Below are 115,343 nucleotides of genomic sequence, written 5' to 3'. Positions count from 1 at the left end.
TAAACGGTAATTTAGAAATCACAGAAAACTGGTTACCAGATGGAGAAATTGTCATCGGATTAACTTCTGGAGCTTCCACACCAGATAAGGTAGTAGAAGATGTAATTGAAAAGATTTTTGAGGTAAAAACAACTGCGGCTGTGGTTTAGAAACATCTCATCCCTAATTTTCTCTTATTACTATGCTCTGCATAGTGATGGAAACTGGGAGGCTCCGCCTCCAATTATGAGGCTGAGCTTCAATCAATGCTTTCCCAGACTCCAGTCTGGGAAAGAAAAAAATATACAAAAAGACTAAATAAACAAACTAGGCGATACCTTGAAATATTCCCCAAGTGCTTTAGCTTGTGCCTTACTAATCGAACGCTTGCCATTCACAACTTCAGAAACTACGCCACTCGAACCGATAATACCTACTAAATCTGCTTGACGGGTTCCACTAGCTTCCATAATATGTTGGAGAATTTCGTGAGGCGCAGATTGATCCATCGGATAGTTCTGTGTTTCATAAGCTTCTATTAATATCACTAGTAACTTATGTAAAGCTTGCTCCTCAGTTGTGCGATTCTTCTTAAAAGTTAACTGTTCTACCACTTTCAAGACACGATCATACTCTTCTTCTGTTTCTATGGCAGCAGGAACTACTTCAGCCAATAGATTGCGATAAATATTTTTGTCAAAAATAAGGGTCATTTTTCTTTATCGTATTCAGCATATGTTAGAAAATATTTGTAGTAAACTACTTGGTTTTCATAGTCAATACCGACAATTAAACGGTAGTCATGACCTTTAATATTGAAAACGGTAAAATTCCCAACCGCTTCAGCATCTCGGTAAATTCTACGAACATCCTCTAAGCTCTGCCATTCAGCCTTCTTTACGGTCGCATACCATTCATCAATTTGCTTTTTAACATCAGAATACTGGGCAGCATCAGCACGAAGATTGCGAATTGAAATTAGATGCATTTATTTTTATATTTTCATCATATTTTGTTAATTAATAAAAATTCAACTATAATCAGACTCTCAAAATGAGAGTGTAATGTCAAGATAATATTTAACGTTAAATACGCGTTAAGATATTTGCACTTTCACCTTTTTTATACAAACCAAATGCAATACTTGCGCTACTATGTCTCCAATTGCCTTTGTGCAAGAACGTGGGGAGTAGTGCAAACTGAACATGAACACGATAGAACATCTCAAAACACAAGGTAAAGACGATATTATTACTATTGCTGAACGATTCACACTTCAAGGTAAGGTTACAAACGTTCAAGCTTTTGGAAGTGGCAATATCAATGACACTTTCCTAGTAACTCTGGATGCTTCCAAACAAAAGCATTTTGTCCTGCAACGCATCAATACGCAGGTATTTCGTCAGCCTCAGCTGATTATGCAGAATATGCGCATCTACACTGAGCATGTTTACAAGCGGCTACAATGCACCCCTCTCAGCCGTCGTTGGGAAGTGCCGCGCGTGTTATTAACCAAGGATGCTCAAGATCACTGGAAGGATACTAGAGGATCTTTCTGGCGGGCAATCAGCTTTATTGAAGGCTCCCAGTCTTTCGATACAATGAGCGATCGCTCATACGCCAAAGAAATCGGCTATGCCTTGGGTATGTTCCACAATTTAATCAGCGACTTGCCTCCAGAGAAACTCGCTGACACCCTCGAAGGCTTCCACATTACACCGCTTTACCTCCAGCATTACGAGAATGTTCTGGCGAAAACTAATCCCAGGCAATCTCCGGAAGTAAATTATTGCTTGCAGTTTGTTAGCGATCGCCAAGTCTGGGCGCATACCCTTGAAAATGCCAAAGCTCAAGGTAAACTGCCGCTACGTCTGATGCACGGCGATCCAAAAATTAACAATGTCATGTTTGATACTGCTACTAGGCAAGCTGTTAGTGTTATAGACCTCGACACCGTTAAGCCAGGATTAGTACATTACGATATTGGTGACTGTCTGCGATCAGGCTGTAATCCAGCCGGAGAAGAAACTGAGCAGTGGGAGAGCATTTCTTTTGATACAGAATTGTGTAAGGAAATTCTCCAGGGTTATCTCTCGGTAGCAAAGGCCTTTCTTACCGAGAACGACTATTTATATATGTACGATGCAATTCGTCTCATCGCCTTTGAATTAGGGCTAAGATTTTTTGCTGACTATTTAGCAGGAAATGTCTACTTTAAAGTCAAGCACCCAGAACACAACCTGGCGAGGGCGCTTGTCCAATTTAAGTTGAGTGAGAGTATCGAATCCCAAGAAACAGCGATTCGCAAAATTATCCAAGATTTGAAATGAACGAACAGATATTTTCTCTCCAACCCTTTCCCTCTACAGAGTCACTGCTGAATTTAAAAATTGCAGGTAATATTGCCCGAAATGCGAATCAACTCACCATTACCTACGCATTGCTTGGTAATCTAGAACAAGTAAGAATAGCTACACCATCAGATACACCAACACGAAAGCACGAACTTTGGGAAGACACCTGTTTTGAATTTTTCCTGAGTGTCAAAGATTCTCAAAAGTATTGGGAATTTAATCTCTCTCCTGCCGGACATTGGAATGTCTATCGCTTCGATGGATACCGCGAAGGTATGCAAGAGGAAACAGCTTTCACGACGCTTCCGTTTAGTGTCCACAGTCACTTTGACGGTTTTGCACTAGCACTAAATCTCGATTTGGATCAAATTGTCTCGGCAGAGCAAGCCCTTGATGTTGCAATTACTACTGTCATTAAACATCAAAATGGAGAGGTAAGTTATTGGGCATTGACTCATAAAGGTGCAAAAGCTGATTTTCATCTACGCGACAGTTTCATAATTGAGTTATGAGCGCCCTTGGCATCCCGCTAATCATAACTTTGAATTCAGCCATCTGACTGCCTAAAAAAGGTAAACAAACTCTGACAAGCGATCGCTCTCTATACCTGACCATGAGAAAATCGATATCATAATAAAAGTCGATAAAACTTAAAATTTGTTTATCAATGCTGATTTCTTCCTCTGGTTTGTCCAAGGTCAAAGACTCGGTAAAGGAGAAGATTTTTTTCGGTAACGAACCAACTACCGAACTGATCGCCATTCTCACTGTTTACTTTGTCCAAGGCATTTTGGGGTTGGCGCGCCTAGCCGTCAGCTTTTTCCTTAAAGATGAACTGGGGCTATCTCCGGCTCAAGTCTCCGCACTATTCGGCATTGTTGCTCTACCTTGGATTATTAAGCCACTGTTTGGTTTTATTTCTGATGGCTTACCCATATTGGGTTATAGACGACGTCCATACTTAGTCTTATCGGGTGTACTGGGGGCTACATCTTGGATTAGTCTTGCAACAATTGTTCACACTCCTTTGGCAGCAACAGTAGCGATCGCTCTTGGTTCCTTGTCTGTCGCTGTCAGTGACGTGATTGTTGACTCATTAGTTGTCGAAAGAGCAAGAGCAGAATCTCAAGCCGAAGCAGGTTCCTTGCAATCTCTATGCTGGGGAGCTTCAGCCTTTGGTGGTTTAATCACTGCTTACTTTAGTGGTTTGCTTTTAGAGCATTTCAGCAATCGCACCGTATTTTGGATTACTGCTTCTTTTCCCCTCATCGTCTCCGCAGTAGCATGGTTGATTGCTGAATCTCCTGTTAGCAAAGATTTTAACGATAGTCATAACACCAACTTTCAAAGTATCAAGCACCAACTTGGGCAACTACGCCAAGCGGTTACTCAAAAAGCCATTTGGCTACCCACAGCATTTCTCTTCATCTGGCAAGCTACACCCACAGCTGAATCAGCTTTTTTCTTCTTTACCACCAACGAGCTGCACTTTGAACCAGAATTTTTAGGACGAGTGCGCCTAGTAACAAGTATTGCTTCTTTAGTAGGTATCTGGATCTTCCAACGTTTTCTCAAAACCGTAGCCTTTCGCGTCATCTTTGGTTGGAGTACTGTTCTTTCAGCAGCCTTAGGCATGACGATGTTGCTACTGGTAACTCATACAAACCGTGCTTTAGGTATCGACGACCACTGGTTTAGTTTAGGCGACAGTCTTATTCTCACCGTAATGGGGCAAATTGCCTATATGCCCGTGCTAGTACTAGCAGCAAGGCTTTGTCCATCGGGAGTAGAAGCAACATTATTTGCTCTATTGATGTCAGTAACTAACTTGGCAGGATTACTTTCCTACGAATTAGGAGCAGGATTAATGCATTTGTTGGGAGTAACCGAAACCAATTTTGATAAACTCTGGCTTTTGGTGCTTGTTACTAACCTCAGCACACTTTTACCACTACCATTTCTCAATTGGCTACCTGCTGCCAACTCTCAAACCGAAACACCAAAAAATTTACCACCAGCAGTATTAAAAGATAGGGAAGAACCTTTTGTACCGGATTTCATGCCAGAGTTGATGTTGCGAGAACTAGAATCAGAAATAGTTGATAAGTAAAGAAATTAGGATTGTTATTAGGGGGGCAAGTGCGCCCTCGGAATTTCCTTAGTTTTTAAACCCGCTCATACAAAAGTTAGTTCTTTCCCACTAACTACTCACCTTTAATTCATCAAGAATTTCAATCAAACTATCAATATGCAGACGTTTAAAGTTCAAGAAAACGCCTCAAATTTTCCTGAAAAATCTTACAATCCTAGTGAATGGCAGGGAGGATATCAGTCTCTTAAACAAGAATTTGATTATTGGATAGATGATATAGAAGGGCAAATTCCGCCTGAACTTAACGGTACACTGTTCAGAAATGGCCCTGGTTTACTAGATATTAATGGGCAGCCAATTCATCACCCATTTGATGGCGATGGGATGATTAGCCGCATCACATTTTTAAACGGTCGTGCTCACTTCCGCAACCGCTTTGTTCGTACAGCAGGATATTTAGCAGAACAAAAAGCTAGAAAAATTCTTTATCGTGGTGTATTTGGAACGCAAAAACCGGGTGGTTGGTTAGCTAATGCCTTTGACTTCAACCTCAAAAACATTGCCAACACCAACATTATTTACTGGGGAGATAAACTACTAGCTCTTTGGGAAGCTGCTGAACCCCATCGACTTGATCCTTACACACTTGAGACTTTAGGCAAAGAATACTTCAACAATGTTTTGTCAGAGGGTGAGGCTTTTGGTGCTCATCCGCGCTTCGATCCTAGTTGTAAATTAGATAATGGTGCTCCTTGCTTAGTTAACTTTTCCATCAAGCCAGGACTCTCTACCACAATCACCATTTTTGAACTAGACACAACTGGCAAAGTTGTCAGAAAGCACGCCCATAGTGTTCCAGGTTTTGCCTTTATCCACGATTTTGCGATTACTCCAAATTACTGCATATTCTTCCAAAATCCTGTCACTTTTAATCCTATTTCTTTTGTCTTCGGAATGAGTGGTGCAGGTGAGTGCATCAAGTTTCAACATCATCAACCAACTCGAATTATTATTATCCCCCGGCAACCTAAACAAAAAAAGGTGCAAATCCTTGAAACTCAATCAGGTTTCGTCTTCCATCATGCCAATGCATTTGAGCAAGGTAACGAAATTATTATTGACTCTATTTGTTATGAATCATTACCAGAAGTAGAACCGAAAAGTGATTTTCGCAAAGTTGATTTTGATGCCCTCAAACCAGGACAACTGTGGCGATTTAATCTGAATTTAGAGAATCAAACAGTACAGCAAAAGTTAATAGAAAGCCGTTGTTGTGAATTTCCCAGTTTGCATCCTCAAAAAGTTGGACACTCACATCGTTATTTATATATAGGTGCGGCTCATGCTCCTAGTGGTAACGCTCCCTTACAAGCATTTTTGAAAATAGATTTAGAATCGGGAGAACGTCAACTTTGGAGTGCTGCACCCCAAGGCTTTGCCAGCGAACCTGTGTTTGTACCTCGTACTCCTGACATCCCCTATTCTGAAGGAGGTGAAGATGATGGCTGGGTTTTGGCTCTGGTTTATGATGCTGCTCACCATCGTTCCGATGTAGTGATTTTAGATGCGCGTGATTTTAATCAAGGGCCAATAGCTAGGCTACATCTTAAGCATCACATCCCCTATGGGCTGCATGGTAACTTTACTTCTAAGGTATTTTTACCAACAAAATAGGCATTAAGTATTTTGTATTTTGAGTGTAAACTGTTCAGACCCCCGACTTTTCTAAAAAAGTCGGGGTTTTATAAATCTTTTGTACCGACTACCATTTTTAACAAAAAAGGAACACAGACTAAAAGTATGTTTTTTATCTGTGTTCGTCTGTGTGTATCTCTGGTTGTCCTTATATTACTATCTTTAGAGTTATCAAAAAAGCTACAATTGAAAATTTTGTAACAAAAACTACAAAAATTATATTTTTCCCAAAAATAAAGTATAGGCTAGGCGTAAATCCGGTTCGCATATATTGGCGCGATTGGAGAATACTTTATGATTTCAACATCCCTACAACCACTGGAGACACCTTCCCCAGCATATATTTGTCCGTTCGATCAAGCTTGTAGTTATTTGGATGCGGCAGCGCGAGAATTAAAGCTCGATCAAGGCTTATTAGAAATTCTCAGTCGTCCGCGCAAAGTAGTCACCGTGTCTATTCCTGTCAAACGGGACAATGGAGAAATCCAAGTTTTAGCAGGACATCGAGTACAGCACTGTGATGTTTTAGGCCCTTACAAAGGTGGTATTCGTTACCATCCAGCAGTGACACTACGGGAAGTATCAGCATTGGCAATGCTGATGACTTGGAAATGTGCGCTCTTGGGCATTCCCTACGGTGGCGCAAAAGGAGGTATTGCTATAGATCCCAAAAGTTACAGTGTAGGCGAACTAGAACGGATTACGCGGCGTTATACGAGTGAATTAATAGACAATATTGGCCCGTCAGTAGACATTCCTGCACCAGATATGGGTACTTCAGCCCGTGAAATGGCGTGGATGATGGATACTTACTCAGTAAATGTTGGTCACGCCGTACCGGGAGTTGTAACAGGCAAACCGCTTTCTATCGGTGGTTCGCGTGGACGGGAAATGGCAACGGGACGCGGCACAATGATTATTGTCCGGGAGGCACTGGCGGAGCTCGGTCAGTCGTTAGAGGGAACGAGAGTAGCCATTCAAGGCTTTGGTAACGTTGGAAATGCAGCAGCTTTATTACTGCACCAAGCAGGAGCCATAGTAGTGGCTGTTTCTAGCAGTGCTGGAGGAGTTTATTCGGAAGTTGGTCTTGATATTCCGGCTTTGAAAGCTTATGCTGCCAAGAATCGAGGGAGTGTGGTTGGTTTCCCACAAGCATTAGCAATTAGCAATGATGAGTTATTAACTATACCCTGTGATGTTTTGATTCCTGCTGCTTTGGAAAATCAAATCTCAGAAGACAATGTGAATCAGGTACAAGCGAAATTTGTAGCAGAGGCAGCGAATGGCCCGGTGACTTTGGAAGCGAGCCAAGCCTTAGAGGCACGGGGTGTAACGGTACTGCCGGATATATTAACGAATGCTGGCGGGGTAGTGGTGAGTTATCTGGAGTGGGTACAGGGGCTTTCCTACCTATTTTGGGATGAGGAGCGAGTGAACCGGGAAATGGAAAACTTGATGGTGCAAGCATATAAGCAAGTGATCCACCATTCTCAGAAACGGCAGATGAGTCTGAGATTAGCAGCCTATACTTTAGGGGTAGGACGTGTTGCTCAGGCGTTGCTAGATAGAGGTTTGTATCCTTGATGCGGCATCAAAGTAGTGTTTTCTAATTGCCTAAATATACTGAAATTATGAGTATATAAAGTAGTTTAATTGACAATTGGAGCCAGCAGCCCATAAACCCTCGTTACCAGATTTCAACCTGGTAAAGAGAACTAGAGCCTCTGGTTCTCAATCGAACTGATACAACCAGATATTCAGCTACAAATACTGACAGTTGTTAGATTGTGATCGCTTTCCATTCCTGCCATTACACATTTAGCGTCGGCTGAACTTTACCTTCAGCCCATCACGAGGACGAGAAAAAGGCAATACAACTCGCTCTAAATTTTGTCCAGGTACTAACTCCCATTCATAATCACGAACCAATAAAGCAGTAAACAGTTTCATTTCTAATCTGGCAAATTCTTTACCCAAACATTCTCGGATGCCACCACCAAATGGAATATGACTGAAGAGTTTTTGCTTATCTTGCGTTCGCGTAGCGTCTCCTTTGGAGAATCGCTCTGATGAAAACCGCTCCGGATCAAATTGCTCTGGGTGTGTGTAAACCTGACTATCTTGATGCGTTTCCGGAATTTGATAATACACATCCCAACCCTTTGGAATCGAATACCCACCAAACTCACAAGCCTCCAGCACTTTCCGCGATCCGCTCCGAACCACAGGCGGTGCAATTCTTAGCACCTCTTTTAGCACTTGCTCTAGGTAAGTCATTTGCTTCAAGGTTTCTTGAGTCAATGAAGTTGGAAATCCTAGTTGTGCTTGCTCTGTACGCACAGCTTCGAGTACCTGGGGATGTTGAGCCAGTAGCAAACACAAAGAAGTTAATGCCGACGTTAGGGTTTCATGTCCGGTGATTAACATTCCCAGAATATTATCTTTGATGGCTGCTCGGCTGAGTGCATTTCCGGTTTCGTCTTTGGCAACTAACAAAATACTCAAAACATCTTGCTCGTCTAAAGGATGCTGTTGACGTTGTTCGATAAAGCGATCGCATCGGGCAAGCAGTTCTTCCCGCGCTCGCACTGCCCGATCAAACTTGCTACCCGGAAACCGAACTGGAATTGTCAACAGCCCCTCGCTCCAAGCTTCATAAACTTTTTCTAACGATTCGTCCGCAGCAGTACTCACACCCACAAACAAACGACAAGCAATATCGAGGGTGTATTTTTTTAACTCTTCATACCAAGTCAGCGTCCCCATTTGTTCCCACTTTTGCAAGTAACGCTGAGTCACTGCTTCCATTGTGATGGCATAATTTTCTAAGGCTCTCGGCTGAAAAGCCTGAAATAATTGACGGCGCAATATTTGGTGAGCCGCTCCTGTCTGCACGCCTATTGATTTTGTACCGAGTAGAATCTCAAAATTCGGCGTATTTGTCATCTCCAATTTTTGCCCGTCATTGGAGAAGAGAAACCGCACCGCATCTGCCCCGATCAAAACGATGGTTGGGCTGCCAAAAAGATGGGTTTTAAAGATGTTGCCATACTGCTGTTGTCGTTTGGCAATAAAGCCTGCTGGATCGCGCAGATAGCCAATCGATTCCCCGATCACAGGTAAACCCAATCGCCCAGGCGGTAGGGGAAGAGTTGGCTGAGTTGAAAGATTAGTCATGCTTTCCTCGTGATTCAACGAGTATTACGATACGATACCGTTTCGTAAATTATACTAGCATCTATGAATCAGAGTAACAAAAAGCAGGGAAGACCCCGTAGTTCCCAATCTCATCAAGCGATGTTGCAAGCGACTCTGGAGTTACTTGCGGAAGTTGGATTCGATGCCATGAGTATTGAGGCGATCGCCTCTCGTGCGGGTGTAGGCAAAACAACCATTTACCGACGCTATAGCTGCAAAGAGGAATTGGTTACTGATGCGATCGAAAGTGTTCGAGAGGAGGTTGTCATCCCGAATACAGGCAGCCTTTGGGGTGACATTGATGCATTAATTGAGAACGCGGCTCAAATTACCCTCAGTCCTCTCGGACGACAAACGGTTGCCATGATAATTAGCAGTGCATCCAGCAATTCTCAGTTTGCTCAAATTTACTGGACTAAATATCTCCAACCTCGACGGCAAGCATTTGCAATTGTTTTAGAACGGGCAAAAGCAAGAAATGAAGTTCAGGCAAATCTAGATCCCGGTTTAGTCTTCGACGCCATGAGCGGAATTATGCTTTATGCACTCATCTTTCAACCCACAACCGAGTCATGGGAGTGTTATGTTCGGCGTGCTTTACATCTTTTTCTGACAGAAAACTCGCTAGCCGATCAAAAGTCTTAAAATACGATAGATACACTACCGGAGCTTCCATAGGAGTATCTTCCGTGCAGCCGGATTTAATAGGCTTAGAAATCACTAAAGGAGAATTAAGAAGATTGACAGGAGTCAATCCAAATCATGTTCTCCGCCCCTCTATTATGGAAAATCGCGAGCAGCGATTGGGATTTTTGATGAAAGAAGTTAGAGAAACGCTGCTGTTGTCTTTAATCATTGTCGGTTTAGTGTATGCGTTAATTATTCTGCCAACAATTGGTTCTGCTATTTTTTTGGGAATTGGTTTGTTGATTGCAATATCTATTGCAGTGATTGTTGGGCGCTGGCTGTGGCGAAGTTTTGCCTACTCTAAAACACTAAAAATTCTTTTAAATGAAGTTGATAGATATCATGCCATTATTCAAGCAGTAAATAATTACGACGAAGCAATATTATCTGAGCAATCTGAAATTAATATACCTGGCAGAGAAACAGCGATCGCTGCCCTGCAAATGTTGAGAGAAGATTTAGTGCAAGCTCTAAAAATCGAGCGAATATTACGAAACCGTAAAAAGCTTCCCATCGATAATCAAGAGTTACTTGTCAATAACTTAAACAATCTGCAAGTCTTAGAAGTCAATTCTCCAACAGGTGAATACACTCAATTCTTAAATAAATTGTTGCAGATTGACCTCGATGTACAAACCCTGGTAAGAAAGTTACAGTCGCCCGGTTGACAATAAAGATGAGCGCTAAACCAAAAGTAATTGTTTTGGATGACGATCCTACGGGTTCTCAAACAGTCCACAGCTGTTTGCTACTAATGCGCTGGGATGTGGATACTTTACGCATGGGGTTGCAGGATGAATCACCGATTTTTTTTGTACTGACGAATACTAGGGCGCTACATCCAGAATCGGCTGCATCTGTAACCAGGGAAGTTTGTCATAACCTGAAGACTGCTTTAACTGCCGAAAAAATTCAGGATTTTCTGATCGTCAGTCGTTCTGATTCAACTTTGCGTGGACATTATCCAATTGAAACCGATGTCATCGCCCAAGAACTAGGCCCCTTTGATGCTCATTTTCTCGTTCCGGCTTTTTTGGAAGGGGGACGAATTACTCGTGACAGCCTACATTATCTCATCATTGATGGTGTACCTACCCCAGTTCATGAAACTGAGTTTGCCCGCGATTCGGTATTTAGCTATCACTACAGCTACTTGCCTCAGTATGTAGAAGAAAAAACCCAAGGACAAATCAAGGCTGATTCTGTAGAAAGGTTTTTACTAGCAGATATTCGTGCTGGTACTACAGAACGCTTGATGCAACTCCATAACAACCAATGCTGCGTTGTTGATGGAGAAACTCAAGCAGATCTTAATCGCTTTGCCCAAGATGTGCTGTCAGCCGCAAGTCAGGGGAAACGCTTTTTGTTTCGCAGTGCTGCCAGTATCTTAACTGCTTTGGCTGGGCTATCTCCCCAACCTATTGCCCCAGAAAATATGGCAGAGTATGTACGTGGTGGCAAACCAGGTGCAGTTGTTGTTGGTTCCCATGTCAAAAAAACAACTCAGCAGCTAGAAACACTGTTGCAAGCAGAAGGAACTGAGGGAATTGAAATTGATGTAGCTGATTTGCTCAATCAGAGCGACCGATCTGCTACACTGCTAACCGATGTTCTTAAAAGTATTCATACGGCACATAACACTGGTAAAACACCGGTGATTTATACTAGCCGTCAAGAACTCACTTTTGAGGATGTCAAAACACGTTTACAGTTTGGAGCGAAAGTTTCTGGCTTCTTGATGGATATTGTCCGGAGTTTGCCATCTGATATAGGATTTTTAATCAGTAAGGGTGGTATCACTTCTAATGATGTCTTAAGTAGTGGTTTGAACTTAACTTCTGCACGATTACTCGGCCAAATTTTACCAGGTTGTTCAATGGTGCGGACTCCAGAAAACCATCCCCAATTTCCTAATTTACCAGTGGTGCTGTTTCCAGGGAACGTTGGTGATGCCAGCGCTTTGGAAACAATTTATCAAAGACTAAGTATAAAGACTGGGTAATAATTTGCAACTTTCCAAAATGCAGTTACACAAATAAATACTTTAATATTGGTAATTGCTCGGTTTCCATCTTTTGGCTGGTGCTGCATGACTTCTGATTCTGCGATCCCCGATATAGAATCAAACTCTGCTTTTAATAATTCAGAATCAACATCTGACCATGCTGATGTAGATTCTAACGTTATTAATGTCAATTCAGATTCTGTCCTTCCGGAAGCAGAAGTAAATTCTGTTATCCTCTATCTCAAGTCAATTTCTGCCTCTGCTGGTTTAGAGTCAAATTCTGTGGCAGCCGAGCCAGAGTTGTCTTCAGTTCTAGATGCAGACTCAAATTCCACAGTTTTCGATTTAGATTTATCTGAGCTATCGTTACTAGAACAGACGCTAGATAAGAATAGTCACATTCAAATCAAAACAGAGGAGGAAAAACTTTTATTAATTTTGCCTACAGAATCCCAAGTACCTGCTTCTGAAAGCAATTGGAGACAAATGTGGGAACACCTCAAGCTCAGACTAAACACAAGCGATCGCCTAAAATCACGAACCAATACCCCTGTGCATCTGGTAGCAAGCGATCGGCTCCTAGATAGCAGACAGCTGCAAGAACTCGCTCAGACTCTCAGCGAAATGTATATGCAGCTAAAATCTGTTTCTACTAGTCGTCGCCAAACTGCCATCGCTGCTGCTACTGCTGGCTATTCTGTAGAACAAATACAACGAGAAAACCTGCTCGATGCTCAATCACAAGTTGCCAAAATCACTCACGCAGAAGCCCTTTATTTAGAAAAGACAGTGCGTTCCGGAGTCGAAATACGTCATCCTGGTAGCGTCATTATCTTAGGCGATCTAAATCCAGGTGGTATCGTAGTTGCAGATGGAGATATTCTCGTATGGGGACGTCTCCGTGGCGTCGCTCATGCTGGTGCTGGTGGCAATCGCAAGTGTCTGATTATGGCTTTGCAAATGGAACCAACCCAGTTGCGAATTGCAGATGCTGTAGCTAGGGCGCCAGAAAAATCACTGATGCAAGTTTACCCAGAAGTGGCATACATCACCCCTCAAGGAATTCGCATCACTAAGGCTACTGATTTTTCTAAAACCCAATTTAACAAGATGAATCAAGAGCCATAAAGCTCTATTGTTAATCTATCATTTCCATTTCTAGAAACATCATCAATCGCATTCTAACATCATGACCCGAATTATTGTCATTACCTCTGGGAAAGGAGGCGTGGGTAAGACCACCAGCTCGGCAAATCTAGGCATGGCTTTAGCTAAAATGGGGCGGCAAGTGGCATTAGTTGATGCCGATTTTGGCTTGAGAAATTTGGATTTACTCTTAGGACTGGAAAACCGCATTGTTTATACAGCTGTTGAAGTCTTAGCTAGGGAGTGCCGCTTAGAACAAGCTTTGGTGAAAGATAAGCGGCTGCCGAATCTAGTGTTGTTGCCTGCTGCCCAAAATCGCACCAAAGATGCAGTTAGTCCCGATCAAATTAAGTTATTAGTCAATGCATTGGCGCAAAAATATCAATACGTGATTATTGATAGCCCAGCCGGCATTGAAATGGGATTTAAAAATGCGATCGCCTCAGCCAAAGAAGCATTAATTGTCACCACGCCGGAAATTGCTTCAGTCAGGGATGCTGATCGTGTAGTCGGGTTACTAGAAGCACAAGGCATTAAACGAATTCATTTAATCATCAACCGGATTAAACCTGCGATGGTACGGGCAAATGATATGATGTCCGTCCAAGATGTTCAAGAACTTTTAGCAATTCCTCTGATTGGAGTAATTCCCGACGATGAGCGCGTGATTGTCTCTACCAATCGTGGCGAACCTTTGGTACTATCAGAAAGCCCCTCTTTAGCTGCTACGGCCTTTGAGAACATTGCTCGCAGATTGGAAGGGGAAGCAGTCGATTTCATTGAAGTTGACTCCAATAATGACAACATCTTTTCTCGTATCCGAAGATTGTTGTGGACAAAAATTATTTAACTCTTTATCCCATTCCCATCTGTGCAAACTAAGCAGCAATGATCCTTGAACTTCTAGAAAAACTTTTTTTTCGCACTACTGACACTAGTCGCAATCAGGTGAAACGTCGCTTACAGTTGGTGATTGCTCATGATCGCGCTGACTTAAGCCCCCAGATGATAGAAAAGATGCGACAAGAAATTTTAAACATTGTCAGTCGCTATGTGGAGATAGACACAGAAGGTTTAGAATTCTCTTTAGAAAGCAATCAACGTACTACTGCTTTAATTGCTAATGTACCTATACGTAGGGTTAAAGAAACTACGGAGGAGTTAGAAATTAAAGATAATAGCAGTACTTTTACTGATAATTTTTGATTTGGGAGTAGTATTATTAAGTTTATTTAATATAGCTTTTACTTTATTGTCTCTGTCAAAACCATAAATCAGTCCCGTTGCAGTTCTCAACTACAACGGGACTGATTGGGATAATAACTATCTATAAGCAACTGGCGGAGTTCCCCAAAGTTGTGCAGCTTGGTTACCAAAAGTCACAGGTCGATCCACGTCTTTTGCGATTACAGTTTGACCATCATTAGAAACTGCAAGCACAGGCCATTGTTCTTCGCCCATCTCTCCAGCCCGAAATAGTACATCGCCAGGCTGGGCTTGACTCCAACCCAAAAGCACTGCTATTTTTTCATGCTCGTTTTCATTATGGGCGGGAGTTATGGTGTTGATGCGATCGCTATGGCGATCCCAAATCACTGCGCGATCGCTCGCATCAGATGTATTGAATACTGCTTCAAATTTACGTGCTAAGAAGCGTTCGCCTTTCTCCGACCAACTAACGGGAACCAACACCCCAATAGTTCCTTCAGCATTTGCATCTGAAGCTGTCTTGGCATTTAAGAGAGTATCCATATTCGGAGAAGTAGAAGATACTACCCGTAATTTCCCAGTTTGTCTGTCTTCTAAAAACAAAACACTGCTGACACGGCTGTTGTAGAGTTCGGGTTTGATTTCTAGCTGCACACGGCTATAGACCGCATACTTCCCATCTGGAGAAACCACAGGTACGCTACGGTAATAACGTACTCCAGAACCACCCGTAGAACTAACCATTTCATGAGTATTTAAAATCCAATCCCAAGGAATAGGATAAGAACTGCCAATTGGATCTTGCTGTGCTTGTTGAGAAGGCTCAGATTGATCAATAACAGTTACATCTTTATACCGAGGCTGAGTTTCTCTAGCTACAGGTACATACCTAGTTGCTTCAGAAGACTGAGTAGTGGATGTATCAATTAATGTATGACTATTTTCTTGAGTTGAGGACTGGAATTTTGCAGTTTTTATTCTCCGCAGTATCTCTAATTGACTAGTAGAAAGCCCCTTTACAAAATTATTAGCTTGCCCTGGTACTGTTGCAAATTCCACAGCAGCCAATAATTGGTGCTCTGGTATTTCCACCATTGACAAAGAATCATCTTCTGCTACCCAAGATTCATTTTTATCTATATGTATAGTTTGTGGATTCTCAACAGTAGCCTTAGACATCAACACAGAAGTTGATTTGTCTGTCCCAAGGTTGCTTGAAGCTACTTTTTCTACTTGAGTTGAATCCAAGCTATTAGCTTTATCTGCTTCAATAGATACACAGTCCGACTCATTACTTATAGAAGTATTTTTAGCTACTTGTGATTGTGCTGAAGTAGAATGACCAGATGCAGCCACCAGGGGTGCAATCAGCATTACAAAGGCAATATACCTTGAGAATGGTTGGGCGCGAAACCATCCCGACAGCAAAAGATGTTTAAGCATTTGTTGACTCTCTAGAGGGTGGTTGCTGTGTGAGGAGTGAGGTCAATGCGGAAAGGAACTAGACTTTGATTATTATGTATAACAAAGAACTAATGGATTTCGCCAGGTCAAACCTTCCCACTGAGCATAATTTTAAGATTGTGTCTTATATTTTGCACCTAATACCCAAATTACTAGCAGAAATTTCTAGCCTCCAATAATGACTAAAGTTAGCTAGGATTTTCTTCCTAAACAATAATGCCTTGTCACTACTGAGCTAGATCAAAATTTAGGCATTAATTCCGACATGGAATTGAAGCGCTTTAGACCACAGAAGAGGTATCAGTAGCCTAGCACTTAGCCTCAGCTATCAGGTATTGCCTGTTGCTATCTTGTTACCGCACCACAAAATACTAAATGTATAGTAAAATGTAGTGTCGTTTATTACACTTACCAAAGGTACTAACCAAGCTACTCAAATAATCGCGGCTCACATCTAGCGATAGGAAATGGTTGTCAATCTAACTGCAAGAAAACAATTTTCAGTTGCAGCTACAATTGAAACGCACTACTGTTTTGGAAACTCGGCAATTTTTGCTGGCTTTCCAATAAATATAAAAATTATATTAGTTTAGCAGACGCAAATGACCAGCCGTTAGACAAAGCCAAAGAGTATAGTTTGGTTACCAGGAATACAATTTATACTGGATAAACATCCAGCTAACCTATTATAACTCCAGCAAGCTTTAAGGTTGCAAATTTTCACAAAAACAAAACTATTTTGTAACTAGATAATTAAACTATAGAAGATAATCTTGACTTGGCTTGTAGGTACAGCAGAATCAGCTTACAGGAATTAGACGTCACAGTTCAAACAAATGTTATGGCTGGTTTTGAATCCTAAGGTTTGTAATCTCTACTCTTTACAAACTGTTGTGACTGTAGAAAAGCAATAGCGACCTTTATTGTATCTTTGGTAAATGTTAATACACAAAATATGGTTATTTTAATTACATAGTATATAAATAATTACACATAGATTTATATAGAAAGTGAGAACTTTGTCCGGTCTGAATTACTCACAGAACACAGCGATCCCCATGACAGCACTGAAATTGATATTGTGCAAGATACTTCATAAAAGGTGCGATTAAAAGTATCTTGTAGATTCTTGACTATTGATCCCTGAGAATCATGAAAGTCGTTTTCTTTGGTACTCCCCAATTTGCAGTTCCTACTCTAGAGAAGTTGCTGAAGCATTCAAACTTTGAGGTATTGGCAGTGGTTACCCAGCCAGACAAACGTCGGGGGCGAGGAAACCAACTTACACCTCCACCAATAAAAACTATTGCCACAAGTCATAATTTGCCTGTATGGCAACCTCAAAGAGTTAAGAAAGATGTCGAAACTTTAAATCAACTTAAAGCCACAGGTGCGGATGTATTTGTGGTTGTCGCCTATGGGCAAATTCTCTCTCAAGAAATTTTAGAGATGCCTAAGTTGGGTTGTATAAACGTGCATGGTTCAATTTTGCCTAAATATCGTGGTGCAGCTCCAATTCAGTGGTGTTTGTATAACGGGGAGAAGGAAACAGGCATCACCACAATGTTAATGGATGAGGGGATGGATACGGGCGCAATGCTTCTCAAAACTACGACACCAATAACTTTAATGGAGAATGCCCAAGATTTGGCAGAAAAATTGGCAATAATAGGCGCAGATTTATTAGTAGAGACTTTGTTAAAGTTAGAACGTGGTGAAATTGAGCCAAGTCCTCAACAAAATTCAGAAGCTACCTATGCCCCTTTGATTAAAAAAGAGGATTATTTGTTGGATTGGTCAAAGAGCGCCATACAATTACACAATCAAATTAGAGGCTTTTACCCCAACTGTACTACCTCCTTTCGCAATCAACCCCTCAAAATAAACGTCTGTGCTCCCCTTGGTTGTGCTCACTGGCAAGAACTGCCACCAGAAATACAAGAAGTTTCTCGTAAACTACAGGATTTATCAATAGCATCGGGCAGAGCAGGGGAAATAGTAAGCATCGCCAAGGGAATGGGAGCGATCGTGCAAACTGGAGAAGGATTGTTGTTGTTGCGAGAAGTTCAGCTACCTGGCAAACGTCCCCAGTCAGGTTGGGATTTTGTCAATGGTGCACGAGTAACAATAAAAGAAGTATTAGAAAGTTAGTATGGTTAGTATGGGTTAGGAGTCAGTAATTATAATCTTCAGTTACTAACTCCTCAGTTGTAGCTTTTAGCTTTTCGTAGAAGCGGCAAGAGTTGCACGGCCCTTCTGGATTAACAGCACAGCGAATTATTTCTGAATGGGCGTTGTAGCGGCAGTTAGCATCGCCGATCACCCAACGTCCGTTTACCCAGGTTTTCTCTTCTGGTCGTTTAGCAGTCTGCACATATAAGGACACTTTCTGCAAACGATAGCGCCCTGCCTTAAACTGATAACGGTGGCTACGCTCTAAAACGGCATAAGTTTTGCCTTCAAGGTCAAGATAGTTTCCTGGTTGTGGCATCCAGTCAAGTTGCACGCTACCGAGGGACTGTCGTGGATGCGTCAAAATCACCTCGGTTGGTAAAGAATCTGGCTCCATAAGCTTTTGTAATGTCATTTACATTATTTTAGGATGGTAGCGCACTTGCTTGCGTTAGCATATGGAATTTATGTTATAGTTAGCGATTTGCTAATATTTTGTAAAAAATAGCAAAAGCTTGTGTGAAGTAAGTTAGTGGGAATAAAAGGGAACGGGAAACTGGGAACAGATAAAAGCCAATTGATTCATCCAACACGGAAAGGCGATTTCTAATCTAAAATCTAAAATCCAAAATGGTATAACCCATTTCTTATTACGTTGTTTAAAGTTATGTAGCCTTTTGATTACGACAGCCAAGCCACTGCGGTAAACTAAGCCTTGATTATGATTCTTTCGCAGAGAAGAACACTTCAGTTAGGAGCGTTTTAATGTCTCATACAGTAAAAATCTACGATACCTGCATTGGCTGTACCCAGTGCGTTCGCGCTTGCCCAACAGACGTGTTGGAAATGGTTCCCTGGGATGGCTGTAAAGCCCAGCAAATTGCCTCTTCCCCCCGTACAGAAGATTGTGTGGGCTGCAAGCGGTGTGAAACAGCTTGTCCTACCGACTTTTTGAGCATCAGGGTTTACTTGGGAGCTGAAACCACTCGCAGTATGGGTCTAGCTTACTAGGTACAATGCGCTTGTTGATAGTGCAACGGAGGCGACGGGCAGTTTTCTTAAACTAGAAAACTCGCTGATGTTACTCATTACCCTTTTGCAGGGTGCTTTCCTTAAAATGTGCTGAGGAAACAAGTACTCAGTTTTGAAATAGCAAGTTCTTTTAACGTTGTAGGGAGGTATTTCTGGCCACTCAGTTGATATTTGTGGACAGTGAGTCCACCCTACAAAATAATCATTTTTTTGTAAAACTCGAAAAGTAATAGCTTTTACTAGCATTTCAAGGAGCAATCTGCTCCTTTTTTTCTTTTTGACTAAACTTTACCAAAGCCAGATTTTGTGCTAACCACTATACTGGAATTTAATTATTCTGAAGAATAATACCAATTTAAAAAATGATTGGGATAGATGGATTCACCCAATCCGGATGGATACAGAAGGCGATTTCCAATCTAAAATCCAAAATCCAAAATCGTATAAGGTGGTGTGAGCTATGTGCGGTATCGTTGGCTATATTGGCACTCAAGCGGCAACAGAAATTTTACTATCTGGGCTGGAAAAACTGGAGTATCGAGGTTACGATTCTGCTGGCATAGCAACGATATGGGAAGAAGAAATTCATTGCGTCCGAGCCAAAGGTAAGCTACATAATCTGCGTTCTAAGTTAGAACATCTGCAAACTCCTGCAACGATAGGTATTGGACATACTCGCTGGGCAACTCACGGAAAACCGGAAGAATACAACGCTCATCCCCACATGGATACGGCAATGCGTGTGGCAGTGGTGCAGAATGGGATTATCGAAAACTATCGAGAGCTACGCGAAAAACTCAAAGCTAGTGGGCATCAGTTTCGCTCAGATACAGATACAGAAGTGATACCTCATTTAATCGCTCAACTTCTGAAAGAAGAAATTGCCCGTGAACCAAATAACACTGACTCTCATTTCTTAGCAGCAGTGAGAAAAGCGGTAAATGAACTTCAAGGAGCGTTTGCGATCGCTGTTATTTGCGCTGACTATCCCGATGAACTGATTGTCGTGCGCCAACAAGCTCCTTTGGTGGTTGGTTTCGGACAAGGTGAGTTTTTCTGTGCCTCTGATACGCCCGCAATTATTTCTCATACCCGTGCTGTGCTTCCTCTGGAAAATAGCGAAATGGCACGTCTGACTCCTTTGGGTATTGAGATTTACAATTTTGCTGGGCAGAGGTTGAAAAAATATCCCCGTTTACTCAGCTTGAATCCAATGATGGTAGAAAAGCAAGGATTCAAGCATTTCATGCTCAAGGAAATCTATGAGCAACCAGGAGTAGTTAGGGCTTGTTTGGAAGCATACTTTAATACTGATTGGAATGCAGCAAGTGCTACTGGTAATTCCCCAATTCATTTAGGTTTGCCAGAAGAATTTTACGCAGATTTAGAGCAAATTCAAATTGTCGCTTGCGGTACTAGTTGGCATGCGGCATTGGTAGGTAAATATTTACTAGAACAAGTGGCGCAAATTCCTACTCAGGTGCAGTATGCCTCTGAGTTTCGTTATGCTCCATCACCCTTAACACCCAATACCCTCACTATTGGCGTTACCCAATCCGGTGAGACTGCTGATACTTTGGCAGCTTTGGCGATGGAAAAAGAACGTCGTCAAGGGAAACAACCAAAATATCATGCGCGATTGTTAGGCATTACCAATCGCCCAGAGAGTACTTTGGGACATATGGTACCAAATATAATTAATACCCTGGCTGGGATTGAAATTGGTGTAGCGGCAACGAAAACTTTTATCGCTCAACTGATGTCTTTTTATGCTTTGGCGTTGGATTTAGCATATCGCCGTCAAACAGTATCCTCAGACACACTAGAGGATATTCTCAAAGGGTTGCACCATATACCTAAAGAAATTGAGGCGACTTTGGAAAGCCAAGAACATTTAACCGAACAATTAGCACATGATTTTGCGGAAACTACAGATTTTATCTTTGTGGGTAGGGGGATAAACTTCCCGATCGCCTTAGAAGGAGCATTGAAACTAAAGGAAATTAGCTATATTCACGCCGAAGGCTATCCAGCTGGAGAAATGAAACACGGGCCGATCGCTCTATTAGATGCAAAAGTACCAGTAGTAGCGATCGCTATGCCTGGTAATGTATACGAAAAAGTTATTTCTAATGCCCAAGAAGCCAAAGCCCGTGATTCTCGATTAATTGGCGTCACTCCTGTGCAAGAAGGAGAAGCAGCAGAAATCTTTAACGATCTCATCCCTGTCTCAACGGTAGATGAATTGCTATCTCCGATTGTGACAGTAATCCCTTTACAACTATTGGCTTATCACATTGCTGCTCGTCGCGGTTTGGATGTCGATCAGCCCCGCAATCTTGCTAAGAGTGTTACAGTTGAATAGTATAATTTAATACCCGTTTTTGAGAATAAAATGGCTTTGGAAGAAGTAGAGACGTAAAATTTCGCGTCTCTACAGTTTCTGTATTTGTATCAGGATTTTTGTGAAGTAGTATAAAAAATCTATGGATGAAGTTGTCAAAAAAGTTGCAGCGTTAGGATTGCCTGGAATTATTTTAGTAATAGTCATGGCAACCACAGGTTTAACAGGTGCAGCAGCTATTACAGCAGCTTTAGCTATACTAGGTGGCCCAGCAGGGATGTTGGGTGGAATTGCTGTTTTAGGACTGACAAGTTTGATTACCGATGCTTTGGCGAAAGTCAGTTTAGAAGATTTGATCACAGCAATTTATTGTCAGCGCCGACAAAATGAGCCACATGGTAAATTGCTAGAGGAGATTGAGTCTTTTTTGCTGTTTGACGGTGACATGAAAGATAGGCTCAAGATGACTATAACTGATGGGTGCGGTTGTGCAACGGTAGTTAGTGCTAACACAACAGATGATGCCAAAGAAGCGATCGCTATTTTAGAGAATGTCCCTGGCATGACTCGCGCTCACCACAGGGATTTTAAGAGTTCTCATCCCATCATGAGGCTTCGGGATGGGACAGTAGTAAAAACATGGAAAAACCCCGTTGGTGTTGATCATGTTTTTTTAGGGGATAGGAATGACAGAATGATTTACGGCGGGTTTGTTGGTTGGATTCATAGTGAAGGGTTACAACAGGCGTTAACTCGGATTAGAAGAGATTTGACTTATATCAAGTTCAGTTAATTACTTAATAAATCTTTAAGCACCCCACCCACCTAACGGTACCCTCCCCTTACCAAGGGGAGGGTTAGGGAGGGGTAACACCAAGATGGTAATCATAACTAATCATGCGAACTTGATATTAAAAGGGTAGTGGCTAGTGGTCAGAAAAACTCTATTCGCGATACCTACTACTCTAACTTGAATCATGTGAAATTCTTGTCAAAGAAGCAGAAAATCTTTTAGCCAAGGTGATGTAATGCCAGAGATTAGCCGTTTTCTAGGAATTATTATCACCATGTATTATAACGACCATCCACCACCATATTTCCACGTTCGCTATAATCAACAAAAAGCGATTATTGATATCGAAACATTATCAATATTAGAAGGTAAACTATCTTCCAGATTATTATCACTTGTAGTTGAATAGGCAAACTTGCATAAAAGAGAATTGATGGACAACAGGGACAAAGCTAGACTCAACAATCCTCTAGAAAAAATTGAACCACTGGAGTAAATCGTGCTCAAAGATATTATTGCAGTTGAACCGAGAGAGGGTTATCAACTATACCTTAAATTTGAAGATGACAAACAAGGAATTATTGATATTAGTACATTAATTTCCTTTACAGGTGTTTTTGCACCACTAAAAGATATTAACTATTTCAAACAAGTAAAAATCAACCCTGAATGGGGAACAATTTACTGGGAAAACGGTGCAGATTTTGACCCCGATGTACTTTATGCAGAAATTACGGGAGAAGCAATTAGTAATTATCAAATTACAGAAACAGTAAATGAACTTTGAACTATGCAGTGTTAGAGGTGGCCGGAGGGAGAAATTCTAATGATAACTGATTAACCGGACTTGGTATCACTTAATCCACAGAGAAACAAACTGGAAATCTTTGCCACTAAACAACCCGCGATCGCTCAATTTTAAATCGGGAATCACCAGCAGCGCCATGAACGAATAACATACTCACGCCCATTTTGACAGTAGCTCAACTGCTGCCACTTAAATTTCCCAATCTGGACGAAAAAAATCGGCAACTGCTGACAATCTTAGAAGATAATTCTAAACGTGGTGCAGATCTCGTCAAGCAAATTACAGCGTTTGCACGGGGAGCAGAAGGAAAGCGCGTTCCTCTCCAACCAAGACACCTGTTAAAAGAAATTGAGCAGGTTGTCAAAAGTACATTTCCTAAATCAATTGAAATCTGCATTCATATACCAACATCAAATCTTTGGACAGTTTTGGCAGATCCCACGCAAATACATCAGGTGTTGATGAACCTGTGTGTAAATGCTCGTGATGCTATGCCTAATGGGGGAACTCTCAGTATTTCTGCTCAAAATTTCCACGTGGATGAAAACTATGCCAGGATGAATTTGGAGGCAAAAGAGGGTAACTACGTGCTGATCACCGTATCGGATACAGGATGCGGTATGTCACAAGAGTTATGAGAGCGAATTTTTGAACCCTTTGTCACAACCAAAGAACCGGGTAAAGGTACAGGATTGGCGCTTTCCACTTTAATTGGTATTATCAAAAACCACGGTGGTTTTGTCAAAGTATATAGTAAGGTGGGCAAAGGCAGCCAATTTAAGCTGTTCTTGAGCGCCATTGACACATCGGCAACACAGGAAACTGATGACTCACAGATGGTGAGAGGAAACGGCGAATTAATTCTAGTTGTGGATGACGAAGCATACATTCGAGAGATTACCAAAACCTCGCTAGAAGATTTCAATTACAGAGTTCTGATTGCCAGTGATGGGACTGGAGCCTTCTCACTCTATGCCCAACATCAAAATGAAATCACCTTAGTGTTGATAAATATACAAATGCCGTCGATAGATGGGTTTCAAGCTATTCGCATTCTGCAACAAATCAATCCTTCTGTCAAAATTATTGTCATCAGCGGGCTTACTTCCAATCACAAGCTTTTAGAAGCTAGTAGTATTCATGTGCAAGCATTTTTACCAAAACCTTACACGATTAAGGAATTATTGGACACTATTAAAGAAGTCTTAAGTGTACCTTAAAAAATTGGTATTAAAGATCAATTCAAAGTAGGTCAATAGCATCCAACGCTGCTAAGGGAGTTTGTGTGTCTATCCATGAAACCTGTGCTTCTAGCTTGTCACAACACTCACGCACTAAACGCAAACCAGCATCTAAGCTCAGTTGAGCAGTTGTCGGAGTAAACTCTTGCAATATAGTCGCTTCTATTGTCTGATAGCGATCAAGGTCTTGGCTCAGTTTTGCCAAAAAATTCGCTCCTTCGCCACCATCTGCGATCGCCTCCTCCATCGCAAACTGCAAAATTGAATCGACGTAAGCCTTGACTTTGGGGTTTTTGACTCCCTCTGTAGCTGAGGTATAGAGTAATTCACCATTCAGATATTCAAAATCTGGTACATAAAGGCGATCACCTACTAATTCAAATGTCTGCATTTCTTTAGCTGGTTTAACTGTTAAATGATCGCGCCTAACTCGATTCGCCGCATTCTCAAGCAGTACAATTACAGCTAAAATTACCGTTGGATAGTTACTATCTATACACCTTATTTCTACGGTACCAAGTTTGTTGAGTCGGACTGGATTCCAAGCTGACTTGAGTAAACTTCCTCCCGCTTCTAGAAACAGATGAGGTTCAATTCCAGCTTTTTCCATTGCTTGTAACCAAGCATAGTAACGAGCAAATTGCTGTTCAACTAAATCCTCCACACACTCAGCATAAGGCATGAGTCCGCCCACAGGCTGTAAATGAGTATAAACACCTTCCCAGCCAAAGATTTCGCTACCTCGATAACGAATTGTGTGCGAGGCTAGCCCGATCGCACCTCCTTCATAAAAGGGACACGCCCGCGTTAGGGAAATAAGTACTGAGTCGCAAGCTGTAGCTAAATTGTAGATATTTAGTAGTTCCTCTCGCTGTGCTGATGTCGAGTTGTAAGATACTGCAACACGAGGATCAATTACTCCAGGTGGGACTTCCAAATGCAGGTGTGTACCAGTACATTTCCCGGCGTGCAAAAATTTATCATAGCCAATAGTCCGCGCTTGGATATGGTAATTTGGGCGATCGCGCATCACTGGCATAATATGCAAAGGATAGCTAGACAGAGGGTAAAGCCGTAAATTCATCTGTCGCGCCACAGCAAGTGCCAATTTGAGATTTTTGAGATATTCTCTTGCTAGTTCTGTACCAGTATCGGCAGGAGGTGTGTTAATTTCTACTATACTTTTGACGAACTCCGGCACAAAGTAATTTGGATTTAAACCTTGTGCTTGCGCCATTAAGTGACAACCCTGCAAAAACTCATCAGCAAGATTGCTAAGATAACCAATCTCATCTACTAGAAAAAACTCTTGCTCAAGGCCGATACGACGCTTTGCTACACCCATCTAAACCTCTTTTTCTCGCACTATATGTCTCGAAAAAATAAGTTCTTATACAACTCTAATTTTAATTATGGGGATTTACCGCAATCCTGTCCCCTGTCCCTCTTTTAATTCTCGGTGGATCTTGGTGCATCAGGGGACGCAAACCATTTAATCCAGCAGCGATCGCCGAACCATTGTGAACAACTGTAGCTGCTAGTGGATGTAATCCTACTGTTGTAGCTAATCCCAAAGCTGCTAGGTTAGGAATTACTGCTAAACCGATATTTTGCTGAATTACTGCTTTGGTTTGGCGGGCAATTGCAATAGCCTCTAAAAAACTGGTTAAGTTATCATCCATCAGTACAACATCAGCTGTTTCCCTTGCTACCTCAGAACCACCACCAAAGGAGATGGAAACATCAGCATAAGAAAGAGCCACGGAATCATTTAAGCCATCACCCGTAAATGCCACTGTTTTACCCGATTCATGTAACTTACGTATAATTTCGGCTTTTTGTTCTGGAAATGCCTCGGCGTGAACTCTCGACAAAGGAATGCCAAGTTCGCGGGCAACAGCGATCGCCCTTTGTTGACTATCTCCTGTTAACAGATGAATTTCCATACCGTATACTGTTTGCAGTTTTTGGATGACTGCCGAGCTTTCTAAACGGAGTGGATCTGTGTAAGAAATTACTCCTTGAAATTCGCGAGCAACTCCAACATACAGCAAAGAATCATGGGCAGAAATGCGGCAATTGAGGTGATAAGGGCAATCTGCTTCGTTGCAAGAATGTGGTTCATAAAGACAGTCGAGGGGAATGCCACACTGATGTAAAAAGCGATCGCTCCCCACTACAACTTGTTTGCCATCAATCTCAGCCTGCACACCCAAACCAATTTCATACGTCCATTCCCGGCGCGGCAGAATTTCTACACCTTGTTTTTCAGCGTAACGTATCACTGCTTCAGCAACAGGGTGAGTAAGGCGTTGTTCGGCGGCGGCTGCTAGTTCTAACACTTTACGTGCAGACATTCTTCCTGCGACTGTTTCCACCTGCACAACCTCGATATCTCCTTTGGTTAAGGTGCCTGTCTTATCAAATACTAAGGTATCTACCTGTGCCAATTTTTCTAAAGTGTGTCCGCTACGAATCAGAACTCCATGTCTGGTGGCATGATGCAATGCTGCCAAGAAAGTTGTAGGCACAGAAACGCGAATCCCAGTGACAAAGTCAAGAGTGAGGATAGATGCGGCTCTTGCAGGATTACGGGTGGCAGCGAAGACAATGCTAGCAAATATTAATGCAGGTATAATAGCTTTGTCAGCAACGGTGGCGGCATAATTCTCCATTCTTGTATCGTGAACAGGAGCCTGTTGCACTAACTCGATACTTGCTCCGGCACGGGTAGCAATGCCCACACGTTCGGCTATGATGTAAATTTCTCCTTCACGGACTAAGGTTGAGGCATAAACCGATTGTCCTGACTTACGCACAACTGGCATAGATTCACCAGTAAGTTTTTGCTGGTCGATCAAAGCTTTACCATGTAGGATTTTACCGTCAACGGGAATTTGCTCACCCGGATAAACAATGACTATATCTTTAGGCTTAACTTCTGTTGCTTGAATGTGTTTTTTCTGTCCATTTGGTTGTTCTACCCAAGCATAATGCCCTAAAGCTTCGAGTAAATCTGCGGCGCGGTTGTGGGTGACTCGTGCTGTGCGATCGCGGATTTTATCTCCAACTTCATGCAGTGTCATTACCAAAGCTGGCGTTAGTAAATTACCTTGGGCAGAAGTTAAGGCGATCGCAATCAAATCCAAGCAATCTATATTTAATTTTCGTTCTTTAATGATGCTAGTGTAAGCACGTTTAGTGATGGGTAAAGCGGCAAGTGCCACCATTGCAGCAATGATTGCTCTGGGGATTGGATAACCCAAGCTTAGTAAAGCCAAAATAGCAGCAAAAGCAGGCATTCTCAGTTCATTAGCTTCTTTATTCTTTGTTTTTGGCTTGGGATTTTGAATTTTCTTTTCTCTTGCCTCTTGAATCAGGCGCACTAGATATGCTTGCATTAAGTGATTTTCAGCAAAATCACGAGACAGTTGATAACTTACGGCAATCGAAGCTGCTTGCCGATTTAAGCGTACTCCAATCACCCGGCTATCTGATTCCAGTAAATGAAGCAAGTTATCAGTATAGTTAGGGTTCTCGGCTAGCAAGGGAACCCGAAATCTCACCCGTCCTGGAATTGTATGTACTATATGATAATTGATTCCAGCATTGATTTGTGGCTTCTGAAGGGTTGCTAGCTTACTTGTTTTTGACTTGGAGGCGATCGTCATTATCATTTCCCTGGCTGTTTTGCGGTGATTTGATGGCTGAGAATTTATCCGTTATGGATTTAAATATTCCACTGACTAACTAATTCACGGCATGAGGAGAGAAAGCACGCAACTGTGAATATAAATCTATTTAATAGTGTTAGTAATTAATTTCTATTAAATGCAATCATTTTTAAAGATAGAAGCATTTACAGACGCTTTTTCCCAAAATTAGCGCTCTCTATTCTCAGAGTATTTTCGGTTTGTAATGTAATAGTAAAAAACATTTTTTAATAAAAAATTCAGATTTTTTGCATCCAAACTCAACTATATTAAAAATTATTCTCAGCTAACCTAAAAGCTTGTTTACTAAATTGATAATTATCCTAGCCTTGTTTTGCCTGATAGCAATTAAAGCAAAGCACGTTTATGGCTGGTATGCAAATAAATTTAAGGTAAATCTAAATACTCTTACTTTAGCAATTTGCACAATTTATTAAATGAATAGGATTTGTCAATCATAATATTTTTACATACTTTTACATAGATATTTATACAAGCCTTGGCATAACTGAATCAGCGGAGAAAACAAAAGTAAATAATAACACTAATTAATAAAAGGGAACGGGGTTGGGGAAACAGAAAACATGAAAACAAATGCTGCTTTGAGGAATGTTCAATATAGACAAATGAATTTGTAATTACGGTATTTATTGCTATTAATTCTTAATGGTATTTAGATTAAGTACCACAGTCAGCTTAATGTTGCCAGTGAAACATCCCATCATTGATTTGTTTGTGAACAAAAAATGCCATGAGTGTGAAACTATCGGTGCTGAAACCCGGCAAAACAGCTACCATCGCTTCCATAGACGCGAACGAACCTGGGTTGTTGAGACGACTAGAAGCAATGGGCTTCAAAATTGGACAGCAGGTAAAGGTACTGCGCAAAGCATGGTTGAATGGGCCACTACACGTGCGAGTGGGATTAACTACAGAAGTGGCAATGCGGCGGCATGAAGCAGATGGAATTATTGTGAACGTACAGGACTGAGAAAAAAGAGGTGTGGAATGGCACATTGTCATAGTTCTAATTCAGGAATCGCCTCGCTGACATCGAAGCCTGGAGTAAAGCGAGTCGCTGTCATGGGGATGCCCAATGTAGGTAAATCCACATTGTTTAATCGTATTACTAAGGCAGGAGCCTTTGTAGGTAATTGGCCTGGTGTGACAGTTGACTTGCTGGAGGCAGAAGTCGAACTAGACGGACAAAAGGTGGAGTTCGTTGATCTGCCAGGAATCTATGACTTGGAGGGTTATTCTGAAGATGAGCGAGTCGTGCAAAGCTTTTTTGAAACCTATCCAGTAGATTTGGTATTAGTAATTCTTAATGCTGCTCAGATTGATCGCCAGATTCGTCTACCCTTGCAAGTGAAAGCCCTGGGAATGACAGCTGTAGTTATTCTGAACATGGCAGATGAGGCTAGACATTTTGGCATCAAAATAGATGAGCACAAACTAGCAGAAAAGCTAGAAATGCCTGTGGTACTAGTGAGTGCTAAGTATGGTAGTGGCTATGCGATCGCCCTCCACAAAATCACTCAGGAATTAGCACAAGAACGAGTTCCCATTGCTCCCAAAGAACTAAAGCGCCAGATAGAAACCCATCCCTCGATACCAGAATCGCAAATTCAGGAAGTTCTAGCAGACACGGTGGAAATGCCCTCGCGCTTGTTCAAGACTTTGACGGAACGCCTAGATGCAGTGTTGCTGCATCCGCTACTAGGGCTACCGTTGTTCTTCCTGTCTATTTATTTGATGTTTGAGTTTGTTTGGCTGGTGGGATTGCCATTACAGGATGTAGCCGATGCGATAACTGGATGGTTGCAGGAGGTAGCCATTGCTCCGGTGACAGTCAATTTATCAGAGTTTTGGCGGGGCTTTCTGGTAGATGGGCTTTATGGTGGATTAGCTACGGTGGCATCATTTATTCCCTTAGTCATCACATTTTTCTTCATGATGGCAATAGTGGAAGATAGCGGTTACTTCTCCAGAGCAGCCTACATGATGGATTCCTTGATGTATCGCTTTGGCATGGATGGACGCAGTTTTGTGTTGCTGGTTATGGGGTTTGGGTGTAATATCCCAGCAATCATGGGAACGCGAGTGATGCGATCGCGGGCATTACGCTTGTTAACAATTCTGATCGTTCCCTTTGCCCTCTGTTCGGCACGGTTAACAGTATTTGTGTTTATCATCGATGCTCTGTTTGATCGCACTTGGGGGCCATTAGTGCTGTTCTCACTTTACTTGTTCAGTTTCCTGGTAGCACTACTAACTGGATTAATAATGAAAGGGCATTTTCAAAACCGGGAGCCATTTGTGATTGAACTACCTCCCTATCGCTTTCCCACACTCCAGCAAATCTTGCTGCGAGGATGGGGTGAATTGAAGCATTTCCTGCAACGGGCGACAGGATTTATTACAGCAGGGGTGGCTGGTGTTTGGCTGTTGAGCAATCTACCTCAAGGTACGGCAAACCCGGTTGGAATGGTAGTTACCATCCCACTTTTGGTTGGCATGGTTACGGGTTGGGATGCAGTGCAAGCATTCTTGCAGCGAGCAGGTGGATTGGTGGCGATCGGTGTGTTAGGCGTCTGGTTGCTAACCCATTTACCAGGCAACGAGAACGTCAGCTATGCTACTCGCATTGGAGAGTTTTTCGCCCCTGTTCTAAATCCGGCTGGCATACCCAAGGAGTTAACTGTTGCTTTGATTTTTGGGTTCATTGCCAAGGAAATTTTAGTGGGTTCTCTAGCAACCATTTACAATCTCACCGATCCTAATGCTGTTCAGGCAACCCTAGCTCAGACAATTTCACCAATTCAAGCTTACAGTTTCATGCTCTTTTGTCTGCTTTACACCCCTTGTTTGGCAACAGTCGCTACTATCCGCAGCGAATCTAAGAGTATCCGGTTTACCCTTGTCTCAGTTACCTATGGGCTGATCTGGGCGTGGGTGGTGAGTACACTGTTTTATCAAGGAGCGAGATTACTAGGGTTGAGTTAGTAAAGTAAGTATCATTACAGCTAATTGTTTGGACTGAAACAATTAGCGATCGCAACTATAGATTGCAGAATTCTAACCTGGGAAGGTTGTAGATACTGCGACACTCATATCTTCTTTTTAGCTACTCAAAACTTTACGGCAACACAATTAATGTATTGCCGTCACTTTTTATTCACATTCATTTTCCAGACTGAGTGTAGATGGAACTTTTTATAGTTTTATCCCAATTAGTCTACAAGCCTTGGTTTTAAATATACCTCGCTACTATAAGCATTTTTTTATCACAATTCACCAAAATAACAGCAAATAATTACTTATGAGCGAGAGGGTAATGATATGTCTTTTAATAACCTTTTAGGACAAATTACATCGAAGGAAACAAAGCTAGCCCAAGCAAACTTGAGTGTAGAGCAGCCTAATGGAGAAGTACTTAATAGAGAGAATTTAAATGTCACATCTACTCCCGATCCGGCACTAATTGTCGCCCCTATCATATTTTTAGCAATGGCAGGAGTGATTGTTTCTCATAAACTCAAGCTCTTTCATCAGTTTAATCGGCTAAATAATTTACAACAACATTCTTGTCAAAACTGCCGTTACTTTTCAAATAACAAATATATTAAGTGTGCGGTCAATCCTACTATTGCTTTAACAGAAGAAGCAAAGAATTGTCTTGACTATCATCCCCAAAATAAAATAAAACCTGCCTGGTTTTCCAGATTTTCTAATAAAAAGCCTAACTAATTTGTAATTACCAGAAATTCCCATGAAAGATAAAAATATTGTGGAGGCTGCTAATAGCTATTAGCCATTAGCTATTAACTATTAACTAGTAACTTTTTTAATTTATGAATTATTTAGGATTGCCGTAGCAGTTCCATGCGCCATTTTCATGGTTATTTGCGAAAGGATATAAATGTCTTTACACCGCAGAGATTTTCTTATTTACTCAGGTTTAGGAGTAGCTTCTAGTGCTTTATTAAGTGTTGCCAGCTGCACAAACAAGTTAATGGCAACTGATACAACAGCGATGCAAGCTGGATCGGGGAGCGGGGATGATTGGGAAAAAGTACGCGCTCAATTCAATTTAGATCCAAATTACATCCATATGGCGGGTTTACTGCTAACTTCACATCCAGTACCAGTTCAAGAGGTAATAGAAAAGCATCAACGCGAGTTAAATCAAAACCCAGCACTTTATTTAGAACAGAATAATTCCCAACTTACGCAAGAAGTTCGGAATGCAGCCGCAAACTATATGGGTGCAAAATCTAGCGATATTGCCCTTACCGACAGCACTACCATGGGAACCGCACTAATCATTAACGGTTTGCAAATCCGTGAAAATCAGGAGATGCTGACTACCGAATTTGACTATTACTCCACCCATGAGTCATTACGCTACAAGGCGGCACGTGCAGGAGCGAAGGTTCGAGAAATACCTCTCTACCAAAATATTCAAAAGGTTTCAGAAGCTGAAATTGCCGATACGCTTACTAATGCTATTCGTTCAGAAACCCGCTTAGTAACAGCAACATGGGTGCATTCCAGCACTGGCTTGAAAGTTCCCGTGCGTCGGATTGCTGATAGATTAGCAGAAATTAATGCCAATCGCACTCCAAGCGATCGCGTACTTTTATTTGTTGATGGAGTGCATGGTTTAGGTGTGGAAAACGCAACAATGGGCGACTTGAATTGTGATTTCTTCACCGCAGGAACCCACAAATGGCTATTTGCACCTCGTGGTACTGGGATAATTTGGGGTAATTCCAAATCCCAAGCAGCCATCTCACCTACGATTCCTACTTTTACGCGTACAGGTGATTGGGGAGGGAGAATGACACCGGGCGGATTTAAACCTTTTGAGCATCAGTGGGCGCAAGCAGAGGCTTTTAGATTTCACCAAAAACTAGGTAAATCAAGGGTACAAGAGCGCATCTATAGCCTCAGCCGTCAATTAAAAGAAGGGCTAGCTAATATGCGGCACATAACACTTTATACGCCTATTTCGGAAAACCTTTCCTCTGGTATTGTTTGTTTTGATGTGGATAATCTTAGCCCTGTACAGGTAGTGCGGCAACTCCGGCAGCGCAATATCATTGCTAGCGATACACCTTACTCACCTTCTCATGCGCGTCTGACACCAGGAGTGTATAACACGCCCCAGGAAATAGAGCAGGTACTAAGAGCCATTCGGGATTTAGCATGATGTTTAATTTTGCCAACTATCCTGTTTGGATCAACCTCGTCATATTTGCGTTGGCGGGTGGTATTGTTTGTTTTAGCGGTGCGCGCTTATCTATCTACGCCGATACTATTGCCGATCGCACTGGTTGGGGGCGGGCATTTATTGGTGCATTGTTGTTGGGTGGGGCAGCCTCATTGCCAGAAATTGCGACTACCACAACAGCATCGGCGATCGGTAATGCATCTCTGGCTGCGAACAATCTCTTGGGAGAGATCGGGATGCAGATGGCTATTCTAGCCTTAATTGATCTGGTAATGGTAAAAGGTGCGCTTACCTTCTTTGCTCCCCAACCAGTGTTAATGCTGGGTGGTGTCATACTCGTGACACTGCTTGGTTTAGTCTTAGCTGCAAATGCTGTGGGAGAATTTGTATCGCTGTTTGGAATTGGGTTATGGTCACTAATTGTATTCAGTGCGTACCTAATCTCGTTATATATGATCCAGAGATATGAAAGACAAGATTACTGGCGGGCAGTAACTTTACCTCATCAACCAGCAGCAGAAGTAACAGAGCAAAGACGGCAAGAAAAACTGCATCAATTGTCGCTCAAAAAAATTTTTTTATATTTTGCTGTCAACAGTTTTTTTGTTTTAATAGCAGGATGGATTTTGGCGCAAATTGGAGATACTCTTGGAGAGGAAACAGCAATGGGAAGTAGCTTTATCGGAGCAACTTTGCTTGCCCTTGCCACTTCCTTGCCAGAGGCGATTACTACTATTAGTGCTGTGCGCTTGGGTGCTTTTGATTTAGCTATTTCTAATATTTTCGGTTCCAATGCTCTTACTGTTTCTCTGTTTTTCATTGCAGATATTTTCTATCGTGAAGGAACTATTTTTGCAGCAATGGATCGTCCGTCTATGTTTATGGCTGCCTTGGCTATTGTCCTTACTTGTGTTTTTCTATGGGGATTACTAGAGCGAGATAACCAAACTATCTATCGGATGGGAGTAGACTCTACAATTGTCATTAGTATTTACTTTGGTGGTTTGCTGCTACTTTATTCATTTAATAACGGGGTACCTACGTAATATTGCTAGTTTTTTAATGAGTTGAGAGTAAGTAATAAATCACCTCAAAGCAGTTGATTAGGTTGTGTTATAGAGTAGTTTTAATCCCATTTCACATTAACTACTATATATAGGACTCATATTTGATTTTTGAACAACACCTAGGTGTGTGTTCGCAAGAATATATGGTATGAGACTTATTAATTTGCAAGTTATTAATAATAAATTTATCTATCTTAAGAAACAAAATTAATTATTTTTAAGAAGTAAAATTTAAATTTATAACAGTGACATTGTATACAAAAAGGTATATTTTCTCAATATTTAAAAGAGTTTAAATACTAATTAATCTTTTATTAACCAAGTAATTTTTTCTATTATATAAGGTTGAGTTGACAGTAATTTTAAACTTGTCATTCAAGCTTATGCAACGTCTTATGCAAATCTTACCACAAGGCAGGATGTGGAACTTTCTCTATCTCACAATTGCACTGATGTTATTCTTTACCAGTCTTGATTTATTAGGTGAAGGTTTTGAATTATTAGGAGAAGGTGCGGCAGAAACACTAATAGCAACTACTGCTAATCCAATCACTGGCTTTTTAGTAGGAATTTTAGCTACAACCATAATACAAAGTTCATCAACTACTACTTCTTTAACAGTTGCGATTGTTGCATCAGGGACAATTACACCAGCAGCAGCAATTCCAATTATGTTAGGTGCAAATATCGGCACCAGTGTGACTAATACCATTGTTGCCTTAGGTCATTATAATAACAGAGATGAATTCAAGCGGGCATTTACTGGCTCAATGGTGCTTGATTATTTCAATATCATTGCTGCACTAATATTCCTACCTTTAGAACTTTTTGCTCATATCCTATCTTGGCCAGCTACACAGTTGACTAATATGCTTGTAGGTGCAGGTGCAATAGAGTTATTCAGTCCTCTCGATATTATTGTTGATCCAATAGCTAACTTCATTGTTAGTTTAACTCAAGAAATGGGTTGGATTGTTTTAATTGTTGCCTTTGGATTATTGTATTTTTCTCTCAAAGGGCTTGTTAGTTCACTCAAAGTCATACTCGATCAAGATTTACAAGAAAAGGTCAAAAAATATCTTTTTGGCTCATGGTGGCAAGCAATGTTGTTTGGATTGGGAATTACTATTGCCGTCCAAAGTTCTAGTATTACAACCTCAGTAATTGTCCCGATTATCGCCCTTGGTATAGTAGTAGCGCTACAAGCCCTTCCCTATTTTTTGGGTGCAAATATTGGCACTTCAACAACTGCTCTTTTAGCAGCACTTTCGCTAGGGAGCGATGGCGGTGCAGAAGGAACTGCTGCTTTAATGGTGGCATTAGTTCACATGATTTTTGATATTTTTGCCATTATCCTTCTATTTCCAATTCAAAAAATTCGGGAAATTCCAGTCTGGTTGGCAAACAAAACTGGGGATGTGGTTACAAAAAGTCGAGTTGCTGCCATTATTTACATTGCAGCTATATTCTATCTCCTTCCCTTTGGAGGAATCTGGTTAACTAGAGATTGGGATGTAGCAACTTTTTATGAACCGACTGTACCTGAACAAGTTGAAGCAGCCCGCGAAGAGGGTGATATAAATGGTGAAAATACGGGTAAATCTGCACCTCACAACTCACAAACAAAGGACTCACAATAACTAAGTTAGTGTTAAGAATCATATTTAGTTTGTAGTGGCGCTTCAATGAAGAAAGTGCCACTATAGGTTGTATATAAAAATAAATATTTTGCTTTTAGTTATATAGTTTGGTTTTTATGTCTATTTAGTTAGTTTGCGTGTCGTTCAATAGTCAAAGCCCAAGAGATACAACAAAGATGCAACAGCAAAAGCCTTCACAGTCTCGGCTACGAGAATTAGGTGTATTGGGTGCGATCACCTTTTCTTTAAAAGTTAAATACAGTCCTAATTGTTCCAACAAAAATATCACCATCATTATCATTATGATTAGGGTTAATCAAATAGATAATGCCAGGAATTAGTGTGATATTGTCTGTGATGGGAAATTGATAAAACGCTTCTAAATGTAAACCCGTCTCTCTATCTTCACGAGAAGCAATTGTATTACTTACTACTTTAGGTGGCACTCCCAACCCCAAGCCACCGATGGCGCTTTCTTTAAACAAATCAAGGAAAGCAAAATTTACAGCATAGTTAATTATATCAGCTTCACTATCAATACCATCAACTCGCTCTGCATTAATATACCCAAACCAGCCACTTACAGACATCTTGGGTGCAATTCTCCACAAAGCTTCCATACCATAAGCATTTGATACTAAAGGTACATTTGCACCAAAGGGAATATTACTAAAATTACTACCTGTTCGATGTAATAAATTTCCATCAGCAGAATAGTTGCGCAGATAAGTTAAACCTAATTCTAAATTTTGTGCAGGTTTAAAAGAAAGTTGTGCCAAAGCACTATAAGTTCCCCGAAATAATCCTTCATTTAGATTGCCAGCATTTTCTGCTAAATATCCTAAATCCAAACGAATTGCTTGGTTGACGTTGTAAACTGCTGCTACACCAGCCGGACTAATAAATCCAATCCGATAGATGGGATTACGTTCCAAAAAGCGGGAGGGAGAACCTTTTGCTCCACCAAAGCTAGCAAAATAGGGATTAAGAACTGTGGCGTAGTAATGATGGGATGCGGCGTTAGCAAACAGGTAAAGATTAAGACTTTCACTAACAGGAAAGCGATATTCCAGCAAATTTATATCTAGTTTGTCGTTAGTGTTTCCTACTTCAAAAGAAAGGCGTGTCATATTGGTGCCAGAAGCACCGTTGAAATTTGGTACTCTGTTAGAAGACTGAAGGCGAACTAGTAATCTATCTTTGCCTGTAAGGCTAGTAATTAAGTTTAAGCGCGCGCGATAATTCAAGGCAATATTCGATTCGATTTGGGTATCGGAATTACCATCGGCGCTATCTCCAGTCAAACCGCTAACAACAGCAACAATAGAACCGCTTAATGTAGTTGTGGTAGAAAATTGCTTGGATTTTAAGTTAGCAGTCTTCATTTCCAAAACTTCCATATGATTTTGCAAAGACAATAACTCTATTGCAAACTCATCTTGTAGCCGTTTAATTTTCGCAATATCTACTTGTGGTAGTTGTGAAAGCTGATTTACCTGTTGTTGATAAATTGCGTTGATACAAACATTCAACTCAACGGCAAATTCATAACGAGTTAAAGGTCGATTACTCTGATAAGTACGATCGCGTTTATTTGTAATGCAACTATACTGCTCAATTAAAGATTGCAGTGCTACAAAAACCCAATCTGTTGGTTGTACATCGGATAACTGATAAACCGAAGTAACTTCAGCCATCGATCGCTCATTAGGTGTGATATCCTTCTCCCCATATTCAGATGCCTTGACTGGCAAGGAAATCCTAAAGATAACACTCAAAACTAAGAAACTAATCGCCGAAAATTTCTGTAACACCCCAGCAAGATATTTTTATTTTTTTTATTCGCCCAAATTCTCTCAGTTTCATCTGCTGGCTGTCTCTACCAATAGATATAGTTCTTCAACCAGATTAATAACTACTATTCCATTAGTCAGATGCGATCGCTGTAGTGATGGTATAATCTAACGCCTAGCAGCTCCACACGCTTCAACTAAATACTTAAATTCTGAATATTTAAGTCTTGAGTGTTGACAAGACTTGAAGGAAAACACCCATGATTCCACTAACAAAACCAAAGTATTTCTTAATTGGATGTGCTTTAGCATTGGGACTTGCTGTTCCTGCCAGTTCCCAACAGCCAGAACAACAAAGAATCGAGCGGATGGAAGGTTACTTGGCAACGCCCCAGCGACTAGAGTTCAAAGAATCTCTGTTGCAACAGTTGCAACTACCTCCCGGATTTCAAATCAGTGTATTTGCTAAAGACTTAGGTAATCCCCGTAACTTAGTAGTAGCTCCCAATGGCACAGTTTATGTTACCCGTCGCGAACAAGGTGATGTCATAGCACTGAGGGACACAAATAAAGATGGACGTGCTAACCAACAACGCACTGTGGCATCAGGGCTAAAATTTGTGAATGGTATTACCATTCATCAAAATCGTCTTTATTTTGTCACTGATACCCATTTATACGCCACTGATTTACTTGCAAATGGTAGAGAGGGCAAACTACAAACTCTAATTAGTGACATACCTGATGGCGGACAACACCCTAACCGTACCATAGGCTTTGGCCCTGATGGTATGCTTTATCTTTCCGTAGGTAGCACTTGCAATGCTTGTGACGAACCCAATGAAGAACACGCTACTCTTTTACAAGTCCAACCTGACGGCAGTAAGCGCTCTATCTATGCCAAAGGGCTGCGAAATACCATCGGCTTTGCTTGGCATCCCCAAACAAAAGAACTTTGGGGAATGGATCATGGTTCAGATTGGCGAGGCAATGATCAGCCACCTGAAGAATTGAACTTGATTCAACAGGGAAAAAATTATGGTTGGCCATTTTGTTGGGGCGATCGTCGTCCTGATGTGTATCTACCAGCTAATCCAGAGGGAAAAAGTAAGGAAGAATACTGTGCTACAACTGAACCGCCAGTGCTTACTTACACAGCCCATAGTGCGCCCTTAGACTTTATTTTTTATACCGCTTCTCAATTTCCAGCAGAGTATCGCAACGATGTTTTCGTTACTATGCGGGGTTCTTGGAATCGCAATCCTCCCGTAGGATATAAAGTCGTGCGTTTGCGTTTTCAAAATGGCAAACCTACTCAGTTTGAAGACTTTGTGACAGGTTTCTTGACAAAAGATGCAAAGGCACAGTTTGGTAGACCGGTTGGTTTAGCGATCGCGCCAGATGGTTCGCTGCTGTTTGCTGATGATACTAACGGCGTAATTTATCGCGTCTCCTACACAGGTACAAAACCATCACCTCGTTAGCGATCACAGTCAAATTACTTCTACTGATTACTAATACAATTCTAGATTTTCGTCACTTTTTACTCACATTTACTCTCAACACTAAATATATAGCAGTCCTGAATGATTCGTAAGATATTGCGTTTATACTATCCTCATTTTGTTTTTAGTCATTAGTTACCAATGACCAGTAACTAGTGATTAATGACTAATGATGCTTCTCACGAAAATTTTACAACCCAAATAGGACTGTTATATGTGTCAATTCTCCTTAGCTAATTGCTCACTACTCAAAAAAAGAGAGGAACGATTATGGCTGGTCTGATCCTGACCTTGTTAGTCACTGCTGTGAGCTTTTTAATTATTTCTAGACTCCCATTTTTAGGAATTGAAATAGATGGCTTTGGTAAAGCAGTAATTACCGCTATAGTTTTTGGTATTCTTAATGCTATTTTGCTGCCCATTCTGACTGTGTTTACTTTACCACTGATTATTCTGAGCATAGGATTATTCTTCTTTGTTTTAAATGCCATCATCTTTGGTTTAGCGGCTGCAATCGTACCAGGATTTAGTTTGCGTTATGGTTTTTGGAGTGCTTTATTAGGTTCAATTGCCCTAGCAATTATTAACTCAATTCTTCTCAGACTGGTAGCACAATTTACCTAAAATAAAGGTAATATTTTTAGTAATTTTTTAATCAATTCAATATGATGAAATCATTTGTTTTACAGCCAATTATTTGGTTTTTTACAGGAATTTTACTAGTATCTACCTTATTTGCTTGTCAACCTCAACAGGTAGCAGAGTCACCAACAAACACTACAGCTACTCCCATACAAACAACCGTACCGATCACAGATACGCGCCCGATCGCTTTTCTAGATCGCCAACTGAGTACAAATCCCGCGCAGTTGCCACCATTACCTTACCCCTATAATGCTCTGGAGAAAGCTATTGATGCAGAAACAATGAAACTGCATCATGATAGACATCATGCAACTTATGTCGAGAATCTCAATGAAGCTTTAAAAAAATATCCACAACTGCAAGATCGAAGCGTAGAAGCTTTACTGCGCGATCTCAACAGTGTACCTGAAGATATCCGCACAGCAGTACGCAATAATGGCGGTGGTCACCTTAACCATACAATTTTCTGGCAGATTATGAGTCCTCAAGGTGGTGGGCAACCAACAGGAGAAATTGCCCAAGAAATCAATCAAACCTTTGGCAGTTTTGAGGAGTTTAGAAATCAGTTTAATGAAGCGGGAGGCGATCGCTTTGGTAGTGGTTGGGTTTGGTTGGTGCGCAATCCCCAAGGACAGCTGCAAATTACAAGTACACCTAATCAAGATAGCCCAATTACGGAAGGTTCTTACCCAATCATGGGTAATGACGTATGGGAACATGCATATTACCTCAGATACCAAAACCGCCGCGCTGAGTATTTGAATAATTGGTGGAACGTCGTCAACTGGCAGGAAATCAATAGACGCGCCCAAGCTTCACGCCAACAGAGTTAAAAGAGGTGTCCGATGAGAAGTTTGTTAATGCATAGCCCTGTTGTCATTGCAGCTGGCTGGATCGGGGCATATCTATTTATTACCCTCTTACCCTTATTAATTCTGCTCATCTATCCCCCACTAACAGCAGGAGGATTTTGGACTGACTTTTCAGTTGCATTGGGTTTCATTGCTTTGGCAATGATGGCACTACAATTTGCCCTCACTGCCCGTATTAATCGTGTAGAAGCTTCCTACGGTATTGATATAATCCTCCAGTTTCACCGCTACATCTCATTGGTAGCATTTGCATTTATTCTCATCCATCCGCTAATTTTGTTTATAGTCCAACCAGAAACGCTACAACTATTAAACGTTTTTACAGCGCCGTGGCGAGCTAGAATGGCTGTTGCAGCAACATTAGCGTTGATAGCGCTAGTTGTTACAACCATCTGGCGACAGCAACTGAAGATACCTTACGAACCCTGGCGAACTTCTCATGGAATTTTGGCAGTTTTAACGGTTGGTTTGGGATTGGGACACGCTATTGGCGTGGGTAATTACTTGGGGCTATTTTGGAAAGCTATATTGTGGACAGCGATCGCCCTAGTGGCTCTGTGGTTGCTAGTTTATGTGCGTCTGGTGAAACCCTGGTTAATGCTGAAAAAGCCCTATCTGGTGGAGGAAGTAAGAGCCGAACGCGGTGATGTTTGGACACTTGCATTGCGGCCTTTTGGACATAAAGGTTTTCGCTTCCAACCCGGACAATTTGCCTGGATTACCCTCGACATCTCTCCCTTTCGGATGCGAGAACATCCATTCTCTATGTCTTCAAGTGGAGAACACGCTGAGAAGATAGAGTTTAGTATCAAAGCTTTGGGAGACTTTACCAACACCATCAAAGATGTTAAATCTGGAACTAAAGCTTTCCTAGATGGCCCTTACGGAGTATTTACTACAGATCGTTATGAAGACTCAGGCGGTTTTGTTTTGATTGCTGGGGGTATCGGCATCACACCGATAATGAGTATGTTAGTAACTGCTGCCGAACGTAAAGATGATCGCCCCTACTTAGTAATTTATGGTAGTAAAAGTTGGGACGATATCACCTTTCGCGAAGAATTAGAGGATTTGAAGAAAAAGCTAGACCTGAACATCATCCATGTTCTCAGAGAACCACCCGAAGATTGGTCAGGAGAAACTGGATATGTGGACAAGGAACTTTTAGAGCGATACATACCCAAACGACGCGCCACACGGCAATACTTTATCTGTGCATCACCCAAGATGATGGATCAAGTAGAATTAGCCTTGCATGATCTTGGAGTTCCACCCACGAACATTCACATGGAACACTTCAATCTTGTCTAATTGAATAGTGGCGGGTTTGTGTTGAAGATATTTCTTAATCTAGAGATATTTCTACTAAATCCGTACATATAGTAGTTAGTAGTAAATTTGCTCAACCAAAAATTACTATGCGTTACAGTATCATGCTTCAAATTGTCACAGGCATCACCCTAATTTTAATTGGTGGTGGTGCTTTGTTTGCCTGGATACAAAACCGTCCTGTCGAAACTACAGAAGTAAATGAAAATAGAAATTTAAGTACAGTTTCTTCAGATTAGATAATGGCAAAGTATACACCTCAATTTGAAAGACAGCATCTTTGTCGCGAACGTTTTATTGCGCTCATTGCCCTGCTCAATTTAGTGCTAGTGTTTTTTAACGCCAGCTACTTGTATGCACGCGATTTTTACCTACAAACTATTCCTGGACTTACTCGTTTCTATGACCCTCTTAAGGGTATAAAGCCTCATCCAGAAACTGTTAATTATTTAAACCGAGTAGAAGCTTTAGAAGCACAAGTGGTAGCAACGGGATTGCAGTCACCTCAGGTAAAAAATCAACTAGCACAACTGCGTAAAATTAGCCTGCAAATAATTGAAGATAATCCATTTGCAGCAGCAAATCAAAGCAGAATATTAGAAAAAATTAATAATGAGCTTCGACAAAGAACAAATGAAAACTTTACTCGTGATGCTTTCACAACTTTTTGGAGTTTAGCTCACTTGCAGAATAGAGGATGGCAGCAAGAAATTAATTTTTGGAATTCTCAAATTAGCCCTTTAATTCAAACTAATTATTATCGAGATCTGAATAGATTTGGAAAATTCGTTGATTATTTTTGGTTACTTGAGTTGCCATTTATAATCGTATTTGCTCTCGATTTATTAACACGTACCTACTTTATCAAACGCCGACATCCAGAGATAAGTTGGTTCCAAGCTCTATTACGGCGTTGGTACGATATTTTCTTGTTACTACCATTTTGGCGATGGCTGCGAGTAATTCCTGTAACCATTCGCCTTTACCAAACAGATTTATTAAACCTGGAACCCATAAGAGCGGAAGCTCAACGTGATTTCGTCATCGGCTTTGCTGCAGAATTGACAGAAATGGTAGGTATTCAGGTTATTGATCAAATCCAGGCATCGATTCAACGTGGAGATGTAACCACCTGGTTGTTTCATCCTGAGTCTCGCCAACCTTATGTGCAGGTAAATAATACAAATGAAGTTCATGCACTAACTACCCGTCTGGTTAATGTCAGTGTTTATGATGTGCTTCCAAAAGTGCAACCAGATATTGAAGACTTGTTACACTACAGTATCACTACCACTCTTAACCAATTACCAGCTTGGCAACAATTGCAGTACTTTCCTGGTTTGCACCATTTACCATCTCAGCTAACAGAAAATTTGTCAAAATCTATATCTCAAATCGCATATAAAAACTTGGTTAATGTCATAGAGGATCCAGTATTAGCAGAGATTCTTTCCCGCTTGGGTAATAATTTTCGCGAGGCACTAGAAAAAGAGTTGCAGAAAAAACACAATGTTCAAGAAATCCAAACTTTACTGATAGATTTACTAGAAGAAATTAAAATTAATTACGTTAAAGGTATTCAAGAAGTTGGAATTGAACAACTCCTTGATGAAACTGAGCAATTACATTACAGAATTAAATCCTACTCCAACATACCCTCAGGTTCCCTTGTTAAGAAGAGTAATAACTATTGAAGAAGGCACTGAATTCCTATCTAATAAAGACCACTAAATCTTTTACTTAGTGAGGGTCTTAAACCAAGATTGAACAAGGCACAAAGGCTTTGCTAAAAATATTATCCCTTCCCTTCTGCCCTCTGACTTGTCCGGAGGACTGATAATATTTAATCTACAGGCAAGTTATTCGGATCAATACCTTGAGATTGCAAATAGGCTATGAGCTTTTCTTTTTGTTGACGTTCTTGTTCGGCGCGTTGACGTTCTTGTTCGGCGCGTTGACGTTCTTGTTCGGCGCGTTGACGTTCTTGTTCAATCACTTCCACAGCCCATGGTAACAAATTGCCTGTCTGATCCCACCACCGCAACCAATAACCAGTTCGAGCTTCTTTTGTTCCTTGCCAAGTTCCCAAAAATAAACCTATTGAATCAATCCAATGACGACCATTCTCATCTGGCTGCTTTAGTTCATAGCGTCTATTTTCTAGTTGATAAAATTCTAATAAACCACCATTGGGGTCAAAAATTACATATGTGGGAACCTGCAAAACTTGCTCGTAAAAAAACCATTTTCCTGGCGGATAGGTTCGTTTTACCGAATATTCTTCTCCTTGAGTTTCGGATAAAAATTCCATTACTACCGCAGGTACATCACCTTCTAAATTGGGTGTGTAACTTTTGCGTTCTGCTAAAACTTGATTGACACAAGGAACATAAACCCAATCAGGTGCTTTAACAATAAATTGACTGTTCACAGTCGCACAAAGACCAAAATTGGAAGCAATCAACATCTGAGGTTGGATGAAACCACTGATTTCTAAACTTTCACGCAATGCTCCAGCCAAAATTGGCTGACCTGTATTTTCCACTGGTTCATCCTCTAATTGAAAGTCGTTGGGCAACGCTTCCCACGAGATTACCAGTTCAGTGGGCGATTTAGTTTGACTGAGTTGGGTTGCCATAAAGACTGCTTTTGGTCGATGTGTTTTTATTTTATCGTTGCCAGTTGGTGTAATAGTAATTCGTAATTCAGAAATTCACATTTAAGTGATTCTTGCTTGTAATGCTGCGATCAATCCCTGTGCGGATAGTGTGACTATATCATTACTCCAGAATAATTACTTTTACTCTCAGTGAATATACTGAAATTATCATAGTGACAATTTAAGGCGATCGCATCTATGAATTTGACAAAATATTCTTTATCAGTTACTTCTTTAGCAGACCTATCAAATTTGATTATTTGGGCAATTTGGCACGTTTTTTGAGTTGTAACTCTTAAGATGAAGGGAATCAGTTACAAGCTGGTTCGTAGAGCATTGCCCTGGCATTATGCCGGGGTTTTTGTTAGCAAAGTGTTAGCCTGATTCTGGCATTTTGGCAAATATTGAAATTAATAGAAGAGTATTGTATAAACACCATACGTTCTTGTGCAAATCTCCCGGCTAACTACCGGGTCTTTTTATAAAAAACTTTGATAATCTACTCATATATTAATAATTGGTAATTGATAGATACAATTATTACTAGAGTTAAAATAAGGAAAATTCAGATTATTAACTGAAAACTTTTTGATTCTAGATTACAGAATCTAGAGAAATGAAAAATTTTTTCTGAAAATAAGTCATGCAAAATTTAGGAACATTACAGACAAAAAGTCTGGGTTTAGAGCTTTTTCATGTTCAAACTCACACGTCTTTTGAAATACAACCGAATTTATCTGTCATTTGTATAGGTAAGCCGAATGAAACAATTAATCCTGATGTGGATGTTTCCGGTTTACCGGATGCGAATATAGTTTCTTGTACACACGCAAAAATTCAGGTACAAGAAAGTACTTACTATATAGAAGATTTAGGCAGTTCTAATGGCACATATCTTAACGACATCAGATTAGAACCAAAAACTCACCATCCTCTGAAGCTAGGAGATAAAATTGACCTGGGACAAGGCAGCAAAGTAACTTTTATATTTCGGCACAAACAACAAGATAAAACAAATATTGGTTATATCTCCAATCCTACAGTCATTCAACCTCAAAATCGTGTGGATCGGACAAGCAAAATATTAGGTGCATCTCTAATGGTTGCAGGCATCTTAATTTTGGCTGCCAGTACTCAAGTTGGTTTTTTTGTACGTTTACCAGGTGTGTTGCTGAGTATTACTGGAGTTTCAGTTTTGGTAGTAGGTCGTGTCAACCGCATTATAGGATGGTTGTTAATATTCGGAGGAATAGCAGTTATTGCTTTTACTGGTGGTATATTTGCGTCAATAAATCTTCTTTCTGTTTTGGTGGCATCTGCTTTATTCGCTGCCGGATATCAGTTGTTTACCTCTGGCAAAGTTTGGAAGTACGATTTGCAAACTCTCCAGACATTAGTAAAGAAGCACAAAGGTAATTAAGTTACCGCAAATTCTGTATGCTTTCTCACATCCACCGATTGGAAAGCCAGAACGATTTGACTTTTAGGAATTCCAGCGTTGACTAATTCGTATGATTAAGGCATTAGAGGCAAATACTCCAGCCCCCCTAAAGATTGGGTAAAACCTCATTCTAGTAAATACTCAAATACTCATTACAAGCGGGTATTCAAATCGCATTACGCAGAATCGCCCTACCTGACGAGTGCTATGCTTTTGAAAACCAAATTTTTCATAGACAGAACAAAGTTTTGGGCGAGCAGCATCACAATCCAACCGCAAATATTGCAAGCCTTGAGACTTTGATTTTTCAACTGCCCATTTCAAAAGGTAATTAGATATAACACCACCAGAATACGCACGTCTAACAGCAAGTTTATGAATAAATGCTGACTCACCTTTTGGTACATCAGGCCAAAATAATTCATCCTCAAGTTGGTACTTGATAGTGCCAACAGCCTGTTCTTCATCCCAGGCTAGATAAAAAAGTCCAGCTTCTACGTCTGGTTGAAGTAAATCTGGCATTATCTCGTCGCGTCGCCAAAGACTTATACCGTGTGTATCCATCCAAGATATTGCTTCCAAGAGAATCTCAGAAACGAGATCGCCTTGTTTTGGTTGAGCCTGTTTTACAGAAAAACTCATTGTGAGCCAACTATTAATAAAGTGCTTATGTCACTAATAACAAAATTCTCTCTAGCTATGATGAAGTCAGAATCTAGCTCAGTTCCGCAAAATTTTCTCAAATTTGGTACTGCTAAAGGAAAGCAATGGTACAAATTGTAGTTGTAATTAATATGCTCATCTCAGCAATTCTACTTTATATAGCTTGGCGAGTATGGCGACTGCGACTACGATGCACTCGGATCACTAATTGGTTCATTCTCGCTGAACGTCGCTATCATGCGGTATTACGTAATGCACCAGAAGCTATTTATATTAGTCAGCACCAAATTCAAAACTTGCGGCAAACCAACCAAGCGCTAGAGATACAACTCCAACAATTGCAACAGATTATTAGCCTATTAGTTGTTGGACAACGAATATGGCGTAGATATTTGCGAAAAAGTTGGTAGGTAGTGGTTAGTCATTAGTTATTCTATCCACCCTCTTGCAAATTTTGAATTTTGTAGACGCGTAGACGCGGTAGATGTGGAGCAGCTACTTACCCGACGGGAAGCCGGGCAAAGCCCGTCTACAGAAGTCGCTAGCTAACGCAACGCCTGACGGTGAACGCGCAAGAGCGTAGGTACGGCGTATCCGTTGGTAGCGGATAGAAGCAGGTATTTTGAATTGATATTTCTCTCTCACTCCTTCCATATTCCCTATCCAAATTGTGTGAAGCCAATAACAATAGCACCACTCAGACAAGCTTTATGCTGATATATTGTCTGTAAGTTGGGATGATTTCAATATTTGGGTCTTGCAAGGTATGAAAACCTGCATAAAATGGGTGTAAGGAGAAAAACAGCAAAATGTCTAACAACCGTTCTGGAGTATTTTTTGGCGGTTTAATGCTGGGAGCTACCATCGGTGCTTTGACTGGGTTGCTCGTAGCTCCACGTGCAGGGCGTGAAACACGTCAACTATTAAAAAAATCTGCCAATGCCCTGCCAGAATTGGCAGAAGATTTATCAACAAGTGTCCAACTTCAAGCAGATCGCCTATCTGCAAATGCATTGCGAAATTGGGATGAAACATTTGAGCGACTCCGAGAAGCGATCGCTGCTGGTATAGAAGCCAGTCAAAGAGAAAACCAAGCAATCAAGCGAAAGGATGCTTACTCAGAAGCAAAATCAGATCCTATTGCCCAGCACAGAGATAGCTAATCAACGACGTAACTGTGAGTGAACCTCTGTTTTGGCTGGGATTATCTATACTCCTAGTCGCCACCAGTTTGACTGCTGTTTTGGTGGCGGCGATACCAGCTTTGCAAGAGGTGGCGCGTGCGGCTCGTAGTGCGGAAAAGTTTTTTGATACTCTCTCACGAGAACTGCCACCAACCCTAGATGCTATCCGCATGACTAGCTTGGAAATCACCGATTTAACAGATGATGTCAGCGAGGGCGTCAAAAGTGCTTCTGGTGTAGTCAAGCAAGTTGATCAAAGTTTCAATAACGCTAAACAGCAGGCTCAAAATCTTCAAGTTGGTACACGTAGCCTGTTTGTTGGTGTCAAAGCGGCATGGAAAACCCTGACACACCCAAAATCTTCCAAAAGAAGTGGCGATCGCTTATCGGTAAATCAAAAAGGCGTGCTGTCATCCCGATCAAAAAAAGCGATCAGGCAGTACAAACCTTATCGAAATCAAGATATCTACAATGATGCAAATAGTTGGGACAGCAATAACACGGAAGATTGGCAGGACGAAGAATAGAAATTAGAAAAGCCGAATACAAATAAATACCGAGTCGCTCCTTACAATTCAAGCATCAGGAGGCGAAACCAATCCTTTTGTCAGATAAAATAAATTAGAGTAAAGTTAAAAAGTGTAAAGAATTATCACTTTTCACCTAATCTTTAAAAATAACTAATTCAAGTCCATTGTGAAGATTTGTATAGAGAAGCCCATGCAGCATTGTTTTTGGCGACGGATTTTGGCATTTTGCGCGGTGTTTCTTTTGGCAGGTTCAGTTTGGGCAACCCATTCTCCCCGTGCCTACGCCTACGAGAATCCGGATTTATTACCTGATATTCCAACCCCTGTCATAGATTTAGCCAAGTCTCTTACGATCGTTCAAGAAGAAAACTTAGCTCAAGAATTAGAGCAATTTGAAGCTGAAACTGGATGGAAACTGAGAGTTTTGACTCAGTATGATCGCACTCCCGGTAGAGCAGTGAAAGAGTTTTGGGGTTTAGATGACAAAAGCGTTCTGTTAGTTGCCGATGCTAGTGGTGGTAATATTCTCAACTTTAACGTCGGTGATGCTGTTTATAAGCTGCTTCCTCGTACTTTTTGGGTAGAATTGCAAACACGTTTTGGCAATCTATACTTTGTACGCGAGCAAGGTGAAGACCAGGCTATTTTACAGTCTCTAGAGTCGATTGAGTCTTGTTTGCGTCAGGGAGGTTGCCGTGTTGTTCCTGGCTTACCTAGAGAACAATGGATTCTCACCCTCGTTACCTCAATCATTGGTGGAGTTATTTGTGGGTTTGCTGCTCAACCCCGACGCGAAGGACAAATTTTGGCTTGGCAATGGGCTTTAATTTTTTCTCCTTTATGGGGAATTTTGTTTATTGCCTTTGGTATTGGGCCAGTAGTATCACGTACTTCTGAATGGCTACCTTTAATTCGCAATATCTCCGGCTTTTTGATTGGAGCTCTAGTTGCGTACTTATCTCCTGTTTTCAGTCGCTCATCGGCATCGGAAACGTAATATTAGGGACAGGGGACAGGTGACTAGGAACAGACAAGGGGAGAAGACGTGAGTCGCGATCCTTCTCCTTGTTCCCAAGTCACCTTGTCCTCTTCTTCCCGATCCCCAGTACCCGGTACCCAATCCTTCTTTTACTGATAAGCTGAAAGCTGGTACTGAAGCTTAATAACAATGGAATGGCACATAACTGATGCTCAAAGTTTGGCAATAATTGATGATGAGTTTGGCGATCATGTTTTTTCTCCTGCCGAGTACGAAATTGTGCGACGCATCATTTATGCTACAGGGGATTTTGAATATAAATCTTTAATTCGTTTTTCTGATAGTGCCTTACAAGCAGGGGCTGCGGCTCTGGCTGCACGTACAACTATCGTAGTAGATTTATCGATTGTACAAGTAGGGATTAGCTATGGCATTCAAAACACCTTCGCTAACCCAATATATTGTGGTATGGATGCCCCTACTCGTCCTCAAAAAGAAAAAACCCGTGTAGCTTGGGGAATAGAAACTTTAGCCAAGCGATATCCAGAAGGCATATTTGTGGTAGGACAAGCACAAACTGCTTTGACAATATTAGTTGATTTAATTGAATTAGAGGAAATTAAGCCTGCTTTAGTTATTGCTACACCAACAAGTTTTATGAATGTGGATGCTGCTAAAGAACGATTGCGAGACTCTCTAGTACCCCACATCACAATTGATAGCCGCAAAGGTGGTGCAGTGGTAGCTATGGCAATTATTGATGGATTGGTGGATCTAGCTTGGCAAGCTTATGGACAGGCAGGAACTAGTCAACAAACTTAGGAGTTAATAGTTATCCATTTCCTCTTGTTCCCATCTTCTCCTGATTTTCCTATTTCCTCTACTTCTCCTACTCTCCCTACTTTCTATATCTACTTCTGGGCGAGGACGTTGGCTACGTCTTTCCTGTTCGCGATCGCGCAAACGGCGACTGACTTCAGGAAAGTAATCTCGGCGCAAATAAGGATAATCGTTTACCCATAACTCGCGCCTGGGAATGTAAATATCAGTGATTTGTTCAATCCTGCTCAAATCTGGACGACTTGACATCACTATCATTTCTGCTACTTGCCCACGAGTGATAGCCTTGTGTTCAACCCGCAGTGGTGCTTGAATTTGGGCGGTAAATCCTGTGTCGTCGCCTACTTCCAAGTTAATTCGTTTTTCTCGATTTTCGACGATGACTAAATCGCCTTTACTGTCAACGGTTTCTTGTTTGCCAACTAACTCATCGGTGATCCACCAATCCAAAACTCGCCCACGGAAAAAGCCACTGTATTTATAACGGCGGCATTTGGCATTTTGCATACTAGCCCAAAAAACTGGCCCCCACAACCAGTAAAGAGCACCGATCAGTCCTAGTAAAAAGACTATGGGGCCAAAATCAAGCCGAAAAATAACTTTGATTACTAAAACAATAGCTGCTGCGACTACAGAAATTAATAGCCGTTGTAAAAAATCTGGAAATTTCCCCCAGTAATACTTGTACTGTGGGCCAGTGGCAATTAAGGGGATAAGTTGATTAAATTTCTCGCGAGTCAGTGGGACAAGCATTCGGATTTTTGATTTGATATAGTGGAGCCACTGCCCTGTTGGTATTTTATACCAGTTGTAGCAGGTGGCATGACTGTGAATTAAAAATTTAGAGTATTTTTTCTAAACCATATACTAACGACTTTAGCTGAAGAACTTTGCGAATTGCTAGTAGTACTCCTGGCATATAGGCAGTGCGATCGCTCGTATCGTGTCGTAAAGTATAGATTTGACCAAGCGCACCGAAAATAACTTCCTGATGAGCAATTAGCCCTGGTAAACGCACGCTGTGAATTCTAATTCCTTCGTCTGCGAGGCTACCTCTTGCTCCTACTAATTTTTCTGTTTCTTTGACAATTGGCTGGTTAAATGTTTTTCCCATCTCAGCCAACATCTGGGCTGTTTGAATGGCAGTACCACTAGGAGCATCGGCTTTTTGATTATGATGTAATTCTATAATCTCCACATGGTCAAAGTATTGGGATGCTGCTATTGCTGCTTGTTGGAGCAACACCATGCCAATAGAGAAATTGGGAATAATTAGACAACCAGTACTAGCTTTATCGGCAAAATCTGCCAAATCTTGAATTTGTTCGGGACTTAATCCTGTAGTACCAACAACCGGACGGATACCGTAGGCGATCGCGCTGCGAATATTATCATATACAGAATCAGGATGGGTAAAATCTACCATGACTCCTGGTTGCATATGCCTCTCACCAGCCACATATCCCAGCATCGGCTCCAATTGATTGGTAATAGGCACTTCTAGAGGTTCACTTAAACCTGCTACCTCTCCTGCATCTTTACCTTGATGTTCATCACTAGTATCGATAGCACCCATCAGACTCAAATCTGGTGCTTGCGCCACAGCCTTGATTACCTCACGGCCCATTTTACCTGCTGCACCATTGACAATCACTGGAATGAGATTTTGATTTGCCATAAATCAAGAAATGCTTTTGTACCCAACAAGCGCATTGTAGGAGAATTTGGTGTTCTAGAACTTTGCTCCTCACCAAAAACAGTGCGATAACTACTCAGACAAAATTAATTACACACATTCTCTTCCTGTTCCCCGTTCCCTTTTTAAGTTGCTTATCACTTTGCCTGATGAGGGAACTTGGCTATTGTAGAGTTAGTCGATGACTTCAACTTGGTCTCTAGCTAGCTGAAGTTGGTTGTGAAATAATTCAAAGTTCGGCTGAAACTCCAAGTAATATTTACCAAAGGGTGCGCAGCATAAACTAGATGCAAAAGAGATTAAAGTCGTGCCTGTTTTTTCAGCAATACTTGGGTTATATCTTTCAGACAACTTTGTATACAATTTACTGAAAATCAACTAACTGATGTGAGAATATGGCCACCTTACCTTCGTTAATCAAAAACTTCCTGGAGTACAGATGAACAAGAAATTTGCCATCACCTTACTTTCCAGCCCTGTGCTCTTTGCGTCTATGCTGTCTATGCTTATGATTGCTCATCCGGCAAGCGCAAATCTAACGGTTAAACCGTCAGGAGCTCGCCTTTCCTGCGTCAGAGATACCCACTCAGCATCCCCTCGGTTTGGTTGTACACAGGCAACCAGAACCAATGCGACAACATCTAAACCAGAAGTAAAGGCACCACAGAACTACGATCCCAGTAATATTAAGGAACTCAATTTTACTGAAGAAGAAAGTGATGCTGCTATAGCTATGTTTGGTTGTGACTGTCCCGTTTGCCTCAATGCTATACGTCAAATGCGTGGTTTAACTCCTATGCAAGTTTAGCAGACTGAGCTTATAAATTAAGTTTGAGTTGGATTTTATATACAGAAATAGTCGTAAATTATCAAAGGTAAAAGTAACAATTTGTTCTGTTGCTTTTACTTTTTTATTTTCAAAATTACAAAAAAAGCCAGAGAATTATTTCTCTGGCTTACAACTGGAGACAAAAGCATTTCTAGGCATCACAACTAACGTTATGGATGGAATAAATCTAGAATCTTCCTAGATTATGTAATCCCAAGATTACACCTGCTCCTAGAATATGGCCAAAAGCGGTAGTAGCTAATAGTGCTGGTAAACCAAAACCACCAAAAAACTGAGATGAAGGTAGAGCAGGCTCTGAGTTCGGATATTTAATGGTTGATTTACCAAAGGCAATGGCAAAGATATTGCAGAGAATCATAATTACCCCAATCGTAGGATTCCATTGCAGGGGTGTGGTTGCAGCGGCTAGTAAAGTCGATGTCAACAACTGATTTTCTCCTTAAAATAGGTTAATGCTTCAGAAAATATTCATGTGAATTTAATACCAATAAATTCAATCTAAATATTAACTATGCATTAATATTTAATATTTTTTCTTATTACTTAATATATTTTCAAGCACTTTGAATATCGCCTCTGTGTAAAATTTCAGCCATTGGATAAGTTTGTGCTTGCGATCGCTATCTGTTTGTCCTCTATCTCCTACTCTTGCTTTTGATAGCTTGTAAGTAAGCTCACAACAAATAAATTAAGAATCTTCACAATTTTCAGAGTGCGATCGCTCTTGTCGTAACCTTTGTGGGAAAATAGAATTTACTATCTTACCATCACAAAAAACTGTTGGTAAATTTTTAGGCAAGAAAACCCTTAATAAACATAAGTAATAGTTGAAACAATTACATACTTGTTCTCCCAATTAATGCAGCATATTTTATATTTACCCAATACTCTTTCTAGGAGGCTTCAGGAAAATATTTAAAATACAAATGTTTGGAGAAAAAGTATTAGATATTGCTTTCAATGTCAATTAGGTAGATTTGATAAGTATAGTATGCTCATGTCTACTATCCTTATCTCAGAATAACTAGCGATAATTGCGTGTCTGGTGAAGCGCAAAAATAGTCGGAGGGGATAAATATGGCAATTCGTAGCAATAATTCAGATACCAATAATTTCTGGCAAAAAATCCAACAAGATTCTGTTAGTTGGGGAGCATTGATACTTTGGATGGTTGGGTTAGCTGTAATGTTAACATTGGTGGCAATGTTTGCTTACATATAGTTTTTGTGACCTTGCCTGACCTAGATAATAGAGGGCGCTGACATCTCTACACAACTAAACTAGAGATGTATAAATAGGTAACTTTTAAAACTTATGAACATCAAGATGCTGACTAGCTTTGTAGTATTAATTGCTAGCAGTTTAGCTGTTCCAGTAAAAGCACAAAAACCTGGTAATCAGGTTCCAACACAATCGAATCCGGTTTCCAGAGCTTGCATTCAAAATCAAGCTGAAACTTTACCCAATCCTTTTAGTGATGTGCCATCCAACCATTGGGCTTTTAAAGCAGTGATGACAATGTATTATTGCGGAGCCTTTCGCCAGGCAACGCCACCTGCTTTATTTGAGCAAGTACAACCAACAGAAAAACAGCAGCAACCTTCACAGAGTTCGCAACCTCAGAATCAGAGGATCTAAACAAAGAGAACAAGAGCACAGACAAGAGGTAAAAGGTAAAAGCGAAAACAATTACCTTTTACCTTATTTTCTCTATGACTTATGCAACCATGAATTCAGAATCATTTTCTGAGGGTGTACTATCTTGTACTAACGAACGAGTTTGTCCTTTACCGTGCAACAAATTATCAGCAAATGCCAACATAGCGTTGACTTTACGAGTGCGCCACTGATTGACTAATTTTTGCACCTCATCCGCAGACATCCGTCGCATCATCGCTTCGTACAAATAGCTAGCGTGACCAGTTTCATCTTTAGCAATACTTAACAAACCTAACTTGAGATTGCGAGTGTTTGGGTCGTTCTCAGGCAAAACATTTGCCATTCGCGTAAAATCCTTACTAGCATCCAACTCTAGAATGTAAGTACTACCCATAAATACATTCCAGTCAATTACATCTGGTTTTAATTGTTCTGGAGTGAGACCCTCAAAATAGGCTGCAAAAAAGGGACTGCGTCGTTCCTGTGATTTCTTTTCTTCGGTGTCTTTTGGCAAACTTTTAAAATCAATAACTTGTTTATGCAACTGTTTTAAGGCATGAGCAAAAATTTGCCCGTGTCTAGTTTCGTCTGCTGCGTGTTTTGATAGTTTTTCTGCTAACCATTTATCACCTTCTGCTGCGGCTCGTTCACTGAGTTTAGTCAGAAAAGGTACAGAACCTGATTCTGCGAGTTGAAACCCTGCAAGGATGTTAGGACGGGTTTTGAGATCACGGATCTGTGCGGCAGAATAATATGCAACTGCGCCTGAACCCACCAAATGCAAGACGTAAGTCAAGAAGTTCATCAGAGATTTGCCCTCATTTTTGGAAAGTGAGATGCCTTTTTTTATAGTAAACTTTTATTTTTTCAATGCTTGGTCAGCTCATTTGCTGTTGCGTGGCTTCCTTCTGAGGGTTTATATTGTAAATAACGGAGTTTTTTTGACAATTTTTTATCAACTAAAAATTTTGAAACCTAACTAGTAGAAATATGAAGCAGAATCGATTTCTGGTTTTAGTGATGTCTGCTGCTATTACTAGTAGCGCCTTATTTTTTTCTATGACTTCTGCCCAAGCAGGTTCTGAAAAAATCATAGGTAGTTCCAATGAAAACGTTAAATCCGAAGATACTAGTAGCTCAATGGGTGGATCTATGCTTTTAGGTAGTTTGTTAGTAGGCTGTGTTTACTTTTTGAGCCGCTCTCAAGAAAGAGAAAGTGCAGCAGTAGTAGAAAAAACTACTACTTATAAAGATTAAGAATTTACTGCACGTCTAGAGGTAAAGGAAGCTGGGTTATCACTGGAGGAAGTTACTCGCAAAAGCTAAGTATGTCACAAAAAATGGATACAAAAGTTATGGGGACATAGCATAGCTATGTCCCTATTTATTTGTCTTGATTTCCATGTGGATGCGGTAATTCTGGTTTCTTTTCCTTTTGGTATTATCAATCCACAGAGAATTGGATGTTTTGATGCTGTGAAAGTAACCAAACAAGCTTTTATCTGGCTTTGCGCTGCAATCATAATTTTGGGTTTAATAGGATGCAACCGCCTCTTTCCCCAGCTTTTCCCCTCCGGTGATTTAGTAGAACGAGTCAGCGATGGTGATACCCTCAAAGTGAAAGATTCTCAAGGCAACGAGTTCAACGTTCGCTTTGCTTGTGTGGATGCACCAGAAATACCGCATTCCAAAAAAGAAAGAGAAAGTAAAATAGCAAGCGATCGCAATCAATTTACTTGGGGTGCTAAAGCGCAAGAACGGGTACAGCAACTAGTACAACAAGGAGGCGATCGCGTCAAGTTAACAGTGACAGATAGCGATCGCTACGAACGCAAAGTTGCTGAAGTACGCTTGCCAAATGGCACGTTTATTCAAGAAGTATTGGTACGTGAAGGATTAGCGTTGGTTTATCGTCCTTATTTAAATAAATGTCCCAGTCGAGACACAATTCAACAAGCCGAAGCACAAGCCAAGCAACAACAGCGAGGTGTTTGGAATGATGCCAAGTTTGTTAAACCTTGGGAGTATAGAAGTCTTTATAAAAAGTGATTGGGTATAGGGAATAGGGAACAGGGGACAGGTGACAAGGAACACACAGAAGAATTCTCCCCATCTTCCCTATCTCCCTCATCTGTTCCTCTCCCACTCTCCCCCTCACGCCAGTCGCCACCCTTCTGGAAGCCGCACAAAGCGCGTCTAAAAGTCGGGGAACCCTTACTTTCGCTTATCCGCCTTCGGCGTCTACGCCAGTCGCCTGTGGAGGAGGACAGTCCGTTGCCAAGAGAAGCGCCGTGCGGGGGTTCCCCCCGTTGAGGCGACTTCGGAGGGCTTCGCCCCGTTGTGGGAACTGTCCGTTGGAAACCCTACCAAGAGCGCTGGCTCCTCTTCCTAACCCCTAGCCCCTAATCCCTACTCAATCTACCTTAGGGTTCTAAAAAACTCCTAAAAAATTTCCTAGCCTAATCGTAGAGTTCATAATGCTAAGGAAAAAATTTATATGACAACCAATGTTTCTGGTGAAATTAATAAGAGTTTGAACAACTCGCTTTTAATTGGTGTTATTTTGATTGTTCTCGGAATTGCTGCGATCGCTGCACCTGCCGTCTCCACCATTTTCGCTGAAACTTGGATTGCTGCGATTTTAGCTAGCGCTGGGGTTAGTAAACTCATCTATGCATTTCAAACTCGCGATCGCGGAGGCTTTATTTGGAAGCTCCTGTTAAGCGGATTATACATTGGCACTGGTGTGATGCTGTTTGTTTACCCTTTAACAGGTGTTCTGACGCTGACTCTACTACTGGGTAGCTTTTTGTTAACTGAAGGCATATTCGAGCTAATTCTGGCATTTCAGTTGCGTCCCCAACAAAACTGGACATGGGTGTTGGGTGATGGCATTATAACCCTACTTTTGGGTGCAATGATTTGGTTCCAATGGCCCTTCAATGCACGTTGGTTAATTGGGACACTAGTTGGTGCCAGCGTTCTGTTTACTGGCATTTCACGCGTTATGTTATCGTTGAATGCGCGTTCTACTTTGAGTCAATCTAATCAACCTACCGAAGTTTAAAACGGGTTGAGTAGGGTAATCCTGTTTTTTCTTTCCCAGCGAATTGGTACGATCGCAGGGGGTATTCCACCCCCATTCAAAGGATCGGGAGCCAAACGTGTCCAAATTACTACGCTGGTTGGATAGGGTTCACCTGATGCTACACCTAGTTTAAAAGGATAATTAGGAAATCTTGCTTTAGTAATCGCTGTTGGATGAGAAAATTGGCTCGCGATCGCTGAACCAGTTAATGCCCCTGTACCAATGATGAGGTTACGCCGCTTGCTCCGACTGTTTAGAAACCGCTGAAAATTCTGGTAGTCCATCATACTTTCCCCCGGCTAACAGGTGAATGAAAGCAGAGAAACAGACAACACAAAGCAGGCAGGGTAATCATCTGCCAGAACCAAAATGTTAACTGTTACTTTGCCGAGAAGAAGCTACCATCAAGACTTTAATTATTTAAAAGGTGAAGTTAATATCAGCTTAATTCTCTACTTGATTGGTAAACCGTCTTTAAATACCAGCAATTCTCCTGGAGCGATCGGTGTCCATACTTCGTTGTCAGTCAGGGGAGTAGTAGCAATAACGGCAACGCGATCGCTGGGAGTAGTCAATTCCCGAAAATCTACCGTTACATCTTCGTCTATCAAATGGGCAGCAGCAAAGGGTGCTTGTCGAACAATGTAGCAGAGTTTAGTTGAGCAATGAGCAAAAAAGTGTTCGCCGTTGGTCAGTAAATAGTTAAAAATACCTGTAGAAGCCAGTTTATCAGTAATTTCTTGCAATACTGGATATAACTCTTCTAAAGGAGGCTTGCCGAAGGGAAAGCGTTCTCGCAAAGTTTCTAAAATTAAGCAGAAAGCTTTTTCACTGTCGGTGTTACCCACAGCTTGATAAAACTGCATACCAACTGGAGAAAAATTCGGTAAATCGCCGTTGTGGGCAAACACCCAGTATTGTCCCCACAGTTCGCGGCGGAAGGGATGGCAGTTTTCTAAAGCAATTTCACCTTGGGTGGCTTTGCGGATATGGGCAATCACGTGGGTAGAGTGGATGGGATAGCGCCGCACAAAATCTGCGATCGCAGAGCTGACAGAGGATTTGGGATCTATAAAAAACCGACATCCTTTTCCTTCAAAAAAAGCAATGCCCCAACCATCGCTATGATCGTCAGTTTTTCCTCCTCGTGCCGAAAAGCCCTCAAAAGAAAAGCAAATATCCGTCGGAACATTGCAATTCATTCCCAGCAGTTGACACATGGTAGTTGCGGTTGTGAACTTTAGACTAATTGTCTGTGGTCTTAAGATACTTTAGAATGCGTCAACCTGTCTGGCGCAATGATTACTTTGTTTATTAAGGCGAGCAATAAAATATTTGGCGATCGCTGGTTTTGCTTTGTTTGTGCAAACTTTATTTATTATTTTTAATATTTTTCAATAATTAGTTACAATTTAATTTAGATAGCAATCTAATTACGATTGCAAGGAAGGCAACAGCGTATGCAAATGCAAGGTGTTTCACTGGCAGAGGCAGCAAGACGTTTGGGCATGAGTCAGAGCGATTTGTATGTAGCTGTGCAAAAAGGGCAAATCCCTGTTTTTAGAAGAAATAGGAGAACTATAATTGCTCAAGCTGCATTAAGAGCGTATCAAGTCAGGCATCGTCCTAACTCTGATTACAGACTTTAAGCTTCTCAAAGAAGTATTATTTTTAACGCATCACATATGCTAACTATGTCCGCATCTATGTTCATAGTTAGCATTGTGTTACCTTAGCATTAATTGCAAATCAAACTGTTGAACAATTGAGAGGAAATAACTATCGTAGTCCAAAAACAACTAATTAACTCGCAAATCAAGTCACCTCAAGTCTTCTTGATAGATCATGAGAATAACAATCGTGGTCTTGTCAACACCCGTGAGGCTCTACAGCTAGCCGAGAGCGTAGATCTCGATTTAGTAGTAGTCTCTGAAGGCAAAGAGGCTCCTGTGGCGAAAATTCTCAACTACGGCAAGCTTCAGTATCAAAAGAAAAAACGTCAGGGTCAGAGTTCTAGACCTACAGTTAAGGAAGTTCGGTTTCGTCCAAACGTAGGTACGGCCGATTACAATTTACGCATCACTCAAGCTACCCAGTGGTTGAGTAAAGGCGATTCTGTTAAGTTTACCATTCGTTTACGAGGTCGAGAGCATCAATATCGCGATGCTGCGGGAAAACTGTTAGATCGCATTGTCAGCGATCTCAGTTCAGTGGGTAAAGTACAATCGCTTGATAAACGCTCACTAATTGTTCAAGTCATTCCTGCCTAAATAAAGCTTTGTGCGATCGCTAAGTGAAACCAAGCGAGCAACGACTGACAATTATTCAAAAATTGCTGGCAGAAAGTGACTGAGTTGGCAGCAACTGAAATATCTAGGCATTATGATTGAATCTCAAGATTCTAAGAGTGATGCACTCGTAAAGTAAATTTTATAGATTTGCTGCTTTCTAAATTGCCCCTCTAGGTTGACTTTACCTTGAGGGGCTTGCTGTTGTCATGCTGGTGTAAGTTTGGAGAGACACAATTATGACGGCATTGTATGGAATTTGCGGACACTAAGAGATTCTTAAGCCTTTTTTCCGCAATACTATGCCAAAAGCTGATAGCGACGAATATCTGGTTCAGCCGCAACTAAACCATCTAGTTGAGCTACTGCCTTACTAATATGAGCTGAGGCGAGATGAGCATCAAGAGCATCATTAGAAGCCCATTCTTCAACAAAAGTAAAGTCTGTTGGAGTGGATTGGTTTTGTAATAATTCATACTTTATACAACCTTTCTCTTGGCGAGTAGGCTCAATTAATTCCAGTAGCACAGCTTTGAGTGCTTCGACTTGATCAGGTAGAGCAATAAGACGGGCAACAACGCGAGTAGTCATTGGTTAGTGGTTAGTAGGGGAGGCAGCGCGCCCTTGGAGCCAGTGCGTTGTAGCACCTGGCGTCGGGTTTCCCCGATTGTAGCGACTGCCGTGCGGGTTTTACTGATAATCTTACCGTTAACTGAGAATTTATCTTTTAAAACCGCCCGTACAGTAGTTAGTAGTTGGTTGTTTATTACTCTGCTTGTCCCCTTCCACATCTGGCATCTCACATCATCCCTACTCGATGGGCTGCAACTATATAACGAAAAATATACTCCACTAACTCAATATAATTACGAGCATCTGTAGGAGAAGTTGCCCAAACTGTCACACCGTGATTACGGATGAGTAAGCCTGGCACTTGTGGGGGAGTGACACTAAATCTCTGTGCTATCTCATCTGCAATAAACTTTACCTGTAGATGGTTTGCGAATACGGGCATTACACAATTTGGGCTTTCTTCCCAGACTCCCAATCCTTTAAGCATTTCCAGTGGTGGCAGGGGTAGAACATCTGCTTGGGCAAAATGAGATACCAGATTTGCTTCAACCGAGTGGATGTGGTAACAACTGACAGCTTCAGGAAAAAGATTGTAAATTACCTGGTGAATGGCAGTTTCAGCAGAGGGTTTGGAATTATCAGCAGCTTTTTCCACCCTACCATCTGGATAAATGCGAACAAAATCACCGGGTGCTAATTCGCCTTTAGATTTTCCACTGGCTGTAATCCAGAAGCTACCATCAGGTAAACGCGCAGAGAGATTACCCGCAGTTCCCACCATCCAACCTTGTTGGTAAAAGTGACGGGCAGCAGCGATTAACTCTAGACGGGCATCAGTTAGGGTTGGGCTATTCATGGGCTGAAACTGAATTCCACAATTTTGCTAAGTAGTCACGCACTTCCAAAAAGTCTTGCCAGGGAATGTAGGGTTTTTGGTGTTCTTCTAAGTATTGGGCAAGGCGATCGCGGGCAAACACTATCGGTGTTTCTAATGCCATATTTAAGTCGGTAAGAGAATCACCAATAGCAATTTTCTCATCAACCGAGTACTTTTCCATCACTTGTACTTTGGCGACTAGTTCTGTTCCACCCTCAAATTCCGAGTTGACTTGGAAGTATTCATTACTAATATTTATATCAACTGCATGAAGAGCATGAATGCGTGGCATGAGTTCACCCAAAACAACCTCCACCATCCCGCGCAGCCCGCCAGAAATTACAACTAAAGGCACTTTTTCTGCTTCTAGAAAATCCAGTAGTTCTGTAAATCCTGGACGAATTGCTTCACGCCGTGTAAATTCTAAAACTTCAGGGTAGCGAGAGGATGGGATTGATTCCAAAATTCGCCGCACTCCTTCACGTAATGTCAACTCTCGTGCATACATATGGGGTATCAGCTGCGCAGAAAGTTGCGGCGCAAAATGCTTGAGAACTGCAACAAAGGTTTCCTTTACAGTAATAGTGCCATCAAAGTCACAAAAAACAATTCTCTTCACTTCCTCTCTTGCAACCCAAATTTTTCAAGCTACCACCTGATGCATACGAATGGGAGTACCTGTATATTCAGGAACCCATCCTTCTGTACCAGCAAAATAACGTATTGCTTTAACTCGGCGTGCTGGTGTGAGATGAAACCAATGTTCGGTTCCTGCTGGTACATTAATATACTCTTCTGGCTGCACTGTTAGTTCTACTTGAGTGCGATCGGGACGCACAAAGCCAAAAATCGCTTCTCCGGCAACGATGTAGCGAACTTCATCATCGGCATGAGTATGAATTTTGTCAAATTTTGTTAAAAGCCCATCAAGATTTGGTGTTTGTGGATGTAGAACAATCAAATCACGAGATTCGTAGCCAGCAGTTTGTTTCATTTGCTCAAAGTAGCCATCTAATGCTTTTAGGACTTGTTCTTTTTCGTCTTCATTAAGACTATCTTTTGCCAACAACTGATTTAACTGCGGGTTTTCTCCTACAGACCAGCGATTGAGTTGGATATTTAAGGATGCAAGCTCGCGAGTAATATCCTTCAGATCAGTGTATATCTTGCCATCTTCTAGCTGTAATATAGCCATAATTGACCTCCTGCATAGATGAACATTATACGGTATCTCGCTCAATTTAGTAGTATATTCATAGGACAGTAGTGTGATTAATACGGTCTTACCAGCAACGAGCGATTTTTCATCGATTGTTAATAGGTTTTGAGTACAGCCAAATTACAGCTTAAAGCCTAAGGGTCAAGGTTAAAAGATGCTTTATGAATGAGAATATCATTTTGGAATTGTAGCGTGATACTCCAGTACGGATTCGGATCATCTATTGTTTGAGATTCATTATCACTCGAATAAACATCATAATTATTCCACTGGTAAATTTTCTCGCGAATCCTTCCACCAGCAAAATTAATCTCATTTTGATAAATCAGAACACCATCCCAGCCAATAATCGAACGAACTTCAGCATAAGTCATGCCTGTAGAAATAGAATTATATAAGTCTTGCTTAATGTGATTAGACTGGAAACCCGTTTGCTGATGTATATTTCCTTCGGGATGTTGATGAGGTATTTTGAACATAGAGTTCATATACAAGCTCGGAAATTGATTCAGGAAAAAGTCTTTATGGGAATAGATAAAAGCAATCCATCCCGACAGTGCAATAGATAAAAATATTAAATATTTCATTGAAAAAAGGGTGGAATATCCACCCTAGAACGTTTTCAATTGACATCAAACAGTCTGAAGATTAACGAACACCTGCTGTGGTTTCATGCGCATTACTATATGAATTCATAATGCTATGAATCGTTCCATAAACTTTAGTGTAATTACTTTCATGGTAGTTACCATACAAAGAAGAACCAGCAGTGTGAACGGTGAAATCATCAAATGCTACTTCTTTACCACCCCAAGTATATTTAACGTCTACATCACCATCTACATAAATCTTGTCAGCCCAAGATTCGTATTTTTCATTCCGAGTAGAATAGGTTTTAGAATCAAGATTTAAGTTAGTTTTTGTTGTGGTGTGGCTATTTGTCCACTCGTTACGAACAAAAGTTTCACCAGCCAAAGCAGGGGTAGCAAAAAAAGCAGCCAGAATTGCCAAGCCAAGAACTTTCTTCATGGGTGTATCCTTTTTGTGAAATGAGAATTAGTTATCTTTTTCAGCCTCAAATATTGGTAATGGCTGAGGCTGGAACCTCGTAGACTGTTTATTAGGTTCATTTGTATTATTTCTGGTTATAGTCACCCCTTTACAGACTCCATATATAGTTGGAAAACTTTCAGGGGTTAATTGGATGCCAGCACCGATGAGTTCAGCACAAGCACGAGCATTGATAATCTCTAAATCATATTGAGTCTTACGAGCAATGGTTTCTGCCATGCTTTTGCAGGTACTCTCTAGTCTTCCGCCCAGAGGAATGACAAAAGCAGCGTTTAAACCATAAGAAGCATTTTGCGAGAAGCTGATGCCATCAAAGGAACTAAAGGAAGTTCCTAGAATTAAGGATGGGCGAGGGCAAACAACTTGGATTCCGGCGACGCCTTGAATTTTGTATGTTGCCGATTCCCCAACGTTATAAACTCCGGTTTGATGAATGGCGGCGGAGTTGCGTTGCTGGTTATCAAGTGTTTGTTCTTGATTGGGTTGAGATTGGGAATTGACAGAGTTAGTGACAGTTTGGGCTTGGGCTTCTGCATTGATGCCGACTACTACGAGCAGACATAGTAATGAGTGGTGAGTGAGTTTTGTGAAAGCTTTTTTAAGCATTTGAGTTTTTTAAATCAAGTCATACTATTTCACGAAAAGGCTGATACGGATGTACCCCACCGCCTACGGCACCTCCCCTTACTAAGGGGAGGTTGGGAGGGGTTGAATATGAATCACTCAAAAAGTGAAATGGTATCAGTCATTGTGATTTGTATTGATTGAGTTGGATGATGGTTTTGTGTGCGTTGTTGAGTACAATTTGATATTCCTAAAAACCACGCAAAAATACGAGGGGGGTTTTGGGGGATTAGGTGGGATCAATGCGTGAAGTTATGTGTAGCTAAATCTATCTCTGTACTCAAGTGATTGAGATGATTAAGATGTTTGTTTAAAAGAAGAATAAGGAAATGTTGAAGAGAAGACAAAGACGGAAATAAAACATTCAATACTCAGTATGCTCTTATTTAGAGAATATACTGAAGCAAGATTTTGAAAGGATTGCCCGAATATTATTCGCGAATCTACGTCTTAGTATATTTGCAAAAATCATTAAAATCAGGTTTTTAACTGGTGGAGGTTTAAAAAGTGTGGTGAAAAGCGTTTGATAGCTGTAGGTTTGAGTGTGACATCATACTTTAAAAATCTTTCTTAGTTTGAAATAAAAAACTTTTAGTTAACCAAATTCAACAATTAACATCGGCTGAGATTTTCTCAGTTGAACAATTCTAATTGTCTAAAAAATTATTTGATGAGTTGTATTCGATGAATACTCAAGAGTTATTCGATATTGCTGATAAAGTCATCTATAAATCTACTGGCAAACATCTTAGTGATTTACAAGCTGATTTATTGAAAGCGTCATTTCAAAACAAAACATACGAGCAGTTTGCCAACGATCGCGGCTACTGTCTTGACTATATTAAGAAGGATGTAGGCTCATTATTATGGAATGTGCTCTCTCAAGCTTTAGGAGAGAAAATTACTAAAAAGAACTTTCGACAAGCTTTGGAGCGATATCAACAGGCTCAAGAATTGCTCAACGTTGGGGATGCACAAAAACGACTAGATGTTTGCGAGCTAGTTGAAACTTCGGCTTTGTCTAGACGTACTCAAGAATTCGGCACGCTCAAACAATTGCTCCGCCAAGGAAAATGCAGATTCGTCGCATTTGTAGCTTTGACGGAAGTAGAACAATCTTCTTGGGCTGTAAAGTTGATAGAACCAATAGAAAATGAGTTTGATGGTGCAAGGGGGCGATCGCTCCCTCATACTGAACCATTAGCTAGTCTTGTTATTGAACTTGTCCCTTTGTTGCCAAACCAACAGCAACCAAAAATTCAGATCGGATGTTTACTTCAATATTTATCTTCTGATGATTTTCTGCTGGTTTTAGACAATGCCGAGGTTGTTTTGCAAGTTGGTAAGTTGCTGGCAGAAGATAGCCAGAGTTATGCTCCGATCTCGCACTTGGAAAAATTGAGAGCTTCGATCTCGTAGGCGTATTAGGCGGTATGGGTAAGGAGTGTTGAAGTTATTGCAGGCGATCGCATTTGTACGACATTGAATGATGCCACAACTGTACACCTTTGTTGGAAAGTATTGGCTAGCTCAATAGATTCTTATGAGTCAGTTTTGTCACAACCACTTTTTAGTCTATATTGCCAGATTGTAAAAGCTAGACTTGTCACATAGCCTAACCTACCCTTGTTTTGACTCTAAGATTTAGGCAGTAGATTTAAGAGTTAGAGAGCTAACCATGAGTTTGGTAATCTCAGACGAACTTGTAAGAGCAAGCGGCTTATCAGAATCAGCTTCAGTGAGACGAGCACCTATTAAATAGTGTCATATCAAAAACCTCTCAGTTGAATCAAGTGTCCACTAGTCCGAGTAAGATTGGGCAAGTTGATTGAAACTGAAGGACTATCAAATGCTGTTCATGATTGTTGAGCGATTTAAAGACAATGATATGCTACCAATCTATAAACGCATTCGGGATGAAGGTAGGATGTTTCCTGAAGGACTAAAGTATCTTGATAGCTGGGTGGAGCCGAATTTTAGCCGATGTTTTCAGTTGATGGAGTGTGACGACTTACGCTTAATTCAAGAATGGATTTTGAAGTGGCGTGGTTCAGGAGCAACTTTTGAAATTGTTCCGGTATTGAGTAGTAAAGAAACCCAAGAAGTTGTTGAGCCACTGCTCAACCACTTGTAATTTCTTCACAGCAAAAGGAATTGCAGAGTATTTCGGCGATCACCTGAGTGATGAAGAAGTAAAAGTTATGCAACAAGCACCCAAAAAAATTCTTGGAGCGATCGCCATCCACCAGTAACCTTCAAACCAACTCCGATATTTATTTTGCCTTAACTTTATGCTTTAGTGTCTTTGTGGTTTTACCTCCTCACACAGCTGATGAGTGCTTCTATCCAATCTCTAAAATTACTATTTGTTTCCACTTCCGTTGGGCCTCTTGGTACAGGACTTGGTGGCGGTGTGGAATTAAGCGTGTATAATATTGCCCAAGAGATGATCCGGCGAGGGCATCAACTGCAAATCGTCGCCCCAGCAGGTTCCACATGGAATTCGTTACCAATCATACAAATTCCCGGTAATTTACAAATCATTGCCCAAAGTCTGAAACGCACAGATCCCATCACTATGCCAGAAAATTCTGTGTTGGCCAATATGTGGGACTATGCTCGTCGAGTTCAGGATAACTACGATTTGATTGTAAATTTTGCTTACGATTGGTTGCCTTTTTACTTGACACCTTTTTTCAAATGCCCGATCGCCCATTTTGTCAGCATGGGCTCTTTGTCTAATGCTCTCGACCAAATTATCATCCACATATCAAAGCAATTTCCCGGTACACTTGGCTTTTACACTCCTTCACAAGCGGCGACTTTTCCTGAGATCACCCCACCCATATACTATTTAAGTAGCGGTATTGATTTATCTCTGTATCAATTTTGTGCTGAACCAAAACAACAATTAGCTTGGTTAGGTCGTATTTCCCCAGAAAAAGCTTTGGAAGATGCAGTAGCTGTAGCAGAAACTACTAAAATTCCACTAAAGATTATGGGTAAAATTCAGGATGAATTATACTGGCAGCAAATTCGTCGGGATTTCCCCAATGCCCCTTTTGAATATCTGGGATTTTTACCAACTGCGCAGTTGCAACAGATAGTCCGCGAGTGTCAAGCTTTATTAATGACACCGCGCTGGGTAGAAGCATTTGGCAATGTGGCTATAGAAGCGCTTGCTTGTGGAGTTCCAGTTATATCCTACAGTCGCGGTGGCCCAGCAGAAATAGTCCAAGATGGCAAAACTGGATTTTTGGTAGAACCTGATAGCGTTGCTGGGTTAGTAAATGCAACACAACGTATTGCCGAAATCAACCGTCACACTTGTCGCCAGCAGGCTGAGGAAAAATTTTCTCTCGTAGCACTAGGCGATCGCTTTGAAAAATGGTTCAAGGAGATTATTTTTTAATGCCATCCCAAATTATTATTCCACCACCCCTCCAACCAGGAGACTTGCTCAGAGTTATTGCTCCTAGTGGTGCTTTACGAGAATTGGGGGCATTTCAACGCGGAGTAGATATTTGGCGATCGCGTGGTTACAAGGTAGAAATCATTCCAGAGATAGATGTCAAATGGGGATATCTGGCAGGTAAAGATGAAAATCGCCGCGATCATTTAGTATCTGCATGGCAAGATCCAGAATGTCGGGGCATTCTTTGTGCTAGAGGTGGTTTTGGCAGCACCCGGATTTTGGAAGAGGATAAGGGGAGGGAGAGTTTCTCCGCGTCTTCTCCCAAGTGGCTAATTGGCTTTTCTGACATCACTGCTTTGTTGTGGAGTCTTTATCAAGCAGGGATTTCTGGTGTTCATGCTCCTTTATTGACTACAATAGCCGATGAACCAGATTGGTCGCTGCAACGCTTATTTGATTGGGTAGAAGGGCGTCCCCTTGCTCCTTTAAAAGGTTGTGGTTGGGGAGGCGGTGTTGCTAGTGGCATTCTGTTACCAGCAAATTTAACTGTCGCTACCCATCTTTTTGCTACACCTATCCAACCAAATATGGACGGTATAATTCTTGCCTTTGAGGATGTTACAGAGGCTCCTTATCGCATTGATAGGATGTTGACACAATGGCGGATGAGCGGTGTTTTGTCTAAAGCCCGTGGTATTGCCTTGGGGAGCTTTAGCAGGTGTGAAGCGCCACCAAATGTACCTAGCTTTAGTGTAGAGGAAGTGTTGCGCGATCGCTTGGGTGATTTAGGTATTCCTATTGTCTCCGATTTACCTTTTGGTCATGAAGCACCAAATGCAGCTTTACCAGTAGGTGTGCAAGCAACTCTAGATGGCGATCGGGGAATATTGGATATCTTTTAAGAAATAAGGCAGAGGGCAGAGGGCAGATGGCAGAAGGGAAGAGGATTGACTTATTTGTCTTATTTATAGCCGATGGTGCGCTGCCTATGCAGGTGATTAGTTTTTAAAGGCTTGTTATGAATAATTTGCAGGCTACAAGTGATAACACGTATGACTTAGTAATAATTGGTGGCGGAATTAATGGAGCTGGTGTAGTGCGAGATGCAGCACTGCGGGGACTTAATACGCTCTTGATTGAGAAGAATGATTTTAGCAGTGGTTCGACAAGCTGGTCAACTCGATTAATTCATGGGGGATTACGCTATCTAGAGACTTTTGAATTTTCCTTGGTGCGTGAATCTTTACGAGAGCGGGAAATTCTTTTGCACATAGCACCCCATTTAGTAAAACCACTGCTACTGACGATTCCGATTTATCGCGATCGCTCTCGCCCTTACTGGAAAATTCAAGCTGGGATGCTCCTTTACGATATCTTGAGCTTCGATAAGTCTTTGTTATCTCACAGGATGCTACCAAAGCGGAAGTTTCAGCAGTTATTTCCCGAACTTGATGCTGAGGGTTTATGTGGTGGTGTTCAATATTACGATTGCCAAGTCGCTTATGCTGAAAGGCTATGCCTGGAAAATATCCTTTCCGCCCAAGCAGCAGGAGCCACGGTGCTGAATTACGTGCAAGTCAAGCAGCTGCTTCAACAGGGAAATAGAATTGATAGTCTTAGCTGTTGCGATCGCTTTACAGGTGAAGAAGTCAAAGTGAAACTGAGCGATCGAGCTGTAGTTGTCAATACATCTGGGCCTTGGGTAGACCAAATCTTAGAATCGATTACCGCAAATGGGTTAACATCAAGCAGGAGTGAAAGTAAAAAAATCGGCCCGACTAAAGGTAGTCATATTATTGTCGATCCCTTTGCTGGCGCACCCATAACTGCATTGTATGTAGAAGCGAAAACGGATGGGCGTCCTTTCTTTATTATTCCTTGGTTGGGTAAATATTTAATTGGAACTACGGATAAGCACTTTCAAGGCAATCTCGATCAAATCAAGGCTGATAACGATGAGATTGACTATCTGCTTAATGAAACCAATCGTGTTATTCCTATTGCTGGGTTGTCTCGTCAGGATGTGAAGTTTACTTATTCTGGTGTTCGTCCTTTACCTTGGGAAGAGGGCAAACAACCAGGAAAAATCACGCGCAAGCATATTCTTTGCGATCGCACACCAACAGGAATTGTTAATCTAATTTCTTTGATTGGTGGTAAACTCACAACTTATCGCCAAGTTGCGGAAGAAATAGTTGATGTAGTTTATCAAAAACTAGGTGAAAAAGCTCCTGCTTGCTCAACTCAGACTCAACCCTTACCGGGAGCGATATTACCCAATGATTCTCGCCTGAAAAAAGCCCTTGATGACTATAGGGATGTGATTCCACCCAGTTCAATTCATCACTTATTTTCAATTTACGGAGCAAGAGCGATAGAGGTTTTAGCCTTGACAGATTGCTCATCTGAATTAGCTGAAGTGATTACGCCTGAGCTACCAGATATTAAAGCCCAGATTGTCTATGCTGTAAATTCAGAACTAGCGCAAACATTGGTAGATATTGCCCGTCGCCGCACATCTGTGGCAATGCTGAGTAATTATGGCTTAGACTTACTACCTGTAATGACTGAAACACTAACTAAGCACTGTGGCTGGAATTTCCAGGATTGCGATCGCCAAGTAGAAGATTATTATACTTACGTCCAACAAAATTGTATTCCCGATTATCAACAGGGGACTGGCAAACCCGGAGGGTGACAGGGTACAGAGAAAGAGATTTTCATGGCAAGGTTTGTGGGATTTTCTTGTAATTGACTGGCTTGAACCTTTCTTACCTAGTCCCCAGTTACCAGTACCTAGTACCTTTTTAGTGTGTGCAGTTCATGAAGGCTACTTCTCAGTAAAATTTGGCTGCTGAATAAGTTTTACTATTTCAATTACCAAATCTGTGGGATCTACAGGCTTCAGTAGGTAACCTTGAAACCCACACTGAAGATGAAAATAGCTCTCTTTTTGTAAATCAATGGCTGTTACTGCAATAGCAGGAATATTTCCCAGAGGCGGATTAAGAGTTCGGATTTGACTAAGTAATGAGTAGCCGTCAACTTCTGGCATGGCAAGATCGGTAATTACAAGATGTGGTTGAAATTGTTTTATTACTTTTAAAGCTTCTAGGGCTGATGCTGCGGTTGTTACCTGAGCGCTATTTTCTTCAAGAACAAAAGTGATGAAGGTACGGGTATCTTCATCGTCGTCTACTACAAGTATGCGCAAACCATCCAAAGATTGAAAATCTTTTCTATCATCTTTGAGATGATAATCTTTATGGTCGTCTGACACGATAATACTGCCTCCTAGTTGCTTACTCAATTAGGGGGAAGTCCTGCTAGGAGCTAGTTGGAGCTGGCTACCTAGTGGGCATATAAAGCAATACAGTTCAGTATAACGGTAGCCAACACCTGAAAAGGTGCGGCTAAACAGACTAAGCCTAACGAAAGCAGGCTTGGTTCTGATAGTTTCAGGCTACCCTACGGGAAGGCGCCCTGTAGGCTTAAGTGAACCGCATTGGTATATAAATTTCACTAAGTTTCATTAAATCAGTTTTCTGTGGTGTTGGTCTTATTTCCTCCGAGACAATTACTTTTCTTAAAATAATTACCTCCTTAGTTAGATGTATCTCTGTTTATACGCAGCTAAAAAATTTCGCTCTTAACCACTACCCCTATACCTAATCACCCTTCGGGTTCGCCAGTCGCTACAACGGAGCGGAGCCGGAGACTCCGAAAGCTCCGGGGAACCCTCCGAAGTCGCCACCCTACGGGAAGCCGCCCGGAGGGCGTCTACAACGGGGGAAACCCCCGCACGGCGCTTCTCTCCGCAACGCGCTGGACTCACCAATCCCCAATCCCTTTTGCATACATCCCACATCCTTGAGCATTTCTAAATGCTTGTGTACGGGTGCTAGAGTATTTGCGGTAATCATTCCACTTGCTGCGACTGCTGGTAAACCGATGCCGGGAAATGTCGAATCACCACAGCACAGTAATCCTGGTAAAGGCGTGCCAGAACCTGGGAAGAAACCTTTTCCGGCTGGAATTGCCGCACCGTAAGAACCACGATGGCGGCGCAAAAAGCGTTCGTGAGTTAAGGGTGTACCAACAAGTGTGACTTCACATCGCTGACGAATATCTGGAATAATTCGTTCTAGGGCTTGCCACATGACTTCCGCACGCGATCGCTTACTTTGGGCATACTCCTGACTTTTTCTATCTATTCCCTGCCAAAGAGCGTACGGCTCATTACCAGGAGTATAAACGTGAATTACGTGCTTACCTGGTGGTGCTAATGACGGATCAAGAATTGAGGGAATTGACACTAAAACTACATTTTGAGGCGCTGTCACACCTTTTTCCCAGTCGTTAACTACGATGTAATGACAAGCAAGATGCGAAGGCAAGTCTTGGGCATCGATACCAAGGTGGAGATGCATGAAACTATCACACTCAGGTGTACTAGCTCGCTGTTCTATAAACCATTTAGGCACTGCTTGCTCTGGCAGTAACTTGAGGGTATCCCACACCGATGCATTTGATATAACAGCCCGTCGCGCCCGGATTTCTTTACCACCACGCAGACGCACCCCTATGGCGCGATTACTTTCTACAAGTACTTGTTCGACATGAGCATTCAATATTAACCGCCCACCGTGTTTTTTCAACCCTCTAACTAATGCATCCACCAGCGCACCACTACCGCCCATCGGATAATCAAGCACTACTCCTGGACGATACCAGTCTGCAAACATAAATGCCATCTCTGCGGCACTAGTTCCATTGGCTGGCAATCCAGAAAGAAGAAAACAAAGTAAATCCAGCCAATTACGAATAAAAGAGTCATGAACAACACCCTCTATCACCTGGCTAAAAGCTCCCGTTAGCTTGCTGATATTGCCAGCATGACGTAACATCGGCAAAGCAAATCTACCCATCGTCATGACTGCACCCAGATCAAAACGCAACGCCGCAGGTGGAATAGCAACTGCTGCACTAGCTAGGGGTTCAATCACGCGTTGAAGTTTACGCCATTCGGCAACAGCATCTTGCCCACGCAGACGAGAGAGAACTTCACAAAATTGATCTGCACCTACCGTTGTATCAAAATCACCTTCTGGCAAACAGCATCCCCATGTATCGTATGTCGCCCAAGATATATCTTCAGCGATCGCATCTAGTACTTGACGCAGGGGATTAGCAGAAGGTTTGTAAGATAGTCCAGAATATAGAGATGGTCCAGAATCAAATTTGAATCCGTTACGCTCAAAGGCATGGGCAGCACCACCAGGGATGGAGTGGCTTTCGCAAACTGTCACATCAAAGCCATAGCGTGCCAGTATGGCTGCACAACTCAAACCACCAATACCGCTACCGATGACGACTACATCTGTTAAGTTTGTGTTGCTCATCTTGAATAAGGGTGCTGCTTGTCAAACTCCACTTTACCGTACTCTAGTTTGACGATTCGGTCTGCGAGATGAAAATAGCGATCGTCGTGGCTAATTGCTAGCACTGTTTTACCTTTATCTCTCAGATTTGGTAACAGTTGGGTGTAAAAAAATTCCTTAAATATTGGATCTTGATCTGCTGCCCACTCATCAAACAAATAAATGGGTCTGTCTTCCAAATATGCTATTAGTAAAGCTAATCGTTTACGCTGTCCTTGAGAAAGAGCAGTAGTAGAGATTTTACCGTTTTTAATCGTTACTTTATGGTCTATTTGTAGTAGTTTCAAGTAATACTGAATTTGTTGCTCTAAAGCAGAATTTTCTAAACCTAAAATTTCATCAAATAGATAAAATTCAGAAAAAATAACAGAAAAATGCTGGCGATACCATTCCCGATTTTGTTCGTTAATTAACTCGTTATCTAATCTAATTTCTCCAGCATCAGGAATGTAAAGTCCAGTAATTAGTTTCGCCAGAGTTGATTTACCGCTACCATTTCCTCCGACAATAAATACCAATTCTTGTGGATAAAATATTAAATCTATAGGGCCTAAAATAAAGTTACTATCTTCTCTATCTGCGTAATAAGTGTGAATGACACCTTGAAGTTGTAAGCTATGCCAATAAGATTTGATTGCAGGTGGAACTGTTAATTCTTCTGCTCTACTGTTTAGAGATAAACCCAGAGACTCAATTTTTTGCAATGCAATATTAGCTCTACTTAAATGAGGAAGTTTGCTAATGATATTGTCCATTGGCAACATCAAGTAAGTAAAAGTTAAGATGTAACCAGAAAGAGTTTGCGAGTTGATAGTAAGCAGATTGGGTAGGACGAAAAGTACAAAACCAAGTGCAAAAAAGAATATGAGTTGTCCCCAGCTAGAAGTTGTAGCAAAAAGGGTTAAACCACCAATATTGTGAAGACGGTAGTTAGCGGCGGCTGATTGCAGTTTTTGTTCCAGAAAGACTTGACGACGCCGATAGTGTAGCTTAAGTTCTTTTACTCCTTCAGTAATACTACGGAAGTGCTTAAACAGCACATCTTGATCCTCACGAGCAAGGGCAAGTAATTGCTCACCTCTATCCAACAAACACTTGCAACTAGCAATTGCCACAACTGCAAGGGCGACAACTAGTATAAGGACTAACCAGGATAACCAAGTAATATACACTACACAGCCCAAGACAATCGCCAAATTTATAAACAAAAAAGGCATTTGGTAAACACCGTTGGCAACTGCTTGAACGTCTTCTGTGATAGTTGCTAGTAGTCGGGGGTTTCCTAGTTCTTCCAGATGGCTCAACTCAGAGAAGAGAATCTGGCGACTCAAGCGCATCCTTAATTTGAATACTGCATTTTGCGATAAGCGAATCAGCATCACTTGAGAAATAATGCTGGTAATCAGTACAACTATTGCCAGCCCTGCAAAGCCCCAAGCTATAGTTGCTAATGATGAAGTGGACTTATTAGTTGCAGCATAGCTAATCAGAGCGATCAGGCTAGCACTACTACCACCACTGAGAAATCCAGTGACAATGGCGATCGCTAGAATTTGCCAAGAACCTTTAAAAAGACGAAAAATATACACTTTTGGGCTGCTATCTATATCTATAACTAATATCTATTATTTTTATTGAAGGAGACTGGTTACTAGCGATCAAAATAAGGAATTGTCCCCATGCCTCCCTAGTATTGCAAAAATATGTACAGGTTTGATAAAAATAACTTTGATTCTAATCCGATTATCCAGGAGTACTATCTTCATGAACTCCAAGTATGCCTCGAAATAGTTTAAAATCTTTAAATTTCCGAGATCTACTTAATTTTCATTTCTGTATCGTTCTGCTGTATGAGCAGTGAGATTTAAAGTTCGGGCTTTTACAGTTGGGGAATATTTTATGAAAAAGATATTAACAAAAGTCTTAGCACTTTCAGGGATTATGGTGTTTCAGGAAGTCTATATGATTTCCAGTAGCAGAGCTGAGACTTTAAAGTTGACTCAACAAAGCCCTGATTGGGAACGTCTCAATTTTGCTCATAACGAAGACGAGCGGTGTAAACAATCAGATGATCCGTTCATAGTTCCAGCTTATATTTTTTCAACCCCTGATCGGAGTGTGATTTCATCACCTGCCCTCAAACTTACTGGTTCTTACACAACTGCTCCGCAAGAGCACAGAGAGTGCGTCGATCAATCTCAGCATCGCCCAGTTTTGTTCCTTACAAATCGCGAAAAATTTCAGTACGGTTTCGAGGATACAGGGGATGGACAGATTTTTGTTGCTAATGTGCAGCATATTAGAGCTGGCAGTCACTCGCATACATGGTATGTTGCCAGCATTCCAGTCAAATCTGTAACTAGTATGACTTTCCAAGTTGCCATGCGGCGACAACCAGTTTTGGGGGTGCGCGGGATGCATAGCCAAGTACGTATAGCTTTTGATGAACCCGTGATTCTCAAGCAGCAGTTTCCGATTAATACAAATGAAGAAATTCGAGTTAACGAATTGATTTTCTCTTTCCAAGGCGTCACTAAATCTGGTGTGGAGATAGATTTAACTCGTGGTGTAGATGGCTCCTCTCTTTTGGCAGGAGGTATTTATACAACCAACGCAAAGCTATATGATGCATTTGTCACTAACTCCACTCAGTCTATGCGGCAATTTAGTCTCAATTTGCCGCGCGATCGCATGATTGCCTATATTCAAAAATTTATCAACAACAGCAATTATCGGCGCTTATCCCGTCATTTTGGGCTTTTTGGCAGCAATTGCAATAGCAATCAATACTACATTCTTGACAAAGTTATGAACAAGTTTTATAGTAGCCTCCAAAAGGAAAGTAGTGGCAAAATTGTTTTTTGGGATCCTGACAAAGCTTATAAAGGTCTTAAAGTACGTGGACTGTTGGTAAAAGAAATCGCTCCCCATGAAAGAGAGGTGGGAGCGCGGATGTTTCTTGCAACTTTTGGTATTTCTGGTGCAAATTTGGTGTCGCAGCGCTCAAGACAAACTTTTAATTAACTTTAGAAAGGAATTTACTTAAATCAAATTCCTCTTGTTTTTCTTGCTTAAATCTTTCGGAATTGAGAATTAATAAAAGTCGTTCTGAGTAGTCTACTGCTCCTCGTAGTTCATTTTGCAAAATTTCGAGTCCACCATTAGCATACTCTTCAAAAATATGTATGCGTTGCTCGTCAGCTATATCATTATCACCTAATATATTAATGTCTGTTGTTTCAACAATAGCCAATAAATTAATTAAAAGAGCAAAACTGCCAGGAAAATAATCCTGTCGCAGTGGAGATAAATCTTTAGCTATTCCCTCTAGAGGAATTCTTTTTTTATGCTTTGCACCCAAAGCAGCAGCAAATGTTATTGCTTCTACATAAGTTTGAAAAGGGCCAGTAGTATCTTTTGATGCTACTAATGCTCTTACTAACTCCACTTTGTCTTTAGCAATCTTGATTCTACTTGCTGCCATTGTTTTGTATCTACGGTGCTGCAATTTTAACTTAAATTTAAAAGCGATCGCTAGAGCTAAACAAATAAATCATCCACTCGCATCAACCATCCAGGCATAGCAGGTTCAGCTTCCGCTAGTTCTCCGCGACGATATAGTTGTGGTTGTTCGGGATTACTGGCACGATAAACCCGAATTGCTTCTTCTTTAAGTACATCTACATCCCACACCACCAACGTAACTGCTGCAAAATAATCACGACGCTTTGCTGCCATATCTTTTTCTGCTGCTTCATCATAGTCATTTTCACTCCTGACTTCAGCAGCAAAAACAGGCGCACCATCAAGAAACTTTCCACCTGTTGGTTTCCCGGTGTACAATGCAGCATCGGGACTGAAAGAACGACGGTTCGGAAGATTAACAATAAAGCCTACATTATCAGGTAAAGCATAACCGCTTCCAGTGCAGCGTTCATACTCGCGCAAACTCACATAAATTTCGCCGCTTGCACGCCCTGGTAAAAATCCCGTTGGAGACATCCATATCAATTTCCCATTCACAATTTCCGCTTTGCAGTTTTCGGGTAGGTAGTACAAATCTTCAATAGTAGCTTCAGTGTTTATACTCATAAAACCTATCTCTTTACCAAAGCGATCGCACTCTGTTGTTTTCACATCCTAACCTACGGGAAGATGCAAGCTACATTTTCAGACTGATAGAAAATAGAATGTAATTTGTTGAAAAAATACCAATACCTAAGTAAATAATTCTTTTACCCGCACCTCAACTTCTGGAAAAGCAACTGTGGTAATAATTTCCGCCTCAATCATTCTGTGGTAATCATCTACCGTCCACAAGTGCAAACTTGTTGTAGTCATAAGCTTTCGGTTCCCTTTTGTAAATAGCTTATCTCGTTGTTATTGCTATCAACACCTGTGCTTGCACGTCTTTTGTTACACCCGAAGATATTTTTTATAGTCGTATGAATATCCGGATGCCCAGACGCGATATATCGCGTCTCTACAAGGGTTCTCGGTTGACTTCAACTATTTCTGTATACTCAAACTCGTTTGGACTTTGCCTCACAAGGGGATATCTTTCTTCTGCCAAATCAATATAATCCTGTTCGCAGTCTGGTTTAGAAGAGTAGTAAGTTAGCACATATTGCTTGCCTATTCTGTTTGCTATTTCTGCTTCCACTTCACCCCGCCACTGTGTCTTAGTCACCATTACCACTAATTGATTCGCCAATCTAGGAATTATCTTGGCGATTTGTCGCCGATATTGCTCATCTAGGCTACCAAAAGGTGAATCCATCACAATTGGGAAAGTACTGCTATCGGGAATCATCAGAATATTCTTGCGATCGCTCCACTCCCGTACGCGATCAATAATGCTGGCAATAAAAGATAAACTGAGGATTTGGTTTTCGCCTGTGGAAGCAGCAACAGGTGATTCTATACCTGTTGTATTTTCTACCAAAGTCAGTTCATACTTTTCACTTATTTTTGGAATATAGGGCGTGAATGAAATTTCACCGAATATCTCTTGCACCCGCTTTTCTAGTTGCAAGCGAAATTGCGTTTCTTGACGAATTTTTACTTCTGCTAGCCTGTCAATTGCATCTTGGGTAGCGGTGATTCGGCGTTGGGCTAGTGCTTGCCTTTCTTCATTGAATTTCTGCTTGGTAATTTGCTTGCTCAAATCTTCCAATTCTGTTTTTATATGCAAGCTTTGCTGCTCATTTCTGCCAATATCTAAAGTTAACTCCGTGATTTTCTCTTCTATTTCATCCAAACGCTTTTGTAGGCTACTTATTTCTTCATTAGCATCTTTTCGTAATCTGTCTTCAATGTTATCTATCTCTGTCTCTATTTGCGAGATACTTTTTCTTAACTCATTTATTTTCGCCTGTTCCCTGTCAACCTCTTCCCAAAATCCTGCTGCTTGCTGATCAATTTCGTCAACTTGAGCGCTCATGCGAATAGCTGTTTCTTCTACTGTAGAAGAACCTGCCCTATCCAATAATTGTCTGACATTTTCGTGAGAGTGGCTTCCTTCGTATAAATCTGTGCCACATATACAGCATCTAGATTTCAATAATTCATTAATAAATTCTTTAGAAATACCAGGGGATAACTCACCCCTTTGCTTCAACTCATCTAAAATTTTACGGAAACTTGCAGTTTTTTCTGAAAGAAATATAGTGTAACCACGAGTAGAAAGAACTTTTTTTAATACTTCTCTAATTTGTTTAAGAGTATCTTGGTTAGATTTTTTTTGCTCTTCTAGAAATTCTCGTCTTTCTTCTAATTCTTTAGCGGCGTTAAGTTCTCTTAATCTATAGCTTGTTTCTTTTTTTAAAGTTTGCTGATATTCTAACTCTTGACTAATTTCCTGTTGACACTTTTCAATGTATTCAAGCTCTCGTTCAAATTTTACTTGTTGTTGTAAAAGTTGTTTAATGCCTGAATCTCCAATAATTTTCAACTCATTTTCTAAACTTTTTTTTGCTTCTTTTAAATGATTAATAGAACGATTTATTACCTCTACACCTAAGAAAATTTTTGTTGCCTCAGCAATTTCTGCTTTTTTATCAGAGCGAACAATTTCTTCAATACGTTCGCCATCAAAAAAGAAATATTGATGTAAACTAGCAGGTAAAATTTGATTAATTATATCTTCTGGCTTTTGATCTGGTAAATTCCATCTTCCGTCATCTCCAGCAAATTGTAAATATAATTTTGTTTCGCCAATCTCAAACTCAGTTGAATTTTTATAAACCCGAAATTCACGTTTTACTCGGTAGCGTATACCGTCATGTTCCCAAGCAATCTCTACCCAACATTCTACAGGTTGTCCGAAATTTGCCTCCGCTACAGCACGCTTATTCACCAACTGTTCAACAGAGGCAAAAGCAGCACTAAATTTCTCGTACAATACCCAAGTAAACGCATTGAGTAAGCTAGTTTTACCTGCACCATTATTGCCGTGAATAATTGTTGTATTATAATCATCTCCATGAGCCAGAATTATCTCTGGCGTTTTTCCATAAAAGGAGCGAAAGTTGCAAAGCTTAATTGAAGTTAGCTTCATCTTACGACATCCTTCACAATCCTCAAAATATCATCATTAATATGGCTATTAATTTTTTTATCTAATCTAATTTTTTCTAATTTACATACCTGTTCAATGATTTGCCGTACTTCTGCCGATGCACTAGTAATTGGCTCCTGAACATCATCAATATTTGCTTCTTTATTCATTTGCTGATTAAATTAATGTAATATTTTTTGATTTTAAACACGGATACAGTCGCGATCGCATCCGTAGAGCCACTGTTTCCTTTATTTCTTGGCATTAGTTTGAGTGTCAATCAAAGCAAGATTTTTTATTTAATAAACGCAGATATAGCCTTTCCCACTCTGGTGAGGTACGAAATGACCCCTCCCCAACCCTCCCCTTAGCAAGGGGAGGGTGCGTGATAGCGCGGGAGGGGTGTACTTTATTTGCTTGGAAAACGCTATAAACACAAATACAATATATAAAAATCCTCCTGTTTTCTTCAAATATCCAATAAACCATATCGCTTTTGTAAATCAAGTAACTTGATTCTTGCTTCGCCCGCATTGTCTGCCAAATCAGCAAACTCTACAAAGCGTCGCAGTTCTTTCCTTAATAGATTACGTTCTACTTCTAAAGTTTTTCTATCTAAATTAGGTGGTAAAACAATCATGTCAAATATTGTGGCGCGTTCTTTACCTGGATGCGGGCGCAAAACTCGTCCGCGTCGTTGGATAAATTGGCGAGGATTACCGGAACTTGCCAAAATTACAGCAGTTTGAATTGCTGGAATATCTACCCCTTCATCCAAACAGCGAATTGCCACTAACCCCTGCAATTCACCACTTTCAAATTGACGACGCAATACTTCCCGTTCTTGTAATGACGTTTGTGCGGTGTAGGTGCTTACTCTGTAACCCAGTTCTACCCCCAAAATTTTGGCAACAGCTTGAAGTTGATGCAAGCTAGAACGTTGCCCTATTTCTTGGGAAGCATCACTACAGTAAAAGAGAGTATGAGATGTTTCGCGGCGATTTGCCATTAATTCTCGCAAAGCATTTAATTTATTTTCTGCTGCGCCAATTAACCTAGCTCTTTGCATTAATAAAGGCTTTAAATCTTCGTTATCTTCTAAGTCACCTATTTCTATATTTTCTCGTTCCCGATATAGCAATGCTCTGCCAATTTTTTGCGTTAATTTTGCGTAAGCACGACTTTCAACCTCCGTTAACTCTACTAAAATTGGGTAGTAAAGATAATGTACTAAAGCGCCTTGACTAATAGCATCTTTTAAAGTTAGTTCTGGTTGAAGTACTGAGCCAAAATAATCAAATAATGATTGAGTTCCAGCTTCATCAAAATACCTTTCTGGTGTAGCAGACAATGCCAGCCGCAAGCCCACAAATCGGGGTAAACTTTCTTCTAACTTAGATGCCCCTAAGTTATGAGCTTCATCGCCGATAATTAAAGTTTTTTCGGGAAAATATTTAAGTTGAGACTGAAATCCATCTCCAATTAAAGTAGAGTTGGTAGTGATGACTGTCAAAAATGCTTGTGAACCAGAATGTACATTATAAAGTTGACTAGAAAGCTGACTTTGCCAGGTGTTTACATTTTCAAAAGCTAAAATGGGCTGCAAATTAAATTTTTCACATTCTCGCGCCCACTGAGTCACAAGATGACGGTAAGGACATACTATTAGCAACGCTTGCAAGTTAATTTGTTTGTATAATTCACAAGCAACGGAAAGTGCCGTAATTGTCTTACCGCTACCTGTAGCCATTTTCAATGTACCTCTGCCATTGTTAGCAAACCAATTATTTATAGCTTGGCGCTGATATTGCCGTAATTGCAGAGATGCTGGCATCCACGGGCATCCAGGTAATGGCTGCTGGGTTTGATAACTGCCTTTGCTCTCGCCTGCAAAAGGTAATTTGAGACGATATTGCTGTGGGAGTTTTTCCCCTACAGCCTTTTGGGAGGTAAGCAGTTGCTTGACTCGATACTGCGTTAGATACATTGATACTAAACAGGGATTGGTGAGTGGGGAATGGAACAAGAGTGGGGGATGGGGAGACAAGGAATTGAGGGAGTTGAGGAAGTGATAAGAGTAAATTCTTCCCCATCTTCTCTATCTCCCTCATCTGTTCCTCTTCTCCTACTCTCATCTCTACTCCCCATTCCCCATTCCTTAGTCGTAACTGCGCCAGACTGCAATTAGGGAACCTTGAACTTGCACCTGTATAGCAGGTACTTCAATAGGATTGTACTTGGGGTTAGCAGGTTTGAGGGTAACGCGATCGCCTTGACGATAAAATCGCTTGAGTGTGGTACCATATCCGTCTACTCTGGCGGCAACAATCGTACCATTTTTGAGTTGATCTGGTTCTGGCACTGGACGTAACAATACCAAATCTCCATCAACGATAGAATCTTCAATCATGCTATCCCCCGCTACCCGCAAAGCATAAGTTTGGGAAGGTAGGGAAAAATTAGAAAAGTCTAGATGCTCGACAGCATCGGTGAAGGGTTCAATTAAACCACCAGCAGCAATTGTACCTAAAATCGGTACACCTTGTTTTAAGGAACGCAAAATTCTAATCGTGCGTGCCTTTCCTTCATTCCATTCTATATATCCTTTAGTTCGTAAATGTTCCAAACGACTTTGAATTGGCGCTGGCGACTTTAAATTCATCGCCTGCATCATCTGCCGAATTGAAGGCGAATGTTGATGTTCTCGAATATATTCTGCCAGCCATTCGTAAAGTTCTCTTTGCGCTTCCGTTAGTCTTTCCATATATTTATAGGGAGGAAAATACAAATGTCCCTAGAACATTAGTACTACAAAAAACATCCCAATGGAAAGTAAAAATTTAAAAGTTAAAGGAAAATACTTTTGATTTGAGAAGGCTAAAGGATGAAATATTTTATTCATTCAAACTTCAGCCTTAAGTTGTTTACTCTGCTTCCAAAATACTAGCAAGTAATGCCTTCTGAACGTGCATCCGATTCTCCGCTTGATCCCAAACTCGTGAGTGGGAACCTTCCATGACGTCATCGGTAATTTCTTCGCCACGATGGGCTGGTAAGCAATGTAGAACAATCGCTTCTGAATCAGCAAGGCTCAACAGATGTTCATTGATTTGATAGGGTTGGAAGATAGGCATCCGGTCATCTGCTTCTGCTTCTTGCCCCATACTTGCCCAAACATCAGTATAAAGTACATTTGCACCTTTTGCTGCTGCTTCGGCGTCGTGAGTGAGAATTACTTGTGTTTTATTATTTGCGATCGCTCTTGCTTTTGCAACAATTTCTGTGCTTGGCTCAAATCCATTGGGCGTGGCTACTCTAACGTTCATTCCCACCAAAGCACAACCCAGCATTAAGGAATTGGCGACGTTATTGCCATCGCCTACATAAGTCAAGGTTAATCCAGCAAAAGAGCCAAAAGTTTCTTGAACTGTCAATAAATCTGCTAAAACCTGACAGGGATGCTCCAAATCGGTGAGAGCATTAATTACAGGGATTTTGGCATAATCAGCAAAAATTTCTAACTCTTGCTGGGCAAAAGTGCGAATTGCCAAAATATCTAAATATCTATCTAGAACCCGCGCTGTATCTTGCACTGGTTCACCGCGACTTACTTGTGTCACATTAGGATTCAAGTCTATTACCTGTCCACCCAGTTGGTACATCGCGACAGTAAAACTCACTCGTGTTCTAGTGGAAGCTTTAGAAAATAACAGCCCCAAAACTTTATTACACCGTAACCTCAACTGTTGAGATTTTAACTGAGTTGCCATTTGCAGGAGTTCTTGAACCTCTTGAGAACTGAGGTCTGCTAGACTTAATAAATCTCGTCCGCTCAACGCTGCCATGCTTCTAATGTGTAAAGAAAAATGTTATCTTTAGCTTTCTGTACGCAGCTGTGCAAAAAGTAGTGCCTTAAAACTGTACCAAATATTTTTGTGTCTATCCTAAAGTGTCAGGTGGCTTTGACTTATAAATGAGATTAGGAATTTTGAGAATGGTATAAATCATCTTTTTTGGTATTTTTAATTACATTTTGCTAAAAATTCAGTGATTTAAAAAAATCAACAATTTTAGAATCGAAGATATTTTTTGTATATTATATTTACAACTAGCTTTTTTGAGCTATAATTACTAATCGGTGCAATCTTTAAGAGCATTATTGTTCTTGAAGATTCACCTCTACCGAAGTTCTGCCAGCATAGCACAGTGGTAGTGCATCCGACTTGTAATCGGAAGGCCCTCGGTTCAAATCCGAGTGCTGGCTTACCAGTAGGAGTGGGTTTCTAAACCCACTCCTACATCAATTATGAGTATTTTCGAGAATTGGCGAATGAAAACTGATGAATGCAATATTGTGCCGAATTACCTGAAAATATTCTTTATCGTGCCTCAGTTTTATTTCTCTTAACGAAGTGGATTTTGGGAGCAGATTGTAAGTTAATAGAGTAATGCCTTCTGAACTATCCACTTGTAATGGAGAGCCACTGGGTTTGGGGATTTCCCACGTTGTAGCACGTGGCATGACAGTGGATAATGTACGCTTGTTGAAATGCCCATTCTTTCAAATTCAAAAAACCCGTCAGATAACTAACGGGTTTAGTTTTGGTGCATTGACTGCCTTGCCACTGTCGAGTTAACTGAACAAAGTGTTTTGCTTATTTGTGTCGTTGGCAGTAGCGCCACCTAAAGTGAGCAGTACTGTCAGTCAACGCCAAGATAACACCATTAAGTAATTTAGTGATTTGACAAAATTGGTGCATTTGAGATTAAGTTCCCACGCTTGCCCAGGAGTCGTTAATAGTCCTTAGAAAATTTTCGCAAGGTTACTTAATCGTTCATAAACAGGGATCAGGCGATCGCCGTGTATCTCCACTGAAGCATGAGGATAGTTACGAATAGCTCCGAGTAAGGTAACTTCACCACTTTGACTAATAGATGCACTCAAGGCGGAATGTAGTGCTTGCTTGTCTAATGGTTTATCAGGAGGACGAACTACCTCACCAACTTGACTGACCAAAATTGGCCCTGCCCAGCTGGACATGACGCTATTTAAAAAGCCAGGATCGGCCTTGATTCCTGCCGTCAGAGCCTTTCGAGCTAATGCAGGGTCTTGTTTGGCGGTTTGCAGATAAGCTTTTAGTATGGGGGTAGTCTTGCCAGTTTCTACAAATTGAGTTAATTCTTTAACAGAGACTGGCCCCCGAAAATTACCATACTTTAAAACTACCTGTTCAGCAGCGTTAGCATTAGTACTTGAGAGTAAAACACTAGCGCCCACTCCTAAAGCTACTGTCTTACTAAGCAATGTCGTAAATTTCCATCCGCTTAGTCGATTCAGAAGTAGAAAAATTTGCATTTTAACCAACTCCCTGGTAGTGCAAAGCGCACATGGGCAAAAATCCCCAAGTGTTATTTAACTATTCGAGAAAGCATATCTACCAGGTTAGCTAAATTAATTTGGTTTGCGAGATTTTCTTAAATTGTCACTCCTTCCAATTCCTCATCTGTTAACTCATATAAATCGCGTAACTTTTGTAACTTATCCTCACTCGCTTGCCAAAAACCGCGCCCGTGCGCTTCTAACATTCTTCCCACAATATTCCGGAACGCTTCCGGGTTTGTCTTGCGCAACCTCTCTGCCATTTCTGGATCTAAAGCATACGTATCTGCTGCCTGGTCGTATACCCAATTATCAGTAAAATCCGCAGTTCCACCCCAACCGATTAATGCCGTCATCCGTTGAGAAATTTCAAAAGCACCACCAGAGCCTTGGGTTGCCATTGCTTCTGCCCATTTGGGATTCAGCAACTTGGTACGATACTCCATCCGCAGCAAATCATCTAACTTGCGGGGTGTAGTATCTTTCGAGAAACTTTCCACAAAGTTGGCTGTGACTTTTTTGCCGCGAACTTTTTCTGCCGCTTTCTTCAAACCACCTGTATTGGCGTAATACTCCTGAATATCGGTTAAACCGTATTCTACCGAGTCAATTTCTTGGACAATGCGATCGCACTTTTGCAACAATGTTTTTAGTACTTCTGGTCTAGCTTGTCCCTTATCTTGCCTACCGTAACTAAAAGCATTGCGACTTTGCCAAGTATTGCCCAACTCATCACCAGATTCCCAGTTACCATCATTGACGCGATCGTTTACCAAAGAACCAAAATCACCCGCCGGATTAGAAAACAATCTTGCCGATACATTTTCCACCCCTTGCGCCTTCAAAGCTAAAGCGTGTTTTCTAATAAAATTCTGCTCCTCTGGTTCATCCGCCTGGGCTGCTCGTTGAAACAAATCATCCAACAACTCAATCACATTCACAAAACTATCGCGGAAAATTCCCGACAAATTTGCCAACACATCAATACGAGGATGTCCCACTTCTGCCAAAGGTTTTAATTCATACCGAACAATTCTTCCTGTACCTTCCTTCACAGGTTCAGCACCAACCAACTCCATCAGAATACCGAGAGACTCACCCTTAGTTTTAATCGCATCCAATCCCCATAGCATTACCGCTACAGTTTCCGGATAATCACCGTGTTCTTCCAGATGTTGAGAGATAATTTTTTGACCAATTTCTTGACCCCGTGCATACGCTGCCGGAGAAGGCATTCTATAAGGATCTAAGGCATGAATATTCCTACCCGTAGGCAACACACCAGCCCCATCCCGTAACAAATCGCCACCAGGCGCAGGCGGAACATACTCTCCATTTAATCCACGTAATAGATTTGTTAATTCATCTGTAGTTTGCATTAACAACTGCTGAATTTCCAATTCATCTTCTTTGCGTCTTTGCGGTTCATTTTCAAAATAAGCTTCCAAATACGCCGCCATCTCCTCCTGATTCGGTGCTTCACCCAAGGTATGCAATCCAGAAGAAAACAGGCGAGTTTCTAGAACTTGCAAATACTCATACAAATTCACCAAATAATCATTAAAAGCATGAGCACTAAACATCCTGATATTTTCCGGAGTAAAAGGAATGCCCAAACGTTTAGCATCCTCAAATGGACAATCGGCATCTAATCCAGCATCAACAATCTTTTTACAAATAGCTTCTTTTAAAAGATAATTTTTTTTTGGATCTTCTCGATACTCTGAGATTAAATCCCGTAGCGCCACTAATTCTTTATACAAACCTGCTCGACCATAGGGTGGTACATTGTGGGAAATTAACACCCCGTAACCACGACGCTTCGCCAAAATCGATTCAGAAGGATTATTTGCCGCATATATATATAAATTAGGCAAGTCTCCCAACAAAATATCAGACCAAGAATAACCTGTATTTCCCAAAGGCGAACCCGGCAACCATTCTACCGTGCCGTGCATACCAAAGTGAACTACAGCATCAGCTTGAAACTCATTTTGCAACCATTTGTAGAAAGCAGCGTATTGGGGATGGGGAGTTAAATCTCGCTCAAACATCAAGCGCATCGGATCGCCTTGGATGCCCAATGGCGGCTGCACACCTATCCAGATGTTTCCCAGCTGCACACCACCAATGTGAAATTCATCGGCATAGGTTTTAATCCCAGTACCGGTAAGAGATTGCCATTGCTTTTCAATGCGCGAGGTGCGGAGATATCCTAGCCATTTTTCGAGGGTGCGGACATTTACTGACGCGGGGAAGGTTTCTGTCTGTGCGTCATTTAAAGCTTCATCCGCTTCTTTGACTGCACGAATCAACTCTTCCCCATCTTCAGGCAAATCAGCGATCGCGTAGCCTTGCTCTTTGAGTGCCTGGAGGAATTTCAAGAGACTGCGCGGTACATTCAACAATGCAGCTGTTCCCACCGCACCGTAACCAGGGGGAAATCCATAGAGGATAATCGCTATTTTTCTTTCATTGACAGGTTTGCGTCGCAGGTTAATCCAGGTTTTTACTCTGCCAATTAAGCGTTGTACCCGTTCTGGAACTAAATAAATGTTTTCTCCTACCAAGCCACCAAGGGGAACAGTGTCAATTGCGCCATCTAGTTCAGGCAAAGCGTATAAAACGACACTTTGCAGTCCACCAATTCCTTGACGCGTCCAAGAGTAGATGTCTTGAATTAAAAGAGGTGCAGCAATAATATACGGAACATTCTTAGCAGAGAGGATACGTTTTGCTACTTCTACTTGCCGTCCCGCTTCCATAGAACCAGCAGGCCCCCCGACTAAGGGAAAACCAATAGTTGAGACGATCGCATCAACTTTCACTGCCTCATTGGCAAGAGAGGCAATTTCTACATTCCCTAGTTTACGTTGTTGCATTTCGTAGTCGCTTGTCATCCAGTCACGGACAGCAACGTGTCCTTCTACACCATTAATGAAAATAGGTAAGGGGATTAGCCCAGCTTCCTCAAAACGGCGGATTAGCTGATTAATGTAGGGTTGTTTGGTGATGACGTGCTTGCGGTAGAGGAGAATGCCAATAACTGGGTTTGACCTCACCCCCTCCCCTCTCCTTATTAAGGAGAGGGGTGCCGTAGGCGGGGTGATGTTCTTGGAAACTTGGCTTTGATACCACTCCAAATACTCACGTGGCGATGCAAAAAACCCTTGATAATCGGGATGAAGTAATCCCATGTTGGGGGTTTCAACAGGCGGGGGAATATCACCGACTTTTAAACCTAAATATTTTTCTGCCAGTGTCCAGAATAGTGCAGCTACATTTTCCGGCCCACCGGCGTTCCAGTAACCATAAATAACTAGCCAGTTGCGTAAGTCTTGAACTTTTTGCACTGGCACAAATTTTAAGAGTTTTGGCCCTATCTTTAAAAAACTTATATAACCTGCAAGTCTATCTTCTTCTCGCCCTTGACTGAATTTATCAAGGATAAATTTCACGGGTTTGGGCATTCCTTTAGGTTTATCACCAATACTAAAGGCTCCCAGTTTGGTGAAACTCATCAATTCCAATGCTGACTCGAAGACAAGACGAGTGGGAATATTAGCAAGACGATCGCGCAACCACAACACCTGATCGTAGTCAAATATTAAGCTGCCAAAAAATACGTCAGCACCACTCAGTGCTGCTTCTACTTCAGCCCGCTTACTGGTAATATCGCGATCGCTAAATACCCGAATATCCAACTCCGGACAACTAGCGATCGCCAAATCAGCCGCTTTTCGATACAAGTCGGCGTTGAAAGATTCAAATCCTGCAATCAAGACGATACGTTTCATGTCTCAGAGCTAAGAAATATTTCTTCATCTTGATTTTAATTGACGTTATTGCTAATCGCTAATTGCTAATGGTGAAGTAGTGCGTTGCGGAGCCAGTGCGCCCTTGCGGAGCCAGTGCGGTGGTGAGCCAGCGCGCCCTTGCGGCTTTGCCGACTTGTAGCGACTGGCGAAAGGGTTCCCCGGCATAAAGGAGCCAGTGCGTTGCGCGGGTTAAGCGCGTTGTAGACGCCCAGAGGGCGGCTTCCCGCAGGGTAGCACCTGGCGTCACCTGGCGTCGGGTTAAGCGCGTTGTAGACGCCCAGAGGGCGGCTTCCCGCAGGGTATAAGCGCGTTGTAGCAACTGCTGAACCCGAAGGGCTAATAGCTTTTGCTGGAGGGGCGAACTGTGAGGTGCTTGTTTTAACAATATATTAACTATGTATTTACAATGACTTGACCCAAAGAGTAGAATAGAACGCCTCTTTTCTGGCTAATAAGTGAGGGAGAATCCAATGAGATATGGAATAGACATCGGGCATAATTGTCCTCCAGATACTGGAGCCAGAGGGATAAAATTTGAAGATAATTTGACTCTTGATGTTGGTAATCGAGTAATAGCAAAGTTAAAAGCATTAGGGCATCAAGTTATTGAATGCAAACCAACAAGTGCCAGTACGGTAGGAGATTCTCTCAGAAAAAGATGTGCAAAGGCTAATGCCAGTAATATCGATGTTTTTGTATCCATTCATTTTAATGCTTTTAACCGTCAAGCTAATGGCACAGAAGTCTTTGCAGCTAGTGATGCAGGTAGAAAAATAGCTAAATCTGTATTAAATGAAATAGTCAAATTAGGCTTTTTTAATCGTGGTGTAAAGAATGGCAGTCACTTATACGTAGTTAAAAATACAGATATGACTGCAATTTTAGTCGAAGGGTGCTTTGTTGATTCGCAAAAAGATATGGCTCTATATAATCCAGAAGCTATGGCGAATGCGATCGTCAAAGGCTTAACTGGACAATTACCCGACAATACTCCTGTTGAGCCGGTAGAAGATGAAGAGCAAAATCCAGACGTCACAATCCAGAGACTACAAAAAGCTCTAAATCGACTGAAAATCACTGACAAAGATGGTAAACCTTTAGTAGAGGATGGAGCGAACGGCCCCAAAACGCGATCAGCTATAGAAAAATTCCAGAGAATTGTAGATATTCGGCAAACTGGAACCGCAGATCAAAATACATGGAATGCAATTAATCAAATACTGGCGAAACGAATAATTAGAGTCAATCACGCAGGTGGTGTTGCAATCAGATACTTGCAATATCGTCTAGCTGTTGATATGGATGGTGTCTATGGGCCACAAACGGAAGCAGCTGTAAAAAAATATCAACAGCAAAATGGATTGACTGCTGATGGAATTATTGGCCCCATCACATGGCAGAAATTAATTGGTTAGTTATTGGTCATTCATTGGTTATTAGTCCCTCGTCATGACTAATGACTCTTTCCATAAGTCCTTTAAAATCATTGTTCTCATAAAGAGAGTAGCCTAAATTCTATCTTATGGAGCAGGACAGACGGCTCATAAAGCGCTAAACTTTCCTCTGTCGCAGTTATGTAAACCATCAAAGGTCAAGCATTTAGACCTATAATGACAGTATTTTGAATGGCTTAAAAGGGTAGAATCTAAAAAACTTCACTTTTTACTATGTGGTAGAACCCTGGTATGAAAAAAAGTAGACTCTTATCTCTAGAAAGACTCTTTTACCAAGATAATTGGTACAGCTTGTTGAAACTTTCATAGAAATACTCAATCACTAACTAAACTCTAATTGGAATTGAGAATTGGTGGTTTGTTTAGAATTTATTGAGAAAAGTTCCTTTTAAACAATCTTTGGTATTAGAACTTTGTTGCATTACTCAAACAGTATTCAAGTTGGAGATAAAGTTTTAATCCTGCTTCCAGAGTATGTAGCCGGAAAAGTAGGAGTAATCTGGGGCTTGGAAAAACTCTCAGGTGGGCAAATGAGTGGACGTTGGCTTATTCAAATAGACTCTGACGATATTTTAGTCTCGTTAAACCAAGATGAATTTAAGGTTTTGAGTCAGAGCAAAGAATCCCATCATCCCTAATTTTAGTTACTTTTTATGGATAGATACGGTTGAACCACCCATTGCCAAAACTGATCGCTTACTACTTAACACTAGAAATCACGCGATCGCCTTTTAGACACATAGTGAAAAAAGCTCTCCGACTCTTTGAATAAGTTGGGGAGCTATGTCTTTAAATTTGACAATGGCAATATTACTGCTTTGGCTGAAGTGCGATCGCCTCAACAATAGTTAATAGCAACATATGTATAATTTAGTACGCAATTTCCCAAGCTAATTTTTAAGTTTTTACGAAATTTTTATATACATTGCTTTTAATAGTAGACTTACCTAGATTTTATCTTAGAGAAAGAATACTGTAATTTTGCTGAAGTTTTAGTATTTTTTAATAGTTACAGTATCAGTAAGTGTTGACTAATGGATATGGGACAACCTCTTTCCAGTCAAATGATTTGCTAATGCTTTACCACCTGACGTTAACCTCTAGCTTGATATTGGCAAGTACTTTAGCTGTTGATCGCTCTGTATTAGCTCAAAGTGTTGATGTTCCCTTTAGCGGTACTGTTCCAGTTCAGGCTACCTTTAGTACTCCTATCCCTGGTAGTACAGAACCAACCATTCCCACCAATTCTAGTGGAGCTCCGACAAAGTTGGAATCACACACACCTGCCACTATTAGTGTGCAAACTAGCACACCTGCCACAATCATAGTTTCGCCTCCCCGCTTTGTATCTGGGACAACCCCCGATCCAGTTGGGACAACATATGTTGGGTTTCTGAAATTTGGTTCAACTAGCGTGAGCAGCAATGTTGGCGGTGGGAGTACTACTTTACCTGAGGGTAGTACCAATTTAGAGGTGGCTATGTTGGTTGAACGCCCGGATGGTTTTACACCAGGAACTTACACTTACGTAGTCACCTTAACTGTGACTCCATAATTAATTTTCCTGTTGATCAAAAGATTTACCTCGTTATTTTAGGAAATTGTGCATATGATTCGTCGTTCTTTATTAACTGCTGCTTTGATACTTGTGGGTAGCGTTGCTCTTGCTCCCAAAACAATGGCTCAAACTGTTGATGTTCCTTTTACTGGAACTGTTGGTGGTGCTTGTAATTTTGATCAAGTTACACCCGGTAGTTTGGGAATGAATCAGCCATCTAATCCAACAGCATTAGCTGGTGGCTTTACTGGAGGAGCATTCGGTCAAGTTTCTGTTACTTGTAATGCTCCTTCTCAGCTAACAGTATCACAACCTGTACAAACTGGAGGTCCTACCTTTACTCCCATGTTTGCAGACGCATTTGTGAACTCATCATCTGGCTCAACTTTTGCCAACGGTGGTTCTCCCATGATGCTCCCAGTTGGTAGTCCAACAATGCTAAACGTGGATATGTATGTAGACAAAGGTAGCCCTCTGACTCCTGGTACTTATGACTACAAAGTGACATTAACCGTGACGCCGTAACAGTTTTGTAAGTTGAGTTTTAGCATCAAAAATCTAAAATCCAAAATGGTATCAGTAGGGTGGGCATTGCCTACTCTACTATGTTATTTTTAATACCTAAATTGTAGTAGCTCATGATTTTATTAAAAATACAGTCACGTTCAAAAAAATTCTAAATGATTTCTCACTTGGTCTTATTTTCATTTCTTATAGTAACGATTACTATAGTTATAGCGCCCAAAACTTACGCTCAAAGTACCGATACTTGTACTTTTTCTCAAATTTCCTCTGGTGAGTTAGTAGGTGATGGTGGAACTTTGCCAACTCAGTTAGTTAGTTTTAGCACTGCTGGCGGCTCTCCTACGCAAATTTCTGTTAACTGTAAAGAGCCTGTTAGTCTAAGTGTATCTGAGCCGATTCAGATTGCCGGGCCAGCTTTCCAGCCTGTATCTTCCCTTGTGACAGTAGAAACTGCAAACGGTGGTTCAACTAATTCTCGTAGTGGTTCGCCATTATCTTTACCTGTAGGAACCACTCCTGTTGTCATAAATTTATTTGTTGATAAAGGAAGTTTGCTTGCTCCTGGGAACTATAGATACGGAATTAAATTTACAATTGTGCCGTAATGAATATGGTTCGTAATACTTGGCTGTTGAAAGCTGTTTTTGGGGCTTGTTTCTCTAGCCTAATTCTGTTTTCCGGTAAAGCTTCTGCACAAATGAGCGTTTCTCCGTTAGTCATTGAAGCTAAAGCTGATCGCGGACAAGCCCAGAGTATAATCACAATCACAAATACTAGCAATACCCCCTCTCGCGTGCGTGTCTACGCCGAACCTTTCACTTATAGCCGAGATACAGGATTTCAAACTCTGCCTACCAGCAGTGCCAATAATCTTACTCCATATCTGCAATTCTCACCGCGTGAATTAACTATTAAACCAGGAGAAAGTCGACGGGTACGTTTGATCGGTAGATTAGCCCCCAATCTTGCTGAAGGTGAATATCGAGCTGTTGTGTTCAACGAAACTCTGAATGAGTCTAAGGATAGTGCTGGCAATAATGTTACTTTGGCAACACGCATCGGTGTGACTTTCTATGTCCGTAAAGGTAATCTTGCTCCGAAATTAGCGGTAGATAATGCTAGTTTCAATACACGGCAAAAGCAAATTCAGCTATTAGTTCGCAACAGTGGTAAAGCTACTGTTCGTCCCAGCATCAATTGGATTTTACGTCGTGGAGGAACCGTTGTTAAAACTGGTAAAGTAGATGCGACTGCTGTTGTTGCCGAAAGCGATCGCAACTTATTATTTAATTATCCTGGCAAAGAAAATCTTACACCCGGTCAATATCAACTTAGTGGTGAGTTGTTATGGGGTGAGGATAGCAACAAAAGTAAGCTCCCATTTAATGTAAATTTGACGATTCCAAAATCCACTACTGCCTCAGAAAAGAAATAATTTTTGTTATAAATATTACACTAAAGTATAAGTTTCACAGTGGAATTTGGGAATAATAAACCTACAAAGACGTTGATATTTAACGTCTTTTTATGTGTTTATACTTAGTTTTGTAATATTATGCTAAAGAAATCACTGGTAGTTAGTAGTTGCTTGCTAGCAGCGATCGCTTTGAGGTGGCAAATAATTATCACACCAGCAACAGCCAATACTCCTGTTATCACTTCCGAAACCCAAAAAAACTCAAATGAATCCAACCTCATCACTGTAGGTATAACTGTGGGTAAACGGAATATGATCCCCAGTATGTTGGTGCGGGGAAAAGAAAATGGAACCGAAGCAATTGATTTTGAAAATTGGCTTTTGCCCTATGAAGCAGTAATTAAAGCATTAAAATTAAATGTTACTACTTTAGCAGATGGTCAATTGGAAGTGCGATCATCTGGAGTTGTTACGCGTATCGATCCGAAAAAACTTCGCACTGATTCAGAATTAGGGTTAGTATTTTCGATTGCAGATTTACAAACACTGTTTGGGGTAGCAGGGAAATTTGATATTCAAGAATACGCTATTGTCTTGGAAATACCTTGGCTAAACCAATCCAGCCAGCAAGCCGAATTAACAGATACTCCCATAGTTTTAGAAGGATTGCCACATTTCAAACCAGGGAGTTTGAACATAGCAGCAGTTGAACAAAAAGTTAATGCTAGCAGTACCACTAGTTCCTCAACCAATTATCGAGGAGATTTTCTTGCTGTTGGTACAGTTGCAGGTGGTTCATGGTTTACTCGTGTCAATCAACAAGACTTACAAAATCAGCAAACCTGGAATATTGCAGAGGCAGAATTTCTGCGACAAACCAACCGAACAGATTATTTTGTTGGTTCCCATCCAACTTTTTGGCAAAGTCAGGAATCTGGGAATTACTGGGGTTTTACCTTCATTGAACGCCAAGGTTTTGTTCCTACTCAACCCTTTGGGGGTGGTTTATCAGATCCGCGCCAACGTTTGCAAGCAGCCCAAATTGGACGCACAATTACTGGTGAAGCAAAACCAGGTACTTTAGTGCGGTTAATGCCAGCTTTTGGTGACAGGGTAATTACCGAAGTTTTGGTAGATTCTTCCGGCATTTACCGTTTTGAGAACATCAAAAGTGATAATCAATTCTTTGGTGGTAACTATCGTGTCTTACTTTATCCCGAAGGACGACTGACAGCACAACCCGAAATTCGGGAAGCGACATTTTCTACAGTCTTAGGACAAATTCCCGCAGGTGCTTTCGCCTGGGTTGGTTCTGGTGGGTGGGAACGGAAATTCGCTGGAAATGAAAGTTTTTTGGGTGAATTCTCTGAGTTTCGAGGTGGAATAGCTGGACGTTTTGGTTTATCAGAAAACTTAACAGTAGGGGTAGGGGGAGTGTATGACGAATCTTTGCAAGGATTAGCAGAAGTATTTTATCGTCCGACAAATTTTCCTGTACAGGTAGCAGTTTCAGCACTTGGAGGCAGTGAATTTGATGTAATTGCAGACATTCGTTATGAGCCATCTTCTAAGTTTAGTGCCGTATTTACGAACGATTTTCTTTCTAATCGTTTTAACGTTAATTGGAATTTGTTTTCTGGTTTTAGCTTATTTGCCACTACTGACAGTCGCGATGCTACTGCCGGTGGGGTACAACTTAACTTTAGCGGTAAAAATTTCTTTACCTTTGCCCGTACTAGCTTAGATACAGAAAATCACTTGCGCTGGAACTTATTGCAACGTCTCGGCAAGATGGAACTGAACCAGCAGGGCAGTGAGATTGGTACTTTTTCGGAATTAAGCTACAACTTCTCTCAAGGTGGTATTACCGGAAATTCACTGCTTTTAAATTACGAAACTCGCAATCTCAATGACGATGATAATTTGCTTTCCTTGGGTTGGCGATATCGTTCCCCACAACGGGTAATTGATGGTAATTATCTGTGGGAAGCGCAACTAGGCTATGGAATTGGTTCTCAAGGTAATGGCATTGTCGCCTTTGTTGGAACAACAGTACTACCAGGCATGATGGTGCGGGGGCGTTATCAAGGTATTTCCCTGACTTCCGATCAACCAACTTTCAGTATTGATTTAGTGTCTAACTTGAACTTGCAAGGTGGTATTGCACCAGGGGATATGCGTTCTAACTACTTCCGTACCCAAGGTGGTTTGTTGATTCAGCCCTTTTTTGATCGCAACAATAACGGTAAACATGATGCAGGCGAAAAAGTTTATACAGATAATTTGGGGACAATGTTGGTAGTGAATAACAAACCAATTCAGTCTTGGCAACCAGATATAAAAGGCGATCGCGCTTATGTACGTCTTGCACCAGGAGCATATCGCCTGGATCTCGATCCTGCTGGCTTCCCACCTGATTGGCAAACTGCTACTGATTCCTTAGCTATTGATGTAGTTGCTGGTAGTTACACTCCTGTCATGATACCGCTCATCCGCTCCTACACTCGCTCTGGAGTTGTTACAGATATCCAAGGTAATGCTGTTGCTGGTGCCAGACTAGAAGCTATGGAAGCAGATACAGGCAAACGAAAATTTTCTTTTACTAACAGTGCGGGAGTGTATTATCTGGAAGGTTTACAACAAGGTGACTACGAATTGCTAATTAACGGTAAATTAGCTGGGAGTTTAAAACTTGAAGACTCTTCAGAAGCATTCCAAGAGTTGAATTTTAAGCAACCATAAAAAATTTTTCATCGGTTCGGTAAATCCCCTTTCTTAGGTTCCTCTTCCTGGGAACTTCCCGCAATAAGTGTTAAATCCAAAATGGTATTACTCATGTTAACTTTGTCGCTGTTTCAAAAAATGAGGCAACTAACATAGAAAAAGCATGCAAATACCAAATCGTCTATGCAAAAATACCAAACTTTACTCCGGGTTCGACATTATGAGATGGATACTCTCGGACACGTCAACAATGCAGTTTACCAAAACTACTTAGAACAAGCTGCCATTGAACATTCAGAACACTTGGGCATTACTTTCGATGTCTACCGGGAATTGGGGGGCGCATTTGTGATGCGGCGGGTAGAAATTGACTATCTACGTCCATCTGTAGCAGGTGATACCTTGGAAATTACTACTTGGTTGCAGCAAATGCGCGGTACTCGTGCTGTACGACGCTACGAAATTCGCAAACAAAACCAGGAAGATTTATTAGTAACAGCAGAGGCTTTATGGGTATGGGTAGACGTTAAATCAATGCGCCCGCGCCCAATTCCCAATTTGTTACTAAATAAATTTATGCAAGTGCAACACTCAGGTGTAACTATTAGTTAGCAATTGAAAATTCCCACACCCAACAAACGCTGATCTCATATGGTTATTAAGTAGGTGGGTGGGAAAATTTATCGCTAGGGTAAGGCAGCTATGCTGGAGGCAGAGGAGGCAGTGCGCCCTTGCGGGTTAAGCGCGTTGTAGACGCCCTCCGGGCGGCTTCCCGCAGGGTAGCACCTAGCGTCACCTGGCGCCGGGTTAAGCGCGTCGAGTGCGACTGCACAGAGACTGCACAGAGGCAGAAGGGAAGAGGGTTTTAAGCTGATTCATTGTTCTTTACATAGTTGGCTTTATTTGTGCCTACCCACTTACTTTTTCTGTGTGCTGATGACGCTGATAGTTACAATTTTATAGATCTAAAAAAATAGAGCTTTTTTAAAGTGGTATTTTACTAATATGTAAATTTTATACAAAGGTAAGCTGTTAAATGTAGAATTTGCAAGATATAAATTTATAGAAACTGCTGGTCACCTTTCGCAAATCAATTTAAATTTTAAAATCAAAGCTATGGAACCAAGTCAGCACGAACAGCGCCAAGCTGCTGCTAAAGATTTTCAGCAATCCCTTGGGGAGCTACAGCATATTTTGCAAGAAAAGTCAGCAGAAGAAGAGGAAATACCAAAATTGCCAGATGATAGTATTAATGATGACCAATTCGCTGAAAATGCCTCGGTAATTGATTTAGCTGCTTGGGAAGACGCAGTTGCTGATATTGAGCAGTATTTACAAGAGAAGGAAAAAGCTGATAGTTAATAGTCATTGGTCATTTGTCATTAGTTATTAGTTGTTTTCCCCATCTCCCTTTGTCCCGTGTCCCGGTGTTACGTGTCCCTTATCCCCTGTTCCCTGTTCCCTCTCTTTTCTGCCGTTGTGCCTCATACAACATTAATGCAGCGGTGATCGCTACATTCAACGACTCTACCCCAGGGCTGAGGGGTATTTTTACTTGTAAATCTGCCATCGCCGCTAATTCTGCCGACAATCCAGCGCCTTCATTTCCCAATAAAATTAGACTTGGTTTACGCCAGTCTATTTCCCAGTAAGTTAAAGTTGCGCTGGGCAAAGTTGCGATCGCTTGCATTCCCGCTTGCTTGGCTTGCTGTAGTATTGTTCTTAAATCTGGGGTTACCGCCATTGGTAGACGAAACCACTGTCCGGCTGTAGCACGCAATACTTTAGGATTGTCTAAATCTACACTATCTTCACTTAGCCACAATCCAGATGCACCAGCCGCAGCTGCTGTGCGAATGATAGTACCCAAGTTACCCGGATCTTGAACTGTTTCTAAAGCCAGTACCAAACCAGTAAACAATACTTGAGGAAGGCGATCGCCTTGTTTTGCCGTTGCTACTATCCCATCTGGATTTACTGTAGTAGCGAGCGCTGCCATTACTTCTTCGCTCACAATTTCTGTGCGATCGCATCTTTCCTGAACTTCTTGCCATAGCTGGGGATGAGCTGTTTGCCATTGTGGAGTACAACAAGCTACAACCAATGGATAATTCACTGCATAGGCTTCTTGCAATAAATGCGTACCCTCCAATAAAAACAACTGCTGTTTGTGGCGTTCTTTTGCAGAATGGAGTTTTCTAATTTGTTTAACTAAAGGATTCTGTAAACTAGTTAACATCAAAAAAAGTTATGAATTATGGATGCTAAATTATGAATTATAAGGACTTTCATAATTCATACTTCATAATCTAGATGTAAATGCGGAACCCGGGACTTGAACCCGGAAGCCTTGCGGCACTAGAACCTGAATCTAGCGCGTCTGCCAATTCCGCCAGTTCCGCTAGCGTGACATTTTATTGACCGTTCTCTATTGTCGCTTAAATTTCTCATGGCGTCAAGCAATGATTCCATGTTTGTCAATTAGAGAACTTTCACTTTTGTTCCTAGTCCCCAGTCACGAATCCCTCATCTCCTTTACTGAGTATTGACTTTTGCTAAAGCCAGATAAGGTGTATCAGTCCTTTCTTATCTAAAAAAATCTATATACAACAAGGCTTTCACCAATTGGTAGTCTCTGTGCCATCTCAAAATACAGTATGGCGCTTACAGATGTAATGCAATAATGTAGACAAATTAAATCTTTACTGTAGAATCGAAACCAACTTAAATTTTGTAAATTTTATAGTTTTTCGGAGGAGCGGCTTATTAATTCTTCTAATGGCTTATCAGATGCCAAGTTATCACCTGTTGCAGACTCCTCAGTCTTGCAAATCTGGGGTGGGCATCGTTTGCAAGGTCATGTACAAATTAGCGGGGCAAAAAATTCAGCACTAGTAATTATGGCTGGAGCATTGCTCTGTTCAGGTGACTGCCGCATCCGTAATGTACCTTTATTGGTAGATGTAGAGCGGATGGGTCAAGTTTTATCAGCTTTAGGTGTCCGCTTGCAGCGAAATGGAGACATTTTAGATATTAATGCTAGCGACTTTACATCATCCAAGGCCCCCTATGAGCTAGTTACTCAGTTGCGGGCAAGTTTTTTTGCGATCGGCCCAATTTTGGCACGTTTAGGAGTGGCACAGATGCCGCTACCAGGTGGTTGTGCCATTGGAGCAAGACCAGTGGATCTTCATGTCCGGGGATTGCAAGCAATGGGAGCTGAGGTGCAAATTGAGCATGGTATTTGTAATGCTTATATACCTGGAAACAGCCGCCGACTTAGGGGAGCAAAAATTTATCTAGATATTCCGAGTGTAGGAGCCACAGAAACATTGATGATGGCTGCTACTCTGGCAGAAGGGGAAACCATTATCGAAAATGCAGCCCGCGAGCCAGAAGTAGTAGATTTAGCAAATTTCTGTATAGCAATGGGAGCGAAAATTCACGGTGCTGGAACAAGTAAAATTTCTATCATCGGCGTTCCCAAATTACACTCTACTGAATACAGTATTATTCCCGATCGCATCGAGGCAGGAACATTTTTAGTCGCAGCAGCCATCACCCGTTCAGAACTCACTCTCTCGCAAGTCGCACCAGATGCTTTGCTCCCAGTGATTGCCAAATTGGGGGATATAGGCGTTTGTGTAATTGAAGAATCACCAAACTGCTTACGAGTTCTCCCAGCCGAAAGACTCTTAGCAACAGATATTGAAACCATGCCTCATCCAGGCTTCCCTACAGATATGCAAGCGCCGTTTATGGCTTTGCTATCTATTGCAGAAGGCGATAGTCTGATTAACGAAACCGTTTTTGAGAACCGCTTGCGTCATGCTTCTGAGTTGAATCGTTTGGGAGCAGATATTCGTGTTAAAGGTAACACTGCCATTGTCCGAGGAGTGCCGATTTTATCTGGTGCGCCTGTCATTGGCACTGATTTGCGAGCAGCAGCAGCTTTAGTAGTGGCTGGTTTGGCAGCAAATGGCAAAACAACTATTCAAGGACTACGCTATTTGGATCGGGGTTATGATCGCCTCGATTTAAAATTGCAACAGTTAGGAGCAAAAATTAAGCGTACATCCATTCCTTTAGCAGATACAGAAGTCTCACCCTCTGCTGTTAACCCCGAACCAACAGTTACTCCTAAAAGGTAGACAAGAAAAACAAACCAAGTAGGAGCGGGTTTTGCTGATTATATGAACGGTTAAAATCGACGATTTATCTTCTCAACCCGCCCGTATAGAATGTAGTGGTTAATTGTTAATTGTTAATTGTTGTTTAGCTATTAGCCCTTCGGGTTCAGCAGTTGCTACAACGCGCTTAACCCGCAAGGGCGCACTGGCTCCGCAACGCACTGGCTCCGCAACGCACTGGTTCACCATTAGCGATTAGCTATTAACCACTAACAATCTTCTTTCGTTTGTTCTAGTTATACTAGCTTTGTAGGGATGATTTGTTGACCAAACCTACAAAACCGTCGTTTCCACCTTGCCTTGTCATGTTCTCCTCCAAGATTCCGCTGATTGGTCTAAAAGCAGACTCGTTTCGTCACCCCCTAGACTTAGAAGCAACTAAAGCGCTTAAGCAGATCCCTGGTATAGACGCAATCGTTAGGAGTCTGTTGGGGCCTGTGGCGGAGCAGGTTTTTTATGTAGAAAATATTGCATCTAGTATTTTGGTGGGTGAAAAGCAACTACCTCATTTACATAAGCTATTGCTGGAAGCCTGCCAAATCCTAGATATGGAGCCACCCCAACTATACATTAGGCAGCATCCGGCTCCCAATGCCTATACTTTCGCTATGCGGGGTAAGCAGCCTTTTATTGTGGTGCATACTTCTCTAATTGATATGCTCACACCAGAGGAAACTCAGGCGGTAATTGCCCATGAATTGGGGCATCTCAAGTGTGACCACAGTGTTTACCTAACACCAGTAAATATATTGATATTAGCAGCAGCAACTTTGCCCAACATAGGTGCTTTTGTTGCCCAAGCTTTACAGGCACAATTATTAGAATGGGTACGCTGCGCAGAGTTTACTTGCGATCGCGCTGCATTATTAGCTACCCAAAACCCCAAAGCAGTTATGTCAGTGTTGATGAAGCTTACTGGTGGCTCACCTACTCTAGCACCCCAACTGAACTTAGATGCCTTTGTTGCCCAAGCTCGTGCTTACGATGACATCAGCAAGAGTGAATTAGGAGAAATGGTCAAAGTTGCCCGCACAGCCCAGTTAACTCATCCAGTACCAGTGCTACGAGCGCGAGAAATTGATCGGTGGGCAAGCAGCAAGGAATATGAAAACTTGTTGTTGCAAAAACAAAAAATGGATTATAATAGTGAAGTTGCAAATAAGGGCGGGTGGCGAAACTGGTAAACGAGCCACAGTTAAAATGCGCTCTTAGATGCGGGTGTGGCGAAATGGTAGACGCAGTAGACTCAAAATCTACCGGGATTAAACCCGTGTCAGTTCGACTCTGACCACCCGCATAACTCAAAATGTGACTCGCTTGAAACCACAGGAGTTCGATTCTTCTCCTGCCCAACGAAAAAGTGATATTTGCAGTTACCTGTAAAAACGAATTAGTCCTGATACATAAATAAACGGCTACATTTTACAAGGTAAGTCCCGATAAAAAGGGTTTAGTAGATTAGTAGAAGCTTCAAATTCTACTAAGTTTTTCTAATTTAAGCTAAATATTGATAGATATAGCTTGTTTACTGATTCTAAGCTTTTGCAAGTACTAAAATATAGAATTAATACTTATATGCTTGAAATTATACTACTAATTAGTATAAGTAAAGTCTTGATAGATGGTAGAAGTAAAGTTGAATAGTAGTGTACTTACTGAAATAGATGAAATAGTTGTTCAGGATGTGGGTTTACTAGACACAGATACCTCACAAAACCGGAATAATAAAATAATTATTGGTGACTGTTTAGAAGTACTAAAAAGAATACCTTCTGAAACTGTTAATTTGGTTATAACCTCACCTCCATATGCAGATAGTCGTAAAAAAACATATGGTGGAATTAGTCCAGATGAGTATGTTAATTGGTTTGTTCCCATTGCTTGCGAACTTAGAAGAGTTCTTAAATGAAGATGGTTCTTTTATTCTCAATATTAAAGAAAAAGTTGTTAACGGAGAAAGACATCCGTATGTTTTGCATTTGATTTTAGAGATGCAAAAACAAGGTTGGTTATGGACTGAGGAATATATTTGGCATAAAAAAAATTGTTACCCTGGAAAATGGTCTAATCGTTTTCGTGATGCTTGGGAACGTTGTATACAGTTTAACAAGCAGAAAAAATTCAAAATGTATCAACAGAGAGTTATGGTTCCTATGGGTGATTGGGCTAAGTCTCGTCTTAGGAACTTAAGTGATACAGATAGAATACGTGATAATTCCAAAGTTGAAAGTGGTTTTGGTAAGAACATATCAAATTGGTTAGACCGTAAGATGGCTTATCCAACTAATGTTCTGCATTTAGCAACCGAGTGTGGTAACAAAAATCATAGTGCAGCTTTTCCTAAATCTCTTCCTTCTTGGTTTATTAAATTGTTTACTGAACCTGGAGATATAATACTTGACCCTTTTTTTGGTTCTGGCACATCAGGTATGGCAGCAAAGGAGCTTGGTAGAAACTACATTGGCATCGAAATCAAAGAAGAATATGCTAGGTTAGCAGCTTTTAACATTGAACGTGCAAAGACGAATGTGCAACTTTTAGAGCCAGCCCTAGAGGATGAAACACCTAGCCAGAATAATGCCAATATGACAAACTCAAATTATCAGCTTTATTATGATTATCTTGTTAGGAATGTTCTTACTCCTTTTTATGATAAGAGATTTAAGAATTTAAGAGAGCTTAAGCTTAAAGATGTTCTTAGACGTAAAAACCCTTATTTGTTCAAAGCTAAGAATATTGAGCTTGCTGGAGATTTCGTAAAAAGTATAGTTGATGCCTATCTATCCTCTCAAGAAGAAACCATTTTTGGAAATTTGCTAGAGGGCTTTGCTATACATATATCTTCAACTTTATATAATGGCTTTAAGTCTAAATTGAAAAGCATAGACTTAGAATTTGAACGTGATAACGTATATTACATTGTAGGCATTAAATCTGGAACTAACTGGGGTAACTCTGACCAGATTAACAAGATGAAGGATAATTTTAAGAAAGCAAAAGAAATTTTACGTGAGCGAGGAGTTACAGGTGACATTATTGCTGTCAATGGTTGTATGTATGGTAAAGACCAGAAACCTTTGAAGGATGATAAAGAACCAGATAAGATTTACTACAAATATGCTGATCAGGCTTTCTGGAGCTTGATTTCAGGAGATGAAAATCTGTATCAAGAAATAATTGTGCCAATTGATGAGAAGGCGAAAAAGAAAGACGAGCAATTCAAAGCTACATATGCTGCAAAAGTCAATGAGATGACAGCGGAATTCACTCGTTACTTTATGAAAAATTACCAAATTGACTGGGTTAAGCTGGTTGATTATGTATCCAAGAGAGAGGAAATTGTTTTAGAACCACAATCAGAGCAGTTGTCTCTGTTTTTGGAAGATACATCTGATGTGGAAGAGCCTTTAGACTTAGAAGATGCCTTAAATACTGAAGAATATTCATAACATAAAATTATATATAGCTGTGAAAATTTCTAATCAACAATTTTGCTAACCAGTGACAGATTTAATTTTTTAATTTTGGTACTAAGAAAGAGCGATCGCCTATTTATGAAGATTAGATAACTAGTGCGATCGCTCAAAATAACCATACAAAAATAATTTATTTGTTTTTAGGCTGAAATTCGTTGAACATTTCCTGGGTGAATTTCACAGACAAGTTCATTGAAAGAAGTAGTGGGAGCCTTAGCAAATAAAGAACTCATCTTGTTTAATATTTTTTGATAAGCTTCGCTGTGATTTGCTTCCATATCACCCATGTTTTCCCAAAAAATTACAGCGATACCTTTATCAGTTCCTGGTTCTTGCAGCAAGTATGCTTTTTGGAAACCTGTGGTATACATTGAAACAGCTTGTTCAAAAAGTTGTTTAGCTTCTTCAAATTTACCTGGTTTAAATTCTCCTACAGCAACATAAGCATATTGATGTTTGAGACAATCGTGGAAATCTGACATTTTTTTCTCCTTGACAAAGGGTGATTGATAGACTCTGGTGATTCTCGAAATTTAAGTTGTTTTAAATTTGCACTTTAGTTGCAGTGTAAATGTTGCTTAAATCTACTTTGCTGTTTTTAATTTTTAATTTTTAATTACCGAAGTATCCTCCAATTAAAGACTTCTGTTTTCAACCTTTTCAATCAATTGTTCAGCTATTTCAATTGCCAGCACAATCAAATCTTGCTCTTGCACTCCTTTACCCATATCATCTGAAGTTTGAGAGTAAATATGAGGATTGGCAAGCATTCCAGCTAGTAACTGCGCGGCTATTTGTTTAATTTCAGTTGTTTTTGCATCCATTTATAACTACCTTAACGCACTGGCAAAGCGAGATTTTGTGACTGCTTTGGCAAAATTAGCTCTTTGATAAATCTCTGCCTTGAGAGGCTTGTAAATCAGTTCGTACCAGATATGCCCTACCTGTGCATCAAATCCTAACCTTTGACCGCGCATAAATAGGTGCAGACATCTGATATATTTACCTGGTAATAATTGCCAGCAAAAATGGCTTCTATTTCCCTCGTATGGATGTGTGACAGCATCTATATGTACATTTGTCGCCAAGCCATAAGCTGGATAGGGAGGTGCGGTGGAACCAACAGCAAACCAATCAGGCACAGGAAATATAGGTTCAACGTCTTCAGTAGAACCCATGTTCATATGAGCAAAGTACCGAACCGCAAAATTAAGATTGACTATTTCTGGCTCATCTGCAATTTTGTCTTCTGTCTCCTTTGGCTTGCCTTTGATGAAGAGTTCTTCTATCAGATAATCTGCCCCGGCATAAAGGCTAATCGTCCGGTAAAGTTCGCATACTAAATGACGATTCTTACCTGTAATGGGATCTGCACCAATATAATCAAAGGGTTCGGAGGCAATAGTAATGCTAGCTCTCACAGAGCCACTGGATTGCGATATAAGTCGATAGGAATGATTAAACAGGCAAACTTCATAGTAAGGTGATTTAGGATGGGGAGGCCCAGGTAGCAGGATTTCAGCTACCTGCATACAACGCTTTTCTGGATCTTGTCCTAACCACTCACCTCTTGCTGCTGGAAATGGATCGAGAATTTCTTGGTGGTCAAGCTGTATGCTTGTTGCTGAACCACTAAACCAGTTTCGTTCATTGTCCTCTGGTGCGGGTATTAAATTAAACCAAACAATCAGGCGGTTATTTACCAGTCTGACTCCACGTGCTTCTCCTGTAGAACCATAGACGACTTCTGTCGATGGCTCGCCTAGTTCTGGAGGCATAGGCTCACCTCGATCTAATCTGACGAAGGTTGAGGCAAAAGCTTCATTTTCTGAACCGGGTGGTATCGGCTTAGATAGACAGAAAACTAGAACATCGTGGCTGGGATCATCGGGATCAATGTGATCAACTTGGGCTTTTAAGGGTGTGTGGGAAAGGTCACGCAAGTCACTTAATACTAACTCTTTTGGTAGAATTTGAAATTTTTGGGCGATCGCTTGCCAGGGTAGAGTCACATCACCCCCTCGCCAATAATTCGAGGGATTGAAAATAGCCAATAAATTAATGGATGGCATAAATCTGCCCTCCTGACAATTTTTGGGAATTGATATTTGATGACAATATTGCGACTGCAAACTTTATCAGTGTAACACTCAATCCAATTTACTTCTTTATTTGAGATTAAGAATAAAACTTGAGTAAGTTGTGAGAAAGTAAACAAATATTTGCAAATAATTACCTCATGATACATTTATTGTTGTCAAATTTTAAACAAGTAATACCACTTTGAATTTTAGATTAGATTTTGGATTAGAAATTACCTTCTGTGTTGGGTTCTCGTGAATCCATTTGCCCTTAATAATTTTTTAAATTGGTATAAGTTAATGTAAATAAACTAAAAATACAAATCCCCGACTTTTTGACAAGTGGGGATTTTGCGGAACGCGTTTTACGTTTAATTGAGTTTTCTACTTTATTAAAAAAACAAGTTCATGTTCTTGAATGATAAGATTAAGTAGAAAAATAAAAATTGACATACTCTTAGTAAAAAGAAAGATGATTTGTGAGGAGAATGTCAATAAAATTTCTTAATTTGATTGCTTTTTAGGTGAAGTAGCTAATTTAGGTTGGTATATCCCTGTCTGTCTCTCTTTTAGTTCTGCTGCCTTAGCTTTCTTCTTCAGTTTTTTTTGCTGCTTGTCCATCGACTCTGGAGGATCGTTAAAATAGTTACAATATGCGAGTTTATCGTCATCGGATAGCGAGCAAAACATTTGCCGTAATTCACCGTTAAAACCAATAGGATAGTGTAACTTTAACAACCTTCTAAAATGTAAATATCCTGCCCAATTTCTTGAGCCAACCATAAGTTTCATTGCCTGCAATAACTCTTCTTTAGTTGGTTGATGCATAGTATGTAAGTCGAGAAATTGAAATAGTTATTCTGTAGGATTAATGACTTAGGGTTGATTAAAAAAGCACCCACACTTAAAGTTAACCTGCATCTAATGTAGACGACACTGTTTTTGGTTCACCTTCCTCTATTTCACTTTTAGAACTCAGGAAAAGTTTCTTAGCAATCCAGTAAGTAAAGATGTGAGAGAGTAATCCTAAAGGGCCAGCAAATAAACATAGTACTAATGAGTGAATTGTAAAAACTCCTGTTTTTTGTCCTTGCAAATAAATGTAGCGCCCGACAAACAAATCCATTACTAGGAAATGAATCCAACCTGTAGCCGCAGCTTTCTCATCGGCAAAAAATTTAGCAATGTCTGCCAGTTGAGGATTTGATAGAGCTTGGGCATTTTCTGGAGTAACACTAATAATGAACAAATACAAATATGCTGCTGCTAAAGGCACAAAAGGAATATAGGATTCCATTACCTGTTTGGTAACTTTCCATTTAGGCAAGAAAATCATCAATGCCCAAAAGGGTAAAACGAAAATATTGGCAATGTTGAACAGTTGAGTGATATTCATAGAAAATGGAGACAAGGGACAGGGGAGTGGGAGACGCGGGAATAAGGAGATAGGGAGCAGGGGAGCAGAGGAAAACAATCAGCTACTAACCACTGTATGGGAGGGTTTAGAAGATAAATTATCAGTTTGAACGACAAGATTATCAACAAAACCCGCACGGCAGTCGTTACAACCGGGGGAACCCGACGCCAGGTGCTACACGTGCTTAATCCGCAAAGGCGCACTGGTTCCAAGGGCGTGCTGCCTCCCCTACTAACTACTAACCAATGACTAAATAGCTTATAATGTCACAAGCTGCGATTCAATCTCAGACGAATTTAGTTCTCGACCAATAAAAACTAAACGGGTTTGCCGTAACTCTTGAGGTTGCCAAGGGCGATCGTAGAATTGTTCAAAGCGATTCCCCACCCCTTGCATTACTAGACGCATAGGTTTGTTATGTACAGCAACAAAGCCTTTAATTCGGTAAATTTCTTGTTGTTTTACTAGTACTTGTAACTGTTGTTGCAGCTTTTGGGGGTCAAAGTCGCGATCTAAAATTAGGTGAGTTGATATGATTTCTTCATCGTGATCATGTTCTTCTTCAGTATCATGATGACTAGGACGGGTATCTAAATTGTCTTCAACTGCGGCTTGGAATCCTAACAATATGGATGGATCTAGTTGACCTTCACAACTGTTTACAATCTTTACAACCCTGGGCAGTTCTTGTTTAACTAACTCCTCAACTTTTGCTTTTGTTTGTTCATCAACCAAATCAGTTTTATTTAAAATTACTAAATCTGCACAGGCAAGTTGATCTGCAAACAGTTCTTGTAGAGGGGTTTCGTGTTCTAAACTATCATCTGCTTGCCTTTGTGCCTCTACCGCTTCCGGATCGTCAGCAAATGTTCCTGCTGCTACTGCCGCACAATCTACCACTGTAATTACAGCATCAACCGTAGCACCAGAACGAATTTCTGGCCAGCGAAAAGCCGTTACTAGTGGTTTTGGCAAGGCTAAACCAGAGGTTTCTATTAAAATGCAATCAATACTATCTCGCCGCTTGAGTAACTGTTGCATTGTCGGTAAAAATTCTTCCTGTACAGTACAGCACAAGCAGCCGTTAGTTAATTCAAAAATATTATCTGTGCCATTACCGTCTTCTGGGCAAATTTGACACGATTTCAACAATTCTCCATCTATGCCAAGTTCGCCAAATTCATTAACTATAACAGCAATACGGCGTCCTTGATTGTTTTGGAGTAGGTGTCGAATGAGAGTAGTTTTACCACTACCTAAAAACCCGGTAATAACGGTGACAGGAATTTTTGCAGCCATTGTTTAATTAAAATTTTACACAAAAGCCATGAATTGAGCCTTTTTGCATTTTGCCCCATAGTGGGTAGATTGGGAATCAGCACTTACGCACAAAATAAAGGTGATTAGTAAAGGCTGGGTATAAACGTGTGATACCAATTTAAAAAATGATTAAGGGCAGATGGATTCACGAGAACCCAACACAGAAGGAAATTTCTAATCCAAAATCCAAAATCGTATAAGACTGTAGGGGCAACTTCCCTAAGAAAGCCCTGTGTGATGAGGACAATCCCAGGGGCGCTGCCCCTACACTTTAGAAAATATTGGCTGATATTATTTTGTGGTTTACTCGGCAGTAGCCAGTTCGGTGCTGCCACGTGTACGACGGCGAGTCAGGGTGTTGAACAGCATTTGTCCGATCGCCTTAATCAAATTGCCTTCTAATTCCTGGAACATTTTCATATTCATGCCAAAGGCGGCATTAGCTTCATCGACAATGCGATCGGCTGTAGCATCATCGATTGGCAGTTCATCTAAAGCTTGACGATATTTGTTTTTGAATGCTTTTTCGTCAGAAATGTCTTCAAATTCATAGAAAGCTGTTCCATCCCCACTTAGGTTCATTGCAGTTTGGGCAATGCCTTTGAGAATTTGTCCACCAGACAAGTCCCCAAGGTAGCGGGTGTAAGAATGAGCAATTAATAATTCTGGTTCTTTTTCAGAAACTTCCCGAATACGCTGTACGTATGCTTCCCCAGCAGGCGATAATTGAATTTGTTCCCGCCAGTTGCCACCGTAATAATAGCTAAGGTCTTTTTCTAAACTGCGCTGTCTGTATAGTTCTCGAAAATTTATTTTAGAAACTAGAGGATGATTTTTGTGCTTTTCCATCTCCTCTTCCATAACGGAATACACAAAGTAGAGGTTGGCAACGAGCTTGCGGTAGGAGTTTTTCTCTACTACTCCTTTTAAAAAGCACTTGACAAAACCAACGTTTTCTGCCATCGTGTGGGCTTTTTTAGTGCCTACACGCAATTTGGTAGCTAGATTGCTGCTCATGCTAAATTTCTCAACTTTAAAAAGTCAACTGCCGGAGTATCGATTTATTAACGGCTACAAAAGCCACTAAAACGTTACAGTAGAGCTATTTGATGAGAAATTTTATTAAATATTTTTAAGCTACTAAGTTTTGTAGGATTGGCAAACGTAACTCAATCACTTATACAGAGCCATATTTGCACAACTTAAAGTTTTGTTATGACTGGCTAAATTTAATTTACATCGGGGATTGGGTACTGGGTATTGGGTAAAGGGGACAAGGAGAGGATATGCCTGGAGGCGGCAGCCCACAAACCGTCGTTACCAGGTTCAACCTAGTAACGAGAAATCTAAAATTCCCAGTACCCAGTACCTAATCACCAGTCCCCAGTCCCTATTTAAGCACTATCTCTTAAAAAAGCTTTACTTAAATCAATTTTAGGCGAAGAAAAACTAATAGGACTATCGTGATAAAACCTACCCATAGAGAATTGTTGAATAAGTTTTAAAGTGTTATCCTCCTGTGTGTCTGTGTGGAGTGTTTTAACGTATGGTCTCATCTATAACTCGGCCTCAAGGCTTTGGTGGAAATTCTGCTTCTGAGCCAGATGGATTGCAGCAAGCGATCGCAAGCAATTTAGCACTAAATAATATCTCGCTACCAACAACTCCCTTGTTTGGCACAGACGGTATTCGCGGACGAGTTGGAGAATTACTAAGTGCACCTCTAGCATTGCAAGTTGGTTTTTGGGCGGGGGTTGTATTGCAATCTAATGCTTCCCAGATCGGCCCGATCATTGTTGGACAGGATTCGAGAAATTCTAGTGATATGCTGGCAATGGCCTTAAGTGCAGGCTTAACAGCAGCAGGGTTAGAAGTTTGGTATTTAGGTTTATGCCCTACTCCTTGTGTTGCCTATCTTACTAGTGTTAGTGATGCGATCGGCGGAGTGATGATTTCTGCCAGCCACAACCCACCGGAAGATAACGGCATTAAGATTTTTGGTGCTGATGGTTTGAAGTTATCGCAAGTATTACAGGCAGAAATTGAAGCAGGATTGCGGGGTACAGCATCGCCTAGTATTAATCGCAATTGTGGTAGGCATTACTCCCGCCCAGAGTTGGTAGAACGTTATGCTGAAGCCCTAAAACATCCTTTACACGCTGTCAATCTTCAAGGGATGAAGATTGTTCTAGATTTGGCGTGGGGGGCAGCTGTTGGGTTAGCACCATCAGTATTTGAGTCGTTAGGGGCAGAAGTTATTTGCTTGCATAATCAAGCGGATGGCGATCGCATTAATGTTAACTGCGGTTCTACTCACTTAGATATTGTGCAAGCAGCAGTTAGCGAACACAATGCCCACTTAGGTTTTGCCTTTGATGGTGATGCTGATCGCGTTTTGGCAGTAGATCATAGCGGCAGACAAGTAAATGGTGATTACATCCTTTACCTGTGGGGACGCTACCTACAACAAAAACAAGAACTACCAAATAATCTCATTGTTTCCACAGTCATGGCTAACTTAGGCTTTGAAAGAGCGTGGGAAAAAATTGGTGGTAAGCTAATTCGTACAGCAGTGGGCGATCAATATGTCCAAGCAGAAATGCATTCCTCTGGAGGAATGTTAGGTGGAGAACAATCTGGTCATATTCTGTGTCGCCATTATGGTATCACTGGAGATGGTCTACTGACAGCTTTACATTTAGCAACTTTAGTACAGCAAGCTGGTGTTCCTCTCACAGAAATGGTTGATCAGAGCTTTCTAACATATCCTCAACTGTTGCGGAACGTGCGTGTAGAAGACCGCAGCAAACGTCTAGGATGGAAAGAATGCCAACCTCTACAAGAAGCGATCGCTTGTGCTGAGGCAGGAATGGGTAATACAGGCAGGATACTAGTTCGTGCATCAGGCACAGAACCAGTCATCCGAGTCATGGTAGAAGCAGAAGCAGCGGAACTTGTTAATTATTGGACAAATGAACTTGTGTTAAAAGTTCAGCAATATCTAGCAGCTTGAGAAGGCAGGAGGCAGGAGGCGGAGAGCAGCGTCGTGCGGAGGTTCCCCTCCGTTGTAGACGCGCAGCGGCGAGCAGCGCGCCCTTGCGGCTCTGCCGACTTGTAGGCGCGTTCGCCGTCAGGCGTTGCGTTAGCTAGCGGCGTATCCGTTGGTAGCGACTGCGTACACGCGAAGCGGGTTCTCGTTAGAGTACCCGGAGGGCTTCCCATAAGGGTGGCGACTGCAAAGAGGCAGATTTACCTCTTCTCTCCTTGTCCCCTTGTCTCCCCTGCTCCTTGTCCTCTCTCACGCTCCCATTCCCGAATACTGCTTTAATCCCTGCCGCCACAGCCAGCGATTCAAAATCAAAAATAATAAAATCCAACCTAATGTTGCCAAAAATCCCCTTGTCATATTTACAGGTAGTCCCACCAAAATACTCGCAGGAAAATCAATTAAATAGGGAAAAGGTGTGAAAAGTACTACTGTTCTTACTGGTTCGGGGAAAACATCTAAAGGGGCAATCATACCAGACAAAAACAAATAAAATAAGAACCAAAAATTTTCTATGGCGCTAGCTCTTTCTGTCCAAAAAGCAAATAAAGCAAACGTGTACTGAATTACAAAGCGTAAGATAAAAGCCAATCCACCAACCAAGAAAAAAAGAAAAATTTCTCCTAAACTCGGTACCCAAAAAGCTTGAGGATACAGTATAAAAAACAATCCAATTAACAGGAACGTAAAGGGTATACGCGCACCTCTTTCACCTAGATGAGATGCAACATGATGCCACACTGGATCGAGTGGTTGTAATAATCGGTTAGAAAGCTTGCCTTCTATTACTTCCTTTTCAACATCCCAGATTGCCCAAACAACTGTTAATTGCCGAACGAGGAAAACAGCTAAAAAGTAACGGGCAAAATCTACGGGTGTTAAACCAAAATTTCCACCTTGAGCTGCCTGCGTCCAAACTCCCATTAATATAATTGGCAAAGAACCAGACAAAACCCATAAAATAAGTTCTGCTCGATACTCCACCATATAAGCATAGTAAACAGAAAGCAATGTCCAAGCTGTTCTAAGGAGGCGCTTCATTATCTGGTTGTTGGTTGGTAGTAGTTAGTATTTAGTAGGGGAGGCAGCCGCATGAAGAGCCAGTACGTTGTAGCACCTGGCGTCGGGTTCCCCCGGTTGTAGCGACTGCCGTGCGGGTTTTATTGATAACTTTGGGTTAGAACCGATAATTTATTTTTTAAACCTGTCCGTACAGTAGCTAGTAGTTAGTAGGTAGCATTTGGTTATTAACCATTAACTACTATCCACTATCCACTATTATCTACTAACCACTCCTTCTAAAAATACTCGCCCAATCACCTCTTCTACAGGCGGTTCAGTCACTTTTAAATCAGTTACCTCTAACTCAACTAAAATTCGCGATACAGTACGTGTTAATTCTTCTTGCTGTACCATAAAACACACCATTCGCCCATCTACCTTTTGCACATCACCGTAAAGCATGAGTTTTTCCTTAGGTAGAGGATGAGCCAACTCTATATGAACTTCTCGATAGGGTGCAAATCTTTCTAGTAATCCATCCAAACTACCGTCATACATTAGGTTTCCTCGATGAATTAACAGTACTCGTTCGCATAAAGCTGTAATATCAGCCATGTAATGACTAGTTAGTAACACGGTTGCCTGATAGCGCTGATTGTATTCACGTAAGAAATCACGTACCCCCACCTGAGCGTTAACATCCAATCCTAAAGTGGGTTCATCCAAAAACAACACTTTGGGATGGTGCAATAGTGCTGCTAAAAGCTCTGCTTTCATCCGTTCACCCAAAGATAGCTTCCGCACAGGTTGGGAAAGCTTGCCTTCTAGGGACAGCATCTCAGTTAATTCTCCCACCCGTTGACGAAACTCACGCTCCGAGATATCGTAAACAGCAGCATTAATCTTTAAAGAATCCATTGCTGGCAAATCCCAAAGCAACTGTTGTTTTTGCCCCATCACTAAGGTAATCTTTTGCAAGAACGCTTCTTGACGACGAAAGGGAACATAACCAGCTACTCTGACTTTACCACTAGAAGGATGAACCAATCCTGTGAGCATTTTGAGTGTAGTAGTTTTACCTGCACCATTTGGCCCTAAAAAGCCTACTACTTCACCTGTTCCAATTTCAAAGGAAACATCTTGAACCGCTTTAATTTCGCGATAGGTGCGACGAAAAAAGTGGGTAATTGTTCCAATTAAGCCTGGTTCTTTAACAGCAACAGGATAAACTTTGCTCAAATTTTGAGCCTCGATAATCGGCATATATTTTGTTAGTAGTTAGTTGTTAATTGTTGATAGTTTGTACCCATTAACTATTAGCCATTAGCTATTAACTATTAACAACTTTTTAACGTAAACGACCCGATCGCAGAATACTGATAATCAACCACAATCCCAATAAACTAGCAGTAGCAAATAACACGTTACTTAAAAAAGATAGTTGGGCTGTACGTGCATTACTAGAAATAATTGCTGCACCCATAATCAGTGAGCCTACTAAGATACTGAAAGAAAGTCGATTGGCGGCATCGTCTGCTGTACGACGCAATCCATCTAGCCCGCGTAAAGATAAATTCCACTGTAGTGTTTCGGATGTAACTCTATCTAAAAGTAATTCAATATGTCGGGGAGATTGTAAAGACAAACTTTTAAGATCCAGTGCTGTTCTCAGAAGCGATCGCACAGGAGCTTCTCCAAACAACTGGCGACGAAATAAGTCTGTCAGCAATGGTTGAACTTCATCTATAAAGTTAACCTCTGGATTGAATGATCGCGCTACTCCCTCTAAATTAGCCAGAGTCTTAGCATACAAGCCCATGTTGCTAGGTAAGCGAATTTTATTATTGCGGGCAACTTGCAGCAGTTCGTAAATAATCTGACTAAAATTCATTTGAGACAAGCTCAAGTTGTAATACTTGCGCAGCATTCGGTCATAGTCATTTTCTAAGCGAGATAAAATTACTGGTTGGGCAGAATCTGAAAGTTGCAAAGTCAATTGAGCACAGCGTTGGGCATCTAAATCGACAATTGCCAGCAACATCTCCGTCAATATCCGTTGCGTGCGCGGATCGAGCCTTCCCATCATGCCACAATCAATTAAAGCAACCCGCCCATCTTTGAGATAAAACAAATTCCCTGGATGCGGATCGGCATGAAAGAAGCCATCTATATAAAGCTGTTGGAAAAAAGCACGAAATAACAGAGTAGTAACTTTTTGACGTTCGACAGCAGGACTTTTACCATTTTGGTCATTGTCAAA

The 115,343-nt window shown here is 41.1% G+C and carries 116 protein-coding genes, 3 tRNA genes and 2 pseudogenes (2 of these 121 only partly in view); 69 read left to right on the top strand and 52 right to left on the bottom strand.

Annotated elements, in window-relative coordinates:
- Positions 1-149: the 3' portion of a 4-hydroxy-3-methylbut-2-enyl diphosphate reductase gene (locus QUB80_RS12465; RefSeq protein WP_289789811.1), read on the top strand. 1,060 nt of this gene lie to the left of the window's left edge; the window shows 149 of its 1,209 coding nt (coding positions 1,061-1,209); its start codon lies off the left edge, out of view; it ends in the stop codon at positions 147-149.
- Between the two features lie 144 nt (positions 150-293).
- Here the strand turns inward: QUB80_RS12465 and QUB80_RS12460 are convergent, their stop codons facing one another.
- The gene (locus QUB80_RS12460; RefSeq protein WP_289789810.1) at positions 294-692 is read right to left on the bottom strand and encodes a helix-turn-helix domain-containing protein; all 399 of its coding nucleotides are present in this window, start codon (positions 690-692) and stop codon (positions 294-296) included.
- A complete protein-coding gene (locus tag QUB80_RS12455) occupies positions 689-967 on the bottom strand; it encodes a type II toxin-antitoxin system HigB family toxin (RefSeq protein WP_289789809.1) in 279 nt (92 codons plus the stop codon). Before QUB80_RS12455 ends, QUB80_RS12460 begins: the two co-directional genes overlap by 4 nt.
- A 217-nt stretch (positions 968-1,184) precedes the next feature.
- Between QUB80_RS12455 and QUB80_RS12450 the strand changes: the two genes are divergently transcribed.
- From QUB80_RS12450 to QUB80_RS12430, 5 genes are all read left to right on the top strand, one after another.
- Positions 1,185-2,309 (top strand): phosphotransferase enzyme family protein, encoded by a 1,125-nt coding sequence (locus QUB80_RS12450; protein ID WP_289789808.1) that lies wholly within the window; start codon positions 1,185-1,187, stop codon positions 2,307-2,309.
- Positions 2,306-2,845 carry a DOMON-like domain-containing protein gene (locus QUB80_RS12445; RefSeq protein WP_289789807.1) on the top strand — a complete coding sequence of 180 codons (540 nt, stop codon included), beginning with the start codon at positions 2,306-2,308 and terminating at the stop codon, positions 2,843-2,845. Before QUB80_RS12450 ends, QUB80_RS12445 begins: the two co-directional genes overlap by 4 nt.
- A 155-nt stretch (positions 2,846-3,000) precedes the next feature.
- Positions 3,001-4,443: a folate/biopterin family MFS transporter gene (locus tag QUB80_RS12440; protein WP_289789806.1), complete on the top strand. Its 1,443-nt coding sequence runs from the start codon at positions 3,001-3,003 to the stop codon at positions 4,441-4,443.
- A gap of 138 nt (positions 4,444-4,581) precedes the next feature.
- The gene (locus QUB80_RS12435) at positions 4,582-6,099 is read left to right on the top strand and encodes a carotenoid oxygenase family protein (RefSeq protein WP_289789805.1); all 1,518 of its coding nucleotides are present in this window, start codon (positions 4,582-4,584) and stop codon (positions 6,097-6,099) included.
- A 315-nt stretch (positions 6,100-6,414) separates the two neighbouring features.
- The gene (locus QUB80_RS12430) at positions 6,415-7,704 is read left to right on the top strand and encodes a Glu/Leu/Phe/Val family dehydrogenase (RefSeq protein ID WP_289789804.1); all 1,290 of its coding nucleotides are present in this window, start codon (positions 6,415-6,417) and stop codon (positions 7,702-7,704) included.
- A 234-nt stretch (positions 7,705-7,938) separates the two neighbouring features.
- Here the strand turns inward: QUB80_RS12430 and QUB80_RS12425 are convergent, their stop codons facing one another.
- Positions 7,939-9,297: a cytochrome P450 gene (locus tag QUB80_RS12425; RefSeq protein WP_289789803.1), complete on the bottom strand. Its 1,359-nt coding sequence runs from the start codon at positions 9,295-9,297 to the stop codon at positions 7,939-7,941.
- Between the two features lie 63 nt (positions 9,298-9,360).
- On the opposite strand from QUB80_RS12425, the gene QUB80_RS12420 reads away from it, so the two are divergent.
- The 6 genes from QUB80_RS12420 (at position 9,361) to minE (ending at position 14,362) form a co-directional block, all read left to right on the top strand.
- Positions 9,361-9,963 (top strand): TetR/AcrR family transcriptional regulator, encoded by a 603-nt coding sequence (locus QUB80_RS12420; RefSeq protein ID WP_289789802.1) that lies wholly within the window; start codon positions 9,361-9,363, stop codon positions 9,961-9,963.
- A gap of 44 nt (positions 9,964-10,007) precedes the next feature.
- Positions 10,008-10,673, top strand: a complete 666-nt coding sequence (locus tag QUB80_RS12415; protein WP_289789801.1) for a hypothetical protein — start codon at positions 10,008-10,010, stop codon at positions 10,671-10,673.
- Between the two features lie 8 nt (positions 10,674-10,681).
- Positions 10,682-12,007, top strand: coding sequence for a four-carbon acid sugar kinase family protein (locus QUB80_RS12410; RefSeq protein WP_289789800.1), 1,326 nt, complete (start codon positions 10,682-10,684; stop codon positions 12,005-12,007).
- Positions 12,008-12,094: 87 nt separating this feature from the next.
- Entirely contained in the window at positions 12,095-13,138 is a 1,044-nt protein-coding gene (minC, locus tag QUB80_RS12405; RefSeq protein WP_289789799.1) for a septum site-determining protein MinC, read from the top strand.
- Between the two features lie 61 nt (positions 13,139-13,199).
- Positions 13,200-14,006, top strand: coding sequence for a septum site-determining protein MinD (gene minD, locus QUB80_RS12400; protein ID WP_289789798.1), 807 nt, complete (start codon positions 13,200-13,202; stop codon positions 14,004-14,006).
- Between the two features lie 38 nt (positions 14,007-14,044).
- Complete coding sequence (minE, locus tag QUB80_RS12395; RefSeq protein ID WP_289789797.1) at positions 14,045-14,362, top strand: cell division topological specificity factor MinE; 318 nt, start codon at positions 14,045-14,047, stop codon at positions 14,360-14,362.
- 117 nt (positions 14,363-14,479) lie between these two features.
- Here minE and QUB80_RS12390 read toward each other — a convergent pair whose 3' ends face one another.
- Positions 14,480-15,739, bottom strand: a complete 1,260-nt coding sequence (locus tag QUB80_RS12390) for a hypothetical protein (protein ID WP_289789895.1) — start codon at positions 15,737-15,739, stop codon at positions 14,480-14,482.
- 1,242 nt (positions 15,740-16,981) lie between these two features.
- On the opposite strand from QUB80_RS12390, the gene fmt reads away from it, so the two are divergent.
- Positions 16,982-17,980 (top strand): methionyl-tRNA formyltransferase, encoded by a 999-nt coding sequence (fmt, locus tag QUB80_RS12385; RefSeq protein WP_289789796.1) that lies wholly within the window; start codon positions 16,982-16,984, stop codon positions 17,978-17,980.
- Positions 17,981-18,002: 22 nt separating this feature from the next.
- Here fmt and QUB80_RS12380 read toward each other — a convergent pair whose 3' ends face one another.
- The gene (locus QUB80_RS12380) at positions 18,003-18,398 is read right to left on the bottom strand and encodes a DUF6464 family protein (RefSeq protein WP_289789795.1); all 396 of its coding nucleotides are present in this window, start codon (positions 18,396-18,398) and stop codon (positions 18,003-18,005) included.
- 368 nt (positions 18,399-18,766) lie between these two features.
- Between QUB80_RS12380 and psaC the strand changes: the two genes are divergently transcribed.
- The 5 genes from psaC to QUB80_RS12355 all read left to right on the top strand — a co-directional run bounded on the left by psaC (position 18,767) and on the right by QUB80_RS12355 (position 22,957).
- Entirely contained in the window at positions 18,767-19,012 is a 246-nt protein-coding gene (psaC, locus tag QUB80_RS12375; protein WP_016878077.1) for a photosystem I iron-sulfur center protein PsaC, read from the top strand.
- 481 nt (positions 19,013-19,493) lie between these two features.
- Positions 19,494-21,398 carry a glutamine--fructose-6-phosphate transaminase (isomerizing) gene (glmS, locus tag QUB80_RS12370; protein WP_289789794.1) on the top strand — a complete coding sequence of 635 codons (1,905 nt, stop codon included), beginning with the start codon at positions 19,494-19,496 and terminating at the stop codon, positions 21,396-21,398.
- 121 nt (positions 21,399-21,519) lie between these two features.
- Complete coding sequence (locus QUB80_RS12365) at positions 21,520-22,170, top strand: hypothetical protein (RefSeq protein ID WP_289789793.1); 651 nt, start codon at positions 21,520-21,522, stop codon at positions 22,168-22,170.
- 235 nt (positions 22,171-22,405) lie between these two features.
- Positions 22,406-22,579 (top strand): DUF4160 domain-containing protein, encoded by a 174-nt coding sequence (locus tag QUB80_RS12360; RefSeq protein ID WP_289789792.1) that lies wholly within the window; start codon positions 22,406-22,408, stop codon positions 22,577-22,579.
- Positions 22,580-22,669: 90 nt separating this feature from the next.
- A complete protein-coding gene (locus QUB80_RS12355; protein ID WP_289789791.1) occupies positions 22,670-22,957 on the top strand; it encodes a DUF2442 domain-containing protein in 288 nt (95 codons plus the stop codon).
- 66 nt (positions 22,958-23,023) lie between these two features.
- Here QUB80_RS12355 and QUB80_RS35220 read toward each other — a convergent pair whose 3' ends face one another.
- On the bottom strand, positions 23,024-23,116 hold the full coding sequence (locus QUB80_RS35220) for a hypothetical protein (protein ID WP_289789790.1): 93 nt from the start codon (positions 23,114-23,116) through the stop codon (positions 23,024-23,026).
- Positions 23,117-23,121: 5 nt separating this feature from the next.
- On the opposite strand from QUB80_RS35220, the pseudogene QUB80_RS12345 reads away from it, so the two are divergent.
- A pseudogene (locus QUB80_RS12345) lies at positions 23,122-24,198 on the top strand (hybrid sensor histidine kinase/response regulator); the annotation flags it as partial.
- 22 nt (positions 24,199-24,220) lie between these two features.
- Here the strand turns inward: QUB80_RS12345 and QUB80_RS12340 are convergent.
- Entirely contained in the window at positions 24,221-25,564 is a 1,344-nt protein-coding gene (locus QUB80_RS12340; protein WP_289789789.1) for a glutamate-cysteine ligase family protein, read from the bottom strand.
- Between the two features lie 61 nt (positions 25,565-25,625).
- On the bottom strand, positions 25,626-27,890 hold the full coding sequence (locus QUB80_RS12335; protein WP_289789788.1) for a heavy metal translocating P-type ATPase: 2,265 nt from the start codon (positions 27,888-27,890) through the stop codon (positions 25,626-25,628).
- Between the two features lie 793 nt (positions 27,891-28,683).
- On the opposite strand from QUB80_RS12335, the gene QUB80_RS12330 reads away from it, so the two are divergent.
- From QUB80_RS12330 to QUB80_RS12305, 6 genes are all read left to right on the top strand, one after another.
- Positions 28,684-28,923 (top strand): FeoA family protein, encoded by a 240-nt coding sequence (locus tag QUB80_RS12330; RefSeq protein WP_016878093.1) that lies wholly within the window; start codon positions 28,684-28,686, stop codon positions 28,921-28,923.
- Positions 28,924-28,940: 17 nt separating this feature from the next.
- Positions 28,941-30,938 (top strand): ferrous iron transporter B, encoded by a 1,998-nt coding sequence (gene feoB / locus QUB80_RS12325; protein ID WP_289789787.1) that lies wholly within the window; start codon positions 28,941-28,943, stop codon positions 30,936-30,938.
- Between the two features lie 336 nt (positions 30,939-31,274).
- Positions 31,275-31,682, top strand: a complete 408-nt coding sequence (locus QUB80_RS12320; protein ID WP_289789786.1) for a hypothetical protein — start codon at positions 31,275-31,277, stop codon at positions 31,680-31,682.
- Between the two features lie 172 nt (positions 31,683-31,854).
- A complete protein-coding gene (locus QUB80_RS12315; RefSeq protein WP_289789785.1) occupies positions 31,855-33,147 on the top strand; it encodes an aminotransferase class V-fold PLP-dependent enzyme in 1,293 nt (430 codons plus the stop codon).
- Entirely contained in the window at positions 33,144-34,214 is a 1,071-nt protein-coding gene (locus tag QUB80_RS12310) for a sodium:calcium antiporter (protein ID WP_289789784.1), read from the top strand. Before QUB80_RS12315 ends, QUB80_RS12310 begins: the two co-directional genes overlap by 4 nt.
- 404 nt (positions 34,215-34,618) lie before the next feature.
- Positions 34,619-35,875: a Na/Pi symporter gene (locus tag QUB80_RS12305; RefSeq protein ID WP_289789783.1), complete on the top strand. Its 1,257-nt coding sequence runs from the start codon at positions 34,619-34,621 to the stop codon at positions 35,873-35,875.
- A 245-nt stretch (positions 35,876-36,120) separates the two neighbouring features.
- Here QUB80_RS12305 and QUB80_RS12300 read toward each other — a convergent pair whose 3' ends face one another.
- Complete coding sequence (locus QUB80_RS12300) at positions 36,121-37,629, bottom strand: iron uptake porin (RefSeq protein WP_289789782.1); 1,509 nt, start codon at positions 37,627-37,629, stop codon at positions 36,121-36,123.
- Between the two features lie 299 nt (positions 37,630-37,928).
- Here QUB80_RS12300 and QUB80_RS12295 point away from each other — a divergent pair, with 299 nt between their 5' ends.
- The 6 genes from QUB80_RS12295 (at position 37,929) to QUB80_RS12270 (ending at position 43,713) form a co-directional block, all read left to right on the top strand.
- The gene (locus QUB80_RS12295; RefSeq protein WP_289789781.1) at positions 37,929-39,152 is read left to right on the top strand and encodes a PQQ-dependent sugar dehydrogenase; all 1,224 of its coding nucleotides are present in this window, start codon (positions 37,929-37,931) and stop codon (positions 39,150-39,152) included.
- Between the two features lie 291 nt (positions 39,153-39,443).
- Entirely contained in the window at positions 39,444-39,797 is a 354-nt protein-coding gene (locus QUB80_RS12290) for a phage holin family protein (protein WP_289789780.1), read from the top strand.
- Between the two features lie 44 nt (positions 39,798-39,841).
- A complete protein-coding gene (locus tag QUB80_RS12285) occupies positions 39,842-40,651 on the top strand; it encodes a superoxide dismutase (protein ID WP_289789894.1) in 810 nt (269 codons plus the stop codon).
- A 12-nt stretch (positions 40,652-40,663) separates the two neighbouring features.
- Positions 40,664-42,001: a ferredoxin reductase family protein gene (locus QUB80_RS12280; protein WP_289789779.1), complete on the top strand. Its 1,338-nt coding sequence runs from the start codon at positions 40,664-40,666 to the stop codon at positions 41,999-42,001.
- A gap of 107 nt (positions 42,002-42,108) precedes the next feature.
- On the top strand, positions 42,109-42,258 hold the full coding sequence (locus QUB80_RS12275) for a hypothetical protein (RefSeq protein WP_289789778.1): 150 nt from the start codon (positions 42,109-42,111) through the stop codon (positions 42,256-42,258).
- 3 nt (positions 42,259-42,261) lie between these two features.
- Entirely contained in the window at positions 42,262-43,713 is a 1,452-nt protein-coding gene (locus QUB80_RS12270) for a hypothetical protein (RefSeq protein ID WP_289789777.1), read from the top strand.
- Between the two features lie 149 nt (positions 43,714-43,862).
- On the opposite strand, the gene QUB80_RS12265 is transcribed toward QUB80_RS12270, so the two are convergent.
- The gene (locus QUB80_RS12265) at positions 43,863-44,657 is read right to left on the bottom strand and encodes a Uma2 family endonuclease (RefSeq protein ID WP_289789776.1); all 795 of its coding nucleotides are present in this window, start codon (positions 44,655-44,657) and stop codon (positions 43,863-43,865) included.
- Positions 44,658-45,321: 664 nt separating this feature from the next.
- On the opposite strand from QUB80_RS12265, the gene QUB80_RS12260 reads away from it, so the two are divergent.
- Complete coding sequence (locus tag QUB80_RS12260) at positions 45,322-46,098, top strand: FHA domain-containing protein (protein ID WP_289789775.1); 777 nt, start codon at positions 45,322-45,324, stop codon at positions 46,096-46,098.
- On the opposite strand, the pseudogene QUB80_RS12255 reads toward QUB80_RS12260, so the two are convergent.
- Positions 46,095-46,175, bottom strand: a pseudogene (locus QUB80_RS12255) (element excision factor XisI family protein); the annotation flags it as partial. The gene QUB80_RS12260 and the pseudogene QUB80_RS12255 sit on opposite strands and share 4 nt — an antisense overlap.
- Positions 46,176-46,260: 85 nt before the next feature.
- Positions 46,261-46,761 (bottom strand): GNAT family N-acetyltransferase, encoded by a 501-nt coding sequence (locus tag QUB80_RS12250; protein WP_289789774.1) that lies wholly within the window; start codon positions 46,759-46,761, stop codon positions 46,261-46,263.
- Between the two features lie 125 nt (positions 46,762-46,886).
- Between QUB80_RS12250 and QUB80_RS12245 the strand changes: the two genes are divergently transcribed.
- From QUB80_RS12245 to QUB80_RS12225, 5 genes are all read left to right on the top strand, one after another.
- Positions 46,887-47,192 (top strand): hypothetical protein, encoded by a 306-nt coding sequence (locus QUB80_RS12245; RefSeq protein WP_289789773.1) that lies wholly within the window; start codon positions 46,887-46,889, stop codon positions 47,190-47,192.
- 399 nt (positions 47,193-47,591) lie between these two features.
- Positions 47,592-47,945: a YtxH domain-containing protein gene (locus tag QUB80_RS12240; RefSeq protein WP_289789772.1), complete on the top strand. Its 354-nt coding sequence runs from the start codon at positions 47,592-47,594 to the stop codon at positions 47,943-47,945.
- A gap of 14 nt (positions 47,946-47,959) precedes the next feature.
- On the top strand, positions 47,960-48,493 hold the full coding sequence (locus QUB80_RS12235; protein ID WP_289789771.1) for a DUF948 domain-containing protein: 534 nt from the start codon (positions 47,960-47,962) through the stop codon (positions 48,491-48,493).
- 193 nt (positions 48,494-48,686) lie between these two features.
- Positions 48,687-49,493, top strand: coding sequence for a TPM domain-containing protein (locus QUB80_RS12230; RefSeq protein WP_289789770.1), 807 nt, complete (start codon positions 48,687-48,689; stop codon positions 49,491-49,493).
- Between the two features lie 171 nt (positions 49,494-49,664).
- The gene (locus QUB80_RS12225) at positions 49,665-50,297 is read left to right on the top strand and encodes a precorrin-8X methylmutase (RefSeq protein WP_289789769.1); all 633 of its coding nucleotides are present in this window, start codon (positions 49,665-49,667) and stop codon (positions 50,295-50,297) included.
- 3 nt (positions 50,298-50,300) lie between these two features.
- Here the strand turns inward: QUB80_RS12225 and QUB80_RS12220 are convergent, their stop codons facing one another.
- Both QUB80_RS12220 and dapB read right to left on the bottom strand, forming a co-directional pair.
- Positions 50,301-51,068: a DUF8619 family protein gene (locus QUB80_RS12220; RefSeq protein ID WP_289789768.1), complete on the bottom strand. Its 768-nt coding sequence runs from the start codon at positions 51,066-51,068 to the stop codon at positions 50,301-50,303.
- A gap of 88 nt (positions 51,069-51,156) precedes the next feature.
- The gene (gene dapB / locus QUB80_RS12215; protein ID WP_289789767.1) at positions 51,157-51,993 is read right to left on the bottom strand and encodes a 4-hydroxy-tetrahydrodipicolinate reductase; all 837 of its coding nucleotides are present in this window, start codon (positions 51,991-51,993) and stop codon (positions 51,157-51,159) included.
- A gap of 457 nt (positions 51,994-52,450) precedes the next feature.
- Between dapB and QUB80_RS12210 the strand changes: the two genes are divergently transcribed.
- Positions 52,451-52,819, top strand: a complete 369-nt coding sequence (locus tag QUB80_RS12210; RefSeq protein ID WP_289789766.1) for a hypothetical protein — start codon at positions 52,451-52,453, stop codon at positions 52,817-52,819.
- 208 nt (positions 52,820-53,027) lie between these two features.
- Here the strand turns inward: QUB80_RS12210 and psaK are convergent, their stop codons facing one another.
- Complete coding sequence (psaK, locus tag QUB80_RS12205; protein WP_289789765.1) at positions 53,028-53,288, bottom strand: photosystem I reaction center subunit PsaK; 261 nt, start codon at positions 53,286-53,288, stop codon at positions 53,028-53,030.
- 650 nt (positions 53,289-53,938) lie between these two features.
- Between psaK and QUB80_RS12200 the strand changes: the two genes are divergently transcribed.
- Positions 53,939-54,082, top strand: coding sequence for a hypothetical protein (locus tag QUB80_RS12200; RefSeq protein WP_289789764.1), 144 nt, complete (start codon positions 53,939-53,941; stop codon positions 54,080-54,082).
- 93 nt (positions 54,083-54,175) lie between these two features.
- Entirely contained in the window at positions 54,176-54,499 is a 324-nt protein-coding gene (locus QUB80_RS12195) for an S-layer protein (protein WP_289789763.1), read from the top strand.
- Positions 54,500-54,578: 79 nt separating this feature from the next.
- On the opposite strand, the gene QUB80_RS12190 is transcribed toward QUB80_RS12195, so the two are convergent.
- A complete protein-coding gene (locus tag QUB80_RS12190) occupies positions 54,579-55,325 on the bottom strand; it encodes a ferritin-like domain-containing protein (RefSeq protein ID WP_289789762.1) in 747 nt (248 codons plus the stop codon).
- Between the two features lie 185 nt (positions 55,326-55,510).
- Here QUB80_RS12190 and QUB80_RS12185 point away from each other — a divergent pair, with 185 nt between their 5' ends.
- From QUB80_RS12185 to QUB80_RS12175, 3 genes are all read left to right on the top strand, one after another.
- Positions 55,511-55,777, top strand: a complete 267-nt coding sequence (locus QUB80_RS12185) for a hypothetical protein (protein ID WP_289789761.1) — start codon at positions 55,511-55,513, stop codon at positions 55,775-55,777.
- A 117-nt stretch (positions 55,778-55,894) separates the two neighbouring features.
- Positions 55,895-56,569 (top strand): thermonuclease family protein, encoded by a 675-nt coding sequence (locus QUB80_RS12180; protein WP_289789760.1) that lies wholly within the window; start codon positions 55,895-55,897, stop codon positions 56,567-56,569.
- A 448-nt stretch (positions 56,570-57,017) separates the two neighbouring features.
- Positions 57,018-57,587, top strand: a complete 570-nt coding sequence (locus QUB80_RS12175; RefSeq protein WP_289789759.1) for an HdeD family acid-resistance protein — start codon at positions 57,018-57,020, stop codon at positions 57,585-57,587.
- Here the strand turns inward: QUB80_RS12175 and QUB80_RS12170 are convergent.
- Both QUB80_RS12170 and QUB80_RS12165 read right to left on the bottom strand, forming a co-directional pair.
- Positions 57,584-57,895, bottom strand: a complete 312-nt coding sequence (locus tag QUB80_RS12170) for a PhoD-like phosphatase N-terminal domain-containing protein (protein ID WP_289789758.1) — start codon at positions 57,893-57,895, stop codon at positions 57,584-57,586. The genes QUB80_RS12175 and QUB80_RS12170 overlap by 4 nt on opposite strands.
- A gap of 165 nt (positions 57,896-58,060) precedes the next feature.
- A complete protein-coding gene (locus tag QUB80_RS12165; RefSeq protein WP_289789757.1) occupies positions 58,061-58,828 on the bottom strand; it encodes a class II glutamine amidotransferase in 768 nt (255 codons plus the stop codon).
- Positions 58,829-59,068: 240 nt separating this feature from the next.
- Between QUB80_RS12165 and QUB80_RS12160 the strand changes: the two genes are divergently transcribed.
- Positions 59,069-59,257 (top strand): helix-turn-helix domain-containing protein, encoded by a 189-nt coding sequence (locus QUB80_RS12160; protein WP_289789756.1) that lies wholly within the window; start codon positions 59,069-59,071, stop codon positions 59,255-59,257.
- Positions 59,258-59,383: 126 nt separating this feature from the next.
- Entirely contained in the window at positions 59,384-59,878 is a 495-nt protein-coding gene (gene infC / locus QUB80_RS12155; RefSeq protein ID WP_336622320.1) for a translation initiation factor IF-3, read from the top strand.
- Positions 59,879-60,196: 318 nt separating this feature from the next.
- Here the strand turns inward: infC and QUB80_RS12150 are convergent, their stop codons facing one another.
- The 7 genes from QUB80_RS12150 to QUB80_RS12120 all read right to left on the bottom strand — a co-directional run bounded on the left by QUB80_RS12150 (position 60,197) and on the right by QUB80_RS12120 (position 64,242).
- Positions 60,197-60,487 carry a putative quinol monooxygenase gene (locus QUB80_RS12150; RefSeq protein WP_289789755.1) on the bottom strand — a complete coding sequence of 97 codons (291 nt, stop codon included), beginning with the start codon at positions 60,485-60,487 and terminating at the stop codon, positions 60,197-60,199.
- A gap of 208 nt (positions 60,488-60,695) precedes the next feature.
- A complete protein-coding gene (gene mtnB, locus QUB80_RS12145) occupies positions 60,696-61,325 on the bottom strand; it encodes a methylthioribulose 1-phosphate dehydratase (protein ID WP_289789754.1) in 630 nt (209 codons plus the stop codon).
- Positions 61,318-61,965, bottom strand: a complete 648-nt coding sequence (locus QUB80_RS12140; protein ID WP_289789753.1) for an HAD-IB family phosphatase — start codon at positions 61,963-61,965, stop codon at positions 61,318-61,320. The genes mtnB and QUB80_RS12140 overlap by 8 nt, the downstream gene beginning before the upstream one ends.
- A 24-nt stretch (positions 61,966-61,989) precedes the next feature.
- Positions 61,990-62,541: a 1,2-dihydroxy-3-keto-5-methylthiopentene dioxygenase gene (locus tag QUB80_RS12135; RefSeq protein ID WP_289789752.1), complete on the bottom strand. Its 552-nt coding sequence runs from the start codon at positions 62,539-62,541 to the stop codon at positions 61,990-61,992.
- Between the two features lie 158 nt (positions 62,542-62,699).
- Positions 62,700-63,053 carry a hypothetical protein gene (locus tag QUB80_RS12130; RefSeq protein WP_289789751.1) on the bottom strand — a complete coding sequence of 118 codons (354 nt, stop codon included), beginning with the start codon at positions 63,051-63,053 and terminating at the stop codon, positions 62,700-62,702.
- A gap of 160 nt (positions 63,054-63,213) precedes the next feature.
- Positions 63,214-63,594, bottom strand: coding sequence for a hypothetical protein (locus QUB80_RS12125; protein WP_289789750.1), 381 nt, complete (start codon positions 63,592-63,594; stop codon positions 63,214-63,216).
- A 27-nt stretch (positions 63,595-63,621) separates the two neighbouring features.
- Positions 63,622-64,242, bottom strand: a complete 621-nt coding sequence (locus QUB80_RS12120) for a hypothetical protein (protein WP_289789749.1) — start codon at positions 64,240-64,242, stop codon at positions 63,622-63,624.
- A 702-nt stretch (positions 64,243-64,944) separates the two neighbouring features.
- On the opposite strand from QUB80_RS12120, the gene QUB80_RS12115 reads away from it, so the two are divergent.
- The 6 genes from QUB80_RS12115 (at position 64,945) to glpD (ending at position 70,373) form a co-directional block, all read left to right on the top strand.
- The gene (locus QUB80_RS12115; protein ID WP_289789748.1) at positions 64,945-65,679 is read left to right on the top strand and encodes a helix-turn-helix domain-containing protein; all 735 of its coding nucleotides are present in this window, start codon (positions 64,945-64,947) and stop codon (positions 65,677-65,679) included.
- A 409-nt stretch (positions 65,680-66,088) separates the two neighbouring features.
- A complete protein-coding gene (locus QUB80_RS12110) occupies positions 66,089-66,394 on the top strand; it encodes a DUF3303 domain-containing protein (RefSeq protein ID WP_289789747.1) in 306 nt (101 codons plus the stop codon).
- On the top strand, positions 66,369-66,512 hold the full coding sequence (locus QUB80_RS12105; RefSeq protein WP_289789746.1) for a hypothetical protein: 144 nt from the start codon (positions 66,369-66,371) through the stop codon (positions 66,510-66,512). Before QUB80_RS12110 ends, QUB80_RS12105 begins: the two co-directional genes overlap by 26 nt.
- 80 nt (positions 66,513-66,592) lie before the next feature.
- Positions 66,593-67,672: a glycosyltransferase family 4 protein gene (locus QUB80_RS12100; RefSeq protein ID WP_289789745.1), complete on the top strand. Its 1,080-nt coding sequence runs from the start codon at positions 66,593-66,595 to the stop codon at positions 67,670-67,672.
- Positions 67,672-68,577 carry a S66 peptidase family protein gene (locus QUB80_RS12095; RefSeq protein WP_289789744.1) on the top strand — a complete coding sequence of 302 codons (906 nt, stop codon included), beginning with the start codon at positions 67,672-67,674 and terminating at the stop codon, positions 68,575-68,577. The genes QUB80_RS12100 and QUB80_RS12095 overlap by 1 nt, the downstream gene beginning before the upstream one ends.
- A gap of 116 nt (positions 68,578-68,693) precedes the next feature.
- Complete coding sequence (gene glpD / locus QUB80_RS12090; RefSeq protein ID WP_289789743.1) at positions 68,694-70,373, top strand: glycerol-3-phosphate dehydrogenase; 1,680 nt, start codon at positions 68,694-68,696, stop codon at positions 70,371-70,373.
- A gap of 132 nt (positions 70,374-70,505) precedes the next feature.
- Here the strand turns inward: glpD and QUB80_RS12085 are convergent, their stop codons facing one another.
- From QUB80_RS12085 to QUB80_RS12075, 3 genes are all read right to left on the bottom strand, one after another.
- Complete coding sequence (locus QUB80_RS12085) at positions 70,506-70,955, bottom strand: response regulator (protein ID WP_289789742.1); 450 nt, start codon at positions 70,953-70,955, stop codon at positions 70,506-70,508.
- A gap of 475 nt (positions 70,956-71,430) precedes the next feature.
- Positions 71,431-73,077 (bottom strand): phytoene desaturase family protein, encoded by a 1,647-nt coding sequence (locus QUB80_RS12080; protein ID WP_289789741.1) that lies wholly within the window; start codon positions 73,075-73,077, stop codon positions 71,431-71,433.
- Positions 73,074-74,705 carry a cyclic peptide export ABC transporter gene (locus tag QUB80_RS12075; protein ID WP_289789740.1) on the bottom strand — a complete coding sequence of 544 codons (1,632 nt, stop codon included), beginning with the start codon at positions 74,703-74,705 and terminating at the stop codon, positions 73,074-73,076. Before QUB80_RS12075 ends, QUB80_RS12080 begins: the two co-directional genes overlap by 4 nt.
- Positions 74,706-75,015: 310 nt before the next feature.
- Here QUB80_RS12075 and QUB80_RS12070 point away from each other — a divergent pair, with 310 nt between their 5' ends.
- A complete protein-coding gene (locus tag QUB80_RS12070) occupies positions 75,016-76,140 on the top strand; it encodes a hypothetical protein (RefSeq protein ID WP_289789739.1) in 1,125 nt (374 codons plus the stop codon).
- On the opposite strand, the gene QUB80_RS12065 is transcribed toward QUB80_RS12070, so the two are convergent.
- The 8 genes from QUB80_RS12065 to argF form a co-directional block, all read right to left on the bottom strand.
- On the bottom strand, positions 76,133-76,600 hold the full coding sequence (locus QUB80_RS12065) for a DNA phosphorothioation-associated protein 4 (RefSeq protein ID WP_289789738.1): 468 nt from the start codon (positions 76,598-76,600) through the stop codon (positions 76,133-76,135). The two genes, QUB80_RS12070 and QUB80_RS12065, sit on opposite strands and share 8 nt — an antisense overlap.
- Before the next feature lie 56 nt (positions 76,601-76,656).
- Entirely contained in the window at positions 76,657-77,253 is a 597-nt protein-coding gene (locus tag QUB80_RS12060; protein WP_289789737.1) for a Uma2 family endonuclease, read from the bottom strand.
- Between the two features lie 81 nt (positions 77,254-77,334).
- Positions 77,335-77,457 (bottom strand): hypothetical protein, encoded by a 123-nt coding sequence (locus QUB80_RS12055; protein WP_289789736.1) that lies wholly within the window; start codon positions 77,455-77,457, stop codon positions 77,335-77,337.
- Positions 77,458-77,599: 142 nt separating this feature from the next.
- A complete protein-coding gene (locus QUB80_RS12050) occupies positions 77,600-79,675 on the bottom strand; it encodes an AAA family ATPase (RefSeq protein WP_289789735.1) in 2,076 nt (691 codons plus the stop codon).
- Complete coding sequence (locus tag QUB80_RS12045) at positions 79,672-79,845, bottom strand: hypothetical protein (protein WP_289789734.1); 174 nt, start codon at positions 79,843-79,845, stop codon at positions 79,672-79,674. The genes QUB80_RS12050 and QUB80_RS12045 overlap by 4 nt, the downstream gene beginning before the upstream one ends.
- A 299-nt stretch (positions 79,846-80,144) precedes the next feature.
- Positions 80,145-81,662: a DNA phosphorothioation system restriction enzyme gene (locus QUB80_RS12040; RefSeq protein ID WP_289789733.1), complete on the bottom strand. Its 1,518-nt coding sequence runs from the start codon at positions 81,660-81,662 to the stop codon at positions 80,145-80,147.
- 171 nt (positions 81,663-81,833) lie between these two features.
- Positions 81,834-82,439 (bottom strand): transcriptional repressor LexA, encoded by a 606-nt coding sequence (gene lexA / locus QUB80_RS12035; protein ID WP_289789732.1) that lies wholly within the window; start codon positions 82,437-82,439, stop codon positions 81,834-81,836.
- A gap of 160 nt (positions 82,440-82,599) precedes the next feature.
- The gene (argF, locus tag QUB80_RS12030) at positions 82,600-83,520 is read right to left on the bottom strand and encodes an ornithine carbamoyltransferase (RefSeq protein WP_289789731.1); all 921 of its coding nucleotides are present in this window, start codon (positions 83,518-83,520) and stop codon (positions 82,600-82,602) included.
- 347 nt (positions 83,521-83,867) lie between these two features.
- On the opposite strand from argF, the gene QUB80_RS12025 reads away from it, so the two are divergent.
- Both QUB80_RS12025 and QUB80_RS12020 read left to right on the top strand, forming a co-directional pair.
- Positions 83,868-83,939: transfer RNA gene (locus QUB80_RS12025), tRNA-Thr, on the top strand.
- A gap of 184 nt (positions 83,940-84,123) precedes the next feature.
- Positions 84,124-84,312 (top strand): hypothetical protein, encoded by a 189-nt coding sequence (locus QUB80_RS12020; RefSeq protein ID WP_289789730.1) that lies wholly within the window; start codon positions 84,124-84,126, stop codon positions 84,310-84,312.
- 167 nt (positions 84,313-84,479) lie between these two features.
- Here QUB80_RS12020 and QUB80_RS12015 read toward each other — a convergent pair whose 3' ends face one another.
- The 3 genes from QUB80_RS12015 to QUB80_RS12005 form a co-directional block, all read right to left on the bottom strand.
- Positions 84,480-85,031 carry an alpha/beta hydrolase gene (locus QUB80_RS12015; protein WP_289789729.1) on the bottom strand — a complete coding sequence of 184 codons (552 nt, stop codon included), beginning with the start codon at positions 85,029-85,031 and terminating at the stop codon, positions 84,480-84,482.
- Between the two features lie 119 nt (positions 85,032-85,150).
- On the bottom strand, positions 85,151-88,852 hold the full coding sequence (gene bchH / locus QUB80_RS12010) for a magnesium chelatase subunit H (protein ID WP_289789728.1): 3,702 nt from the start codon (positions 88,850-88,852) through the stop codon (positions 85,151-85,153).
- A 51-nt stretch (positions 88,853-88,903) separates the two neighbouring features.
- The gene (locus QUB80_RS12005; RefSeq protein WP_289789727.1) at positions 88,904-89,038 is read right to left on the bottom strand and encodes a hypothetical protein; all 135 of its coding nucleotides are present in this window, start codon (positions 89,036-89,038) and stop codon (positions 88,904-88,906) included.
- A 305-nt stretch (positions 89,039-89,343) separates the two neighbouring features.
- Between QUB80_RS12005 and QUB80_RS12000 the strand changes: the two genes are divergently transcribed.
- The 9 genes from QUB80_RS12000 (at position 89,344) to QUB80_RS11960 (ending at position 97,913) form a co-directional block, all read left to right on the top strand.
- Entirely contained in the window at positions 89,344-90,288 is a 945-nt protein-coding gene (locus QUB80_RS12000; RefSeq protein WP_289789726.1) for an N-acetylmuramoyl-L-alanine amidase, read from the top strand.
- Positions 90,289-90,740: 452 nt separating this feature from the next.
- On the top strand, positions 90,741-90,965 hold the full coding sequence (locus QUB80_RS11995; protein ID WP_336622319.1) for a hypothetical protein: 225 nt from the start codon (positions 90,741-90,743) through the stop codon (positions 90,963-90,965).
- Between the two features lie 437 nt (positions 90,966-91,402).
- Complete coding sequence (locus QUB80_RS11990; RefSeq protein WP_289789725.1) at positions 91,403-91,882, top strand: hypothetical protein; 480 nt, start codon at positions 91,403-91,405, stop codon at positions 91,880-91,882.
- Positions 91,883-91,936: 54 nt separating this feature from the next.
- Positions 91,937-92,410: a hypothetical protein gene (locus QUB80_RS11985; protein WP_289789724.1), complete on the top strand. Its 474-nt coding sequence runs from the start codon at positions 91,937-91,939 to the stop codon at positions 92,408-92,410.
- Positions 92,411-92,565: 155 nt separating this feature from the next.
- On the top strand, positions 92,566-93,015 hold the full coding sequence (locus tag QUB80_RS11980) for a hypothetical protein (RefSeq protein WP_289789723.1): 450 nt from the start codon (positions 92,566-92,568) through the stop codon (positions 93,013-93,015).
- Positions 93,015-93,845 (top strand): fimbrial biogenesis chaperone, encoded by an 831-nt coding sequence (locus QUB80_RS11975; RefSeq protein WP_502875293.1) that lies wholly within the window; start codon positions 93,015-93,017, stop codon positions 93,843-93,845. Before QUB80_RS11980 ends, QUB80_RS11975 begins: the two co-directional genes overlap by 1 nt.
- A 120-nt stretch (positions 93,846-93,965) precedes the next feature.
- Positions 93,966-96,569 carry a carboxypeptidase-like regulatory domain-containing protein gene (locus tag QUB80_RS11970; protein ID WP_289789722.1) on the top strand — a complete coding sequence of 868 codons (2,604 nt, stop codon included), beginning with the start codon at positions 93,966-93,968 and terminating at the stop codon, positions 96,567-96,569.
- Between the two features lie 165 nt (positions 96,570-96,734).
- Positions 96,735-97,163 (top strand): acyl-CoA thioesterase, encoded by a 429-nt coding sequence (locus QUB80_RS11965; protein WP_289789721.1) that lies wholly within the window; start codon positions 96,735-96,737, stop codon positions 97,161-97,163.
- A gap of 504 nt (positions 97,164-97,667) precedes the next feature.
- Positions 97,668-97,913, top strand: a complete 246-nt coding sequence (locus QUB80_RS11960; protein WP_289789720.1) for a hypothetical protein — start codon at positions 97,668-97,670, stop codon at positions 97,911-97,913.
- Between the two features lie 79 nt (positions 97,914-97,992).
- On the opposite strand, the gene QUB80_RS11955 is transcribed toward QUB80_RS11960, so the two are convergent.
- Both QUB80_RS11955 and QUB80_RS11950 read right to left on the bottom strand, forming a co-directional pair.
- On the bottom strand, positions 97,993-98,790 hold the full coding sequence (locus QUB80_RS11955) for a TrmH family RNA methyltransferase (RefSeq protein ID WP_289789719.1): 798 nt from the start codon (positions 98,788-98,790) through the stop codon (positions 97,993-97,995).
- Positions 98,791-98,871: 81 nt separating this feature from the next.
- Positions 98,872-98,953, bottom strand: a tRNA-Leu gene (locus tag QUB80_RS11950).
- 363 nt (positions 98,954-99,316) lie between these two features.
- On the opposite strand from QUB80_RS11950, the gene murA reads away from it, so the two are divergent.
- On the top strand, positions 99,317-100,702 hold the full coding sequence (gene murA / locus QUB80_RS11945) for a UDP-N-acetylglucosamine 1-carboxyvinyltransferase (RefSeq protein WP_289789890.1): 1,386 nt from the start codon (positions 99,317-99,319) through the stop codon (positions 100,700-100,702).
- Between the two features lie 99 nt (positions 100,703-100,801).
- Here the strand turns inward: murA and QUB80_RS11940 are convergent, their stop codons facing one another.
- A complete protein-coding gene (locus tag QUB80_RS11940; protein ID WP_289789718.1) occupies positions 100,802-100,930 on the bottom strand; it encodes a hypothetical protein in 129 nt (42 codons plus the stop codon).
- Positions 100,931-101,046: 116 nt separating this feature from the next.
- Between QUB80_RS11940 and QUB80_RS11935 the strand changes: the two genes are divergently transcribed.
- The 4 genes from QUB80_RS11935 (at position 101,047) to QUB80_RS11920 (ending at position 104,190) form a co-directional block, all read left to right on the top strand.
- Positions 101,047-101,925, top strand: coding sequence for a M48 family metallopeptidase (locus QUB80_RS11935; RefSeq protein WP_289789889.1), 879 nt, complete (start codon positions 101,047-101,049; stop codon positions 101,923-101,925).
- A gap of 30 nt (positions 101,926-101,955) precedes the next feature.
- Positions 101,956-102,038 (top strand) — tRNA-Leu (locus QUB80_RS11930).
- A gap of 324 nt (positions 102,039-102,362) precedes the next feature.
- Positions 102,363-102,650: a class I SAM-dependent methyltransferase gene (locus tag QUB80_RS11925; protein WP_289789717.1), complete on the top strand. Its 288-nt coding sequence runs from the start codon at positions 102,363-102,365 to the stop codon at positions 102,648-102,650.
- Positions 102,592-104,190 (top strand): PmeII family type II restriction endonuclease, encoded by a 1,599-nt coding sequence (locus QUB80_RS11920; RefSeq protein WP_289789716.1) that lies wholly within the window; start codon positions 102,592-102,594, stop codon positions 104,188-104,190. Before QUB80_RS11925 ends, QUB80_RS11920 begins: the two co-directional genes overlap by 59 nt.
- Before the next feature lie 167 nt (positions 104,191-104,357).
- Here the strand turns inward: QUB80_RS11920 and QUB80_RS11915 are convergent, their stop codons facing one another.
- From QUB80_RS11915 to QUB80_RS11885, 7 genes are all read right to left on the bottom strand, one after another.
- Positions 104,358-104,699: an antibiotic biosynthesis monooxygenase gene (locus QUB80_RS11915; protein WP_289789715.1), complete on the bottom strand. Its 342-nt coding sequence runs from the start codon at positions 104,697-104,699 to the stop codon at positions 104,358-104,360.
- Positions 104,700-104,852: 153 nt separating this feature from the next.
- Positions 104,853-105,041: a hypothetical protein gene (locus QUB80_RS11910; protein WP_289789714.1), complete on the bottom strand. Its 189-nt coding sequence runs from the start codon at positions 105,039-105,041 to the stop codon at positions 104,853-104,855.
- Between the two features lie 6 nt (positions 105,042-105,047).
- The gene (locus tag QUB80_RS11905; protein WP_289789713.1) at positions 105,048-106,289 is read right to left on the bottom strand and encodes a hypothetical protein; all 1,242 of its coding nucleotides are present in this window, start codon (positions 106,287-106,289) and stop codon (positions 105,048-105,050) included.
- A gap of 513 nt (positions 106,290-106,802) precedes the next feature.
- A complete protein-coding gene (locus QUB80_RS11900; protein WP_289789712.1) occupies positions 106,803-107,126 on the bottom strand; it encodes a hypothetical protein in 324 nt (107 codons plus the stop codon).
- Positions 107,127-107,208: 82 nt separating this feature from the next.
- Complete coding sequence (locus QUB80_RS11895) at positions 107,209-107,694, bottom strand: ABA4-like family protein (RefSeq protein WP_289789711.1); 486 nt, start codon at positions 107,692-107,694, stop codon at positions 107,209-107,211.
- Between the two features lie 279 nt (positions 107,695-107,973).
- Positions 107,974-109,014, bottom strand: coding sequence for a cobalamin biosynthesis protein CobW (gene cobW / locus QUB80_RS11890; RefSeq protein ID WP_289789710.1), 1,041 nt, complete (start codon positions 109,012-109,014; stop codon positions 107,974-107,976).
- A gap of 324 nt (positions 109,015-109,338) precedes the next feature.
- A complete protein-coding gene (locus QUB80_RS11885; protein ID WP_289789709.1) occupies positions 109,339-110,052 on the bottom strand; it encodes a biliverdin-producing heme oxygenase in 714 nt (237 codons plus the stop codon).
- Between the two features lie 529 nt (positions 110,053-110,581).
- Between QUB80_RS11885 and glmM the strand changes: the two genes are divergently transcribed.
- Entirely contained in the window at positions 110,582-112,048 is a 1,467-nt protein-coding gene (gene glmM, locus QUB80_RS11880) for a phosphoglucosamine mutase (protein WP_289789708.1), read from the top strand.
- Positions 112,049-112,333: 285 nt separating this feature from the next.
- Here the strand turns inward: glmM and QUB80_RS11875 are convergent, their stop codons facing one another.
- From QUB80_RS11875 to QUB80_RS11865, 3 genes are all read right to left on the bottom strand, one after another.
- Positions 112,334-113,122 carry an ABC transporter permease gene (locus QUB80_RS11875; RefSeq protein WP_289789707.1) on the bottom strand — a complete coding sequence of 263 codons (789 nt, stop codon included), beginning with the start codon at positions 113,120-113,122 and terminating at the stop codon, positions 112,334-112,336.
- Positions 113,123-113,359: 237 nt separating this feature from the next.
- Positions 113,360-114,346: an ABC transporter ATP-binding protein gene (locus QUB80_RS11870; protein ID WP_289789706.1), complete on the bottom strand. Its 987-nt coding sequence runs from the start codon at positions 114,344-114,346 to the stop codon at positions 113,360-113,362.
- An 85-nt stretch (positions 114,347-114,431) separates the two neighbouring features.
- Positions 114,432-115,343 carry the 3' portion of an ABC1 kinase family protein gene (locus tag QUB80_RS11865; RefSeq protein WP_289789705.1) on the bottom strand. Its footprint extends 735 nt past the window's final position, so 912 of the gene's 1,647 nt are visible here — the last part of the coding sequence; its start codon lies beyond the right edge, outside the window; the stop codon is at positions 114,432-114,434.

It is taken from the genome of Chlorogloeopsis sp. ULAP01, from assembly GCF_030381805.1.
Taxonomy (GTDB): domain Bacteria; phylum Cyanobacteriota; class Cyanobacteriia; order Cyanobacteriales; family Nostocaceae; genus Chlorogloeopsis.
The sequence above is the reverse complement of the archived record's forward strand: the minus strand, read 5'-3'. Positions and strand labels throughout refer to the sequence as shown.

What these genes read in the sequence shown, in the direction of transcription:
- QUB80_RS12460 (WP_289789810.1), bottom strand. Translation starts at nt 692, where the DNA reads ATGACCCTTATTTTTGACAAAAATATTTATCGCAATCTATTGGCTGAA.
- QUB80_RS12455 (WP_289789809.1), bottom strand. Translation starts at nt 967, where the DNA reads ATGCATCTAATTTCAATTCGCAATCTTCGTGCTGATGCTGCCCAGTAT.
- QUB80_RS12450 (WP_289789808.1), top strand. Translation starts at nt 1,185, where the DNA reads ATGAACACGATAGAACATCTCAAAACACAAGGTAAAGACGATATTATT.
- QUB80_RS12445 (WP_289789807.1), top strand. Translation starts at nt 2,306, where the DNA reads ATGAACGAACAGATATTTTCTCTCCAACCCTTTCCCTCTACAGAGTCA.
- QUB80_RS12440 (WP_289789806.1), top strand. Translation starts at nt 3,001, where the DNA reads ATGCTGATTTCTTCCTCTGGTTTGTCCAAGGTCAAAGACTCGGTAAAG.
- QUB80_RS12435 (WP_289789805.1), top strand. Translation starts at nt 4,582, where the DNA reads ATGCAGACGTTTAAAGTTCAAGAAAACGCCTCAAATTTTCCTGAAAAA.
- QUB80_RS12430 (WP_289789804.1), top strand. Translation starts at nt 6,415, where the DNA reads ATGATTTCAACATCCCTACAACCACTGGAGACACCTTCCCCAGCATAT.
- QUB80_RS12425 (WP_289789803.1), bottom strand. Translation starts at nt 9,297, where the DNA reads ATGACTAATCTTTCAACTCAGCCAACTCTTCCCCTACCGCCTGGGCGA.
- QUB80_RS12420 (WP_289789802.1), top strand. Translation starts at nt 9,361, where the DNA reads ATGAATCAGAGTAACAAAAAGCAGGGAAGACCCCGTAGTTCCCAATCT.
- QUB80_RS12410 (WP_289789800.1), top strand. Translation starts at nt 10,682, where the DNA reads ATGAGCGCTAAACCAAAAGTAATTGTTTTGGATGACGATCCTACGGGT.
- minC (WP_289789799.1), top strand. Translation starts at nt 12,095, where the DNA reads ATGACTTCTGATTCTGCGATCCCCGATATAGAATCAAACTCTGCTTTT.
- minD (WP_289789798.1), top strand. Translation starts at nt 13,200, where the DNA reads ATGACCCGAATTATTGTCATTACCTCTGGGAAAGGAGGCGTGGGTAAG.
- minE (WP_289789797.1), top strand. Translation starts at nt 14,045, where the DNA reads ATGATCCTTGAACTTCTAGAAAAACTTTTTTTTCGCACTACTGACACT.
- QUB80_RS12390 (WP_289789895.1), bottom strand. Translation starts at nt 15,739, where the DNA reads ATGCTGATTGCACCCCTGGTGGCTGCATCTGGTCATTCTACTTCAGCA.
- fmt (WP_289789796.1), top strand. Translation starts at nt 16,982, where the DNA reads ATGAAAGTCGTTTTCTTTGGTACTCCCCAATTTGCAGTTCCTACTCTA.
- QUB80_RS12380 (WP_289789795.1), bottom strand. Translation starts at nt 18,398, where the DNA reads ATGGAGCCAGATTCTTTACCAACCGAGGTGATTTTGACGCATCCACGA.
- psaC (WP_016878077.1), top strand. Translation starts at nt 18,767, where the DNA reads ATGTCTCATACAGTAAAAATCTACGATACCTGCATTGGCTGTACCCAG.
- glmS (WP_289789794.1), top strand. Translation starts at nt 19,494, where the DNA reads ATGTGCGGTATCGTTGGCTATATTGGCACTCAAGCGGCAACAGAAATT.
- QUB80_RS12365 (WP_289789793.1), top strand. Translation starts at nt 21,520, where the DNA reads ATGGATGAAGTTGTCAAAAAAGTTGCAGCGTTAGGATTGCCTGGAATT.
- QUB80_RS12360 (WP_289789792.1), top strand. Translation starts at nt 22,406, where the DNA reads ATGCCAGAGATTAGCCGTTTTCTAGGAATTATTATCACCATGTATTAT.
- QUB80_RS35220 (WP_289789790.1), bottom strand. Translation starts at nt 23,116, where the DNA reads ATGGCGCTGCTGGTGATTCCCGATTTAAAATTGAGCGATCGCGGGTTG.
- QUB80_RS12340 (WP_289789789.1), bottom strand. Translation starts at nt 25,564, where the DNA reads ATGGGTGTAGCAAAGCGTCGTATCGGCCTTGAGCAAGAGTTTTTTCTA.
- QUB80_RS12335 (WP_289789788.1), bottom strand. Translation starts at nt 27,890, where the DNA reads ATGACGATCGCCTCCAAGTCAAAAACAAGTAAGCTAGCAACCCTTCAG.
- QUB80_RS12330 (WP_016878093.1), top strand. Translation starts at nt 28,684, where the DNA reads ATGAGTGTGAAACTATCGGTGCTGAAACCCGGCAAAACAGCTACCATC.
- feoB (WP_289789787.1), top strand. Translation starts at nt 28,941, where the DNA reads ATGGCACATTGTCATAGTTCTAATTCAGGAATCGCCTCGCTGACATCG.
- QUB80_RS12320 (WP_289789786.1), top strand. Translation starts at nt 31,275, where the DNA reads ATGTCTTTTAATAACCTTTTAGGACAAATTACATCGAAGGAAACAAAG.
- QUB80_RS12315 (WP_289789785.1), top strand. Translation starts at nt 31,855, where the DNA reads ATGTCTTTACACCGCAGAGATTTTCTTATTTACTCAGGTTTAGGAGTA.
- QUB80_RS12310 (WP_289789784.1), top strand. Translation starts at nt 33,144, where the DNA reads ATGATGTTTAATTTTGCCAACTATCCTGTTTGGATCAACCTCGTCATA.
- QUB80_RS12305 (WP_289789783.1), top strand. Translation starts at nt 34,619, where the DNA reads ATGCAACGTCTTATGCAAATCTTACCACAAGGCAGGATGTGGAACTTT.
- QUB80_RS12295 (WP_289789781.1), top strand. Translation starts at nt 37,929, where the DNA reads ATGATTCCACTAACAAAACCAAAGTATTTCTTAATTGGATGTGCTTTA.
- QUB80_RS12290 (WP_289789780.1), top strand. Translation starts at nt 39,444, where the DNA reads ATGGCTGGTCTGATCCTGACCTTGTTAGTCACTGCTGTGAGCTTTTTA.
- QUB80_RS12285 (WP_289789894.1), top strand. Translation starts at nt 39,842, where the DNA reads ATGAAATCATTTGTTTTACAGCCAATTATTTGGTTTTTTACAGGAATT.
- QUB80_RS12280 (WP_289789779.1), top strand. Translation starts at nt 40,664, where the DNA reads ATGAGAAGTTTGTTAATGCATAGCCCTGTTGTCATTGCAGCTGGCTGG.
- QUB80_RS12275 (WP_289789778.1), top strand. Translation starts at nt 42,109, where the DNA reads ATGCGTTACAGTATCATGCTTCAAATTGTCACAGGCATCACCCTAATT.
- QUB80_RS12270 (WP_289789777.1), top strand. Translation starts at nt 42,262, where the DNA reads ATGGCAAAGTATACACCTCAATTTGAAAGACAGCATCTTTGTCGCGAA.
- QUB80_RS12265 (WP_289789776.1), bottom strand. Translation starts at nt 44,657, where the DNA reads ATGGCAACCCAACTCAGTCAAACTAAATCGCCCACTGAACTGGTAATC.
- QUB80_RS12260 (WP_289789775.1), top strand. Translation starts at nt 45,322, where the DNA reads ATGCAAAATTTAGGAACATTACAGACAAAAAGTCTGGGTTTAGAGCTT.
- QUB80_RS12250 (WP_289789774.1), bottom strand. Translation starts at nt 46,761, where the DNA reads ATGAGTTTTTCTGTAAAACAGGCTCAACCAAAACAAGGCGATCTCGTT.
- QUB80_RS12245 (WP_289789773.1), top strand. Translation starts at nt 46,887, where the DNA reads ATGGTACAAATTGTAGTTGTAATTAATATGCTCATCTCAGCAATTCTA.
- QUB80_RS12240 (WP_289789772.1), top strand. Translation starts at nt 47,592, where the DNA reads ATGTCTAACAACCGTTCTGGAGTATTTTTTGGCGGTTTAATGCTGGGA.
- QUB80_RS12230 (WP_289789770.1), top strand. Translation starts at nt 48,687, where the DNA reads ATGCAGCATTGTTTTTGGCGACGGATTTTGGCATTTTGCGCGGTGTTT.
- QUB80_RS12225 (WP_289789769.1), top strand. Translation starts at nt 49,665, where the DNA reads ATGGAATGGCACATAACTGATGCTCAAAGTTTGGCAATAATTGATGAT.
- QUB80_RS12220 (WP_289789768.1), bottom strand. Translation starts at nt 51,068, where the DNA reads ATGCTTGTCCCACTGACTCGCGAGAAATTTAATCAACTTATCCCCTTA.
- dapB (WP_289789767.1), bottom strand. Translation starts at nt 51,993, where the DNA reads ATGGCAAATCAAAATCTCATTCCAGTGATTGTCAATGGTGCAGCAGGT.
- QUB80_RS12210 (WP_289789766.1), top strand. Translation starts at nt 52,451, where the DNA reads ATGAACAAGAAATTTGCCATCACCTTACTTTCCAGCCCTGTGCTCTTT.
- QUB80_RS12200 (WP_289789764.1), top strand. Translation starts at nt 53,939, where the DNA reads ATGGCAATTCGTAGCAATAATTCAGATACCAATAATTTCTGGCAAAAA.
- QUB80_RS12195 (WP_289789763.1), top strand. Translation starts at nt 54,176, where the DNA reads ATGAACATCAAGATGCTGACTAGCTTTGTAGTATTAATTGCTAGCAGT.
- QUB80_RS12190 (WP_289789762.1), bottom strand. Translation starts at nt 55,325, where the DNA reads ATGAACTTCTTGACTTACGTCTTGCATTTGGTGGGTTCAGGCGCAGTT.
- QUB80_RS12185 (WP_289789761.1), top strand. Translation starts at nt 55,511, where the DNA reads ATGAAGCAGAATCGATTTCTGGTTTTAGTGATGTCTGCTGCTATTACT.
- QUB80_RS12180 (WP_289789760.1), top strand. Translation starts at nt 55,895, where the DNA reads ATGTCCCTATTTATTTGTCTTGATTTCCATGTGGATGCGGTAATTCTG.
- QUB80_RS12175 (WP_289789759.1), top strand. Translation starts at nt 57,018, where the DNA reads ATGACAACCAATGTTTCTGGTGAAATTAATAAGAGTTTGAACAACTCG.
- QUB80_RS12170 (WP_289789758.1), bottom strand. Translation starts at nt 57,895, where the DNA reads ATGATGGACTACCAGAATTTTCAGCGGTTTCTAAACAGTCGGAGCAAG.
- QUB80_RS12165 (WP_289789757.1), bottom strand. Translation starts at nt 58,828, where the DNA reads ATGTGTCAACTGCTGGGAATGAATTGCAATGTTCCGACGGATATTTGC.
- QUB80_RS12160 (WP_289789756.1), top strand. Translation starts at nt 59,069, where the DNA reads ATGCAAATGCAAGGTGTTTCACTGGCAGAGGCAGCAAGACGTTTGGGC.
- QUB80_RS12150 (WP_289789755.1), bottom strand. Translation starts at nt 60,487, where the DNA reads ATGACTACTCGCGTTGTTGCCCGTCTTATTGCTCTACCTGATCAAGTC.
- mtnB (WP_289789754.1), bottom strand. Translation starts at nt 61,325, where the DNA reads ATGAATAGCCCAACCCTAACTGATGCCCGTCTAGAGTTAATCGCTGCT.
- QUB80_RS12135 (WP_289789752.1), bottom strand. Translation starts at nt 62,541, where the DNA reads ATGGCTATATTACAGCTAGAAGATGGCAAGATATACACTGATCTGAAG.
- QUB80_RS12130 (WP_289789751.1), bottom strand. Translation starts at nt 63,053, where the DNA reads ATGAACTCTATGTTCAAAATACCTCATCAACATCCCGAAGGAAATATA.
- QUB80_RS12125 (WP_289789750.1), bottom strand. Translation starts at nt 63,594, where the DNA reads ATGAAGAAAGTTCTTGGCTTGGCAATTCTGGCTGCTTTTTTTGCTACC.
- QUB80_RS12120 (WP_289789749.1), bottom strand. Translation starts at nt 64,242, where the DNA reads ATGCTTAAAAAAGCTTTCACAAAACTCACTCACCACTCATTACTATGT.
- QUB80_RS12115 (WP_289789748.1), top strand. Translation starts at nt 64,945, where the DNA reads ATGAATACTCAAGAGTTATTCGATATTGCTGATAAAGTCATCTATAAA.
- QUB80_RS12100 (WP_289789745.1), top strand. Translation starts at nt 66,593, where the DNA reads ATGAGTGCTTCTATCCAATCTCTAAAATTACTATTTGTTTCCACTTCC.
- QUB80_RS12095 (WP_289789744.1), top strand. Translation starts at nt 67,672, where the DNA reads ATGCCATCCCAAATTATTATTCCACCACCCCTCCAACCAGGAGACTTG.
- glpD (WP_289789743.1), top strand. Translation starts at nt 68,694, where the DNA reads ATGAATAATTTGCAGGCTACAAGTGATAACACGTATGACTTAGTAATA.
- QUB80_RS12080 (WP_289789741.1), bottom strand. Translation starts at nt 73,077, where the DNA reads ATGAGCAACACAAACTTAACAGATGTAGTCGTCATCGGTAGCGGTATT.
- QUB80_RS12070 (WP_289789739.1), top strand. Translation starts at nt 75,016, where the DNA reads ATGAAAAAGATATTAACAAAAGTCTTAGCACTTTCAGGGATTATGGTG.
- QUB80_RS12065 (WP_289789738.1), bottom strand. Translation starts at nt 76,600, where the DNA reads ATGGCAGCAAGTAGAATCAAGATTGCTAAAGACAAAGTGGAGTTAGTA.
- QUB80_RS12055 (WP_289789736.1), bottom strand. Translation starts at nt 77,457, where the DNA reads ATGACTACAACAAGTTTGCACTTGTGGACGGTAGATGATTACCACAGA.
- QUB80_RS12050 (WP_289789735.1), bottom strand. Translation starts at nt 79,675, where the DNA reads ATGAAGCTAACTTCAATTAAGCTTTGCAACTTTCGCTCCTTTTATGGA.
- QUB80_RS12045 (WP_289789734.1), bottom strand. Translation starts at nt 79,845, where the DNA reads ATGAATAAAGAAGCAAATATTGATGATGTTCAGGAGCCAATTACTAGT.
- QUB80_RS12040 (WP_289789733.1), bottom strand. Translation starts at nt 81,662, where the DNA reads ATGTATCTAACGCAGTATCGAGTCAAGCAACTGCTTACCTCCCAAAAG.
- lexA (WP_289789732.1), bottom strand. Translation starts at nt 82,439, where the DNA reads ATGGAAAGACTAACGGAAGCGCAAAGAGAACTTTACGAATGGCTGGCA.
- argF (WP_289789731.1), bottom strand. Translation starts at nt 83,520, where the DNA reads ATGGCAGCGTTGAGCGGACGAGATTTATTAAGTCTAGCAGACCTCAGT.
- QUB80_RS12020 (WP_289789730.1), top strand. Translation starts at nt 84,124, where the DNA reads ATGCCTTCTGAACTATCCACTTGTAATGGAGAGCCACTGGGTTTGGGG.
- QUB80_RS12015 (WP_289789729.1), bottom strand. Translation starts at nt 85,031, where the DNA reads ATGCAAATTTTTCTACTTCTGAATCGACTAAGCGGATGGAAATTTACG.
- bchH (WP_289789728.1), bottom strand. Translation starts at nt 88,852, where the DNA reads ATGAAACGTATCGTCTTGATTGCAGGATTTGAATCTTTCAACGCCGAC.
- QUB80_RS12005 (WP_289789727.1), bottom strand. Translation starts at nt 89,038, where the DNA reads ATGCCGGGGAACCCTTTCGCCAGTCGCTACAAGTCGGCAAAGCCGCAA.
- QUB80_RS12000 (WP_289789726.1), top strand. Translation starts at nt 89,344, where the DNA reads ATGAGATATGGAATAGACATCGGGCATAATTGTCCTCCAGATACTGGA.
- QUB80_RS11990 (WP_289789725.1), top strand. Translation starts at nt 91,403, where the DNA reads ATGCTTTACCACCTGACGTTAACCTCTAGCTTGATATTGGCAAGTACT.
- QUB80_RS11985 (WP_289789724.1), top strand. Translation starts at nt 91,937, where the DNA reads ATGATTCGTCGTTCTTTATTAACTGCTGCTTTGATACTTGTGGGTAGC.
- QUB80_RS11980 (WP_289789723.1), top strand. Translation starts at nt 92,566, where the DNA reads ATGATTTCTCACTTGGTCTTATTTTCATTTCTTATAGTAACGATTACT.
- QUB80_RS11975 (WP_502875293.1), top strand. Translation starts at nt 93,015, where the DNA reads ATGAATATGGTTCGTAATACTTGGCTGTTGAAAGCTGTTTTTGGGGCT.
- QUB80_RS11970 (WP_289789722.1), top strand. Translation starts at nt 93,966, where the DNA reads ATGCTAAAGAAATCACTGGTAGTTAGTAGTTGCTTGCTAGCAGCGATC.
- QUB80_RS11965 (WP_289789721.1), top strand. Translation starts at nt 96,735, where the DNA reads ATGCAAAAATACCAAACTTTACTCCGGGTTCGACATTATGAGATGGAT.
- QUB80_RS11960 (WP_289789720.1), top strand. Translation starts at nt 97,668, where the DNA reads ATGGAACCAAGTCAGCACGAACAGCGCCAAGCTGCTGCTAAAGATTTT.
- QUB80_RS11955 (WP_289789719.1), bottom strand. Translation starts at nt 98,790, where the DNA reads ATGTTAACTAGTTTACAGAATCCTTTAGTTAAACAAATTAGAAAACTC.
- QUB80_RS11940 (WP_289789718.1), bottom strand. Translation starts at nt 100,930, where the DNA reads ATGGTGAACCAGTGCGTTGCGGAGCCAGTGCGTTGCGGAGCCAGTGCG.
- QUB80_RS11935 (WP_289789889.1), top strand. Translation starts at nt 101,047, where the DNA reads ATGTTCTCCTCCAAGATTCCGCTGATTGGTCTAAAAGCAGACTCGTTT.
- QUB80_RS11925 (WP_289789717.1), top strand. Translation starts at nt 102,363, where the DNA reads ATGGTAGAAGTAAAGTTGAATAGTAGTGTACTTACTGAAATAGATGAA.
- QUB80_RS11920 (WP_289789716.1), top strand. Translation starts at nt 102,592, where the DNA reads ATGAGTATGTTAATTGGTTTGTTCCCATTGCTTGCGAACTTAGAAGAG.
- QUB80_RS11915 (WP_289789715.1), bottom strand. Translation starts at nt 104,699, where the DNA reads ATGTCAGATTTCCACGATTGTCTCAAACATCAATATGCTTATGTTGCT.
- QUB80_RS11910 (WP_289789714.1), bottom strand. Translation starts at nt 105,041, where the DNA reads ATGGATGCAAAAACAACTGAAATTAAACAAATAGCCGCGCAGTTACTA.
- QUB80_RS11905 (WP_289789713.1), bottom strand. Translation starts at nt 106,289, where the DNA reads ATGCCATCCATTAATTTATTGGCTATTTTCAATCCCTCGAATTATTGG.
- QUB80_RS11900 (WP_289789712.1), bottom strand. Translation starts at nt 107,126, where the DNA reads ATGCATCAACCAACTAAAGAAGAGTTATTGCAGGCAATGAAACTTATG.
- QUB80_RS11895 (WP_289789711.1), bottom strand. Translation starts at nt 107,694, where the DNA reads ATGAATATCACTCAACTGTTCAACATTGCCAATATTTTCGTTTTACCC.
- cobW (WP_289789710.1), bottom strand. Translation starts at nt 109,014, where the DNA reads ATGGCTGCAAAAATTCCTGTCACCGTTATTACCGGGTTTTTAGGTAGT.
- QUB80_RS11885 (WP_289789709.1), bottom strand. Translation starts at nt 110,052, where the DNA reads ATGAGCAGCAATCTAGCTACCAAATTGCGTGTAGGCACTAAAAAAGCC.
- glmM (WP_289789708.1), top strand. Translation starts at nt 110,582, where the DNA reads ATGGTCTCATCTATAACTCGGCCTCAAGGCTTTGGTGGAAATTCTGCT.
- QUB80_RS11875 (WP_289789707.1), bottom strand. Translation starts at nt 113,122, where the DNA reads ATGAAGCGCCTCCTTAGAACAGCTTGGACATTGCTTTCTGTTTACTAT.
- QUB80_RS11870 (WP_289789706.1), bottom strand. Translation starts at nt 114,346, where the DNA reads ATGCCGATTATCGAGGCTCAAAATTTGAGCAAAGTTTATCCTGTTGCT.